The 115,343-nt window shown below is 72.6% G+C and carries 68 protein-coding genes and 2 pseudogenes (2 of these 70 cut by a window edge); 23 read left to right on the top strand and 47 right to left on the bottom strand.

The genetic code is table 11. The annotated features are described in order from the left end of the window. Positions 1–595 carry the 5' portion of a sensor histidine kinase gene (locus tag JO379_RS31565; protein WP_209518171.1) on the bottom strand. The gene continues 917 nt to the left of window position 1, outside the view, so only the first 595 of its 1,512 coding nucleotides appear in the window; its start codon is at positions 593–595; its stop codon lies off the left edge, out of view. Next, the gene (locus tag JO379_RS31560; RefSeq protein ID WP_130880675.1) at positions 588–1,280 is read right to left on the bottom strand and encodes a response regulator transcription factor; all 693 of its coding nucleotides are present in this window, start codon (positions 1,278–1,280) and stop codon (positions 588–590) included. Before JO379_RS31560 ends, JO379_RS31565 begins: the two co-directional genes overlap by 8 nt. 196 nt (positions 1,281–1,476) lie before the next feature. Here JO379_RS31560 and JO379_RS31555 point away from each other — a divergent pair, with 196 nt between their 5' ends. Next, positions 1,477–2,763, top strand: coding sequence for a glycosyltransferase family 4 protein (locus tag JO379_RS31555; protein WP_209518169.1), 1,287 nt, complete (start codon positions 1,477–1,479; stop codon positions 2,761–2,763). Between the two features lie 15 nt (positions 2,764–2,778). Here the strand turns inward: JO379_RS31555 and JO379_RS31550 are convergent, their stop codons facing one another. Genes JO379_RS31550 through JO379_RS31515 form a run of 8 tightly spaced genes read right to left on the bottom strand, consistent with a single transcriptional unit; the run spans position 2,779 to position 12,476 of the window. Continuing rightward, positions 2,779–3,240 (bottom strand): acyl-CoA thioesterase, encoded by a 462-nt coding sequence (locus tag JO379_RS31550; RefSeq protein WP_130880430.1) that lies wholly within the window; start codon positions 3,238–3,240, stop codon positions 2,779–2,781. Between the two features lie 46 nt (positions 3,241–3,286). After that, positions 3,287–4,426 (bottom strand): ferritin-like domain-containing protein, encoded by a 1,140-nt coding sequence (locus JO379_RS31545; protein WP_242626308.1) that lies wholly within the window; start codon positions 4,424–4,426, stop codon positions 3,287–3,289. Beyond that, complete coding sequence (locus JO379_RS31540; RefSeq protein ID WP_209518167.1) at positions 4,423–5,229, bottom strand: thioesterase II family protein; 807 nt, start codon at positions 5,227–5,229, stop codon at positions 4,423–4,425. The genes JO379_RS31545 and JO379_RS31540 overlap by 4 nt, the downstream gene beginning before the upstream one ends. Next, positions 5,226–5,576 (bottom strand): acyl carrier protein, encoded by a 351-nt coding sequence (locus tag JO379_RS31535; protein ID WP_130880428.1) that lies wholly within the window; start codon positions 5,574–5,576, stop codon positions 5,226–5,228. Before JO379_RS31535 ends, JO379_RS31540 begins: the two co-directional genes overlap by 4 nt. After that, positions 5,566–9,405 (bottom strand): beta-ketoacyl synthase N-terminal-like domain-containing protein, encoded by a 3,840-nt coding sequence (locus JO379_RS31530; protein WP_209518165.1) that lies wholly within the window; start codon positions 9,403–9,405, stop codon positions 5,566–5,568. The genes JO379_RS31535 and JO379_RS31530 overlap by 11 nt, the downstream gene beginning before the upstream one ends. After that, entirely contained in the window at positions 9,402–10,604 is a 1,203-nt protein-coding gene (locus JO379_RS31525; protein WP_245381601.1) for a radical SAM protein, read from the bottom strand. The genes JO379_RS31530 and JO379_RS31525 overlap by 4 nt, the downstream gene beginning before the upstream one ends. Continuing rightward, complete coding sequence (locus tag JO379_RS31520; protein WP_242626307.1) at positions 10,601–11,326, bottom strand: Phenylacetic acid catabolic protein; 726 nt, start codon at positions 11,324–11,326, stop codon at positions 10,601–10,603. The genes JO379_RS31525 and JO379_RS31520 overlap by 4 nt, the downstream gene beginning before the upstream one ends. Next, positions 11,316–12,476, bottom strand: coding sequence for an aromatic ring-hydroxylating oxygenase subunit alpha (locus tag JO379_RS31515; RefSeq protein ID WP_209518163.1), 1,161 nt, complete (start codon positions 12,474–12,476; stop codon positions 11,316–11,318). Before JO379_RS31515 ends, JO379_RS31520 begins: the two co-directional genes overlap by 11 nt. Positions 12,477–12,961: 485 nt before the next feature. On the opposite strand from JO379_RS31515, the gene JO379_RS31510 reads away from it, so the two are divergent. Further along, the gene (locus JO379_RS31510) at positions 12,962–13,828 is read left to right on the top strand and encodes an SCO6745 family protein (RefSeq protein ID WP_130880424.1); all 867 of its coding nucleotides are present in this window, start codon (positions 12,962–12,964) and stop codon (positions 13,826–13,828) included. Between the two features lie 58 nt (positions 13,829–13,886). Next, positions 13,887–14,363, top strand: coding sequence for a hypothetical protein (locus tag JO379_RS31505; protein WP_130880423.1), 477 nt, complete (start codon positions 13,887–13,889; stop codon positions 14,361–14,363). A gap of 26 nt (positions 14,364–14,389) precedes the next feature. On the opposite strand, the gene JO379_RS31500 is transcribed toward JO379_RS31505, so the two are convergent. From JO379_RS31500 to JO379_RS31485, 4 genes are all read right to left on the bottom strand, one after another. Further along, positions 14,390–15,775, bottom strand: a complete 1,386-nt coding sequence (locus JO379_RS31500) for an MFS transporter (RefSeq protein ID WP_209518161.1) — start codon at positions 15,773–15,775, stop codon at positions 14,390–14,392. Beyond that, positions 15,772–16,647, bottom strand: coding sequence for an AAA family ATPase (locus JO379_RS31495; RefSeq protein WP_209518159.1), 876 nt, complete (start codon positions 16,645–16,647; stop codon positions 15,772–15,774). The genes JO379_RS31500 and JO379_RS31495 overlap by 4 nt, the downstream gene beginning before the upstream one ends. Positions 16,648–16,738: 91 nt before the next feature. Then, the gene (locus JO379_RS31490; RefSeq protein WP_165451624.1) at positions 16,739–16,909 is read right to left on the bottom strand and encodes a hypothetical protein; all 171 of its coding nucleotides are present in this window, start codon (positions 16,907–16,909) and stop codon (positions 16,739–16,741) included. Positions 16,910–17,821: 912 nt separating this feature from the next. After that, the gene (locus tag JO379_RS31485) at positions 17,822–20,164 is read right to left on the bottom strand and encodes an Orn/Lys/Arg family decarboxylase (RefSeq protein WP_209518157.1); all 2,343 of its coding nucleotides are present in this window, start codon (positions 20,162–20,164) and stop codon (positions 17,822–17,824) included. A gap of 263 nt (positions 20,165–20,427) precedes the next feature. On the opposite strand from JO379_RS31485, the gene JO379_RS31480 reads away from it, so the two are divergent. Then, entirely contained in the window at positions 20,428–22,113 is a 1,686-nt protein-coding gene (locus JO379_RS31480) for a sensor histidine kinase (protein ID WP_209518155.1), read from the top strand. 7 nt (positions 22,114–22,120) lie between these two features. Here JO379_RS31480 and JO379_RS31475 read toward each other — a convergent pair whose 3' ends face one another. Then, positions 22,121–22,822 carry a response regulator gene (locus tag JO379_RS31475; RefSeq protein WP_209518153.1) on the bottom strand — a complete coding sequence of 234 codons (702 nt, stop codon included), beginning with the start codon at positions 22,820–22,822 and terminating at the stop codon, positions 22,121–22,123. 312 nt (positions 22,823–23,134) lie between these two features. On the opposite strand from JO379_RS31475, the gene JO379_RS31470 reads away from it, so the two are divergent. Beyond that, entirely contained in the window at positions 23,135–24,427 is a 1,293-nt protein-coding gene (locus JO379_RS31470; protein ID WP_307842194.1) for a globin domain-containing protein, read from the top strand. A gap of 117 nt (positions 24,428–24,544) precedes the next feature. On the opposite strand, the gene JO379_RS31465 is transcribed toward JO379_RS31470, so the two are convergent. Beyond that, positions 24,545–26,767, bottom strand: a complete 2,223-nt coding sequence (locus tag JO379_RS31465; RefSeq protein WP_130880416.1) for an NADP-dependent isocitrate dehydrogenase — start codon at positions 26,765–26,767, stop codon at positions 24,545–24,547. Between the two features lie 161 nt (positions 26,768–26,928). Continuing rightward, positions 26,929–29,796 (bottom strand): NACHT domain-containing protein, encoded by a 2,868-nt coding sequence (locus tag JO379_RS31460; protein ID WP_209518151.1) that lies wholly within the window; start codon positions 29,794–29,796, stop codon positions 26,929–26,931. A gap of 296 nt (positions 29,797–30,092) precedes the next feature. Here JO379_RS31460 and JO379_RS31455 point away from each other — a divergent pair, with 296 nt between their 5' ends. From JO379_RS31455 to JO379_RS31440, 4 genes are all read left to right on the top strand, one after another. Continuing rightward, complete coding sequence (locus JO379_RS31455) at positions 30,093–30,896, top strand: NHL repeat-containing protein (protein ID WP_130880414.1); 804 nt, start codon at positions 30,093–30,095, stop codon at positions 30,894–30,896. Positions 30,897–30,966: 70 nt separating this feature from the next. Further along, positions 30,967–31,440, top strand: coding sequence for a hypothetical protein (locus tag JO379_RS31450; protein WP_165451623.1), 474 nt, complete (start codon positions 30,967–30,969; stop codon positions 31,438–31,440). A gap of 4 nt (positions 31,441–31,444) precedes the next feature. Further along, positions 31,445–34,429: an AfsR/SARP family transcriptional regulator gene (locus JO379_RS31445; protein ID WP_209518148.1), complete on the top strand. Its 2,985-nt coding sequence runs from the start codon at positions 31,445–31,447 to the stop codon at positions 34,427–34,429. Between the two features lie 84 nt (positions 34,430–34,513). Next, positions 34,514–34,921 carry a hypothetical protein gene (locus tag JO379_RS31440; protein WP_130880412.1) on the top strand — a complete coding sequence of 136 codons (408 nt, stop codon included), beginning with the start codon at positions 34,514–34,516 and terminating at the stop codon, positions 34,919–34,921. On the opposite strand, the gene JO379_RS31435 is transcribed toward JO379_RS31440, so the two are convergent. Further along, positions 34,911–35,669 carry a class I SAM-dependent methyltransferase gene (locus tag JO379_RS31435; RefSeq protein WP_130880411.1) on the bottom strand — a complete coding sequence of 253 codons (759 nt, stop codon included), beginning with the start codon at positions 35,667–35,669 and terminating at the stop codon, positions 34,911–34,913. The two genes, JO379_RS31440 and JO379_RS31435, sit on opposite strands and share 11 nt — an antisense overlap. A gap of 115 nt (positions 35,670–35,784) precedes the next feature. Here JO379_RS31435 and JO379_RS31430 point away from each other — a divergent pair, with 115 nt between their 5' ends. Further along, complete coding sequence (locus tag JO379_RS31430; protein WP_209518146.1) at positions 35,785–38,814, top strand: AfsR/SARP family transcriptional regulator; 3,030 nt, start codon at positions 35,785–35,787, stop codon at positions 38,812–38,814. 5 nt (positions 38,815–38,819) lie between these two features. Here JO379_RS31430 and JO379_RS31425 read toward each other — a convergent pair. The 6 genes and pseudogenes from JO379_RS31425 to JO379_RS31400 form a co-directional block, all read right to left on the bottom strand. After that, a pseudogene (locus tag JO379_RS31425) lies at positions 38,820–44,768 on the bottom strand (amino acid adenylation domain-containing protein); the annotation flags it as partial. Between the two features lie 100 nt (positions 44,769–44,868). Then, the gene (locus JO379_RS31420; RefSeq protein WP_130880408.1) at positions 44,869–45,069 is read right to left on the bottom strand and encodes an MbtH family protein; all 201 of its coding nucleotides are present in this window, start codon (positions 45,067–45,069) and stop codon (positions 44,869–44,871) included. 59 nt (positions 45,070–45,128) lie between these two features. Continuing rightward, positions 45,129–45,905 (bottom strand): thioesterase II family protein, encoded by a 777-nt coding sequence (locus tag JO379_RS31415; protein WP_209518142.1) that lies wholly within the window; start codon positions 45,903–45,905, stop codon positions 45,129–45,131. 96 nt (positions 45,906–46,001) lie between these two features. Further along, positions 46,002–47,858: a non-ribosomal peptide synthetase gene (locus JO379_RS31410; RefSeq protein WP_209518140.1), complete on the bottom strand. Its 1,857-nt coding sequence runs from the start codon at positions 47,856–47,858 to the stop codon at positions 46,002–46,004. Next, positions 47,855–48,895, bottom strand: a complete 1,041-nt coding sequence (locus tag JO379_RS31405) for a TauD/TfdA family dioxygenase (RefSeq protein WP_209518138.1) — start codon at positions 48,893–48,895, stop codon at positions 47,855–47,857. Before JO379_RS31405 ends, JO379_RS31410 begins: the two co-directional genes overlap by 4 nt. Positions 48,896–49,206: 311 nt before the next feature. Further along, positions 49,207–50,556 carry an MFS transporter gene (locus JO379_RS31400; protein WP_209518136.1) on the bottom strand — a complete coding sequence of 450 codons (1,350 nt, stop codon included), beginning with the start codon at positions 50,554–50,556 and terminating at the stop codon, positions 49,207–49,209. A 97-nt stretch (positions 50,557–50,653) separates the two neighbouring features. Between JO379_RS31400 and JO379_RS31395 the strand changes: the two genes are divergently transcribed. After that, positions 50,654–51,670 (top strand): helix-turn-helix domain-containing protein, encoded by a 1,017-nt coding sequence (locus JO379_RS31395; RefSeq protein WP_130880403.1) that lies wholly within the window; start codon positions 50,654–50,656, stop codon positions 51,668–51,670. 18 nt (positions 51,671–51,688) lie between these two features. On the opposite strand, the gene JO379_RS31390 is transcribed toward JO379_RS31395, so the two are convergent. The 8 genes and pseudogenes from JO379_RS31390 to JO379_RS31355 all read right to left on the bottom strand — a co-directional run bounded on the left by JO379_RS31390 (position 51,689) and on the right by JO379_RS31355 (position 77,825). Continuing rightward, positions 51,689–52,975: a condensation domain-containing protein gene (locus JO379_RS31390; RefSeq protein ID WP_245381599.1), complete on the bottom strand. Its 1,287-nt coding sequence runs from the start codon at positions 52,973–52,975 to the stop codon at positions 51,689–51,691. A gap of 219 nt (positions 52,976–53,194) precedes the next feature. Next, positions 53,195–53,884, bottom strand: a complete 690-nt coding sequence (aurI, locus tag JO379_RS31385) for a class I SAM-dependent methyltransferase (RefSeq protein WP_130880401.1) — start codon at positions 53,882–53,884, stop codon at positions 53,195–53,197. A 58-nt stretch (positions 53,885–53,942) separates the two neighbouring features. Then, positions 53,943–60,746 (bottom strand): annotated as a pseudogene (locus JO379_RS31380) (type I polyketide synthase); the annotation flags it as partial. Between the two features lie 39 nt (positions 60,747–60,785). Next, entirely contained in the window at positions 60,786–67,187 is a 6,402-nt protein-coding gene (locus tag JO379_RS31375; protein ID WP_443742811.1) for a type I polyketide synthase, read from the bottom strand. 241 nt (positions 67,188–67,428) lie between these two features. After that, complete coding sequence (locus tag JO379_RS31370) at positions 67,429–68,661, bottom strand: cytochrome P450 (RefSeq protein ID WP_209518127.1); 1,233 nt, start codon at positions 68,659–68,661, stop codon at positions 67,429–67,431. A 105-nt stretch (positions 68,662–68,766) separates the two neighbouring features. Then, positions 68,767–70,869, bottom strand: a complete 2,103-nt coding sequence (pabB, locus tag JO379_RS31365) for an aminodeoxychorismate synthase component I (protein WP_130880397.1) — start codon at positions 70,867–70,869, stop codon at positions 68,767–68,769. Between the two features lie 34 nt (positions 70,870–70,903). Continuing rightward, positions 70,904–76,342, bottom strand: coding sequence for a type I polyketide synthase (locus tag JO379_RS31360; RefSeq protein WP_443742810.1), 5,439 nt, complete (start codon positions 76,340–76,342; stop codon positions 70,904–70,906). Positions 76,343–76,808: 466 nt separating this feature from the next. Further along, complete coding sequence (locus JO379_RS31355) at positions 76,809–77,825, bottom strand: 4-aminobenzoate N-oxygenase (protein ID WP_130880396.1); 1,017 nt, start codon at positions 77,823–77,825, stop codon at positions 76,809–76,811. A 363-nt stretch (positions 77,826–78,188) separates the two neighbouring features. On the opposite strand from JO379_RS31355, the gene JO379_RS31350 reads away from it, so the two are divergent. After that, entirely contained in the window at positions 78,189–79,706 is a 1,518-nt protein-coding gene (locus tag JO379_RS31350; RefSeq protein WP_130880395.1) for an AMP-binding protein, read from the top strand. Positions 79,707–79,774: 68 nt separating this feature from the next. Here JO379_RS31350 and JO379_RS31345 read toward each other — a convergent pair whose 3' ends face one another. Then, on the bottom strand, positions 79,775–80,569 hold the full coding sequence (locus JO379_RS31345) for an AfsR/SARP family transcriptional regulator (RefSeq protein WP_165451620.1): 795 nt from the start codon (positions 80,567–80,569) through the stop codon (positions 79,775–79,777). Between the two features lie 461 nt (positions 80,570–81,030). Then, the gene (locus JO379_RS31340) at positions 81,031–81,924 is read right to left on the bottom strand and encodes a polysaccharide deacetylase family protein (RefSeq protein ID WP_209518123.1); all 894 of its coding nucleotides are present in this window, start codon (positions 81,922–81,924) and stop codon (positions 81,031–81,033) included. A 142-nt stretch (positions 81,925–82,066) separates the two neighbouring features. Between JO379_RS31340 and JO379_RS31335 the strand changes: the two genes are divergently transcribed. The 3 genes from JO379_RS31335 (at position 82,067) to JO379_RS31325 (ending at position 85,241) form a co-directional block, all read left to right on the top strand. Continuing rightward, positions 82,067–83,725, top strand: a complete 1,659-nt coding sequence (locus tag JO379_RS31335) for a carboxylesterase/lipase family protein (RefSeq protein ID WP_209518121.1) — start codon at positions 82,067–82,069, stop codon at positions 83,723–83,725. Positions 83,726–83,899: 174 nt separating this feature from the next. Beyond that, a complete protein-coding gene (locus JO379_RS31330; protein WP_130880392.1) occupies positions 83,900–84,361 on the top strand; it encodes a hypothetical protein in 462 nt (153 codons plus the stop codon). A gap of 346 nt (positions 84,362–84,707) precedes the next feature. After that, complete coding sequence (locus tag JO379_RS31325) at positions 84,708–85,241, top strand: hypothetical protein (RefSeq protein WP_130880391.1); 534 nt, start codon at positions 84,708–84,710, stop codon at positions 85,239–85,241. 76 nt (positions 85,242–85,317) lie between these two features. Here the strand turns inward: JO379_RS31325 and JO379_RS31320 are convergent, their stop codons facing one another. Next, the gene (locus tag JO379_RS31320; protein ID WP_209518119.1) at positions 85,318–86,817 is read right to left on the bottom strand and encodes a carboxylesterase/lipase family protein; all 1,500 of its coding nucleotides are present in this window, start codon (positions 86,815–86,817) and stop codon (positions 85,318–85,320) included. A gap of 436 nt (positions 86,818–87,253) precedes the next feature. On the opposite strand from JO379_RS31320, the gene JO379_RS31315 reads away from it, so the two are divergent. Next, positions 87,254–88,039, top strand: a complete 786-nt coding sequence (locus JO379_RS31315) for a hypothetical protein (protein WP_209518117.1) — start codon at positions 87,254–87,256, stop codon at positions 88,037–88,039. Positions 88,040–88,103: 64 nt separating this feature from the next. On the opposite strand, the gene JO379_RS31310 is transcribed toward JO379_RS31315, so the two are convergent. The 5 genes from JO379_RS31310 to JO379_RS31290 form a co-directional block, all read right to left on the bottom strand. Continuing rightward, the gene (locus JO379_RS31310) at positions 88,104–88,772 is read right to left on the bottom strand and encodes a response regulator transcription factor (protein WP_130880389.1); all 669 of its coding nucleotides are present in this window, start codon (positions 88,770–88,772) and stop codon (positions 88,104–88,106) included. 101 nt (positions 88,773–88,873) lie between these two features. Next, positions 88,874–92,734: an amino acid adenylation domain-containing protein gene (locus tag JO379_RS31305; RefSeq protein WP_209518114.1), complete on the bottom strand. Its 3,861-nt coding sequence runs from the start codon at positions 92,732–92,734 to the stop codon at positions 88,874–88,876. A gap of 121 nt (positions 92,735–92,855) precedes the next feature. Continuing rightward, the gene (locus JO379_RS31300; RefSeq protein WP_209518112.1) at positions 92,856–94,058 is read right to left on the bottom strand and encodes a 3-dehydroquinate synthase family protein; all 1,203 of its coding nucleotides are present in this window, start codon (positions 94,056–94,058) and stop codon (positions 92,856–92,858) included. A gap of 164 nt (positions 94,059–94,222) precedes the next feature. Next, positions 94,223–96,244, bottom strand: coding sequence for a transglycosylase domain-containing protein (locus JO379_RS31295; RefSeq protein ID WP_209518111.1), 2,022 nt, complete (start codon positions 96,242–96,244; stop codon positions 94,223–94,225). A 225-nt stretch (positions 96,245–96,469) separates the two neighbouring features. Beyond that, positions 96,470–97,393, bottom strand: a complete 924-nt coding sequence (locus tag JO379_RS31290; protein ID WP_130880385.1) for an MBL fold metallo-hydrolase — start codon at positions 97,391–97,393, stop codon at positions 96,470–96,472. A gap of 120 nt (positions 97,394–97,513) precedes the next feature. Between JO379_RS31290 and JO379_RS31285 the strand changes: the two genes are divergently transcribed. Both JO379_RS31285 and JO379_RS31280 read left to right on the top strand, forming a co-directional pair. Beyond that, positions 97,514–97,966 (top strand): MarR family winged helix-turn-helix transcriptional regulator, encoded by a 453-nt coding sequence (locus JO379_RS31285; RefSeq protein ID WP_229822751.1) that lies wholly within the window; start codon positions 97,514–97,516, stop codon positions 97,964–97,966. 245 nt (positions 97,967–98,211) lie between these two features. Further along, a complete protein-coding gene (locus tag JO379_RS31280) occupies positions 98,212–98,769 on the top strand; it encodes a peptidase inhibitor family I36 protein (protein WP_130880384.1) in 558 nt (185 codons plus the stop codon). Between the two features lie 74 nt (positions 98,770–98,843). Here JO379_RS31280 and JO379_RS31275 read toward each other — a convergent pair whose 3' ends face one another. After that, positions 98,844–99,965, bottom strand: a complete 1,122-nt coding sequence (locus JO379_RS31275; RefSeq protein ID WP_209518109.1) for a terpene synthase family protein — start codon at positions 99,963–99,965, stop codon at positions 98,844–98,846. Between the two features lie 306 nt (positions 99,966–100,271). Between JO379_RS31275 and JO379_RS31270 the strand changes: the two genes are divergently transcribed. The 5 genes from JO379_RS31270 to JO379_RS31250 all read left to right on the top strand — a co-directional run bounded on the left by JO379_RS31270 (position 100,272) and on the right by JO379_RS31250 (position 107,367). Then, the gene (locus tag JO379_RS31270) at positions 100,272–100,418 is read left to right on the top strand and encodes a hypothetical protein (protein ID WP_165451616.1); all 147 of its coding nucleotides are present in this window, start codon (positions 100,272–100,274) and stop codon (positions 100,416–100,418) included. Between the two features lie 111 nt (positions 100,419–100,529). Further along, positions 100,530–103,694: a lantibiotic dehydratase gene (locus JO379_RS31265; RefSeq protein WP_209518107.1), complete on the top strand. Its 3,165-nt coding sequence runs from the start codon at positions 100,530–100,532 to the stop codon at positions 103,692–103,694. Further along, complete coding sequence (locus JO379_RS31260; protein ID WP_209518105.1) at positions 103,691–105,025, top strand: lanthionine synthetase C family protein; 1,335 nt, start codon at positions 103,691–103,693, stop codon at positions 105,023–105,025. The genes JO379_RS31265 and JO379_RS31260 overlap by 4 nt, the downstream gene beginning before the upstream one ends. Before the next feature lie 33 nt (positions 105,026–105,058). Next, positions 105,059–105,619 (top strand): DUF4232 domain-containing protein, encoded by a 561-nt coding sequence (locus JO379_RS31255; RefSeq protein ID WP_209518103.1) that lies wholly within the window; start codon positions 105,059–105,061, stop codon positions 105,617–105,619. 284 nt (positions 105,620–105,903) lie between these two features. Next, positions 105,904–107,367 carry a hypothetical protein gene (locus tag JO379_RS31250; protein ID WP_209518101.1) on the top strand — a complete coding sequence of 488 codons (1,464 nt, stop codon included), beginning with the start codon at positions 105,904–105,906 and terminating at the stop codon, positions 107,365–107,367. A gap of 97 nt (positions 107,368–107,464) precedes the next feature. Here JO379_RS31250 and JO379_RS31245 read toward each other — a convergent pair whose 3' ends face one another. From JO379_RS31245 to JO379_RS31220, 6 genes are all read right to left on the bottom strand, one after another. Beyond that, positions 107,465–108,340, bottom strand: coding sequence for a hypothetical protein (locus tag JO379_RS31245; protein WP_209518099.1), 876 nt, complete (start codon positions 108,338–108,340; stop codon positions 107,465–107,467). Beyond that, the gene (locus tag JO379_RS31240) at positions 108,333–108,983 is read right to left on the bottom strand and encodes a hypothetical protein (RefSeq protein WP_209518097.1); all 651 of its coding nucleotides are present in this window, start codon (positions 108,981–108,983) and stop codon (positions 108,333–108,335) included. The genes JO379_RS31245 and JO379_RS31240 overlap by 8 nt, the downstream gene beginning before the upstream one ends. Positions 108,984–109,197: 214 nt before the next feature. Next, the gene (locus tag JO379_RS31235; protein WP_130880376.1) at positions 109,198–109,851 is read right to left on the bottom strand and encodes a response regulator; all 654 of its coding nucleotides are present in this window, start codon (positions 109,849–109,851) and stop codon (positions 109,198–109,200) included. Positions 109,852–109,866: 15 nt separating this feature from the next. Continuing rightward, positions 109,867–111,558 carry a sensor histidine kinase gene (locus JO379_RS31230; protein WP_209518094.1) on the bottom strand — a complete coding sequence of 564 codons (1,692 nt, stop codon included), beginning with the start codon at positions 111,556–111,558 and terminating at the stop codon, positions 109,867–109,869. A gap of 136 nt (positions 111,559–111,694) precedes the next feature. Next, a complete protein-coding gene (locus JO379_RS31225) occupies positions 111,695–114,202 on the bottom strand; it encodes an aldehyde dehydrogenase family protein (RefSeq protein WP_209518092.1) in 2,508 nt (835 codons plus the stop codon). Continuing rightward, positions 114,202–115,343 carry the 3' portion of a LuxE/PaaK family acyltransferase gene (locus tag JO379_RS31220; RefSeq protein ID WP_209518986.1) on the bottom strand. 64 nt of this gene lie beyond the right edge of the window, so the window shows 1,142 of its 1,206 coding nt (coding positions 65–1,206); its start codon lies off the right edge, out of view; the stop codon is at positions 114,202–114,204. Before JO379_RS31220 ends, JO379_RS31225 begins: the two co-directional genes overlap by 1 nt.

Below are 115,343 nucleotides of genomic sequence, written 5' to 3'. Positions count from 1 at the left end.
GGGTGACGGCGACATAGACGGTGTAACGGCCCGCGGGGACCGTCGAGGAGCCGGGGGTGTGGATTTCCACGCTGGTGCCGGCCATGTCCAGGGTCTGTCCGGTCAAGGGCGCGGCTTTCGCGCGGCAGTCGGGGGCGGGATCTCCGGACGTGGTGAGCGAGGGGTCCCGCCGGCAGGATGCGGCCGGCGTGCCGAAGCGGACCGGCACGAAGGTCCCCCAGCCGGGTCGCGCCGACGCGGGCGCGGGCGGGAGCGTTCCGGCCGTGTCGGGGAACGCCTCGGGGAGCCAGGACGCGAACGGACCGCTCGGGCCGATGATCACCACCGGCCACACGTCGATGAGGTCGCTGGTGGCGTCCCGGTCCCTGGCCTGGACGCGGGCGAACTCCGCCGCGACCGCGCGGGACTGGGCCAAGGCACGGCCGCGGGCAGCCGTCATCTGGGTGGTGTACACGTCGTGGTGCAGCCACCACGCGCCGACGCCCGCGAGGATCAGGGCGGCGGCGCCCGCGGCGAGAGCGGTACGGGCCCGGGTGGGCAGCCGCGCCCACCGCAGGAACCTCCGGGCGGGAATCGGGGGAACGGGATCAGGCATGCGAGTCGTCCAGGCGGTAGCCGTGTCCCCGGACGGTCACGATGCTCCGGGTGCCGTACGGGTGGTCGATCTTGCGGCGCAGGAGGCTGATGTACACCTCGACGATGCTCGTCCCGCCCCGGTAGGCCATGTCCCAGGCCTCGCCGAGGATGGTCTCCTTCGACAGCACCCGGCCCGGCTCGCGCATCAGGACTTCCAGTACCGCGAACTCCTGGCCGGTGACGTCGATGCGCTCGTCGCCGCGCCCGCAGGTGCGCCCCTGCGCGTCCAGCCACAGGTCGCCCGCGCGCAGCACGTCCTGCTGGTCCGCGCCCGCGACGGTACGGGTACTGCGGCGGATCAGTGCCCGCAGGTGCGCGGTGAGGACGACCAGGGAGAACGGCTTCGTCAGATAGTCGTCCGCGCCGGTGTCCAGACCGCGTGCCTCGTCGAGTTCCTCGTCCCTGGCCGTCAGCATCAGCACCGGGGTGTCGGTGCCCAGGGCCCTGAGCCGTGCGCATACGGCGAAACCGTTCAGCGACGGCAGCATGACGTCCAGGACGATGGCCGCGAACCCGCCCGTGCTGCCGAGCTCCACCGCGGACAGGCCGTCCGCCGTGTGCGTGACGGTGTATCCCTCGGCCTCCAGGCCGTCGCGCACAGCGGCCGCGATCACCGGATCGTCCTCCACCACCAGAATATCCACCACGCCAGCATGGCACTGCCGCACAGGCGGCCCACCGCGCACACAGCGGGCTTCAGGAACGGTTAAGGATGAGCTGCGCATAGTGGTGCCCACCCGCGGCGTCCTTGGCCGTTGTCGAACGGCGCACCACGCTTCGGCCTCCGGTCCGTGCCCGCCGCCTGCCACCCCTTCGCACCACCGAGAGGCGTGCCGCCGCATGCGTATTTCCTTCCTGCTCCACAACGCCTACGGCATCGGCGGCACGATCAGGTCGACGTTCAATCTGGCGGCGGCGCTGGCGGAGCACCATGAAGTGGAGATCATCTCAGTGCTGCGCCACCGCAAGGTGCCGGCCATGGGCGCACCCCCCACGGTGCGCCTGACCCCTCTGGTCGACCTGCGCCCCGGCTCCGCGGACCACGACGGTGACGATCCCCGCCACGCACAGCCCGCCAGGGTCTTTCCCCGGGCGGACGGGCGGCACAAGCAGTACAGCCGCCTCACGGACGAACGTATCGGCCGGTACCTGTCGGGGCTGGACGCCCATGTGATCGTCGGGACCAGACCGGGACTGAACGTCCACATCGCCCGCCAGGCGCACCGTGCGGCCATCAGGGTGGGGCAGGAACACCTGACCCTGTCGGGCCATGGTCTGCGGATGCGGCACGAGATACGCCACCGCTATCAACTGCTGGACGCCCTCACCACCGTCACCGAGGCCGACGCCCACGCCTACCGGCAGCTCGGCCTGCCCGGGATGAGGGTGGAGGCCATACCGAACAGTGTTCCCGCCGCCCGCGTCGAACCGGCCGACGGCGCCGGCAAGGTGATCGTGGCGGCGGGCCGGCTCACTTCGGTGAAGCGGTACGACCTGCTCATCCGGGCCTTCTCCGAGGTCGTCGCCCTCCACCCGGACTGGCAGCTGCGCATTTTCGGCGGTGGCGAAGCCGCCGGCAACGAGAAGGACAATCTGTCCGCCCTGATCGGTGAACTCGGACTGGGCCGCAACGCCCGGCTCATGGGCAGAGCCCATCCGATGGAAGCGGAGTGGGCGAGGGGTTCCATCGCCGCCTCCACCTCCGACCACGAATCGTTCGGCATGACCATCGTCGAGGCGATGCGCTGCGGTCTGCCCGTCGTCTCCACGGATTGCCCCGCCGGACCGCGCGAGATCATCGAAGACCGGGTCGACGGACGCCTCGTCCGCCCCGGTGACGCCGGCGCCATCGCGGCCGCACTCCTCGAACTGGTGGGCAACGACGAGCTACGGCAGCGCATGGGCGAGGCGGCCTTGGAGAACTCGGCCCGCTTCGACCCGGCGCGCATTGCCGAGCGTCACCTGGCGCTCTATCAGGACCTGCTTCGTCGCGGCCCCGGACGACGCTCGCTCGGTCCCGCGCGGGACATCGCACACCGAGCGCGTACCAGCACGATCGACACCGCACACACCCTGCGTTCGACGGCCCGCGATGTGCTGAAGAAGTGCCGGGCGTCGGCGGAATGACCCGTGAGGTGCCGGTCAGCGCTGCGGACCTTCCGGCGGGATCGCCTCGAATTCCGTGACGGCGTCACGCCAGGCGTCCGGCACGGGGATGGAATGTCCGTCCACCGCGTTGTAGGCGATCATCGCGGTCTCGCCGGCGGCCGCCACCGCGCCATCGCCGTCCCGCCACATCAGATACGCGAAGTCGAAGGACTTCGCCCCGATCCGGGCCACGCGGATGCCCACGCTGACCGGGTCGCGGAAGCGCAGCGGCTGGAAGTAGGAGAGGGAGAGGCGCCCGACCACGAAGCCACGCGGGCCGTCCACGTCCTCCTTCAACACGTCGATCTGATACGCCGCGCGGGCGCTCTCCGCCCAGCGCACATACGCCACGCTGTTGACGTGACCGAGCATGTCGACGTCGTGGAACGGCGCGGTGAACCGCAGGACGCAGCGGAATCGGGACGTGTCGGTGTCCAAGGGCTTGCCGGATGTCACGCGGATCGGTCCTCCCGTCGGTCCCGCACCGGCCCCCCGAGCGGGATCAGCTCGTCGTGGTCACGTCGCCCGTTTCCGGTGACCCCATCGCGAGGGTCTCGGCGACCTGGGCGTGCCGCACGGCCAGCTCGCGCTGCTGGCGTTCGGCGGCCCGGGCGACATCCTCGTCCCGGCGCATCAGGCTGTCCAGGTCCTCCTTCGCCCACTCCAGCACGCCCAGCTTCTCGTATTCCCGCGCCACCCGGTCGCTCCACAGGCCGATGTCGCGCAGAGCGGGCACGATCCGGCTGAACAACAGCTTGCGGTACGCCCGCATCGAGGGCGACCGGTCCGCGCTCGCCACGCAGTCGGCGGTGTCGAGACCCAGCGCGTCCCACATCTCGTCGCCCCGGAACCGCTGGAACAGCAGATGCGACCCCTCGATCACGAATTCCTCGCGGCTCTTGCGTTCCGCGTCGGAGAGGTCCGCGTACAGGTCCTTGAGCGCCATCCGTCCGAACGCCACATGCCGGGCCTCGTCCTGCATCACATAGGCGAGCAGGGCGTGCGGCAGCGGGGCGGTGTGCGCGGTGGCGTCCCGCAGCAGCCCGAAGGCCGCCAGCGCCAGCCCTTCGATCAGCACCTGCATCCCCAGGTACGGGATGTCCCACCGCGAGTCCGCGAGCGTCTGGCCCAGCAGGGTGCGCAGCGCGGGGTTGACCGGGTACATCAGCCCGAGTTTGTCGTTGACGAAGCGGGAGTACGCCTCCAAGTGACGTGCCTCGTCGACCACTTGGGTGCTGGCGTAGAACTTCGCCTCCATCCCCGGAACCGTCTCCACGATCCGCGAGGCGCACACCAGAGCGCCTTGTTCCCCGTGCAGGAACTGGCTGAACTGCCATGCCGTGGTGTGCAGGAACACATCCGCCACGAACCGGCGGTCGTGGTGGAACCGCTGCCAGTCGCGTGATCCGTGGATGGGCAGCAACTCCTCGCTCTGGCCCAGCGGGTTGGCCCGGTCCACCTCCAGATGCCAGGGAATCCGCGAGGTCGCGTCCCACTGGCGGTCCTTGCCCCGTTGGTAGAGCGCCATCAGCCGCTCGTCGGTGATGTCGTAGTCCCAGGTCATCCGGCTCGTGCCGGAGGCCGGGACCTCGAAGGACGACGTCGTCGTCTCCCCCGTGTCCGCCATCCTCGTGCTGTTCATGCCCGCCACACCTCATCGCCTCGGGATGTCCTGACGCCCTTGAGCCGTGCCGCCTGCCGGTCGTCCGCCGCCGGCCCACCGGGGCCGGGCACGATGCCGTGCAGCGCCTCCCGGATCGCCGTGACGTACGCGGCGGCGTGCTCGCGGAAGCAGAAGTGACCGCCCGGCACCTCCCGTGCCGTGAAGCCGGCACGCGTCCATCGCTCCCAGCCCCGCACGGCCCGGCCGGGGAAGAGGGGGTCGTCGGCGCCGTACAACGCCAGCACGGGGACGTCCACCGGCCGGGGTCCCCCGTCCGGCGGGCCCGCGCCACCGGTCAGTTCACGGCCCAGCTCCAGGTCCGGCCGGCCCGCCGCCCAGGTGCGGTCCGCCCCGGCACGCCCGGAGGTGGCCCGCAGTTCGCGGGCGGCGGCACCGAGCAGTTCCTCCGCCCCCGCGCCCAGCCGGTCCGCGAGATGCGGCGGCGGGCAGCAGGAGACCACGAGCAGACTCGGTGGCGTCCGCGGACCTTGGTGCGGCCCCCGCGACAGGGCCGCCGTCAGCCTGTGGGCCAGCAAGGCGCCCAGGCTGTGCCCGAGCACCGCGTACGGCACGCCCGCACCCGCCACGGGGGCGGCCTGGGCGGACAGCGCGGCCACCGCTCCCGCCACGTCACGGGGCGGCGGGCGGTCCGCGAGCCCGCCGCGCCCCGGCAGGTCGAGCCCGGTGAAGCGCAGCTCCGGGCCCGCCCGGCGGGACAGCCTGGCGTAGGCCAGGCCGGTGGCACCCGCGTAGGGGACGCACAGCACGGACACCGGCGTCACGTGGCCCGCTGCTGTCGCAGGTCGGCGACGATCAGCGCGGCCAGCCCGCCGAGGGTGGGACGCTGGGCGACGTCCTCCACGGTCAGTACGGCACCGGTCGCGTCGAAGACGTGGTCGCCGATCTCCAGGGCGAGCAGGGAGTCCACGCCGAGCTGGTCGACGGGGACGTCGACGGGAACGTCCTCCGTGTCGTCCAGTTCCAGCCCCTGTCGCACCAGAGCGATGAGATGGACGAGTGCGGCACCCCGCATCAGCTCGGGGTCGGCGTCGGCCTCCCGGTCGGTGAGGATCCCGAGCGCCGCGTCGGGGGCCATGACGGGAAGGGGAGAGGTCAGATCATCGGTCACGTCGGCCTCCGCCGATCCAGTAGGGGCGTCGTTCGAAGGGGTACGACGGCAGGCGCACCCGCCGGAACGGTTCGGGGGCGAGGGTGCGTATTCCGGCGAGGGTGCCGTCGGTGACGAACCGGGCGCAGGCGGTGCCGTAAGGGTCCTGGGGGCCCTGCGCGGCCGCCCGGTCCGGCGCGTCACCCGGAAGAGGGGTGTCGCCCGGGAGAGGGGGGTCGGTGAGCCACTTGTCCATGGCGTCGAGCAGTTCCGCCGTCTCGCGGGCCTGGAAGGCCACGCGCGCGGTGAGGACCGGCCGGTGCCAGGCCAAGGTGCCCGCGACGTCGCCCAGTTCGTGGGGGGTGCGGCGGAGCGCCGCGGCGAGCCGCTCGACGCTCGCGCGCAGCGCGGCGTCGGTGCGGGCGGAGAGGGGGACGGCGAAGCGCCGGTCCGGCCGGGCCGGCGACGGCAGCCGTTCGGTGTGCGGCTCGGGCGTCGGCGCCTGTTCGAGGACGACGTGGACGTTGGTGCCGCTGAAGCCGAACGAGCTGACTCCGGCGGCGCGGGGCGCGTCGTCGTGGGCGGGCCACGGGACCGGTTCGGCGGTCACCGCCAGCCGCCCGCCCGCCCAGTCCGCCGTGGTGTTCGGGCCGCGTTCGCCGCGGGTCGGGGGGATCTCGCCGTGTTCGAGGGCGAGGACCGTCTTGATCAGGCCCGCGATGCCCGCCGCCGCCTCCAGGTGGCCGAGGACGCCCTTGACCGAGCCCAGATACAGCGGACGGTCTCTGCCGTCGACGAGGACCGCCGCGGAACCCAGCTCGACGGCGTCGCCCAGCACGGTGCCCGAGCCGTGGGCCTCCAGATAGCCGACGCGGGACGCGGGCAGGCCGGCGTCCCGCAACGCCGCGGTGATGACGTCCCGTTGGGCGAGACCGGAGGGGGCGGTGATGCCGTTGCCCGTGCCGTTGTGGTCCAGGGCGCTGCCGCGGATGACCGCTCGCACCGGCAGTCCCTGCTCCCGGGCGGCCGACAGCGGCATGAGGATGACGACACCGCATCCCTCGCCTCGTACGTAACCGTCGGCCGCCGCGTCGAACGGCAGGCAGCGGCCGGAGGGGGACAGCACACCGAGCCGGTCCAGGGCGGCGGTCGGCTCCGGTGCGAGCACCAGGTTCACCCCGCCGACGACGGCTTGTTCGCACTCGCCGAGGCGCAGTGCCGAGACCGCCAGGTGCACGGCCGTCAGTGAGGAGGAGCAGGCGGTGTCGACGGACAGGGCCGGTCCGCGCAGTCCGAAGTGGTATGCCAGGCGCCCGGCCGCGACCGAGGGGCTGGCGCCGACGGCGGAGAACCGGGACAGCGGTGACCGTTCGGCGATCCGCGCGTAGTCCGCGGCGGAGATGCCCACGTACACGCCGGTGCGCGAGCCGCGCCGCCCGAGCGGGTCGGTGCCCGAGTCCTCCAGGGCCGCCCAGGTGGTCTCCAGCAACAGCCGGTGCTGGGGGTCCATCGCCCGTGCCTCGGGGACGCTCACCGCGAACAGGGGCGCGTCGAAGTACTCGACGCCCTCCAGGGCGCCGAGCCGCTGTCGGCCGGTGCGGGTGTCGTCGCCGAGCAGCCGGGCGCGCTCGTCCGTGACATCTCCGGTGGCGTCGAGGCCGCGCCGGAGGAGTCCCCAGTACGCGTCCGGGTCGTCGGCGCCGCCGGGAAAGCGGCAGGCCATGCCGACGACGGCGATGGGCTCGCGGCCGGCAAAAAGGGCCGCGGGGTCCGGGGAGCCGGCCGGCCGGGCGGTGGCGGTGGATCCGTCGCGTGCGGTGGCGGCGGGGCGGCTGCGCCGTTCCAGTGCGTCGGCGAGGGCGGCGATGCCGGGATGGTCGAAGAGCATGCCCACCGGGACCTCGGTGCCGGTCCGTTCCTCCAGGCACGCCGCCAGCTCGGTGAGGCCGAGGGAATCGAGGCCCAGTTCGTTCCAGGGGCGGTGGCGGTCCACGGTGTCCGCGGGCACGCGGAGCACGGCCGCCACCGCCTGTCGTATCACGGCCTCCGCGAGGGTGGGACCGCCGTGCGAGGGCCGGGCGGCGGCCGGGCGCGGGGCCGGGCCGCCGCCGGAGTCGGCCCGGTGCAGTGCGGTCAGGGCGCCCCGGAGCAGCAGATCGCGGCAGAGGGAGCGGCGCACCTTGCCGCTGGTGGTCTTCGGGACGGTGCCCGGTGGTACGAGGACGACGAGCCGTACGGCGACGCCGCAGGCCCGGGCCACGGCGGCTCTGACCTCCCGCACCGCTTCGTCGAAGAGGGCGGCCTCGACGGGGCCGCCGCCCGCCGGGTCGCGGCGGCGCACCTCGGCGACGACGGCGACCTCCTCGCCGTGCACTCCGTCGAGGGCGAACGCGGCCACGCAGCCCGGGCGCAGGGCCGGGGCGCTCCGCCAGGCGGCGTCCTCCACGGCGGCCGGGGCGATGTTCCGGCCGCGCACGATGATGAGTTCCTTCAGGCGTCCGACGACCACGAGTTGCCCGTCGTGCAGGTATCCGAGGTCGCCGGTGCGCAGATACGGGCCGCTGCCGTCGGCGAGGCGGGCGCCGAAGGCCGCCGCGCTGTCCTCCGGGCGGCCCCAGTACCCCTCGCACACGCTCGGTCCGCGCAGCCAGATCTCGCCCTCCCGTCCGTCGTCGGTGATCCGCTGCCCGTCCGGGGTGGCGATGAGCAGCTCGCCGTCGCCGGGCTCGCCGCTGGCCACCGCCGCGTCGCCGGGGAGCACCAGGGGCTCGCGGTGCTTGGGCGTGCCGGTGACCATCAGGGTGCTCTCGGCGAGCCCGTAGCAGGCCAGGAAGGCGGAGCGGCGGAAGCCGGCGGGGGCGAAGACGGACGTGAAGTCGTCCAGGGTGCGCGGGCGCAGCATCTCGGCGCCGTTGAACGCCACGTCCCAGGTGTCCAGTCGCAGCTCGGCCACGTCCTGCGGCCGTGCCTTGCGGGCGCACAGCGCGTAGGCGAAGTCCGGGCCGCCGCTGGTGGTGGCTCCCACCTGGGAGATCAGGCGCGGCCAGGAGAGGGGGTCGCGCAGGAAGGCCAGCGGTGAGCTGAGGTGCACGGGGAAGCCCTGGTGCAGGGGGGTGAGGATGCCGCCGATCAGTCCCATGTCGTGGTACGGCGGCAGCCAGATCACCCCGGTGGACGCGGGGCCGTGACCGAACGCCGACTCGATCACTTCGAGGTTCGCCAGGACGTTGCGCTGGAGGGCGACCACTCCCCTGGGCCGGCCGGTGCTGCCGGAGGTGTACTGCAGGAATGCCACGGCGTCGGGGCCGGGGTGGTGGATCGCTGCCTCGTCGAGAGGCGGGGCGGGCCGGTCGGTGGCCACGGTGCGTACCGTGGTGACGCCCGCCGAGGCGAGGGAGGAGGTGACGTACTCCTGGAGGTCGGCCGTGGTGCACACCACCTCCGCTTCGCAGTCGGCGATCACGGCGGCGAGCGCGCCCCACTGGTCGGGGGTCATCGGCGGGTAGGCGGGCACGGGAAGGAATCCGGCGTACATGCAGCCGAAGAAGGCGGCGATGTAGTCGGCCGACGGCGGCGGGTACAGCAGGAGGGCGCGGGGGCCTGTCTGTGCGCCGGCCGCGGTGCGGTGGCCGTCGCGCAGATGGGCGGCGGCGCGCCGGGCGCGCTCGTCGAGTTCGCCGTAGGCAAGCCGCCGGACGTCGTCGGAGCCGTCGTCGCGCGGATGGTGCAGGACGTAGCCGGTCTGGCCGGGGGTGGTGGCCGCGCGGAACCGTACGGCCTCCACCAGGCTCGATACGGGGGTCCGCCGACCCGTGAGGTGGTGGGGGATGCTCGGGTCCCGCTGGGTCACGCACCCTCCCGCGGTGCTGTCGTCGCCGGTGCTGTTGCCGGAGCTGTTGCCGGATCTGGGCCCGGGGTGCCGGGAGTCCGGTGGGCGGGGTGGAAGGGGGACCAGTAGAACTGGCTCCAGTAGCTCTCCGCGATGTGCACCCACGTCCACAGCTGTTCGGCGCTCTCCAGGAAGTGCCGGGGGCTGACCATGAGCCAGCTGAAGACCGCCTGACTGTCCCGGCAGGACTCGCAGTGCCCGCTGGTACAGCAGAAGTGCACGGTCTCGAGGTCCGCGGCCCAGGTGTTGAACTGCGGCAGCACGGGGTTTCCGTTGCGCGTGCGGGAGTGGTGCGCCGGGTGCCGGGCGCTGATGCTGGGGCACACGTCGTAGCCGAAGGAGTCCCAGTGCGCGTCCCCGGTGATCATTACCTCGATCGTGTAGGGGTGGCTGGCGACGGTGTCCGGGTAGAGCTCGCGCACGCGCAGCGCTTCCGCGAGGAGTTCCCGGCCCCGCACGCCGCGCAGCGGGTCGTCGGTGTCGTAGCTGCTGTAGAAGTTGAAGTGCACCCTGTTGCCGTTGTCGTGGATGCGGCGGACGGTGTCCTCGATATGGTCGATGCCGTCCTCGGACAGGGCGTAGACGAATCCGGCCCGCGGGTCGTCGGCGTAGTGGCCGAGGGCGGTGCCGAAGAGGTCCGTGAACCTCTTTCCGCTCGGCCGGACGGCCCGCAGTTCGTCGTCCAGCGGTCCTCCGCCGAACAGCGAGATCGCGACGGTGACGTCCTCGAACCCGGCGCGGGGAAGCCGCCGGAGGCCGTTGGTGGAGATGGTCACCCGCTCCATGGCCTCGCGGTAGACCGCGATCCGGTCGGGGAAGAGGGTGGGCTCTCCGCCGATGAGCAGCGCGGTGTTGACGCCGCGTGCCGCCTCGTCGGCCACGAAGGCCTTGAGGTCGGCCAGGTCGGTGTTCTCCCGGGAGGCCTTCTGGAATTCATAGGTGAAGAACCAGCAGCCCTTGCAGCGGATGTTGCAGGCGTTGGTGAGGTGGTATTCCGAGGCGCGGATGCCGGCCGCGTAGTGGCGGATGGCGTCGAAGCGGTCGCGGAGTGCGGGGTCCGCGGCCAGGATCCGGCGCAGCCGCTGTCCCCAGCCGCCCCGCTCCGGTGTCGCGGGGCGGGAACGGCCGGGCACCTGCGGCACAGGGAGGAACTGCTTCATGCGGCGGGTCCGGGTACGGTCAGTCCGATGCGCCGGAGTTCGGGCACGACGCGGGCCACGAAGTCCGCGCGGGCCTGCGCGTTCGTCTTCTGCCGCAGCCCCCAGCGGAGGTACTGCGGGGACCGGGTGGACTTGTCGCTGCCGAACAGGCTGAGAATGAACGGCCACATGCGGTCCAGCGTGGCCTGGACCTCCGCGCGCCCCTCGGGGGTGCGGATGAGCTCGCGCACGATGCGCCGGCCGTGCCCGACGTGGACGAGCTCGTCCTTGATGACCTTGTCGAAGGACTCGGCCCAGGGCCGGTAGCTGCTCTGCGCCATCTCCCGGATGTGGTCCAGGACGGCGTCCTCACCGAGGTAGGAGAAGAGCGCGCGCTGCGGCCAGGTCTTGATCCGGTGGATGGCGGGGGACGCGTACAGCCCGCGTTCCATCAGCTTCTGGTGGAGCATGTAGTCGGTGTCGATGCCCAGGTCGTTGAGGACCGCGGCACCGATCATGTAATGGTCGACCTCCTCGGCGGCGCGCTCGCAGCACACCTTGCGCTCGTAGGCACTGGGCGCGATGGGGAAGAAGATCTGCAAGTAGTCGTCGGCCCCGGAGAGTTCACCCTCGGTGTGCACCATCATCTGGTGCGTGGCCAGTTCCTGGTACTCCTCGGGCATCGTGCGGAACTCTTCGGGTGTCTCGACCCGGAGAACCTCCGGCGCGGTGTCAGTGGTCACGCGTGAGCGCCTCCTCGATGCTCTGGTGGAACCAGGAGATGGCCTTTTCGTAGCGGCCGAAGGTCAGCGCCGGGTTGGCGCCGGACTCCAGCCCGCGCTGGATGGAGAGAAAACGCTCCGCGTCCTCGCGCTTGACCCTCTGCACCACCTTCAGGCTCTTCTTCCATGTTTCCTGTTCGGCCTCGGACTCGTGCAGGCGCCGGGCGAGCAGGGCGTAGAAGTGCAGGGTGCAGTGCCCGACTCCGTCCGGGTACACATGCCAGACGGCGGCGTGCTCGGGCAGCACCGCGATCATGGTGTTGGGCCAGACGACGTAGAGGATGGTGGACTGTTCCACCAGGTCCCACTTGCTCCGGTCGATGTGCCGGAGTTCGGTGATCTCCCGGCGTGGCAGCACACACCGGATGTGCGGGCCGAAGTGGTCGAACATCGCCACGTTGGAGAGGAAGACCGGGTAGATCGTCTTCCGGTGGGTGAACTTGGTGTGGTAGTTCTCCAGGAAGATATCGAACGGCAGCTTCCAGTTGACCGGGTGCGGGGCGCGGGAGGCGTCCAGGCACACGAAGTCGTCGAGGCCGAGGTCGCGCAGGTCGGTTCCCACATCGGCGAGCCAGTCCCCGAGCGGGCGCTCCGGGGCACTGCCGTCGGCCTGGACGTACACGAAGCCGGCGTGCTCCTGGCACCACAGCTCGCGCAGACCGTAGTCGTCCTTGGCGGACGCGACGGTGGGGAAGCCGAAGTCGTCGGGGACGTGGCGCAGCGCGCCGTCCTGCCCGTAGGTCCAGGCGTGGTACGGGCACGCGAACGCGTTCGCCCGGCCTTCGGGCTCCTCGACGAGGACGGTGCCGCGGTGCCGGCAGACGTTGACGAACGCCCTGATGCGATCGTCCTTCCCACGCACGACCAGCAGCGGGACCTTGCCGATCGAGAGGGACTTGAACGCGCCCGCCCGGGGGAACTCCCCCACGTGGCCGACGGCGAGCGGGGTGCGGTACCAGATCCGGTCCACCTCCGCCTCGAAGCGGGAGGGATCGGTGTAGACGGACACGGGGTTGTGGTACTCGTGGTCCTGACCGGCCATGTCCGTGGTGCGCTGCTCCTCGAACGCGAGCAATTCCTCGATGATGCGGACCTGAGAGGCGTGATCCACCGGAGATTCCTCCTGGACGAACGTGGATCGCAGGGGTCGGTGAGTCGTGAGGTGGGGGGATGAAGACTCTTCCTGGCTCTTCCTGGACCGAGGCATGCGGGCAGCACCCGTGCCTGTAGGCGTGTCGCGCCGCACTGGGGGCGCACGCTGCGTGTGTGCGGCGATGCGGGCGCGTTTCCGCCATGGCATCCCGACGTCCGTTCGAGTCTTCGCGCCGTGCCGGGATACGTCAAGCGCCGTGCGACGCAGGACGGGCGGACTTCGGCCAATCGGTACCGGCTCCGCGGAGCCCGGTAGCGGACGGCGCCCGGCTCGTGGGTGAGCAGCGACGACCTCCGGCGAGCGGAATGCCGCGCCCGGGCATACGGCCCCGGCCCGGACCGGCGTGGCGGGGCGTGCTACGTGGCCGTAATTGGCCGTCGCCCCGTCGGCGGCCCCGCATCGCACACCGCCGGTGACCTGACCCGGAGGTAACCTCCCACGTCATGGAGCGCAGAGCACGGATGCTGTGGTTGCGGACCGAGCCCCTGCACGCGGTCGTCTACTTCCACCCGCAGTGCCGTGGAATGGGCCGCGAGTTGGGCCTCAAGGGCTTCTGGATGGGCTACTTCGCCACCCGCGCGGCTCCGCTCGGGCCGGTCGGCCCGGCCGTGACCGCCGCCGTGTTCTCCGTCTTCGCGCCGTCGATGATTGCCCGGGCGCTGCCCGCGGCCTGGGACACGGTCACCCCGGCCGAGGCCGTCACGCACCGGGCGCGCGCCGCGGCGGCCGCGCTGCGCGCTCTCGCGCCCGGGGCCGAGGAGCTGTACGCACGGGTGGAGCGCCCGCTGCGCGCCGTGATCGACGCCGCGCCCGCGGGAGCCCGCCCGCTGTTCGCCGCCAACCGGGAGCTGTGCGACGGCGTCGGTTCCGATCCGGTGGAGCGGCTGTGGCAGTTGGTCACCACCGTCCGCGAGTACCGGGGCGACGCCCACGCGTGCGTGCTGGCCGACCATGAACTCGACGGCTGCGAGGCCTTGTTGCTCGCGGCGTCCACCGGCCGGGTACCCGCGGAGGGGATGCGGCAGGACAGGGGCTGGAGCGAGGAGGAGTGGGACGCCGCACGGGAACGCCTGCGCGAGCGGGGGCTCCTGGAACCGACGGGCGGGGCGTGCACGCCGCGGGGCCGCGAGCGACGGCAGCGGATCGAGGACGAGACCGACCGGCTGGCGGCCCGGCTGCTGCGCCCGCTGGAGAAGGCCGAGGAGGTGGACGCGCTGATCGCGGCACTGGGGCCGGCCGTGGCCGGCGTGCTGGCCGCGGGTGTCCTGCCGTTCCCCAACCCCATCGGCCTGCCCCGGCCGGAGGTCTGAGGCGTCCCGAAGGCGTCCAGCAGCAGCTCGGCGACAGCTCATCGAATGGAGAAGCTCCATGCGCAGCCCGAAGCCGGAACTGATTTGGCAAGGACGGATCCACCTCGGTGACGAACCGGGGCTGTACGGCGACGCCCACTACTCCGGACTGTCCGCCGAAGTGCCCTTGACCTTGGAGAGGACCGGTCCTCAAGCGCCGGACACCACGGCTCTCGTGGTGGTCACCGAAGGTCTGGAGACCTTCACCGGCTACCCCGGCCACCTGATCACGGTGACGGCCTATCTGCCGGATCCCGCCCGGCCCTACCACAGCGTCGAGACGGTGCTGGCGACGGCCCGGATGACCAGCGCGGACCAGAACCGCAAGGAGATCCCCCTCGCTCTCGCGAACCGCCCTTCGCCGCTGTTCCTCAGTGTGCGCGCCCGGGTCGACACCGAGGTGCCACCGGGGCTGTACGACGACTTCGTCCTCACCCGGATCCTCAACGCGTCGCAGAACTTCGCCTACGTCGCCTCGCTGGGTTTCCGCGCCTGACGCGGTAGGGAAACAGCCCGCCGTCCCTATCGATCCGCGTCGCGCTCCCCGGTCGGCAGCCGGACGACGCGGAAGCCGACACAGCCGGTCACGACGGACAGGAGGCCGGACAGCACCAGCAGCAGCGCCATGCCCGAGCCCGCACCGGTACCCACCAGCCATCCGGCCGAGGAGCCGAGCGGGCCGCGCATGGCCGGTTCGAAGACATGGTCGGCCAGGGGGCCGGACAGCAGCAGGGCGATCGGCCCGGCGGACTCGGTGAGCACCCGTCGGGCGGCGAAGACCCGCCCCTGGATCTCCACGGGCACCCTGGTCTGCCAGATCGTCTGATGGGCCGCCAGGATGAACGGAAAGACGAACGCCCCGACGAACGAGGTCGCCCACCACACGGACGTGCTGGTGCTGAGGCCATAGGGGAGCTGGCCCAGCAGCCCGGTGACGACGAACCCCACGAAGATCACATACAGCGGGCGGGCCCGCAGGATGCCGAACGCCGTGGTCGCCAGACCGCCGAGCACCCCGCCCACCCCCGCGGCACTGAGCACCCCGGCCAGCACCGCGTTGTTCCCGTCCGTCCTGGCCAGCACCATGGGTGCGAGCAGGACGCCGAACATGCCGGCGAAGTAGAAGGCGAAGAAACACACCTGGAGGGCCAGCAGACCCGGTTGCCCCGCGATGAAACGGAAACCGAGCGTGAGGTCGGCCCTCAGCCGGGCGCCGCCCTTCGTAGCGCCGCTGATCGCGGGATCCCTCGCCGTGGGACCGCTCGTCTTGGGGTGGGCCGACGGGGAGGCACGCGGGGCGCGCATCACGAGCGTGGCCAGGGCGATCGCGTAGCTGGCGATGTCGGCCATGAACACCACGCCGAGGTTCGCGGACGACATCAAGAGCGCGCCCAGGGCGGGGGCGACGACCCCGGACACGGAGACCGAAAGCGAGAGCAGACCGTTGGCGCGCGCGTACTGCGCGGGCGGCACCAGGGCGGTGATCGTGGAGGCCATCGCCGGGTACTGCAGCGTAATGCTCGCGCCCAGGGCCAGCATCGACAGATAGACGTACGTTTCGCTCAGCGCCCCCAGCCCGTACAGCAGCCACAGGCATCCGATGACCAGGGCCCCGAGGAGGCTGCTCAGCACCAGGGTGCGCCGCCGTCCCCAGCGGTCGGCGAGCACTCCGCCGACCGGGCTCAGCGCGACCACCGCGAGATAGGAACACAGCTCCAGGACGATGATCGGCAGTGCCGCGTGGCTCCGCTCCCACAGCCAGACCGTCATGGCGAAATTCGTGCTCGCGCTGGCCAGTTGGGACAGCGCGGAGCCGCACCAGATCACGACGAAGGAGACGATGCCCCGGGCTTCCGGGGGTCCGGCGGAGGCCTTGTCCGCCGCGTTCCCGGCCCGGGTTGGGCTCATGCCGCCCCGTCCGCCACCGCCGCGTAGCCGCGCACGCCCTCCATCAGCCGGTCGAGCGCCACATGCTTGCTCACATGGGCCGTCCACGCCGCGATCTCCGCGTCCAGCTCGGGCGAGTGCGCGCGCTCCAGCACCTGGCCGGGACCGGTCGGCACCGAGGTGAGCAGGGGCGCCCGGTCGAAGTGCGGGATGACACCGAGACAGGGCAGGCTCGATCTCTGCTCGAGGATCGTCACGGCCGAGTCGAACTCACGCGGGTCGCCGGCGAAGCGGTTGACGACGAACCCCACCACGCGCCGGCGCTCGGCGGGGGCCATGAGCTCCAGCGTGCCCACGAGCGCGGCGAAGACACCGGTGTGGACGGTGCTGCACACCAGCACGCACGGGACGTCGGCCGCGTCCGCCAGCCATAAGTTGGTCACGTCCCGGTCCTTGAGGTTCAGCTCCACCGGGCTGCCGCACCCCTCGGAGACGACGAAGTCGTACTGCTCCGCCAGCCGCCGGTACGCCTCCATGATCTCCGCCCGGCCGCGGTCGGTGCAGACGCGTGGGGGCTGGCTGAGCCAGTCGTCGGAACGTCTTCCGCGTATGGATGTCGCGACTCTCTCCGGCGTCACCCACAGCGCGATCGGATTGAGGTCGCCGTGGGGCCGCACACCGGCGGCGACCGCCTGGTAGGCCTGGTGATAGTGGATGGCCCCGTCGGGCGGAGTGGGATAGAGGGCCTCTCCGGGCTGCATGGAGAGGGACTTGAACGGAGTGGTCTTCACACCCTGGTCACGTAACCACCGGCAGATCGCGATCGTCACCAGAGTCTTGCCGACTTCTGACGATGTGCCCAGCACCACCAGGCCGCCATGGTCGTCGCGCATGGTTTCCCCCGCTTGCTTCGACGTCCCCGAAAGCTATGGCGCCCCATGGCCGGTTCGCAAGTGCTTGCCAGGACAAAGGTGTTCGACACGGTCAGCGACCGCGTCGGCCACCGGAGCGCGGGCGCAGGAGCGCGGCGGCCATGATCGCGGGGACGGTGATCACCAGGGTGAGCGTGACCAGCGAGGTGGTGCGGGTGGGCTGCTCGCCCTGGGACGTGAGGGAGCTGCGGTAGGCGGGCCGCGGGTGGGGGCGGGAGCGCACGGGCGGGACGGGACGCGGCGTCGACGGCGGCGGGGTGGCGGCGGGTGCCGGGCGGGACGGCTTGCCGCCGATGGGCGTGAGCTCCGGTGGTGGCGCCGGGGCGGGAACACCCGGCCGTCCGGGCGCGGGCGGCGCCGGTGGGACCGCCACGGGAGGCGCGGGCGCCGCCGGCCCCGGTGCCGGGGGCGCGGGAGGTGCCGGAGGCGCAGGGGGCGCGGGGGGTGCGGGCGGTACGGGTGCCGGAGGTGCGGGGGCGGGGGGCACAGGCGCCGGAGCCGGTGGCGCCGGTGGCGCGGGTGGCGCGGGTGGAGCCGGAGGGATCGGCGCGGGGGCCGGTGGAGCGGGTACGGGAGGGGGCGGTACCGGTGGTGCGGGAGCGGGGGGTGCGGGTGCCGGGGGCGGGGGAACCGGTGGAGCCGGGGGTGCGGGAGCCGGCGGAGCGGGAGGCGCGGGCGCCGCAGGCCCCGGTGCCGGGGGCGCGGGCGGGGCAGGGGCCGGAGGTGCGGGCGGGGCCGGCGCGGGCGGGGCAGGGGCCGGCGGAGCGGGCGCGGGGGGTGCGGGCGCGGGGGGATTCGGTCGGCGGCAGTTCAGCCAGGCCTCCGCGTCGACGGCGAGAACGTGCGCGGTGACGTTCACGCACCCCGTTCCGCTGTCGACGACGTCCGCGCGCGCCGCGCCGCCCAGCGCGTCCACGCCGACGTGCGACGGCGGATGGTCGGGCAGCAGCCGCGGGAGGTCGGTGACGAGGGCGTCCACCACCGACGCACCGCCGACCGAGGCCCGCGCACCCGCCTCGTCGGCCGCCGCCTCGCCCGTCAAGGCAAGGACGGCAGCCGTGGCCAGTGCCAGTACACACCCTGTTCCCCGTCGCCCTGTCACGCCGCACAGCCTTCCGCGAGTTCCGAGATTCGGTCAGTGCCGGAGGGCGGCCGAACGGTCCGGACGTACGCACTCGATCAGATAGTCACCGGTGTCGGGGTCGACGGTCACTCCGTGGGTCTCGCTGCGGAATCCGGGGAACTCCCGGTCGAAGGCCTCCAGCGCACCGAGGTAACGCAGCAGGGGCCCATCGGGGCCGCCGGTGGACTCGCCGGGCATCAGGACGGGGATTCCGGGCGGCGTCACGGTGATCATGGCCGCCGCCACCCGGTCCGCGGCGTCGGCGAGCCCGACCCGCTCGGTGCCCTCCCGGATCAGCTGCTGGTAGCACCACTGGGGCGGCGCGACCGGCTCCGGCAGTTCCTGGAAGGCCGTGTCCAGCAAGGTGACCAGATCGGCCCGGCGCAGGTGCTCGTGCATGGACTGGCACAGCTCCCGCAACGTCGTCCCGTCGTAGCGCCGGGGGTACTGCGCGAGAAGGCCGGGCAGCACCTGATCGAGCGGTGTGTCGGCGTCGTAGAGCGCCTTGAAGTCCATCAAGGCGTCCAGCAGCGTGCCCCACTTGCCCTTGGTGATGCCCATGGAGAAGAGGATGAGGGTGGTGTAGGTGTCGGTCTTCTCCACCACGATGTTCCGGGTCGCCAGGTAGGCCGTCAGGATCCGGGCGGGGATGCCCCGGTCGGCCGTCTGCCCGGTGGCATCGATGCCGGGGCAGGTGAGGGTCACCTTGACCGGGTCCAGCAGGGCGTAGCCCTCGCCGAGTCCCGCGAAGCCGTGCCAGTCGGCGTCCGGTTCCAGCTGCCAGCAGGAGGACCGGGTGCGCAGCAGCTCGGCCGGTGCGTCGGCGAAGGCGTGCGGTGCGCCGGTGGCCGGGTCGGTGACGGTCTCGGGCTGCCAGACGCCGAAGAACCAGGCGGGCCGGTCCCCGGCGGCCGCGATGCGCCTGCCGGTGCGGACCACGGCCTGACGGAACCGGATGGCCTCGGTGACCGCCTCGTCGATCAGCCAGTGCCCCTGGGGGCCGTCCATCATCCCGGCGGCCACATCGAGGGAGGCGATGGCGGGGTAGAGCGGCGAGGTGGTGCCGTGCATCATGAACGCCTCGTTGAAGCGCTCGTGTTCCACCGGGGCCCTGGGGGCGGGTTTGACGTGCACCATGGCGCTCTGGGACAGCGCGGCCAGCAGCTTGTGCGTGGACTGGGTCGCGAAGACCGTGGGGCGTTCGGGTCCGTCGAAGGTGTCGGGGCCCACGGACATCCCGTAGCGCCCGGCGTAGAGGGGGTGGAAGCGCGCGTAGGCGAACCACGCCTCGTCGAAGTGGAGCCGCGGGGTGCTGGGGGCGAGTTCCCGCGCGACGCGCACGGCGTCGTAACAGAGCCCGTCGTAGGTGGAGTTGGTGAGCACGGCGTACTCGGCCCGGGGTGACCTCGCGTCGGCTGTCAGCGGGTTGCGGGCGATCCGGTCCGCCACCGCCGCCGCCCCGATCCCGGCGGGCGGCAGCGGGCCGGCCAGCCCGTAGCCGTTGCGGGTGGGGACGAGGTAGACCGGTCGGGCACCCGACAGGACCAGGCCGTGCAGCACGGACTTGTGGCAGTTGCGGTCCACCAGCGCGATCTCGTCGTGGGAGACGCAGAAGTGGCCGACCATGCGGTCCGCGGTGGAGTCACCGTGGAGCACGAAGTAGGTGCGCTCGGCGCCGAAGATCCGGGCGGCGTTGCGCTCCGCTTCCCCGATCGGACCGGTGTGCTCGAAGAGGGACCCCAGTTCCTCGACGGAGATGGACAGGTCGCTGCGGAAGAGCCGCTCCCCGTAGTAGTCGAAGAAGGCCCGTCCGACGGGTGACTTCAGGAAGGCGACGCCGCCCGCGTGTGCCGGGGTGTGCCAGGAGTACTCGTGGGCGTCGTCGAAGTGCCGCAGCGCCTTGAAGAACGGCGGGAGCACGGCCTCGCTGTAGGCACGCGCGGCGCTGACGATCCGTCCGGCGATGAAGGCCGGGGTGTCCTCCAACGGCCAGATGTAGCCGACCACCGTCTCCGACACCCACAGCGGCAGCCGGTCGAGGTCCTCGTCGGCCTCGTCCGTCATGACGAGCAGGACGGGCAGGTTCTTGAAGCGCCGGCCGATCTGGTGCAGCACCGCGGCGCCGCCCGGCTCGTCCTTGGCGCGCTCGCCCGGGGGGAGGTCCCATGCCACGACGGCGGCCGCGAGGCCCGCTTCCGTGCGCAGCACCGCCCGTGCGTCGGCCGCGGTACGCGCCCAGCGCACGTCCAGCCCCTGGGCTTCCACCGCCTTGCGGATCCTGCGCAACTGGTCGCCTTCGGAACCCTCTGCCCCTGGGTCCTCGCGCAGCGCGAACAGAACCGTACCGGCGGCCATTTCGTCCCCCCGCTGTTGAGATCATCGTGTTGCCCACCGGCCAGTGTCGCCAAGGCGATCGGGGCGGCTCGTCCGCACACGGGCAAACCACTCGTCGGAGGGGAGTTGCACCCCGGAAAGTCGGTCGCCCTCTCGAACAGCCGGGCCCCGTCGAACACTTGCCGATGCGGGTGCCCCTTCCCGAGTTTCCTCCCGGGCCCCCGCGCGGGCCTCGCCCGGCGCTGGCGTAGGCTGCTCACCAGGCACGGGCCAGGGGAGCAGTCATGTCCAAAACCGCAGATCAGACGCAGTCGGCGCGACGGCCGCAGCCCCTTGGACCGGACCGGGTCCACAGCCTGCTCGACGCTGTCATGAGCCTGGGCCACGGGCTCGAACTGCCCCAGGTTCTGCGGGGCATCGTCCAGGCGGCAGTCACGCTGACGGACGCGGAATACGGGGCGCTCGGCGTGGTCGGCGACGGGCAGCGGCTCTCGGAGTTCCTGCCCGTGGGGATGTCCGACGAACTCGCGGCGCGGATCGGCCGCGCACCCTGCGGTCGGGGCATTCTCGGCGAACTCATCAGCAATCCCGTACCGCTCAGACTCACCGATCTGTCGGACCACCCGCACAGTTACGGCTTTCCCGAGCACCACCCGCCGATGCGCACGTTCCTGGGGGTGCCGGTCCGGGTCCGCGACGAGGTCTTCGGCAATCTGTACCTCACGGAGAAGCGGGGCGGGGCGTCCTTCGACGAGGACGACGAGGCGGTGCTGAGCACCCTGTCCATCGCGGCCGGTGTGGCCATCGACAACGCCCGCCTGTACCACGAGAGCCGCCGACGGGAGCGCTGGCTGGAGGCCCTCGGCGAGATCACCCGCAGTCTGCTGTCCGGTACCGACTCCTCTTCGGTGCTGCGTCTGATCGCCGAGCGTGCGAGGGAGGTCGCGAGCGCCGACCGCGCCGCCGTGCTGCTTCCCGTGCCGTCGCCGTCCTCCGCGGAAGGGGCGCCGGACAGGCTGATGGTGGAGGTGGCCGACGGCCACGGCGCGGACCGCATCGGCGGGCTGGTCGTGCCGGCCGAGGCGTCGCTGGCCGGCCTGGCCGCGCGCACCGGGTCCCCGGTGGCCAGCCCCGACGTCCGTACCGATCCTCGGGCGTACCCTCTCGACGGGGACGCCGAGGAGGGGTGCGGTCCCACCGTCGCGGTCCCGTTACGGGCGGACGCGAGGGCCTCCGGGGCACTGCGGCTGAGCCGGCTGGCCGGACGGCCCGCCTTCGACGACTTCGAGGTGAAGCTGATCTCGGGCTTCGCCGATCAGGCCGCCATCGCCCTCGAACTCGCCCGGCACCGTGCCGAGTCGGAGGAGCTGGCCGTGCTGCACGACCGTGACCGCATCGCCCGGGATCTGCACGACCTGGCGATCCAGCGGCTCTTCGCCACCGGCATGACCCTGCAGAGCGCCACCCGCCTCATCGACCGGCCGGAGGCGGCCGAGCGGGTCGGCCGCGCGGTGAACGACCTGGACACCACCATCCAGATCATCCGGTCGACGATCTTCGCGCTCCGTACGACCGGGGACGGCGGGCCGAGCCTGCGCCGCCGCATGGCCGAGACCGCTCAGGCCGCCGCCCGCACCCTCGGCTTCCCCCCGTCCCTGCGGATCGAGGGCCCGGCGGACACCAACGTCCCGGACGAACTGGCCGAGCAGATACTGGCGGTGACGGCCGAGGCCCTCAGCAACGCGACCCGGCACGCACGGGCCCGCCGGGTGGACGTCGCCCTGGTCGTGGACGGCCATGTGACGCTGACCGTGACGGACGACGGCGTGGGCATCGGCAGGGGCGGCGGCCACACCGGGGGGCTGGCCAATATGCGCTCCCGTGCCGAACTCCACGACGGCGCCCTGACGGTCGGGTCGGGGCCCTCGGGCGGTACCCGCATCGTGTGGCGCGTGCCGCTGCCCGAGTGACCTGCGGCTAACGGGCGCCGCGCCCCTCGCGCTGTCCCCGGAGGCGGCCCGCGATCTCCGCGGCCTGGACACGCCGGCCCACGCCCAGCTTGGCCAGCAGGGAGGACACGCGGTTCTTGACGGTTTTCTCGGCGAGGAACAGCCGGTCGGCGATCTGACGGTTGGTCAGCCCCTCCCCTATCAGCTCCAGGATCTGCCGTTCCCGGGGCGAGAGCAGGTCCGGCTCGGGCTCGGGCACCTCCGGGCGCCGTGGCACGCGCAGCCGTTCCATCACCCGGGAAGCCGTGCGCGGGTCCAGCATCGACTTGCCCGTGGCCACGGTACGTACCGCGGTCACCAGGTCCGAGCCGTTGATCTGCTTGAGGACGTAACCGGCGGCGCCCGCCATGATGGCGTCGAACAGGGCCTCGTCGTCGTCGAAGGACGTCAGCATCAGACAGGCCAGCTCCGGCATCATCGCCCGCAGTTCCCGGCACACCTCGATGCCTTCGTGATCGCCCCCCTCCGCACCGGGCTCCCCGAGCCGTACGTCGAGGATCGCCACGTGCGGACGGGTGGCGGGCACTCGCGAGAGGGCCTCCCGGCCGTTGGCCGCCTCCCCCACCACCTCGATGTCCTGCTCCGCTTCGAGGAGATCGCACACCCCGCGGCGTACCACCTCGTGATCGTCGAGGATGAAGACGCGCAGGGGCGCGGCGTGCTGGTCCATGTGCTGCTCACTCTGTCTGACGGGGCGTCCGGGAATGCCGCTCCACTGGCGGAGCTCCCAGTATGTCCGGGACCGCCGGGGCAGCGCCAAGGGCCCCGCCGGTCCCGGGCGCACCGGTCGGCGTCGCCAGCCCACACCCGCCGGGCGCCCGGCGGACAGGGCCGAACGGCCCTGGGGAATAGGGCCGTCCGGTCCCTCGGGGGCGTTGCCATACTGACGCGACCCGCCCGCCGACCGGGCCGGATCGTCGTACGGGCCCGATCGGCGGGTCCGTCAGTGCGGGGTGCCCGCCCGCGTGAGGAGCTGCCGACCGTGACCACCGTCAACGCCGATTACCACGCCTTGCTCGCCCGGCACGACGCGATGCGGCTGCGCCGACAGCTCCTGACCCCGGGGCAACGCCCGGACGGCGCCCCTGCCGTGCACGAAGCGGCGCGAACGTACGACGGGGCGGCCGATCAGCGGGTGATCACACACCATCTCGACCTGGTGACACCCTTCGACGGCTTGATCTCGCATCTCTATGACGCGATGTTCGCGCAGCGGCCGTTCCTGCGGTCGTTGTTTCCCGCGTCCATGGAGTTCCAGCGCAAGCACCTGGCGGACATCCTCCGTTATCTGATCGACCATCTGCACCGCCCCGAGGAGATCGTGGCGGTCTTCACCCGGCTCGGGCGCGATCACCGCAAACTCGGGGTGCGGCCCGCGCACTTCGCGACGTTCGAGACGGCGCTGCGTGAGGCGCTGCACCGCTCGGCGGGCCCGCGGTGGAACGAGGCGATGGAGGGGGCGTGGCTGCGCATGCTGCGGTTCGCCGTGGCGGCCATGGTCGAGGGCGCGGAGGCCGCCCTGGCCGAACCCCCCGCGTGGCAGGCGACGGTGACGGCGCACCAGGTACGGCGCCCGGGCCTTGCGGTGCTGCGGGTGCGCCCGCACGAGCCCTATCCCTACCGGGCCGGGCAGTACGCCTCGGTGGCATCGCCGTTGCTGCCGCAGGCCTGGCGGCAGTACTCCCTCGCCCGCGCCCCGTGGCCGGACGGCGAGTTGGAGTTCCATGTCCGGCGGACCGGAACGGGCGGAGTGAGCGAGGCCCTGGTGGCGCACACCCGGGTCGGGGACACCCTGCGGCTCGGCCCGGCGGGCGGGACGATGACGCTCGACGACCCGCTGACGCGCGATGTGCTGCTGGTGGCGGGCGATACCGGCTGGGCCCCCGCCAAGGCGCTGCTGGAGGAGCTGGCCGCACGCCGGACCGCCCACCGCACGGCGCATCTGTTCCTCGACGCCCGGTCCGGGCTGTACGACATCGAGTCGCCGACGGACCTGGAGCGCCGCCATCCGTGGTTGCGCGTGGTCCCGGTGCTCGGCGAGGGCCCGGCGACGGACCCGTACCGCCGGCTGGCGGAGGTCGTGGGGCGGCACGGCGACTGGTCCGAGCACGTCGCGTTCGTCAGCGGCCCGCCCGCGCTGGTGGGTGCCACCGTGGACCGGCTCGCCGCTGCCCGGCTGCCGGCCGCACGCGTCCGGCACGACCCGCTGCCCGTCACCGCACCGCCGGCCGGCGCCCGGAGGGCCGTCGGCGGGGCGGCGGCGGACGGCGGCTGACCGGTCGGCGGGGCGGGACCGCCCGTCCCCGGGAAAACGATGCCGCCCCGGCCGGAGGGAAGTCCGGCCGGGGCGGCATCGGCGTACGGGCGCAGTGGCACGCCCGTGTCGGGAAGGTCAGCCCAGGGTCGCGATGGCCTGGTTGAACGTCGCCGACGGACGCATCACGGCAGCGGCCTTGGCCGGGTCGGGCTGGTAGTAGCCGCCGATGTCGACCGGCGAACCCTGCACCGCGATCAGCTCGTCGACGATGGTCTGCTCCTGCTCGGCCAGCGTCTTGGCGAGGGCGGCGAACGCCTCCGCGAGCTGCTTGTCCTCGGTCTGGCCCGCCAGCTCCTGCGCCCAGAAGAGCGACAGGTAGAAGTGGCTGCCACGGTTGTCGATGCCACCGAGGCGGCGGCTGGGCGACTTGTCCTCGTTGAGGAACGTGGCGGTCGCGCGGTCGAGGGTGTCCGCGAGCACCTGGGCGCGCGCGTTGCCCGTGGTCTGCGCGAGGTGCTCGAAGCTGACGGCGAGGGCGAGGAACTCACCCAGGCTGTCCCAGCGCAGGTAGTTCTCCTTGACGAGCTGCTGCACGTGCTTCGGCGCGGAGCCGCCGGCACCGGTCTCGAACAGACCGCCGCCGTTCATGAGCGGGACGACCGAGAGCATCTTGGCGCTCGTACCGAGCTCCAGGATCGGGAAGAGGTCGGTCAGGTAGTCGCGCAGCACGTTGCCGGTGACCGAGATCGTGTCCTCGCCGCGGCGGATGCGCTCCAGGGAGAACGCGGTCGCCTCGACCGGCGACATGATCTCGATCTGCAGGCCGTCGGTGTCGTGCTCGGCCAGGTACGTCTTGACCTTCGCGATGAGCGTCGCGTCGTGCGCGCGGCCCTCGTCGAGCCAGAACACGGCGGGGACGCCGGTCGCGCGGGCGCGGGTGACGGCGAGCTTGACCCAGTCCTGGATCGGCGCGTCCTTGGTCTGGCACATGCGGAAGATGTCGCCGGCGCCCACGACCTGCTCGAGGACCACGTTGCCGGCGGCGTCGACGACGCGCACGGTGCCGGTGGCGGGGATCTCGAAGGTCTTGTCGTGGCTGCCGTACTCCTCGGCCTTCTGCGCCATCAGACCGACGTTGGGCACCGAGCCCATCGTCGAGGGGTCGAAGGCGCCGTTGGCGCGGCAGTCGTCGATGACGACCTGGTACACGCCGGCGTAGCTGCTGTCCGGGAGGACGGCGAGGGTGTCGGCCTCCTGGCCGTCCGGGCCCCACATGTGGCCGGAGGTGCGGATCATCGCCGGCATGGAGGCGTCGACGATGACGTCGCTCGGGACGTGCAGGTTGGTGATGCCCTTGTCGGAGTCGACCATCGCGAGGGCGGGGCCCTCGGCGAGCTCGGCGTCGAAGGACGCCTTGATCTCCTCGCCCAGGTGGGGCATCGTCTCGAGGCCCTTGAAGATGCCGCCGAGGCCGTCGTTGGGCGACAGGCCGGCCGCGATGAGGACCTGGCCGTACTTCGCGAACGTCTTCGGGAAGAAGGCGCGCACCACGTGGCCGAAGACGATCGGGTCGGAGACCTTCATCATCGTGGCCTTCAGGTGCACGGAGAACAGCACGCCCTCGGCCTTGGCGCGGGCGATCTGCTCGCCGAGGAACTCGCGCAGCGCCGCGACGCGCATGACGGAGGCGTCCACGACCTCGCCCGCGATCACCGGTACCGACTCGCGCAGGACGGTGGTGGAGCCGTCGTCACCCGCGAGCTCGATGCGCAGCGTGCCGGCCTCGGCGACGACCGCGGACTTCTCGGTGGAGCGGAAGTCGTCGACACCCATGGTGGCGACGTTGGTCTTGGAGTCGGCCGTCCAGGCGCCCATGCGGTGCGGGTGCGTCTTGGCGTAGTTCTTGACCGACGCGGGTGCCCGGCGGTCGGAGTTGCCCTCGCGCAGCACGGGGTTGACGGCGCTGCCCTTGACCTTGTCGTAACGCGCGCGGACGTCCTTGTCCTCGTCGGTCTTCGGGTCGTCCGGGTAGTCCGGCAGCGCGTAGCCCTGCTGCTGGAGCTCGGCGATGGCCGCCTTCAGCTGCGGGATGGACGCCGAGATGTTCGGCAGCTTGATGATGTTCGCGCCGGGAGTCTTGGCCAGCTCGCCGAGCTCGGCGAGAGCGTCGTCGATGCGCTGGCCCTCCTGGAGACGCTCCGGGAAGCTGGCGATGATGCGGCCGGCCAGGGAGATGTCACGGCTCTCCACCGTGACCCCGGCCGTCGAGGCGTACGCCTCGACCACAGGCAGGAACGAATACGTCGCCAGGGCCGGGGCCTCGTCGGTGTGCGTATAGATGATGGTCGAGTCAGTCACCGGTGCTCCGCTCCACGTCTCAACATTGCTTGACATCAAGATATCTCGTGATCGCCGCGCACTCGACACGACCCTGCCCTCAGCGATGACGGAAACAAGACACCCCGACCGGCCCCGCCGCTCCGAAGCTGATCGATTACACAGAGTGGCATCGCCGGGAGTCAGCCGTCTCCGGGGCCCCGGCCCGCGCCGCGCGGGTCCGGCCGCCCGCTGGTGATGTCTCCGTGCACGAAGCCGGCCTGGATGACGCCCCCCGCGTGCGCCTGCCCGGAGATCTCGTTACGGACGGTGGCGTGCGGGCTCTGGGGCGTGGCGATGTCCACCGGCGGCCGCCAGCGGGCGCCGGCGAAGCGGCGCAGCGCCGCCGCGAGGTCCGGCGGGACGACCTCCCTCGTGGACAGCGGGAGGACCATGAACCATCCGTCGCTGCTGCGGAAGGACCGCGCGGGCTGCGGCGCGCCCGGGTGCGGGCGCACATGAAGGGCGTAGAGCTTGGTGTCCCGCTTGCGGCGGATGAACTTGCGCACGGCGACATCCCGCACATCGGCCCACGCCAGCCGGGTACGGCCGCGGCCCACGCGGAATTCGATGTACTCCGTGGTCATGCACAGCTCCTGCCGTTGCGGCGGCAGGAGCCAGGCGACGACCATGATCAGTGTCCCGAAGAAGCACCAGAAGAGCAGTCCCACCAGGGCCGGCAGCCAGTTGCCGTTCACGGCCGAGCGGATGACCGTCATGACGGCGAAGAACATGACCACCGGCCAGTGGCCGAGGGCGATCCGGCGCGCCCGGCCCTCGGCCCGGAACATGTGCTCGTCCGTATGGACGCTCCAGTGCTTGAGGGAGGACAGCGGCGCCCGCTCGGCTTCGGCGAGCGCGTCACGGAAGGTGGGTGCGACACCCGCGACCACGGGCGAGGGCGGAGCGGCCGGCGCGGGGTGGGTGCGGGGCGCGGGTGGCTGCCACGGGGTGTGCTGCTGCCGCGGGGCGCGGGGGGCGGGGCGCCCGGTCTTCGCGGCCAGATGTTCCTGGAGCCGCAGATGCCGGAACCGGTACACGCCGCCACTGCGCTGCAGCAGGCCGCCGTGGTGCGCGTCGCGCAGGAATTCCATCAGCGACCAGGGCACCCGCCCCGCGAGCGCCAGGCAGCCCTTGGCCAGCAGCCAGCGGCTCCACAGGCTCATCAGCAGCAGCATCACCGACGCCCCGAACCAGCCGGCGACGGCCCGGGCCAGCCCCGCCTCGAACGATCCCTCACTCGGGCGGTACCAGCCGTGTGCTCCTTGTCCGATGCCGATCAGCACGGCGACCGTGCACACCGAGAGCCACGCGGCGGTGCGCTCGCTGGCCAGCACCTCGTCGGGTGTGCTCGCGTCCTCGGTGTCGGACGGGGCGGCGAGCGTCGCCATGAGCAGGGGGGCCAGCACGGTGCTGCAGACGATCATCACCACATACGGGCGGGGGTCGTACGTCCCCGACACGAGGAGCGTGAACAGCGTGGCGGGGACGACGATCACCGCCGATGCCTTCAGCGCCCGCCCCACGGAGGTGGCCCGGCCCGCCGAGCGCAGGGCCGCACCGATCCGGAAGGGATTGGCGCGCCGGCGGGGCTGCCCCCGTTTGAATCCGAACCACACGTCCACGGCGATCCACAGCGCCATGCCGTGGAGCAGGCCGCCCGACAGGGCGAGCTCCAGACCCCACGCGTGCAGCCACTCGCCCCCGAACCTGGACCTGTCCGCCTGCCCGGCGGCGAACCAGCCGACGCCGGCGGACACGACCTTGGACAGCATCAGGCACACCAGCAGGAGGGCCGGCAGCATCGTGGCCCGCACCAGGGCGGTGCGGTGCAGGTCCCACCAGGCCAGCTCGGTGGTGCGGCGCGCGGTGAGGCGGCCGGCGAGGTAGCCGAGCCAGTGCCCGGCGCGCCGGGCGTCCCACTGCTGCGGGGCGTGCAGCCGGTCGGGAGCATGTGGCTGCCGTGGGAAGACCGCGGGGATGATCAGGTCCAGCAGATGGCTCTCGGCGGCTTCCCGCGACGGGAAGGGCAGGCGCAGCAGGTCCAGCGGGTCGGCGGGCGGTGCCGCGAAGCCCCGGCGGGCCAGCCAGATCATCAGCGGACTCGTCAGTGCTCGGGCGATGGGTCCGTCCGGCTCCCGGTCCACCGCGTCGAGCAGCAGTTTCCAGTTCCTGCGCACCTGGGGCGCGGCGGAGCGCAGCAGGTAGGCGGTGGCTTCCGGCAGGCCGACGGGCTGGGCCTCCATCACCGCGGCGTGTGCGATGGCATCCCCCGCCTCCTCTCCCGTGCGGTACTCCCGGGTGCGGGAGGTGAGGACGACCGCGTCCTGCTCGCCGAGGGCCCGGTCGATCTCGCGCACCACCAGGGACCGCCGGTGCTCGGGCAGTTCGTCGAGCCCGTCGAGCACGGGAAGGACCCGCCGCTCCTGGACCAGCCGCGCCGCGGGGTGCCGTCCGTCGACCGGCGGCAGACCGGGGTGTTCCTCGGTGATGCGTCTCGCCAGCCAGACGTGGAAGTGTTCGTGGTGCGGGTCCCATGACTCCAGCGTGAGGACGACGGGCACCGGGACGGGACGGGTGTCGCCGCCTTCGCCGTCGTGACGCGCGCGCTGTGCCGAAAGGCAGCGGTCCGTCAGCTCCAGGGTCAGCAGCACGGCCAGCGTCGACTTGCCCGCGCCCGGGCCGCCCAGGACCACCAGGCGGCGGTGGCGAAGCCGGAGGAAGTCGTCCACGACCGTCGCGATCCGGTCGCCGTGCGCGGCAGCGTGCCGGGCCGTCGGCCAGTGCGCGGTCCAGCGCACCGCCAGGGGCTCCGCAGTTGCCAGGTCCCAGGCGTTCAGCTCCGCCGCCCACTGCGCCCGGATGCTCCGTGCCAGGGCCGACGCGGCGCGCTCCACCGGATCGGCGGCGGGCGGCAGATGCACGGTGACGTCTCCGTGCACGTGCCCGATCTGCAGCACGTACTCCGCCGTGCCCCGCATGACGTTGTGAATGCCCAACTCGTCGGCCATAGCGGCATTGTGGGCCACGCGAGCCGTGCCATCGCCGGTCTTTCCCGAGGCCATTGACCCCAGTGGTCACTTTGGCAACGTCAGTCACACAGGTAACTGCGATTACCCCTAGACACCACGGCACTTGAGGGTGGGAACAGTGGCGGGACGGTACAACGGGGGGCATGCGTATGCGATCAGTGGCATGGGTGGGAAGTCTGTTGGCCGCGTTGGTGCTGGGCGGTGCGACTCCGTCGACGGCGGTACCCCGCCCTTCGCCGGCGGCGGCCCTGGATCCCTGCCAGGAGCGGGCCCGTGTGACGGTGTTCCGGGAAGGCGGCGTTCCGCTGCTGGACTGGCGGGAGAACCTGGAGTTCGACGGGCGCGGCACGCTGTGGGTCGCGCATCTGACGAAGAACCGCGTCGAGGGGTATGCCCCGGACGGGACGCTGAGGGCCAGTGTCGCCGTGCCCGGCCCGGGCGGCATCCGGCGGGGCCCGGACGGGATGATGTACGTCAACTTCGGTGTGAAGCCGCTGACGCGGGCCGGCGGCATCATGCGGTTCGACCCGGCCGCCGAGCGTCCGCGGGCCGAGACGTTCGTGGCCGGGATACCCGGCGTCAACGGCCTCGCCGTCGACGCCGAAGGCAATTTCTACCTCAGCCGCGAGCTGGCCACCGGCATCGTCAGGATCCGGCCGGACGGCACCGAGGACGAGGAGTGGACGAGGAAGGCGGACGTCTTCGGCACCAACGGCCTGGAGGTCGTCGGCGATCAGCTGTACGCGAGCGTCATCACCCACACGGCGTCCCCGGTCGTGCGGATCCCCCTGAAGGACCCGGCGCATCACACCACGGTCACCGAGCTCAGCCCGAACCCGCTGAAGACCAAGGTCCTTGACGACCTCACCTTCTTCGACGGCGATCTGGTGGTCGCGAGCTTCCGCGACGGGGAACTGATCCGGGTGGACCCGGTGACCGGCCGGTCCTGTGTCCTGGTGAACGGGCTGCGGATGCCCACCGGTGTCCGGGTCGCCCGCGCCTTCGGCGACCACGACCCGCGGCGCGAGATGTTCGTCGTCGAGGCCTCCGGCCGCATCCTCAAGGTGACGGCCGGCTGATCGGGTCGGTGATCGACGCGTTTATCGATCATTTACGGTTCATGCACCGATGACGTGGAAATTGTCCGTCATGACGAAGAGACGTTCGATCACTCATCGGTTGTCCGCCATCGCCGCCACCGCGCTGCTCGCCACCACGGCCCTGCTGACGACCGGCGGTACCGCTCATGCCGAGCGCGATGACCGTGCCGCCACCCTCTGGAACAACGAGACCCTCACCCCGGGCGACCACTTCACCAACGGCCGGGCCCGGCTCGTCATGCAGCACGACGGCAACCTCGTCGCCTACGAGGGCGACGCGGTGCGGTGGAGCACCGGCACGGTCGGCTGTGGCAGCAGGACCGTGATGCAGACGGACGGAAACCTGGTGGTGTACGCGGCGAACGGCCGTCCGTGCTGGGAGAGTCACACCGCCAGGAGCCAGCTCACCGTGCCGACCTGGGACGTCATGAAGCTCAAGCTGGAAGGCGACGCCTCCTTGCAGATCATCACGATGCCCTACAGCGAGGCGCCCTACTTCGCTCAGGTCTGGGCGTCGAAGTAACGCCATGACGAAGCTCCGGTTCGCTCTCCTCGGCCCCGTGCGGGCCTGGTACGACGACGTCGAGGCCGATCTGGGCAGACCCCAGCAGCGCGAGCTGCTGGCGGCCCTGCTGGCCGCCGCCGGACGGACGGTGGCGGTGCCCCTGCTGGTCGACGGTCTGTGGGACGAAGGCGAGCGGCCGGACCGCCCGGAGCACGCCGTCCGCACCCACGTCTACCGGCTGCGCGGTGCCCTGGCCGAGCACACCGCCGAGCCCCTTCTCGTGACGGTCGGCAACGGCTACGCCCTGCGGGTTCCCGCCCAGGCCGTCGACGTATGGGAGTTCGAGCGGGCGGAGGCCCGGTCCGAGCGCGTCCGGGCCTCCGGCGGCACGGCGGCCGAGGCCCGCGCGGTCCTGGACCGGGCGCTGGAGCTGTGGTCGGCCGAGCCCCTGGCCGGGCTCCGCGGCCCGCAGGCCCGGACGGTGCGCGCCCGGCTCGCCGGCGTACGGCAGTCGCTGCTCGAGCGCCGGCTGGAGCTCGACGCGGAGATCGGCGACCGCCCGAACCTGGCCGCCGAGACGGGTGCGCTGGCCGTCGAGTTCCCCACCAGCCAGCGGCTGCGCGCCGTACAGATGCTCGCGCTGTACCGGTCGGGCCGCCAGGCCGAGGCGCTCGGCGTCTACGAGGACACCCGGCGGGACCTGGACGCCGAAGCGGGCCGGCGCGCGCCCGCCGACCGTTTGCCGAGCGCGGCCCTGCGGGAGCTGCACCAGAGGATCCTGCGCTCCGATCCCACGCTCCACCTCCCCGAGCAGACGCCCCGCTCCCCCGTGGCGACGGGGCCTCGGCGTCCGGCCCCGCTCCCCTGCGTGGTCGATGACTTCACCGGGCGCCGTGAGGAGGTCGAGACGCTCACCGGCATGCTTACGCTCCCGGACACATCGGCTGTGGTCGTCTCCGCGGTCAACGGCATGGCCGGCGTCGGCAAGACCACGCTCGCGGTCCACACGGTCCGCGGGCTGCCACCGGACCGGTTCCCCGACGGCCATCTGTACGCGGACCTGCGCGGCGCCGACCGCGAACCCCTCGATCCGCAGGCCGTCGTCGTCGCGTTCCTGAGGGAGCTGGGCACGGCGGAAAAGGACATCCCGGAGGACGGCGCCGAGCGGATCGCGCTGTACCGCTCCTCGCTGGCGGAACGCCGACTGCTCCTGCTGCTGGACAACGCCGCGTCGGACGGCCAGGTGCGACCGCTGATCCCCGGGTCCGCCGACTGCTCGGTACTGATCACCAGCCGCGCCCGGCTGACCGGGCTGGCCGGTGCGCGCCACCTGCGGCTCGATGTACTGACCTCCGCCGAAGCCGTCGAGCTGCTGCGTCGGGTCGTCGGCGCCCGTCGGGTGGACGCCGAGCCGACGGCTGCCGCCACGCTGGCCGCCGCGTGCGGTTTCCTCCCGCTGGCCCTGCGGATCGTCGCCTCGCGCCTCGCCGCGGAACCGGGGTGGTCCCTGGCCGGGATGGCCCGCCGCCTGGCCGACGAACGCCGGAGACTGGACGAGCTGCGCACCGAGGACGTGGCGGTGGAGGCCACGTTCGCCCTGTCGTACTCCAAGCTCACCTCGGAACAGGCCCGCGCCTTCCGACTGCTGGCCGCCCTGGACGTGCCGGACCTCGGCCTGCCGTGCGCGGCCGCGCTGCTGGGGACGGCCCCCGGGGCTCCGGAGGACAGGGAGGACACGGAGGACCGCGTCGGCAGTGCCGAGGAGCTGCTGGAGTCGCTCGTGGACCTCAATCTGCTGGAGTCCCGCGAACTCGGCCGCTACCACTTCCACGACCTCGTCCGTGCCTTCGCCCGGGCCGCCGGCTGCCGGGAGGACGCGCCCGCGACGGTGACCGCGGCCTTCGCCGGGCTCTTGGACTTCACCCTGAGCACCGCGCGCAACGCCGACGCCGTCGCGCACTCGGTCGCACCCGCCGAGCGCACCCTCATCGGCGTTCCCGTGGACTCGCCCGGGCTCGCCTTCGCCACCGCCCAGGACGCCACCGACTGGATGCGCGCGGAGATCCCCGTGCAGCGTGCCCTGGTCGCCCGCGCCTGCGCCGACGACGGTCTGCCCCTGGCCCAGGCAGCCGACCTCGTCGACAGGCTCAACACCGTGCTCGCCGGCATTTCCCACCTCACCGCTGTCGGTGAACTCGCCGGGGACGTCGCCGATGTCGCCGCGCGGCGCGGCGACCATGACGCCGAAGCCCTCGCCCGATACGTCCGGGGCAACGCCCTGTGGCACGCCAACTCCTACGGGCCGGCACAGGGCGAGCTCACCCGCGCCCTCGCCCTGTGCACCGACGACGCCCATCTACGGCTGCGCGCCTCGGCCCACCTCACGCTGTGCGCGGGCGCTCGCACCCACGGACGCTTCGACGACGCCATCGCGCACGGAGAGGCGTCGGTGCGCCTCTTCCACACCCTGGGCGCCGCCACGGCCGAAGGCACCGCACTGGGCGAGTTGGCCTTCAACTACGCCCGGCGGAACAGGCTCACCGAAGCGCGTGCGGCAGCCGAGCGGGGTGCCTCGTTGGTCTGCGGGCAGAACAGCGAGGCATCGGTGTCCAGTGCCATCTCCCTGTACTACCTCGCGCGCGTGCTGCGCCTGTGCGACGCCGCCGACGAGGCCCTCCGGCACGCCCGGGACGCGCTGTCCCTCTTCCGTACCCTGGGTGTGTCCGCCTTCGAGGCGGCCACCGGCAATCTCATCGCCGAGCTGCACGCCGAGGCCGGAGACCACGCCCTCACCGCCGAGACCGCCGAGACCTTCCTCCCCCTGGCCCGCCGGACGAGCGGCATGCTCGAAGCCGGGCTGCTCCGATCGCTGGGGCACGCCCTGAGCCGTCTCGGCCAGGCCGCGAGGGCCCAAGCCTGTCTGCGGACCGCCCTGGAGCTCTTCGAGCAGCGCGCGGCACGGGCGGACGTCGAGCAGACCCGGGCCCTCCTGGAAAACCTCACCTGACCTGGCGTTTATCGCGTGTTGAAGAACCAGTCCGATGGTGATGCCGCACCAAGGAAACCGCTTCACCATCGAAAGGGATCACTCATGGCTTCGTCACTCATCCGCCGCGCAGCACTCGGCCTCGGCGCCCTCGCCATGGCCGGCTCGGCGCTCACCCTGACCGCCGGTTCGGCCTCGGCCGCCTCCGGCGGCGGCTGCAACGGCGAGACCTGGAAGCAGGCCTGCGTCAGCGCGGACGGCGGCAGCGTCAGGTTCGACGTGCACGCCCGGCTCGCCACCACCGACCCCAACTGCCGGCTGGAACTGGTCCGGATCGACGCGACCGACGGCTGGGTCGACCGCGTGCTCAGCGGCCCGTGCAACCAGTGGGACCGTACCGCCTGGCTCCCCAACCCGAGCCGGGGCCATGCGTACAAGAGCGAACTGCGCGTCTACTGGAACGGCGGCGAGCACCCCTACGACTACATCCAGAGCCCCCTGCTCAACTGGTAGCCGCGTCCGCCCCGGCCGCCCGCTTCCCCGCCCGGGGAAGCGGTGCGGCACGGGAGGGCCCGGGGACCGGCAGGGCCCGCACCCAGGTGCGGTCACCGGTCAGATAGGCGTCCACGGCGAGCCCCGCCTCGGCCAGGGCCTCTTCGAAGGCCTGTGTGGTCAGGGGGTGGGACAGGAACGTCTGGGTCCATCGCACGTCGGGGAAGAGGTATTCGACGTGGACGGACCGCACACCGGGGCGGACCGGTTCGGAGGAGACCACCCGGATGCGGCCCCCGGCGATCTTCCGCTCCCGTGGCAGGTTCTCGTGCCGGTCCTCGCTCTCGCGCTGGATCAGCACGCATCCGTCGTCCGTGACGTGCTGCCGGCAGGCCCGCAGCAGTCCCCTGCGGACCAGCGGATCACCGGCGTGAATCAGGAACGACGCCAGGAGCACCACGTCGAAGCGCTCGTCGAGCTCCAGGTCCTCGATCGGAGTGCACACGGTCCGGGCGCCCCGGACCCGCTCCAGCATCCGGGGGGATTCATCGACGGCGGTCACGGTGAAGCCCCGCTCGACCAGCGGATGCGTCACCCGGCCCACGCCCGAGCCCAGTTCGAGGATGCGGGCCCGGGCGGGGACCGCGCGGGCGATGACATCGGGCTCGTCGCCCACCGGGAGCCGTTCGTAGAGCTCGACCGCGCACCCGTCGGGCGTGATGGCTCCCGGCCCGGTCCCTCGGTAACCCGCGCGCACCCGTTCGCTCATCCCCCCATCGCAGCACAGCGGGGGCGGTCGTGAAAGACCGCGCCTCCCACCCCATATGATCATCAACCATCCGTCGGGGTAGGGGAGACGTTCGCACGTGCACACGCCTCACATCATGACTCGCATCCGGTTGCTCGGTCCTGTCCAGTTCGTCTCGGCCCACGGGACGGCCTCCCGCCCCGGAGCGCCGGGGCCCCAGACCGTGCTCGCGGCCCTGGCGCTGCGTGCGGGGTCCCTGGTGACCGTCGACGAGTTGATCGACAGGCTGTACCACGACGATCCGCCGTCCTCCGCCCGGCGGGTGGTCGTGAACTACGTGCACCGGCTGCGGACGCACATCGACCGCGTGGACACGGACGGCGGCGCGCGCCCGTCGTCGCTCATCGGCACCACGGCCGACGGGTACGTGCTGCGGCTCCCCGAGGAAGGCGTCGACGCGCTGCGGTTCGGTCTGCTCACCGCACGTGCCAGGCACCGGGCCCGGGACGGTGATCCCTCGGCCGCCGTGGCCTGTCTGGAGGAGGCGCTCGGGATGTGGCGGGGCCCCGCACTGGCCGGGCTGCCCGGGCCCGGTGCCGAGGACCAGCGCCGCGCACTGACCGAGCAGCGCGCGTCCGCGATGGAGCACCGCCTGGAGCTGCTGCTCGAGTGCGGACACAGCGCGGAGCTGGTACCGGACATCCTGCGCGCTCTGGAGACGTACCCGTACCGGGAGCGGTTGCACGGTGCGCTGATGCTGGCGCTCTACCGTTCCGGGCGCGGCGCCGAGGCGCTGCTGGCCTTCGACCATGCCCGCCGGGTGCTGGCGGACGAGCTGGGCATCGACGCGGGTCCCGCGCTCCGGGCCCTGCACGCGGCCATCCTGGCGGAGGACCGGGCGCTCCTCGCGGCACCCTCCGCGGTCGACGAGGAGGCACCGGCACGGGCCGACCTGGTCCGGGCGGGCGATCAGGACCCGCCGCCGCCCGCTCAGCTCCCGCCGATGCCCTGTGACTTCACCGGCCGTCACGACCAGATCGCCGCGCTGGTCTCCGCGCTCACCGGCGGCGGCGAGCACGCCGCCGCCGTCATCACGGGCATGGGCGGGGTCGGCAAGACCGCCCTGGCCCTGCGCACGGCGCACGCCGTTGCCGGGTCCTATCCCGACGGACAGCTGTACGCGAACCTGCGCGGGCCCGACGGCACTCCGTGCGACCCGGCCGGGATCCTGACGAGCTTCCTGACGGCACTGGGCATTGGGCACGAGCGCTTCCCGGCTTCGCTCGTCGATCGCACGGCACTGTTCCGCACCCTGTTGTCGCAGCGCGCCGTGCTGGTCGTGCTCGACAACGCCACCAGCGTCGCCCAGGTCGAACCGTTGCTGCCGGGTGCGGCCCGGTGCGCCGTGCTGATCACGGCCCGGGCCCTGGCGGCGATGCCGGCCACCCTCACCGTGCCCCTGGTGGGTCTGGGCCCCGACGATGCCGTGGAGCTGATCGGCAAGGTCGCCGGGATGCGGCGGCTCGCGGAGGAGCCGGATGCCGTCGCGGCGCTGGCGGAGGCCTGCGGGCACCTGCCGCTGGCGCTGCGTGCGGCCGGGGCCCGGCTGGCGACCCGGCCGGCGTGGACCGTCGCCGCGCTGCTGGCACGCGTGTCGGACCAGGCCAGGCTGCTCGGAGAGCTTCGGGTCGGCGAGCTGACCGTCGAGGCGGTCTTCGAGTTGTCGACCTCCCAGCTGGCTCCCGGGCAGGCCCGGGCGTTCACGGCGCTGTCCGTCCCGCACTGCGCGGAGTTCGACGTCAGGGGCGCGGCCGCCGTTCTCGATCTGCCGGAGCGGGAAACCGAGGCGGTCCTGGAAGCACTGGTCGACGCCGTGCTCCTGGAGACCCACGCACCGGGCCTCTACCACTTCCACGACCTGGTCGGCGCGTACGCCCGGGCGAAGGCACAGGCGGAGCTGACCGAGGGGGAACGCCGTGAGGTGGTGCGCCGCGCGGCCGACTACCTGTGTGCCGGCGTCGTGGCCGCGGTGCGGGCCTCGCAGCCCCTGGCCGGTCCGTTGACCGCGGAGATCCACCCGAGGCGGTCGGCGGGCCCGGAGCTGGGAGACGCCCACGAGGCGAGGGTGTGGATACGGCGTGTGATGCCCACGGTGGCCGCGGTCGTCGAGCAGGCGGCGGCCTGCGGTGACCCCGATGCGGTGGCGCTGGCCGTGGACACCGTCACCCTCGTGCCCTGCTTCGAGGAGATCGTGCCGCTCGGTCAGCTCGCGCAGGCCGCGACCGCTCTGGTCCCGGCCGCCCTGGCGCACTGCGGCGGAGACATCGCGGGCACCGCCCACTACGCGGCGGGAGTGATCCTCAAGACGCATTCCTCCCCCGCGTCGCTCCATCGCTCACGGGCCCACCTGTTGAAGGTCCTGGAGACCTTCGAGGACGCTCCGGCGCCGGGCGACGGCTACCGGCCCTTCCTGCTGGTGCTGTTCACGCTGGCGATGCTGGCCGAGCTGGAGCTTCAGTTCGGGAACTTCGCGGCGGCCCGCGGATTCGCCGAGCGGTCGGTGGCCCTGGCCGCGGTCAGCGGTGACCGGGAACTGGTCGCGCGACGGCGCACCGTCCTGCTCCGGATCGAGGTCGAGGATCCGGACCGGCGGATGGCCCTGGACCGCATCGGATCGCGGTGCCGGGAGCTGACGGGTGTCTTCACCCGCAGCGAGGACGAGAAGTGGCTGATCAGGGTGATGATGACGGAGGCGGACAGCCTGCTGGGGAACGGCAGCCACGCGGCGGCGGCCCGGCAGTACCGCCGGGTGCTGGAGAGGGCCCGGGACAGCGGCCATGCCCGCAACGAGGCGGAGTGTCTGTTCCGGCTTTCCGAGGCGCTCCTGGCGACCGGGGACACCGGGGGCGCCGTCGGCGCCGCGCGGGACGCCCTGGCCGGCGCTCAGCCGACCGGGGAACCGCTGCTGATGGCGCGCAGTCACGAGGCTCTCGGCAGGGCCCTGCGGGCGGTGCGCGAGGAGTCGGCGGCCGACGACCACCTGGCACAGGCCGAGGAGCTGTACCGGGGGCTGCGACGACCCGCGGAGACGGGGGCGGACGCCCTGGCGGGGTCCCGTCCGGGTGCGGTGCGGCGGCACCCGGACGGGACCCGGTCACCTCGGTGAGGCCGTCACCGCCCGGGCCGCACCAGCCAGTCGGCCAGTACGGGACCGATCCGGGCGAGCCGGTCCGGCCGGGTAAGCTCGCCGTGCGCTCCCCGTACGGGGGTGACCTCGATCCGGCCCGTCACGTGGGCCTCCCAGTCGCGTGGGCGGGCCGCGCCCGGCGCCTTGTCCTCGGTCGCCTCGAAGACCAGCACGTCCCCCTGGAACGTCCTCGGTGTGAAGCCGTCCTGCAAGCCCGCATTGTGGGCGAACACCCGGGTCATGGCCGCGAGGCCCCGGTCCCCGAGCAGAGCGAGCGGGCCGGTGGCATCGGTGGCCGAGTCCGGCCGCTGTCCCAGTGAGGCGAACAGGGCCTGCCTGAGCTCCGCCTCGCCCGTCGTCCCCTCCCCCGGTTCGCCGGCGGGTCGCTCCGGCGGAACACCACCGGCGGACGGGTAGCTGTCCATCAGGACCAGGGAGTCGACCCGCTGCCCCTCCTCCTGGAGCCGCACCGCCATCTCATGGGCCACGACACCGCCGAAGGACCAACCGAGCAGGGAGTACGGGCCCTCGGGCTGCACGGACCGGATCTGCGCCAGATAGGCCTCCACCATCTCGGCCATGCTCGCCGGGGCGGCGTCCGGTCGGGTGAGGCCGTGCGCCTGGAGACCGTACAGGGGCTGGTCGGACGGCAGGTGGCGGAGCAGCCCGGAGTACACCCAGCTGACGCCCGCCGCCGGGTGGACGCAGAAGAGCGGCCGGGGCGGGGCGGCGTCGCCCGGCAGCGGTGCGCCGGCCGGCCGCCGGCGCACCTTGCGGAGCGGCAGCAGAACCGCGAGGGAGTCCTCCGCCCGGTCCTCGGCGCCGGCGAGCCGCTCGGCGAGGTCGGCGACCGTGGGGGCGTCGAACAGGGTCCTGATGTCCAGCTCGGCGCCCAGCACCGAACGCACCCGGCTGATCAGCTGGGTCGCGAGCATCGAGTGGCCGCCGAGCGCGAAGAAATCGTCGTCGAGACCCACCGCGGGTACCCCGAGCACCTGCCCGAACAGCCCGCACAGCAGCTCTTCGCGCACCGTCCGCGGAGCGCGGCGGACGGCCGTCGCTCCGTCGCCCGGCGCGGGCAGCGCCCGCCGGTCCAGCTTTCCGCGAGAGGTCAGCGGCAGGGCGTCCAGGAGGACGAACGCCGAGGGCACCATGTGGCGCGGCAGCCTCTCCGTCGCGAAGCGGCGCAGTGCGGCCGGGTCGGGGGCCGTGCCCTCCTCACGGTCGGGGCCGGCGACCACATAGGCCACCAGGCGGCGGTCGCCGGGGCGGTCCTCGCGGACGCTCACGGCCACGTGGCCGACCGCGTGGTGCCCGGCGAGGACCGCCTCCACCTCACCCGGCTCGATCCGGAAGCCCCGGATCTTCACCTGGTCGTCGGCGCGGCCCATGTACTCCAGCACCCCGTCGGCGTGCCACCTGACCAGGTCCCCGGTCCGGTACATCCGCTCGCCGGGCGCCCCGAACGGGCAGGCCACGAACCGCTGCGCCGTCAGACCGGGGCGGCCCACATAGCCGCGTGCCACACCCGTGCCCGCCAGGTACAGCTCGCCGACCACTCCCACCGGGGCCGGGCGCAGTCTCTCGTCGAGCACGTACACGCGGTTGTTCGTCATGGGACGGCCGATCGTCGGCCGCTCGTGGTCCGCGGCGGTCGCGTACGAGACGTACACCGTTGCCTCCGTCGGGCCGTAGCCGTTGACGGTGACCGTGCCCGAAGCGGCCCGGAGGTCGCTCCACAGGGCCTGATCACAGCCCTCACCACCGAGTTCGATGATGCGCGGCCGTGACGTCTGCGCGTCGGACAGCAGCCCCGCCGCCATCAACTGGCGGCAGTACGTCGGGGACACCTCCAGGTAGTCGACCGCCTCGGCGGCGACGTACTCGACCAGCGCCCGTGCGTCACGCCGGATCTCGTCGTCGATCAGGTGCAGCTCATGGCCGCCCATCATCCACAGCAGCGGGCACCAGGAGGAGTCGAACGTCAACGGCCCGGTCAAGGCGGCCCTGATCCGGTGGCCGTCCGCGGGCCAGGAGGCGTAGACCTCACCGAGGTGGCCGTGGAACAGGTTGGCGAGACTGCGGTGTTCGACCGCCACGCCCTTCGGCCGCCCGGTCGAACCGGAGGTGTAGATCACGTAGGCGAGGTGCTCGGGGTGCAGCCGGACGGGCCGGTCCGCGGGCCCGGGGTCCACGGGCGCATACCGGGTGAGGGAGGAGCGGAGGGCGGGGTCGTCGAGAGGCAGCAGCATCAGTGTCGCTCCGCAGTGCGGCTGGAGCCGGTCGGCGTGGCCCGTCTCCGTCAGCACCACCGTCGGTGCGGCGTCCTCCAGCATGAGAACCAGCCGGTCCACCGGATACTCCGGGTCCAGCGGCACGTAGCAGGCGCCTGCCTTGAGCACGGCCAGCAGGGCGACGAGGTGCTCGCCGGTGCGTGGCAGCAGGGTGGCCACACGCTGTTCGGGTCCCACGCCCTGCCCGATGAGCAGCCAGGCCAACCGGTTCGCCCGGACGTTCAGCTCCTGGAACGTCAGCGAGCCCCGCGCGTCGACGAGCGCGGTGGCGTCGGGCATCCGCCGCGCCTGCTCCTCGAAGATCTCGTGCAGCAAGCGGTGGTCGGGCAGCGCGCGAGCGGTGTCGTTCCACCGCACCAGGAGGCGGTCCCGCTCCAGCGGATCGAGCAGCTCCACGGACCCGACGGGGGCGTCGGGGTTCGTGACGGCCGCCTCGAGCACGCGGGTCAGGTGCCGTGTCAGGGATTCGGCGGTGGAGTGGTCGAACAGGTCGGCGGAGTAGTGCAGCAGACCGTCGATGCCGCTGGGCTCGCTCTGCTCGTCTCGGCTCTCCACGAACGTGAAGTCGAGGTCGAATTTGGTGGGTGCGGTGTCGAATGCCCGGGGTGTGACGGTGGTGCCCGGGAGGTCGAGGACCGCTTCGGCGTTGTTCTGGAGGACCAGCATGGTCTGGAACAACGGGTGCCGGGCGCCGGTGCGGTCGGGGTTGAGTTCCTTCACCAACTCCTCGAAGGGCAGGTCCTGATGGGCGAAAGCTGCCAGATCGGCTTCCCGCACCCGCTGGAGCAGTTCCGAGAACGTCGGATCACCCGAGGTGTCCGTACGCAACACAAGAGTGTTGACGAAGAAACCGACGAGATCATCGAGAGCCTGGTCACCACGGCCGGCCGTAGCCGTACCCAGAGGAATGTCCGTACCCGCGCCGTAGTGGGTCAACAGTGCGGCGAGGGCGGCTTGGAGCGACATGAAGAGGGTCGCGCTGTGACCACGGGCGAGAGCGTCGAGTTGCCCGTGGAGTTCGGCGGGGAGGTGGAAGTGGACGAGCCCACCGGTGTGGGTCGCCTGAGCGGGGCGGGGCCGGTCGGTGGGAAGAGCGAGCTCCTGGGGAAGATCGGCCAGGGTACGGGTCCAGAACTCCGACTGGTGCGCCCCGATGTCCTCCAAGAGCTCCCGCTGCCACAACGCGTAATCGGCGTACTGGACCGGCAGCGGCCGCCACCGGGGCACCCCGCCGTCCAGACGGGCCCGGTAGGCGAGGGACAGATCCCGCAGCAACGGCGCCTCCGACCACCCGTCACTGGCGATGTGATGCAACGTCAGCAACAGCACATGATCGTCATGCCCGGCCGAGAACAACGTCACCCGAAGCGGCAGCTCGACCGCCAGATCGAACGAAGCGAACGCCGACTCCTGAACCACGGCCGGCAGATCCTCGACCGCACACGAGACGACCGCCACCTTCACCACCGCGCGATCGGGCGCCAGGACCACCTGGCGGGCCTCACCGTCGACCGCAGGGTAGACCGTCCGCAGTGCCTCGTGACGGGCCACCACATCACCGACCGCCGCCTGCAACGCCTCCCCATCGACACCACCCCGTACCCGGAAGGCAAAAGGCGCGTTATAGGTCGGGCTCTGCTCCAAACGATCCAGGAACCACAACCGCTGCTGAGCGAACGACAGCGGCAACACCTCCGGCCGACGACGCGCCACCACCGCGGGACGAGCAGCCGCCCCCTCGGCCAACCGCCCCGCCAGACCCGCCACCGTCGGCGCGGAGAACAACTCCCGCACCCCCAACTCCACACCCAACACCGAGCGGATACGCCCCAGGAGCCGAGTAGCGAGCAGCGAGTGGCCGCCCAAGGCGAAGAAGTTGTCGTGGACGCCCACGCCGGGCACCTTCAGAATGTCGGCGAAGAGCCCGCACAGCAGTTCCTCCTGCACGGACCGCGGGCCACGCCCGCCCTCGCCTTCCTCCTGCACCTCCTCCACTGCGTCGAGGGCGCGTCCACGCTCCGCCGCCCGCGCGAGAAGCACCCGCTCCTGCTCGGCCGACTCGAAGATCTCCAGCGAACCGACGGCGACATCCGGAGAAGTGGCAACGGCGTCGAGGAGGCGTTCCAGGACGCGCGGCAGGCACGCGGCGGTGGAGTGGTCGAACAGGTCGGTGGCGAATTGAAGGGTTCCCGCGATCCCCGCGGGGCTTTCGGCCGCGTCCCGCTGTTCGGCGAAGCTCCAGCCGAGGTCGAATTTGGTGGGTGCGGTGTCGAATGCCCGGGGTGTGACGGTGGTGCCCGGGAGGTCGAGGACCGCTTCGGCGTTGTTCTGGAGGACCAGCATGGTCTGGAACAACGGGTGCCGGGCGGCAGTGCGGTCGGGGTTGAGTTCCTTCACCAACTGCTCGAAGGGCAGGTCCTGATGGGCGAAGGCCGCCAGATCGGCTTCCCGCACCCGCTGGAGCAGTTGCGAGAACGTCGGATCACCCGAGGTGTCCGTACGCAACACAAGAGTGTTGACGAAGAAACCGACGAGATCATCGAGAGCCTGGTCACCACGGCCGGCCGTAGCCGTACCCAGAGGAATGTCCGTACCCGCGCCGAGACGGGTCAGGAGAGTCGCCAGAGCTGCCTGCAGTGCCATGAAAAGGGTCGTCCCGTGGGTGAGCGCCACGGATTCCAGACGCGTATGCAGTTCGGCGGGAAGGTGGAAGTGGACGATCCCACCGGTGTGGGAAGCCTGAGCGGGGCGAGGCCGATCCGTGGGAAGAGCGAGCTCCTGGGGAAGATCGGCCAGGGTACGCGTCCAGAACTCCGACTGCTGCGCCCCGATGTCCTCCAGGAGCTCCCGCTGCCACAACGCGTAGTCGGCGTACTGCACGGGAAGCGCCTGCCACTCGGGCGCCCTGCCCTCGGTTCGGGCCCGGTAGGCAGTGGAGAGGTCCCGCAGCAACGGTGCCTCCGACCACCCGTCACTGGCGATGTGATGCAACGTCAGCAACAGCACATGATCGTCATGCGCAGCCGAGAACAACGTCACCCGAAGCGGCAGCTCGACCGCCAGATCGAACGCAGCGAACGCCGACTCCTGAACCACGGCCGGCAGATCCTCGACCGCACACGAGACGACCGCCACCTTCACCACCGCGTCATCGGGCGCCAGGACCACCTGACGGGCCTCACCCTCGGTAGCCGGGAAAACCGTCCGCAGTGCCTCGTGACGGGCCACCACATCACCGACCGCCGCCTGCAACGCCTCCCCATCGACACCACCCCGTACCCGGAAGGCAAAAGGCGCGTTATAGGTCGGGCTCTGCTCCAAACGATCCAGGAACCACAACCGCTGCTGAGCGAACGACAGCGGCAACACCTCCGGCCGACGACGCGCCACCACCGCGGGACGAGCAGCCATCCCCTCGGCCAACCGCCCCGCCAGACCCGCCACCGTCGGCGCGGAGAACAACTCCCGCACCCCCAACTCCACACCCAACACCGAGCGGATACGGCTCAGCAGCTGGGCGGCTCGCAGTGAGTGACCCCCCAGGGCGAAGAAGTTGTCGTCCACGCCCACGTGGGGAACGTTGAGTACCCGCGCGAACAAGCCGCACAGCAACTCCTCCTGCACGGTCCGCGGACCACGGCCGCCGGATTCGCCGCTGCCGTGTTCCTCGTCGGCGGTCCGGTCCGCCGGCGGGCTCTGCGATTCAGTCATGACACTTCCTTGGAGATCCGGGAACGGTTCACTGGCCCACGGCGGTCTTCGGCGACAGGTCGCTCCAGTTCGCCTCGATGTAGTCGAGGCACGCCTGGTGACCGGCCGCGCCGTGCGTCACGGTCCAGCCCATGGGGGGTGCGATGTGCGACGGCCACAGGGAGTGCTGGTTGCGGCCGTTGACCAGGACCAGGTAGGTGCCGTCGGGGTTCTCGAAGGGATTCGTCACGAGGGGGGTCCTTTCCGATGAGGAGCGGGGTGGGAGGGAGAAGCGGGAGGGCAGCGGGCTCAGGCGGGCGCGGGGGCCATGGAAGCGGTGAGCGCGGTGATGTGGACGGGCAGCTGCCGCCAGATGTCCGGGGTGTAGAAGTGCCCGCCGGGGAGCACGTCGTGGCGGTAGGGCCCGAGCGCGACCCTGCTCCACTGGTCTCCGGCGTCCTTCTCGATGACGTCGTCATCGGTCGCGGAGAGCATCTGGACCGGGACGCTCACGGCGGTCCCCGCCCGGTAGCCGAAGGTGTCGCGCACGCGGATGTCCTCGCGCATGAGCTCGACCGCCATGTCCTGGAGGTCGGGGTCCTCGAGGACATGAGCGGGCATCAGGCCGTTGCCCAGCATCCAGTCGAGCAGCTGCGCGTCGCTGTCCTGGCGCGCGGGGAACATGTCGCGGGGCGTCAGGCCACGGTCGGGGGCGTTGCACGAGGAGACGACCAGTGCTTCCGGCAGCGGCCCGCCGCTGCTTTCGATACGGGACGCCACGTCGAACGCCATCCACCCGCCCATGCTGTGGCCGAACAGCACGTACGGCCCGTCGACGGCGGAGAGCACGGCGCTCGTGGTGTCGGCCGCGAGTTCCTCCCAGTCGCTCGCGCACGGCTCCAGGAAACGTCCTTCCCGGCCCGGATAGCAGATGGCGGAGAGGGCCACGTCCTCGGGGACGTGTTCGCTCCACGCGTGGTAGGGCCCGGTGCCTCCGCCGCAGAAGCCCAGGCAGAGGAGTGTGCGCCGGGTGTTGTGGTCCGGCTGTTTGATCCGGATGACGGTGGTGTCCTGTCGTGCGGCCATCGTGGCCCTCTCTTTCTCGCTCTTTCTCGAACATCTCCCGGCCGCCGCGTCGCCGCCACGGTGACCGGCCGGCAGCAACGGTCGGGGGTCCGCCGGTCAGCGGCCTACGCGCACGGTTTCGACGTGCTGCGCGAGGTCCCTGAGCCGGGGGTGCCGGTAGACCTCGCGGGAGGACACGGCGATCCCGAGCTGTTTCTTCAGCCGGGCGACGACGCGCAGGGCGATCAGCGAATGGCCGCCCAGGGCGAAGAAGTCGTCGTCGGCCCGGATGTGCGCACGGCCCAGCACCTCGGACCACACATCGGCGATGAGCGTCTCGACCTCGCCGTCCGGGGCGTGGTCCTGCGCCGTGTCGTCCGGCGGTGCGGCGGCGTCCGCGGCCTGTTCCGGGGCGGGCAGGGCGGCGAGGTCGACCTTGCCGTTCACCGTCAGCGGCAGGGCGTCGAGGCTGACGTACGCGGTCGGGAGCATGTACTGCGGCAGGGTTTTGGCCAGGTGTTCCCGCAGCGCGTCCGGGCTCGCCGCGGCGACCGCCGTGGAACCCTTGGTGCCGTCCGCCGCGACGAGGTACGCGGCCAGTTGCTCCCCCGCGGCCGGGCTGCTGTGCAGCGTGACGACGGCGGTCGCCACACCGGGGTGGGTGGCCAGCGCGGCCTCGATCTCCCCCAGCTCGACGCGGTAGCCGCGGATCTTCACCTGCCGGTCGATGCGTCCCAGGTACTCCAGAGCCTGGTCGGCGCGGCGGCGCACCTTGTCGCCGGTGCGGTACATCCGGGTGCCGTCGGCCGCGAACGGGTCGGCGACGAACCGCGTCGCGGTGAGCGCGGGCCGTCCCACGTACCCCGCCGCCACCCCGGCGCCGGCCAGGAAGAGTTCCCCTTCCGCACCGTCGGCCACCGGCCGCAGCGCGGCGTCCAGTACGTGGGCGCGTACCCCCGGCAGGGGGTGACCGATGTGCGGGGAGCCGCCCTCGATCCACGTGGCGGTGGCGTCCACCGTGCACTCGGTGGGGCCGTAGAGGTTGAGCGCTTCGAGTCGTCCGCCGGCACGTTCGGCCGCGAGTTCGCGCCAGGTGGGCCCGGGCACCGGCTCACCGCCCATGAACAGCCTCAGCCGCCGTCCCTCGGCGGCCCGCACCAGCAGGTCGGCCCGGAGCAGATGCCAGTGCGACGGGGTCAGGTCGAGGTCGTGCACCCCGTGCCTGTCCAGGACCTCGCACAGCCGGGCGGGGTCGGTGCGCTCCTCCTCGCCGAGCACCACCAGGGTGTCGCCGCGGCACACCCGCGCCCACTGCTGGACGGAGGCGTCGAAGGAGACGCTGGCGTTCCAGGCGACGACGCGGGGCTCCTCGGCGTACATGCCCGCGGCTTCCAGCCCGGACACCAGGGACGCCACACCGCCCCGGGTGGTCTCGACGCCCTTCGGGGTGCCCGTCGAACCGGAGGTGTAGATCACGTACGCGGGGGCGTGCGCGGGGGTCGGGACCGGCGGCGCCGGGTTCCGGTCCGCCGGGGCGGGCAGCTCGCCGAGGGAGAGGGTCTGTACGCCCTCGGGCCACGCCCGGTCGTCGTCGGCCGTCAGCAGGGTCCTGATGCCCGCGTCCCGCACCATCGCGTGGAGACGCTCCGTCGGGTACGCGGGGTCGAGCGGCACGTAGGCGGCGCCCGCCCGCCATACGGCGAGCAGCGCGACGACGAGGTCCGCGCCGCGGGGCAGGCTGACGCCGATGTGCTCGCCGGGGGCGGCGCCTCGCACGGTCAGTGCCTTGCCCACCTGGGCTGTTCGCCGGTCGAGTTCGGCGAAGGTCAGGCCGCCGTGCTCGTCGTGGACCGCTGCCCGGTCCGGTGCGGCCGCTACGGCCTGCTGGAAGCGGGCCAGGAGGTCGGCGGGGTGGTCCCGGTGGTGCTCCGGGGCCGACGCGTTGCCGTACGGCCCTTCGGGAATGGCGGTCACGCGTGCTGGTCCTCTCGGGGGGCGGGGGCGGGGGCCACCGTGGGCCGGCAGTCCGCGAGTTCCACGGGGTCGCCCATGGCGACGACGATGCGCCGGTCGCCCCGGAAGGGGTCCCGGCCGTGGGTGCACAGGACGTTGTCGACGAGCAGCACGTCGCCCGGCTGCCAGGTCTCGCGGAGCGTCGCGCTCTCGTAGGCGGCGTTGATCGTGTCGATGTCCTCCCGCGTCAGGGGCGCACCGTCACCGAGGGCCGTCTCGAAGGGCAGCCCGTCGGACCCGAACTCGTCGAGCAGGGTCTGCCGGAGCTCCTCGTCCAGGGACCAGGAGTTCCAGAAGGCCATGTGGTTGAACCAGACTTCCTCGCCCGTCTCCGGGTGGCGGATGATGCCGGGGCGCAACTGCCGTGTGCGCAGGCCGTCCGAGGCGTCCCACTCGCAGGAGACGAGGTTGTCCGCGCAGTACTTCTCGACGTCCTCCCGGGTGTCGGCCGCGAAGGCGGTCCGCCAGTCCAGGGAGATGTGCTCCGAGTAGCTGCGCGTCAGCAGCCAGCCGGCGGAGCGCATCCGGGCGACCAGGTCGTCGGGGATGCGGCGCAGCACCTCGCGGCAGTCCGCGACCGGTGTGGCTCCGCCCTCCTCCGGGGCCGTCAGGCAGGAGAACAGCAGCAGCCCCGGGAAGGTCAGGGTGTAGCTGTTCTCGTTGTGCATCCGGATGGGCTGGTTCGGCGGGAGGTCGGTCGAGGAGTAGACGTCGTTGCCGTAGCTGCTGCGCGGGGTGGCTTTCTCCCGGTAGGGGGTGCGCCGGGGCACCAGGGCGTCCCGCACCTTCGCGAAGTCGTCGATGTCGGCGATCGGGAGGCCGCGCAGGTAGAGCGAGCCGTGCCGGTGGAGTGCGGCACGCAGCTCCGAGTGGATCGAGGTGAGCCACTGGCACGCCTCGTCGGCGTCCGCGAACCGAGGGACCTGTGTCGTCGCCGGTTTTCCGGTCTCGATGGTCCAGGTGGGTGTGCCGATGGTGTCGGGCTGGGAAGAACTCATGGTGCTGCTCGTCCTTTCGTGCTGTTGCCGGCGGATTTCCTCTGGGGTCGTTCCGGAAAGGTCACCCCCATCCGGTGTCGCTCTCTTCCGTCGATGACGGGTGGGTCGTCGTCTGCTGTACCGGGCCCCGGGAACGAATCACGGAGTTCTTCCTCTCACGTCCGGCGGTTCAGGGGATTTCTCGGTGGTCCGAGGGGTTTCACGTTGTCAGCAAAAAGCGCCGCGTCCCAGAGAGTTCCGGGGATGGTCTTCGCGCCTGTCGCATATATGAAAGGGGGGACGGGTGGGTACGGAACGGCGGTGCGGGGCTTTCAGGTCGTCCCGGGTTCTCGCACCGGCAGATCCCGGCAGGTACGGATCGGTGAGCAGCACAGGATCAACGCGGCCAGCGGCATGCCCACGGTCAGCAGCCACATCGTCGGGCGCACCCCGAGCCAGGCGCCCAGTCCCCCGGCGGCCAGCGCGCCGAGCGGCAGCGTCCCGTAGTTGAGGAACGCCGAACACGCGGTGACCCGGCCGAGGACCTCCGAGGCGCAGTAGGCCTGGGTGAAGCCCGCCTTGATGATGTTGCCCGCCACGACGCCCAGCGCGACCGCCGCATAGCCCACGACGAAGAACGCCATTCCCGCGTCCCGCGTCGTGAGTGCCATGAGGGGGGCGAGCGCGGGCACGCCGAGCTCGAAGAGCAGCAGCGCGCGGGCCGTTCCGAAGCGGGCCACGCACCGTCGTACCAGCAGCGCGCCCAGCACTCCGCCGGCGCCGCCGATCGCCACCAGGGTTCCCACCGTGCCGGCGGAAAGGCCGATGTCCCGCACCAGGAACACCACGAGAAGGGAGTTGCAGCCGCCCAGGAAGAAGTTGGACGCGGCCCCGAAGAGGGTGAGGCTGCGCAGATACGGATCGTGTACGACCAGGTCCACCCCCTCCGCGACCTCCCGGAACAGCGCGCCACGCGCTCGTTCGGCCGCGGCGGCGGCAGGGGGCGGCTCCCGGTGCCGGATGCGGGCCACGCACACGAGGGAGACGAGGAAGGTGGCCGCGTTGGTCAGCATCCCGTTGACCGCGCCGGCGGACTGGGCGATCAGGCCCCCGGCCCCGGATCCGGCGATCTGCGCCGCGGCAGCGCTGCCGTGGAGCTTCGCGTTGCCCTCGGCCTGGTCCGCCGGGCCGACCAGGGCGGGGAGATAGGCGGTGTACGCGGTCTGGAAGAAGACGGCCGCCGTCCCGGCCAGCAGGGCGACCAGCAGGAGTTGCCCGATGCTGAGCACCCCGAACCAGGCGGCAACGGGCACGCTCAGGAACAGCACGCCGGAGACGGCGTCGCTGACCATCATGACTGTTCTGCGGCGCAGCCGGTCCACCCAGACCCCGGCGGGGAGCCCGATGACCAGCCAGGGGACCCAGGCCGCGGCGTTGACCAGGCTCACCTCGAAGGTGCCGGCGTGCAGGACGGAGACGGCGGCCAGTGGCAGCAGCACACTCGTGACCGAGGCGCCGAACTTGCCGGCGGATTCCCCGCACCACAGCAGCCGGAAGTCCCGGTGGCGGCGCAGCAGTCCGCCGCGAGCCGCCTGACCCGCCGTCCGCCCGGCCCCGTCGGTTCCTCGCGCGGCGTCCGTTCGGCCCGTGCCCTGTCGTTCCGCAGGGGGTTTCACTTTCATGTGGACATTCCCGTCTCCTCATCGTTGACTCGCTGTTGACCGCTCATGCCTAGGCTTCCTCCCGATCGGCGGACATTGCTGGCGCAAGAGGAGGGTCATGAATACCTCGGGGCCGTTCGGCCACATCGAGCTGAGTCAGGAAGCGCTGCGTGTCTTCGCCTTCGCGGCACAGCGAAGCGTGTGCGGCGTAAAGGATTTCGGTGCTCTCGGGCTCGACGACGACACCGCGGAACGGGCGCTCAAGGAACTTCTGGGAATGCGGTTACTGTCCCGCGCCGAATCGGGGTCCGACCGCTTCACCGCGGTGCCGCCGCGGACGGCCGCCGATCGGATGCTGCGCCCGATGGAGCGGTACATCCGGGAGCAGCACGAAGAAGTCGAGCGATTCCGGTGGATGTTCGAGTCCCTGCTTCCGGCCTATGAGTCGGGATGGGCACACCGCTCCGACGCGGAACCGGTCGAGCTGATCACCGATCTCGGTGTGGTGCAGGAGACCATCGAGGAACTGATGCTCTCCTGCCACGAGGAGGTGCTCGCCGCTCAGCCGGGCGGTCCCCGCTCGCCCCGGGCCCTGGAGGAGGCGGCGGAGCGGGACAACCGGCTGCTGGCGCGCGGTGTCGCCATGCGCACGCTGTACCAGCACACCGCCCGCTATCACCAGCCGACCGTGGAACGCGTGCGGCGCGTGACGAGCCTGGGAGCGGAGGTTCGCACCCAGTCCGAGGGCCTCTGCCGGATGCTGATCTTCGATCACCGGGTGGCGTTGCTGGGTCTGCCGGACGATCCGCAGGCGGCGCTGGTGGTGCGGGAGCCTCATCTCATCCACTGCATGCGGGCCTTCTTCGACTGCTGCTGGCGTGGCGCCTCGCCGTTCCCCCTCGCCTTCGACTCGGCATCGGCCCTGCGCATCTCCGGTGAGATCCAGGAGTCGATCGCCGCCATGCTCTCCGAAGGGCTGGAGGACAAATCCATCGCACGGCGCCTGGGCATGTCGGTACGCAGCTGCCAGCGCCATGTCTCGGAAATCATGAAGGCCGTCGGTGCCACGAGCCGCTTCCAGGCCGGCTACCTTCTCGGACAGCTCCGTGCCGAGGGCGCCCGGGGTGCGGAGTGAACCGCGCGCCGCGGCCGATCAGCCCCGGCTGAGGACGCCCAGGGCCGTCGCCGGGTCGGCCGAGGCCAGTTGCCCGATGAGGAGACCGAGGCCGTCGGCGTGGCGCTGTGTCTCCTCGGCCGAGTAGTTGGCGGGATTGGCCTCCACGCAGATGGTGGCGCCCTCGCTCCCGGAGCGGGAGTCGATGCAGAGGCCCAGGTCCGGGATGGGGCCGGTGACCAGGGTGTGCACCACGCCCTTGGCCGATCCGAAGCGCAGGTCACGGTCGAAGTTCAAGATGTTGACCAGCGGTCCGACACCGTGCTGTGCCGGGTAACCCGGTCGTGCGGACAGCGCGCGCCGGAACTCCTCGTAGCGGTACCGGTGATGGCGCAGTGCCTGCCGGATGCGGCCGTCCGCCGCCCGGAAGGCGTCCCGTACGGACCGCTCCGGCTCCACGGCCACCCGCATCGGCAGGATGTTCGCCATCGGAGCGATGACGTCACGCAGCTTGCGGGTGGGGCGGCCCGCCACGGAACAGCCGAAGGTCACCTCTTCCGCCTCGGTGGCCTGCCACAGGTACAGGGCGGCCGCCGTGATCTGGAAGTGGGCCGGGGTGACCCCGAGCCGTTCACTCTGCTCATGGACCGCGTCGACCACGGACCGCGGCAGATGGTGGGCGCCGTTCCGGGCGACGGGCGCGGGCGGTGCCTCCGCCTTCAATCGGCCGGTGACCGGCCAGACGGCGGCCTCCTGCTCCCAGAAGCCCCGGTCGGCCCGGGACAGGCGGCCCGCGATGTAGGCCCGGTCGTGCTCGAGTGCGGCCGTCACGGGCTCGAAGGGATTCGGGGCCGCCGGGGCCCCGCTCCGCAGCGCGTTGTACAGCTCCGCCGTCCTGCGGGCAAGGGCGGCGCAGCTGTGGGCATCCAGCAGGATGTGGTGGAAGCGCCGGTACCAGAAGTGGCGGTCGGCCGACACCTTGATCAGGGCCGCCGCGAGCAACGGGCCGCGGGTGAGGTCGGCCGGCCGGTCGAATTGCGCCCGCATCCAGGCCAGGGCCTCGGCCTCGGGGTCGGCGGCACCGCTCAGGTCGAGGACGTCGAAGTCCCATTCCGCCGGTGCGAGTTCCTGGGCCGGCGCCCCGTCGGGCGCCGTGACGAACCGCGCGCCGAGCGATCCGGCTTCGTCCACGGTGATACGGGCCGCGCGTTCCAGGAGTTCCCCGTCCACGACGCCGGTGATCTCGTAGTAGTCACCGACGTTGTAGACCGTGCTGGTCGGTTCCAGGATCTGGGATATCCAGATCTCCAGTTGGAATGCGGTCAAGGGGACATGCACGTTCGTCGCTCCAGACACCTCGGGATCCGTCGTGGTCCCACCCTGGCAGCCACGCCGGTGGGGGCACAGGCCGGATCGGGGGTGGTGTTCCCGTCTGTCGTGCATCCGAGGGGTGGTGCGGGCGGGCGGGGGCGGAGGCAGCCCGGAAGGACACAGAAAAGCGGTGCGGCCCGGGATCCTTCCCGGGCCGCACCGCCGCGTCGAGCCTCAGGAGGCCGTCCAGGCACGCCAGATGCCCACGCAGCCGCGCACCGTCAGCTGGTAGCGGTCGAAGTGCGTCCCGAGCTGGTCGCGGAGGTCCTCGTAGGTGTCCTGCTCGTTGTGGAAGACACCCTGCTTGTTGAGCCACTCCATCATCCGGCGGCCGGCGAAGGTCACCGGGACGCCGCCCGACAGCACCGTGGCGCCGAAGACGACGCCCCCGGGGCGGACCGCCGCCGCGGCGTGCGCGAGGGCGATGCCCTTCTCCTTCAGGCTCCCGGGAACGCAGTGCAGCAGATAGCTCATCCCGACCGAGTCGAAGGACTTCTCCGGCACGGGCAGCGGCTCCAGGACGTTCGCGCGGACCGTGCGGACGTCGTAGCGCCGGAGGCGGTGTGCCGTGTGGGCGAGGGAGTTGGGGTTCAGGTCGGCGAGCGTGATCCGCGGGTCCGGCACCGGGAACCGGGCGTGGTCGAGGAGATAGCCGGTGCCCACCCCTATCTCCAGGTGTTCGGCGCCGACGCAGGTGTCGTACATCTGCCGGGAGGTCGCCGGCGGGCAGCGCCAGCACAGGGGCGCGGTGCCGCGGAACACCGCGAGGTCGTAAAGGTTGAGGAAGGACTTCGTGTACCCGGACTGTCCCTCGATGACGTCCTGGTCGAGGAGGTCGCTGCTGCTTGCACTACTGGTGTTCATCACATTCCTGTCGTGTCGGGACGTCGTGTCATCGGTGGAGGCCGTTGAGCCAGTCGTGGACGGAACGCAGTGCGGACTCACTGTGTTCACGGATGATCGAGAAGTGGGTTCCGGCCGTGTCGGCGGTGGTGTGCGGAAGGTCCCAGTGCGGCTGCCAGTCGTCCGGTGCCTGCTCGAAGGGCGGTTCCGAGGCCCGGACCAGCAGCGTCGGCGCGCTGATGCCTTCCGGGTCCCAGTCCTGGAACAGCCGGGCGTAGTGCGCCATGGCCGTGAAGTGCGCGTCGTCCCCGGACTCCTCCGTCCAGAGAGCGCCGGTCGACCCCGCCGCCCGTGCCCTGTCGATCTCGGCGTGCAGGTGCGGGAGCATCGCGCTGCCCGGCCAGTGGCTGTCCAGGAGGACGACGGCGGCCGGGCCGGCCCCGCGCTCTTCGAGCACGGCCGCGGTGGCGTGGGCGATCCAGCCGCCCGCCGAGTATCCGAGCAGGACGACCGGGTTGCCCTCGGCGCACTGCTCGACCCCGTCCGCCTGCAGGCGTGCCAGGGCGTCGACGGACGCCGGGAGCGGCTCCTGCCAGGTGAAGCCGGGCGCCGGCAGGGCCCAGACGTCCCGCTCGCCACGGGACGCGGCGGCCAGGCGTGCGTACTGGTGCGCCCCCGAACCGCCGGCGAACGTCGGGAAGCAGACCAGCCTCGCGGTCGCGGTGCCGCGCGAGAGACGGACGTGCGGAACGCGGAACCCTTCCTCGGGTGTGTCGAAGGTGGTCCGGAAGTCCGCGACGCGCCGCACCAGCTCCTGGAATTCGTCGGCCCGGCCCTGTGCGCTCGCGCGGGCGAAGAGCGGCCCCAGGGTGGACCGCGCCGCGGTGGTGTCGTCGGGTTCCGCGTCCGCCGCGTCCGAGGTCCCCGCCGTCGCCCACCGGTCGACCAGGTGCCGCGTCAGGGCGGTGACGGTCGGGTGCTGGAAGACGAGGCCGGGGGCGAGACGGAAGCCGATGTCCGCCCCGACCCGGTTCCGCAGGTCCACCGCGGTCAGCGAGTCGAACCCCAGCTCGGGAAGGGGCGTCCCGTCGTCGACGGAGTCGCCGTCGCCGAGCCTGAGCACCGCGGCGACGTGCCCGCGGACCAGGGTCGCGACGAGGTCCGCCCGCTCCTCCTCGGCCGCGCCGGCCAGACGCCGCCGGAATTCCCGGCCCCGTTCGGCGCGCGTCGGATCGCTCTCGCCGTGGGAGCGGGCGGCGCCCGCGAGCCCGGACAGCTCGGGCCAGTACCGCTGGTGCTGGAAGGCGTAGGTGGGCAGCTCCACCGTCTGTGCGCCGCAGTCGGTGAGGATCCGCTCCCAGTTCACCGCGACGCCTCTGACGTGCAGTCGGGCCAGCGCGCCGAGGAGCGTGTCCGCCTCGGACCCCTTGTCGTCGGGATCCGGCACCAGGACGACGTCGTCGTCCTCGCTCCCGTCGCCGGCGAGGTCGTACCGGTCGCCGTCCGGGCCGATGCGCAGGAAGTCGCGCACCCCTTCGGCCGTGAGCCACCGCATGCCGTCCGTGGGCGCGGCGGCCTCGTCAGCCGGCCGGACCCAGTACTCGGGGGACCGCAGCTCCTCGGGCGACACGGGGCGGCCCGTGCGGCCGGAGAGGAGGGGAACCGCCGGCGGATGGAACGTCAGCTCCTTGACGGTGAGGCGGACGGCCTCGCCCGGCTCGCCGTCGGGGCCTTCCGCTCCGGTGCGGGATTCCCGGCCGAGGGCGACGACGAGCGCTGCCGCGTCGGCCAGGGACAGCACGCCCGCGCAGTGCGCGGCGGCCGGCTCTCCGGCGACGTCGCCGAGGAGGTGGCCGGGGGTGACTCCCCACTGCTCCAGCAGCCGGAAGTACGCCACTTGCCCGGCGAAGAGCGCGGCCCGGGCGAGGACCGGGTCCGCCGGTGCCTCACCGTCCCCGGACCACAGCTCTCCCCACGCCTTGGCCGACGGCTGGTCCGGATGCGCGGCGAACGCGGCACCGGCCTCGTCCACGGCGGACGCGAAGTCCGGCACCCGGGAATACAGCTCGCGCCCCGACCCGCCCGGTGCGCCGGGCCGCCCGGAGAACACGAACGCCACTCGCCGCCGCGTGCGGGACGCGCCGCTGACCAGGTGCGGGGCGGCCTCCTCGCTCGCCAGCAGCGACAGCGCCGTCAGCGCGTCGTCCCGGTCCCGGCCGAGGACCACGGCGCGGTGTTCCAGCCCGGTCCGGACCGCCAACGAGCGGGCGACGTCGACGGACCTCAGGCCGGGGCGTTCCCCGACGAACCGGCGCAGCCGGTCGGCCTGCTCCCGCAGGGCCTTCGCCGTCCGGCCCGACAGCACCCACGGGACCGTGGGAAGGGTGACGGCGGGGCGCGGGGACCGGGGAGCCGGCTCGCTCTCGTCGGTGCCGTCCGGTGCCTGTTCCAGGACCACGTGGGCGTTGGTGCCGCTGATCCCGAACGCCGAGACGCCGGCCCGCCGCGCCCGGCCGGTGTCCGGCCACGGCCGGGCCTCGGTCAGCAGCTCCACCGCGCCCGACGACCAGTCCACGTGCGAGGTCGGCTCGTCCACGTGCAGGGTGGGCGGCAGGACCCCCCGGTCCATGGCCATGACCATCTTGATCACCCCGGCCACGCCGGCCGCGGCGGCGGTGTGGCCGATGTTGGACTTCAGCGACCCCAGCCACAGCGGGCTGCGGGCCGACCGGCCCTGGCCGTAGGTGTCCAGCAGGGCCTCGGCCTCGATGGGGTCACCGAGGGTGGTGCCCGTGCCGTGCGCCTCGACGGCGTCCACATCGCGGGCGGTGAGCCCGGCGGTGGCCAGGGCCTGCCGGATCACGCGCCGCTGGGCGAGCCCGTTGGGCGCGGAGAGGCCGTTGCTCGCCCCGTCCTGGTTGGTCGCGGTGCCACGGATCACGGCCAGCACCGGGTGTCCGTGACGGCGGGCCTCCGACAGCGGTTCCACCAGGATCGCCCCGACGCCCTCGCCCCAGCCGGTGCCGTCGGCCGACCCGGCGAACGCCTTGCAGCGCCCGTCCGGTGCCAGCCCGCCCTGCTGGCTGAACTCCACGAACGCCCCCGGGGTGGACAGGATGGTGGCTCCCGCCACCAGGGCGGCCGTGCAGTCGCCCGCCCGCAGGGCCTGGACGGCCAGGTGGAGGGCGACCAAGGACGACGAACACGCGGTGTCGACCGTCACGGCCGGCCCTTCGAGGCCGAACGTGTAGGCCAGCCGGCCCGAGGCGACACTCGTCGACGTCCCGGTCATGAGGTGGCCGGCACTGTCCTCGGGGGCGGCGGTCAGCAACGGCAGGTAGTCCTGGCCGGCGATGCCCACGAACACACCGGTACGGCTGCCCCGGACGGTCTCCGGTGACATCCTCGCCCGCTCGAACACCTCCCACGCCACCTCCAGGAGGAGGCGCTGCTGCGGGTCCATCGCCAGGGCCTCCCGCGGGCTGATCCCGAACAGGAGAGGATCGAACTGGTCGGCGTCGCGCAGGAAGGCGCCCCGGCGGACGTAGGTCCGCCCCGGCCGGCCCGGCTCCGGGTCGTAGAGGCCCTCGACGTCCCAGCCGCGGTTGGCGGGGAAGGACGAGGTCGCGTCCCGACCCGAGGCGACGAGGTCCCACAGCTGCTCGGGGGAGGCCACGTCGCCCGCGTACCGGCAGCCCATCGCGACGATCGCGATCGGCTCGTCGGCGACGGGCACCGCCCGCACCGCTTCCGTGGCCGGCTCCTGAGTGCCCGTCAGCCGGGACAGCAGGAGCGCGGAGAGCTTTTCGGGGGTCGGGTGGTCGAAGGCCGCCGCCGGGGAGAGACGGACACCGGTCGCGGTGGCGAGCCGGTTGCGCAGCTCCATCGCCGTCATCGAGACGAACCCGAGGTCGGTGAAGGCCCTGGTGGACTCGACGTCCGCCGCGGAGGCCAGGTTCAGTACCGCGGCGGCGTGCTCGCACACCGTCTCCAGCACCACCCGCCGCTGTTCGGGCGCGGGGAGTTCCGCCAGCCGCTGGCGGAACGGGGTGGACGCGCTGTCGTCGTCCTCCCGCGCCGCGGCGTCGGGGGCCGCGTCCAGCCAGTACCGCCGTCGCTGGAACGCGTGGGTCGGGAGGTCCACCAGCCGGCGGTGCGGTCCGAGGTGGGACGACCAGTCGACCCGCACGCCGCGCACATGCGCTTCCGAGACGGAGGTCAGAAAGCGCTGGAGGTGTCCTTCGTCGCGCCGCAGCGAGGTCAGCACCACGCCTTCCGTGGCGGCGTCGTCCAGGATCTGCTCGACCGACACCGCGAGCACCGGGTGCGGGCTCATCTCCACGTACGTGCGGTGTCCGGACGCGAGGAGGGCGCGCACGGTGGGGTCGAAGCGGACCGTCTCCCGCAGGTTGCGGTACCAGTAGGCGGCGTCGAGCCCGGAGGTGTCGGCCACGGCGCCGGTGACGGTCGAGAAGAACGGGATCCGGGCCGCCTGCGGCGTGATGCCGGCGAGCACCGACGCCAGTTCGGCCTCCAGCGTCTCGACCTGGGCCGAGTGGGAGGCGTAGTCCACCGCGACGCGCAGCGCCCGGACCCCTTCGCCCTCGGCGAGGGCCAGCAGCTCGTCCAGCGCCCCGGGGTCGCCCGAGACCACGACGGACGAGGGGCCGTTGACCGCGGCGACGGCGAGGCGGGTCTCCCACGCCTGGAGCCAGTCCCGGGCCCGGTCCACGGGAAGGGCGAGGAAGGCCATGCCACCGCGGCCGGAGAGGCGTTCGGCCACGAGGCGGGACCGCAGTGCCACGATCCGCGCGCCGTCCTCGACCGACAGCGCGCCCGCGACGCACGCGGCGGCGATCTCGCCCTGGGAGTGGCCCACCACGGCACCGGGTTCGACGCCGTAGGACCGCCACAGCGCGGCCAGCGAGACCATCATGGCCCACAGCGCCGGCTGCACCACGTCGACGCGGTCCAGTGAGGCGGCGCCGTCGGCGCCGCACACGACGTCGACGAGCGAGAAGTCGACCAGGGGGTCCACCGCGGCGGCGCACTCGTCCAACCGGTCGCGGAAGACCGCCGAGTCGCGGTACAGCCCCGCGGCCATGCCCGCCCACTGGGCTCCCTGGCCGGGGAACACGAACACCGGCTTCCCCGGATCCGTCGCGACCCCCGCCACCACCTCGGGGGCGACGCGCCCCTCGGCCAGGGCGTCGAGGCCGGTGACGTAGCCGTCCAGGTCCCCGGCCAGCACGACGGCGCGGTGGTCGAACAGGGTCCGTGACGTCAGCAGGGAATGGCCGACGTCGGGCGGGGAGAGCTCCGGGTGGTCGCGCACGTGGTCGCGCAGCCGGGCCGCCTGCTCCCGCAGTCCCCGGTCGGTCCGCGCGGAGACCGTCCACGGCATCGGTGCCGTGTCCCGGCGGTCCTCGCCGCCGGCGCCGCCGATCAGGACCGGCCCGGCCGGCTCGGTGCCGGGGGCGGCGTCCGGTTCGGCCTGCTCCGGCTGCTGTGCCTGTTCCAGGATCAGGTGGGCGTTGGTGCCGCTGATCCCGAACGAGGACACGCCGGCCCGGCGCGGACGGCCGGTCTCGGGCCAGTCGCGGTTGCCGGTCAGCAGCTCCACCGCGCCCGAGGACCAGTCCACGTGCGGGGTGGGTTCGTCGATGTGCAGGGTGGACGGCAGGACGCCGTTGCGCAGCGCCATGACCATCTTGATCACACCGGCGACGCCCGCGGCGGCCTGGGTGTGGCCGATGTTCGACTTCAGCGACCCCAGCCACAGCGGTTGTCCGGCCGGCCGGTCCTGCCCGTAGGTGGCCAGCAGCGCCTGGGCCTCGATGGGATCGCCCAGGGTGGTCCCGGTCCCGTGGGCCTCGACGGCGTCCACGTCGGACAGCGCGAGCCCCGCGTTCGCCAGGGCGGCGCGGATCACGCGCTGCTGTGCCGGGCCGTTCGGTGCGGTCAGCCCGTTGGACGCGCCGTCCTGGTTCACCGCGGAACCCCGGATGACGGCCAGCACCGGATGCCCGTTGCGCCGCGCGTCGGACAGCCGCTCCAACAGCACCAGACCGACGCCCTCGCCCCAGCCGGTGCCGTCCGCCGCCGCGGCGAACGCCTTGCAGCGGCCGTCGGCCGCCATTCCGCGCTGCCGGCTGAACTCGACGAACATGCCCGGTGTCGCCATCACCGCCGCGCCGCCGGCCAGGGCGAGGCCGCACTCGCCGGCGCGCAGGGACTGCACGGCCTGGTGCAGTGCCACCAGCGAGGAGGAGCAGGCGGTGTCCACGGTGACCGCCGGGCCTTCGAGCCCGAAGGTGTAGGCCAGCCGTCCGGACATCACGCTGGCGAGGTAACCCGTCGAGTAGCCCTCGAAGTTCTCCCGGGCGCCGCGGACCAGGAAGGCGTACTCCTGGCTGCTGGTGCCGACGAAGACACCGGTGCGGCTGCCGCGCAGGGAGGACGGGGTGATGCCGGCGCGCTCGAAGGTCTCCCAGGAGACCTCCAGCAGCAGACGTTGCTGGGGGTCCAGGGCCAGCGCCTCACGCGGCCCCACGCCGAAGAGACCCGCGTCGAAGGACGCCACGTCGGCGAGGAAGCCGCCCTCCCGCGCGTAGGTCTTCCCGAGCCGGTCCGGATCCGGGTCGTAGAGGCCGTCCACGTCCCAGCCGCGGTCCTCGGGGAAGGGCGCTATCGCGTCCTGTCCGGAGACGACCAGGCGCCACAGGTCCTCCGGCGACCGGACACCTCCCGGCAGCGAACAGCCCATCGCCACCAACGCGATCGGTTCTCCGGCGGCGTCCTCCAGCTCGCGCAGGCGGCCCCGCGTCTCGTGCAGGTCGGCGGTCACCCGCTTGAGGAGGTAGCGAATCTTGTCGTCGGTCACCATCTGAAACCACCTTGCCGAGAATCGACCGATGTCCGGTCAGGAGATGCCAAGTTCCTTGCCGATGAAGTCGATGAGTTCGTCGTCGTCTGCCGAGTCGAGCTCATCCGCGACGGTGGTTCCGCCGTCCCCGCCGTACCGTGCGCCGGCTCCGTCGCCCCACTGCGCGGCGAGGAGGCGCAGCCGGGCCGCCACCCGCTCCCGCTCGGTGTCGTCCAGCTCCGTCGCGGCGAGGCCTGCCGCCCAGTCGTCGAGACGGGCGAGGAAGGGGTCGGCCGGCGCGCCCAGCTCGGCGAGGAGCACCTCGTCGATGTGGTCCGCCATCACGGCCGGTGTCGGGTAGTCGAAGACCAGGGTGGCCGACAGGGTCAGACCGGTCGCGGAGGTGAGGCGGTTGCGCAGCTCCACCGCGGTGAGCGAGTCGAACCCCAGGTCCTTGAACGAGCGCTGGGGGTCCACGGCCTCCGGCGTCGCGTGTCCGAGGACGACGGCCACCTGCTCGCACACCGACGCGAGCACGCCCTGGTGCCGTTCCTCGGGGGCGAGGAGACCCACGCGTCCGCGCAGCGTGTCCGCCGCCGCGGGCGGTCCCGCGTCCGCCGCGGGGACGTGGACCAGCTCGCGCAGCAGCGCGGGGAGGGCCCCGTCCTCGGCGGCGGACCGGAGAGCCTTCTTGTCGAGCCGCATCGGCAGGGACACCGCCCGGTCGGCGGCGAGGGCCGCGTCGAGGAGCGCCAGGCCGTCCTCGGTGGACAGGCCGACGACACCGGAACGGCTCATCCGCTCCCGGTCGGCGCGGCCCAGTTCTTCCGCCATCCCGCCGTTGCCGGTCCACGGCCCCCAGGCCAGGGAGGTACCGGGCAGGCCGGTGCTCCGGCGGTGGCCGGCCAGCGCGTCGAGGAAGGTGTTGGCAGCCGCGTAGTTGGCCTGGCCGGCGGTGCCGAGGGTGCCCGCAGCGGAGGAGAAGACGACGAACGCGGACAGCTCACGGTCCTGAGTCAGTTCGTGGAGGTTCCAGGCGCCGTCGACCTTGGGCCGGAACACCGTGTCGATCCGCTCCGGAGTCATCGACTCCAGGACCCCGTCGTCCACCACGCCCGCCGCGTGCACCACGGCGCTCAAGGGGTGCTCGTCCGGGATCGACGCGAGCAGCTTCGCCACGGCGGCCCGGTCGGCCACGTCGCACGCCACGGCCTTGACCGTCGTCGCGCCGGACGCGGTCAGCTCGGCCATCAGCTCGGCCGCGCCGTCGGCGTCCGGTCCGCGGCGGCCGGCCAGGAGGAGATGCCGGACGCCGTGGTGGCGGACCAGGTGCCGCGCCACCTGCGCACCGATCGCCCCGGTGGCACCGGTCATCAGGACGGTCCCCGTGGAGTCCCACGCGGGCGGCATCGTCAGGACGATCTTGCCGATGTGCCGGGCCTGGGCCAGGAACCGGAAGGCCTCCGGTGCCTGCCGGACGTCCCACGACGTCACCGGGACGGGCCGCAGTTCCCCCTGCTCGAACAGCGCGAGGAGGTCGGCCAGCATCCGGGCGATGCGCTCGGGCCCGGCGTCCATCAGGTCGAACGCGCTGTAGGCGGCCCCCTCGTAGCCGGCGGCGACCTCGTCGGGCTCGCGGATGTCGGTCTTGCCCATCTCGACGAACCGGCCGCCCGGCCGCAGCAGCCTCAGCGACGCGTCGACCAGGTCCTTCGTCAGGGAGTTCAGGACGACGTCGACGCCACGGCCCCCGCTCGTCGCGCGGAAGCGCTCCTCGAAGCCGCTGTCGCGCGAGGAGGCGAGGTGCTCGTCGTCGACTCCCCCGGCGCGCACGGTGTCCCACTTGGCGGGGCTCGCCGTCGCGAACACCTCCGCCCCCAGGTGCCGTGCGAGCTGCACGGCGGCCATGCCGACGCCGCCGGCCGCGGCGTGGACGAGCACCGTCTCCCCCGGCCGTACACCGGCCAGGTCCACCAGGCCGTAATAGGCCGTGAGGAAGACGACGGGGACGGAGGCGGCCTGGGCGAAGGACCAGCCGTGGGGCATCGGGGCGAGCGTGCGGTGGTCGGCGACCGCGACCGGGCCGAGGCAGGCGGCGGCCAGTCCGAACACCCGGTCGCCGGGGGCGAGTCCGGTCACGTCCGGCCCCACCTCGGTGACCACACCGGCGACCTCGCCGCCCAGCGCCCGCCGGTCGGGCACCATGCCCAGGGCCATGACGACGTCACGGAAGTTCAGCCCGGCCGCGCGCACCGCGATCCGCACCTGCCCGGGCGCCAGCGGTGCGGCTGCCTCCGGGGACGGGGTGAGGACCAGGTCGTCCACCGTACCCCCGCCGGCCAGGTCCAGCCGCCACTCCCGTACCCCCGGCGGGGGCAGGAGGCTCCCCCGCTCCACCCCGCGGGCCAGCCTCGGCACGCGTACCTGCCCCGAGCGGAGGGCGAGCTGCGGTTCGCTTCCGGACGCCGCCGCCGGGAGGGCGGCCGCCGAGTCGGGGTGCCCGTCCAGGTCGACGAGCACGAGGCGTCCCGGGTGCTCCGACTGTGCGGAGCGCACCAGCCCCCAGAGCGTGGCGGCGGCCAGGTCGGTGGTCTCCTCCCCGGCGGCGGACATGGCGCCACGGGTCACCACCACCAGCCGTGAGGCGAGCAGCCGGGGGTCCGCGAGCCAGGTCCGGAGCACGTCCAGCACCCGCCCGCACAGGGCCCGCGCGTCGTCGGCGCCGTCGCCGCGGCACACCAGGAGCGCCAGGTCCGGCACGGGCTCGCCGGCGTCGATCGCCGCGAGGAGCGCACCGGGGTCCGCGAACGCCGGGGCCGCGAGCCGGCCCGCGAGGTCGTCGTCCCCGAGCACGGCGCAGCGTGCGGCGGCGGCCGCTGCCGCGGGGCCTGCCACGGGCTCCGCCCAGTCGATGCGGAACAGCGCGTCATGGGTGGGTGCGGGCCGGAGCCGGTCGGCGGAGACGGGTCGGGTGATCAGCTCACCGACCGACGCCACCGGGGCACCGCGTTCGTCCCACAGGGCGAGGGACACACAGTCCGTGCCGGACGGGGTCAGCCGGGCGCGCAGCGCCGGTGCGCCACTGCCGTGGAAGGACACCTCGCGCCACGCGAACGGAATCCGCAACGGCGGCTGCTCGCCGTCCTCCCCGTCGAGGAGGGCGGTGTGCAGCGCGGCGTCGAGCAGCGCCGGGTGGACGCCGTAGCGGGCGGCTCCGGCCCGCGCCTCTTCGGGGAGCGCCACCTCCGCGAACACCTCGTCGCCGAGCCGCCAGGCCCGGTGGAGCCCGCGGAACGCGGGCCCGTAGTCGAGGCCGGAGGCGGCTTGACGTTCGTAGAACCCGTCGAGCGCGACCGGGCGCGCCCCCGGGGGCGGCCATGTCCCGCCGTGGCCGGCCGGCACGGCGGCGGCCTCGGGCCCGAGCCGGCCGCGGGCGTGGCAGACCCAGGGTTCGTCCGCGTCGGCGCCGTCGGGCCGGGAGTACACGCCCACCGGGCGGTGGCCCTCCTCCCCCGCGGGCCCCACCCGCACCTGGAGGTGGACGGTGCCCCGGTCGGGCACGGGCAGCGGTGCCTCCTGGGTCAGCTCGACGAGCCGCCGGCAGCCGGCCTCGGCGCCGGCGCGGACCGCCATCTCGACGACGGCGGTGCCCGGCACGAGTGCGGCGCCGAGCACGACGTGGTCCGCGAGCCAGGCCTCGGTCCGCCGGGACAGCCGCCCGGTCAGGGCGAGCCCCTGGGAGTCCGCGAGGGCCAGGGACGCCCCGAGCAGCGGGTGTCCGAGCCCGGTGAGGCCGGCGGCGGTCACATCGGCGTCCGCGCCTGCCCGGCCCCAGGGGTAACTGCGGCGCTGGAAGGCGTAGGTGGGCAGGTCCACCCGGCGGGCACCGGTGTCCGCGAAGAGCTTGGTCCACTCGACCCGGACCCCGTGGACGAACGCCTCGGCCACGGCCGCGAGCACGGTGTCGGCCTCGGGCCGGCCGCGCCGCGACACCGGGACGAGCACGGTGCCGGCGCTGTCCGCGTCCTCGGCGAGGCAGTCCTGGGCCATGGCCGTCAGCACCCCGGACGGCCCGACCTCCAGGAAGGTGTTCACTCCTTCCGCCACGAGCCGGCGCATCCCGTCGCGGAAACGCACCGCCGCGCGGGCGTGGCGGACCCAGTACTCCGGCGAGCACAGCTGGTCCGTGGTCGCGATGTCCCCGGTGACGTTCGAGACGATGGGGATCCGGGGCGGGTGGAAGGTGAGTCGCTCCGCGATCCGGCCGAACTCCTGAAGCATCCCGTCCATCTGCGGGGAGTGGAAGGCGTGGCTCACCCGGAGCCGTTTGGTCCGTCGGCCTTCGCTCTCCCAGTGGGCGGCGCATTCCAGCACGGCGTGCTCGGCGCCCGACACCACCACCGCGTCCGGTCCGTTGACCGCGGCGAGGGACAGCTCGTGGGCGCGTTCCTCCACCCACGGCCGGATCTCCGCCTCGGTGGCCCGCACGGAGACCATCGCGCCGGCGCCGGGCACCTCCTGCATCAGCCGGCCGCGGGCGGCTACGAGGGCGCACGCGTCCTCCAGGGACAGGACGCCGGCGACATGTGCGGCCGTCAGCTCCCCGATGGAGTGGCCGAGCAGGAGGTCGGGGGTGAGTCCCCAGTGTTCGAGGAGGCGGAAGAGGGCCACCTCGTAGGCGAAGAGGGCGGCCTGGGTGTACGAGGTCTGCTCCAGGAGTCCGGCTTCCGGCGTTCCCTCGGCGGCGTACAGGACCTCCCGCAGCGGTCGGTCCAGCCGCGGGTCCAAGTGCCCGCACACCGTCTCCAGGGCCTCGGCGAACACCGGGTGGGCGGCGGCCAGCTCACGTCCCGTGCCCGCGCGTTGGCTGCCCTGGCCGGAGAAGAGGAACGCCAGCCGGCCGTCGGCCACCGCGCCGCGCACGACGCCGGGGGCGGGGCGGCCCTCGGCGAGGGCCGTCAGTCCCGCGAGGAGACCGTCCCGGTCGGCCGCCCACACCACGGCCCGCTGGTCGAGGGCCGCGCGGGAGGTCGCCAGCGACCAGCCGACGTCCACCGGCCGGAGTTCCGGCCGGGCCCGGAGCTCGGCCGTCAGCCGCTCCGCCTGGTCCCGCAGGGCTCTCTCGCCCCGGGCCGAGAGCACCCACGGCACCCGCTCGGGTGCGGTGACGGGGCCGGCTGAGCCGGCCGGGTCGTTGGGGCCGGCGTCCGCGTGGTCGTCCTGGGGTGCCTGCTCCAGGATCACGTGCGCGTTGGTCCCGCTGATGCCGAACGACGACACCCCCGCCCGGCGCGGGCGGCCGGTCTCGGGCCACTCGCGGTTCTCGGTCAGCAACCGGACCGCGCCGGTGTCCCAGTCCACGTGCGCGGAGGGTTCGTCGACGTGCAGGGTCTTCGGCAGGGCCCCGTTCCGTACCGCCATGACCATTTTGATCAGGCCGGCGATGCCCGCCGCGCCCTGGGTGTGCCCGAGGTTCGACTTGATCGAGCCCAGCCACAGCGGCCGGTCCGCCGGCCGGTCCTGGCCGTAGGTGGCCAGCAGGGCCTGGGCCTCGACCGGGTCGCCCAGCCCGGTCCCCGTGCCGTGCGCCTCCACGGCGTCGACCTGGTCCGCCGACAGGCGGGCGGCCGCCAGTGCCTGCCGGATCACACGTTGCTGGGACGGGCCGTTCGGTGCGGTCAGGCCGTTGGACGCGCCGTCCTGGTTGACCGCGGAGCCGCGGATGACGGCCAGCACCGGATGCCCGTTGCGCCGCGCGTCGGACAGCCGCTCCAGCAGCACCAGACCGGCGCCCTCACCGAAGCCGGTCCCGTCCGCCGCGGCCGCGAACGCCTTGCACCGGCCGTCCGGCGCCAGGCCGCGCTGCCGGCTGAACTCGGTGAAGACCCCCGGCGTCGTCATCACCGTGGCACCACCGGCCAGGGCCATGTCGCACTCGCGCTGCCGCAGCGCCTGGACGGCCTGGTGCACCGCCACCAGGGACGCCGAGCAGGCGGTGTCCACGGTGACGGCGGGGCCTTCGAGGCCGAACACGTAGGCGAGGCGCCCCGACAGCACGCTCGCGGCGTTGCCCGTCATGTGGTAGCCCTCGGTGCCCTCGGTCATCCCGATGCCACCGCTGCCGGCCACGAACAGGGATCCGACGAAGACCCCGACGGGCCGGCTCCGCAGGGAGCCGGGGTCCACCCCCGCCCGCTCGAACGTCTCCCACGCGGTCTCCAGCAGCAGCCGCTGCTGGGGGTCCATCGCGGCCGCCTCGCGGGGGCTGATCCCGAACAGGTCCGCGTCGAACTCCGCGGCACGGTCGAGGAAGCCCCCTTCGAGGGCGTAGGTCCGGCCGGGGCGGTCGGGGTCCGGGTCGAAGAGGTCCTCGGCGTCCCAGCCCCGGTCGGTGGGGAAGGCCGAGATCGCGTCGGTCCCGGTCGCCACCAGCCGCCACAGCTCCTCCGGCGACGACACCCCGCCGGGGTAATGACATCCCATCGACACGACCGCGATCGGCTCCCGGCCGACCGCCTCCGCGGTACGGAGGCGCTCACGGGTCTCCAACAGCTCGGCGGTGAGGCGCTTGAGGTAGTCGAGCGTCTTGGTGTCATCGGTCATGTCGAACGTGCTGCCCTTCACAAGGAGATTCAGGACCTCTTGAGCTCACCGTCGACGGCGCCCGACCCTTCGCGGTCCGCCGTCGACGCGGGTGCCGTCATCCGGCGGCGGGGCCCCCGAAACGCAGCGGCAGGGTGTCGGGCCCGGCGACGCCGAGCGCGGTCCGCCAGCTGATCGGGCCGGTGAGCCGGGGCGGGTCCAGACGGGCGGGCAGCACCGCGAGGGCCTCGGCGAGCTCCACGCGGGCCAGTGCCGTGCCCAGGCAGAAGTGCGGGCCGCCGCCGAACGCCAGGGTGGGTGCCTCGCGCTTGACGGTGATGTCGAAGGTGTCGCCGTCGGCGTACACCCGGGGGTCGCGCTGCGCCGAGTGCGCGCACATGAAGACGGGGGTTCCGGTGGGGATGCGCACGCCGTGGACGTCGAAGTCCTCGGCGGCGGTCCGGGTGGCCGTCACGGGCAGCGTGGGGCTCCAGCGCAGGACCTCCTCGACCGCCTGCGGGGCCAGCTCGGGCCGCTCCCGGAGCAGCATCCACTGCTCGGGGTGCTGGGCGAAGGCCACCATGGCGAGGGCCAGTTGATGGTTCGTGGTCTCGTAACCGGCGACGAGCACGGTCGCGACCAGGGTGCGGACCTCGTAGTCGTCGAGGACGCCCTCCTGGTGGGCGCGCAGGATGTCGGAGGTCAGATCGCTGCCCGGGTTCGCCCTGAGCTTCTCGATCGCGGCCTCGAGGTAGTCGAACATGCGGATGAGGCCCTGCTCCACCTGGGTCAGCATGTTCCGGTCGTCGGAGAGTGCCAGTCCGAGGTTGGCGTCCATGGACAGCCGGCCGACGGTGTCGTAGTCGTCCAGCGGGAAGCCGAGCAACTGGCACATGACCATCGCGGGCAGCGGGTGGGCGAAGGCCTGCACGAAGTCGCACTCTTCCGAGGCGGACAGCTGGTCGGCCAGCCGCTCCACGGTGGCCCGGACGAACGGCTGCGTCTCGATGATCCTGCGGGGCGTGAAGGGGTGGGTCGCCAGCCCGCGCAGCCGGCGGTGGTCCGCACCGTCCAGGCTCTGCAGGAAGTCCCGCATGAAGTCGCGCGCCGGACCCTCGGGGGTCCCCACCATCTCCACGAGGCCCCGGAAGCCCGAGACGAGCCGCGGATCGCGGGCGAGGTCCTTGGCCTCGGCATACCGCAGCACCAGCAGCGCCAGCGGAGTACGGGCGACCCAGGAGCGTTCCCTGGCCTCGGCCACCTCGGGGGAGTCCCAGGCGAACCCCGGGTCGGTGAAGTCCAGAAACGGCAGATCCGACCAAGACGGCTCGGTGTGTGCGGTGGTCGACATGTTCGATCCTTCCCTCGGCTTACGGGCGCGCTGCCGCCCCGCATGCTGTTCAGAGAAACGTGACGCGGCCTTGTGATCCACGTGGTTCATCAGGGAGCCGGCCGGTTACGGGACATCGGGCTGCCCGTCCGGCCCGCTCGCCCGGTCCAGCAGTCCGTGTGCCCGGACCAGCGCCTGTCCCTTGAGGAGCACTTCGTCGAACTCCTCGTGCGGGTCCGAGTCGAGGACGATGGCGCCTCCGGCACCGATCACCGTGCCCGTGCCGGTGGTCACCGCGGTGCGGATCACGATGTTGAGGTCCGCGCCGCCGCTGAGTCCGAAGTAGCCGATGGTGCCCGAGTAGATGCCCCGGCCCTCCTGCTCCAGCCGGTCGATGATGGCCATCGTCCGGACCTTCGGGGCGCCCGTCATCGAGCCGCCGGGGAAGCACGCCCGGACGCAGGCGACCGGGTCCACGTCGTGCCGCAGGCGGCCCCGGATCGTGGTGACCAGCTGGTGCACCGTCGCGTAGGACTCGGTCACCATGTAGGCGGGGACCTCGACGGAGCCCACCTCGCACACCCGGCCCAGGTCGTTGCGCAGCAGGTCGACGATCATGAGGTTCTCGGCCCTGGTCTTGGCCGACGCCGTCAGCGACCGGCGCAGTGCCTCGTCACTGGCCGGGTCCGTGCCCCGGGGCGCCGTCCCCTTGATCGGTTTGCTCTCCGCGACCCCGTCCCGGTCGATCCGCAGGAACCGTTCCGGGGAGGAGCACACGACGCTGACGTCACCGTGGCGCAGGAAGGCGCCGTAGGGTGCCGGGTTGAGGCGGCGGAGCGTGAGGTGGTAGCCGAGCGGGTCCGGCAGGGCGGGCAGCCGGATCCGGTTGGTCAGACAGATCTCGTAGCTCTCCCCGCTGTTGAGCTCGTCGAGACAGTCCCCGATGTCCTTGACGTACTCGGCGCGGGCGCGGGCGAGGTCTCCCCCCTCCGCCGGGGCCGTGGCGGCGTCGGGCGGCCCGGCCGGCGGGGAGGCGGGCAGGGAGCGTGCGCGCTGTGCCGTCTGCTCCACCCAGGAGCGGGCACGGTCCAGCGCGTCGTCCCCGGTCGCGCTCACGGCCACGACGTAGGTCTTCTCCTCGCGGTGGTCCACCGCGATCAGCCGGTCGGCGAAGGTCCATACGGCGTCCGGTGTCTCGGCCGTGTGGACGTTCGGGCTGCCGCACTCGGCCTTGAGCTCGTAGCCGAAGTAGCCGACGTATCCGCCGTTGAGGTCGAAGGGAAGGTCCGGCGTGCCGAGCCGGCGGGCCCGCAGCCTCTGCTGGAGCACGTCGAAGATGGTGCCGGGCTCGGTCCGCTCCCCGGTTGAGTCGCGGACCACCACCGCGTTCTCCCCGGTCCGGTAGGTGAGGGTCTCGGCGAGGGGGCCGCAGTCGTCACCGAGGAAGGAGAAGCGGGCCCCGCCGGTGCCCGGTGCGCTGCTGTCGAGCCAGAAGCTGTTCGCGCTCGTGGAGTACAGGGCGGTGAACAGCGCCGCGGTGTCCACGGCCCGGTCGATGACCTCGACGACCGGCCGGAGTTCCGCCTCGGTGGCGGGCGCGTGGTCCCGCGACAGGGGCCGGTGCGGCTGCGGTGACGGCGCGGGGGCGTAGTCGCCTCCGACGAGCTCCGCGAAGTTGCGGAGCAGTTGGGCCCCCCACTCGCTCGCGATGGACTCGGGGTGGAACTGCACCCCCCAGCGGGGCAGGGTGCGGTGCCGCAGCGCCATGACGGTGCCGTCCTCCGCCCAGGCGGTGGCCTGGAGGTCCTCCGGCAGGGGCTCGGTGACCCGCAGCGAGTGGTAGCGCACCGCGGTGAAGTTCTGGGGCAGGCCCTCGAACAGGTCCCGGCCGGCGTGCCGGACCTTCGCCAGGTGGCCGTGCCGGGGCGTGCCCTGCACCACCTGCGCGCCGTGGTGGTGGGCGATCGCCTGGTGCCCCAGGCACACCCCGAGGACCGGTATGTCCTCCCAGCGGTCCAGCACTTCCTGGCAGAAGCCGAGGTCGGCCGGGTGCTGGGGACGGCCCGGGCCGGGCGAGATCACGACGCAGTCGAACATGGCCGGGTCCAGTTCCGGCCACGACGGGTCGTCGTTGAGGACGACCGTCGGTTCCTTGCCGTACACCTCGGCGAGGAGCTGGAAGAGGTTGTAGGTGTAGGAGTCGTAGTTGTCGATCAACAGCACACGCATCGAGCGCCTCCCTGTCGGGTGCGGGCGGGGTCGGCTACTCGCCGAGCTGGTCGTCGATGAAGTCGAAGACTTCTTCCAGGGAGGCCGCCGAGCGGAGCTGCTCGATGGCCTCGTCGCCCCTGCCCGGCTCCGGGCCGGGGTCCGCAGCGACCGCGTCCGCCACTGTCCCGCGCCCGGTGTCCCGCGCCGACGGCGCGTCGGGCAGGAGCAGCGTGCGCAGATGCCCGCGGAGCGCGTCGGGGGTGGGGTGGTCGAAGACCAGCGTGGCCGGCAGGCGCAGCCCCGTGGCGCTGTTGAGGCGGTTGCGCAGTTGCAGGGCGCGCAGGGAGTCGAAGCCGATCTCGACGAACGCGCGCCGCTCACCGACGGTCCGCGGGTCGTCGTATCCGAGGACGGCCGCGACGTGGCCGCGGACCAGGGTGAGCAGTTGGGCGTCCTGTTCGGCCTCCGGGAGGCGGGCGAGGCGGGCGGCCAGGTCGTCGCCGCCGCCGGGCTCGTCCTCGGTGCGGACGGTGGCGCGCCGGACCGGGGTACGGGCCAGGCCGCGCAGCAGGGGCGGGATGTTCTCGGTGTCGCCGCTGCCGAGGGCCGCGGTGTCGAGGTGCAGGGGGAAGACGACGGGGGCGTCGGTGGCGCGGGCGAGGTCGAACAGGGCGAGGCCCTGGTCGTCGGAGAGCGGCCGGACACCGGAGCGGGCGATGCGCCGCATGTCCGTCTCGCCCAGGGTGCCCGTCAGCCCCGACTTCGCTTCCCACAGTCCCCAGCCCATCGACACACCGGGTGAGCCCGCGCCGCGGCGGTGCTCCACCAGCGCGTCGACGAACGCGTTCGCCGCCGCGTAACCGCCTTGTCCGGCGGTCCCCAGCACGCTGGACACCGAGGAGAACACGAAGAGCGGCACATCGGATCCTGCGGTGAGCTCGTGCAGGTGCCAGGCCGCGTCCACCTTCGGACGCAGCACGCGGTCGACGCGCTCGGGTGTCAGCGATCCCAGCACGCCGTCGTCCAGGACGCCGGCCATGTGGACCACGGCCGTGAGCGGGTGCTCTGCCTCCATCGTCGCCAGCGCGCCTTCCAGCACCGCGCGGTCCGCCGCGTCTCCCGTGACGATGCGCAGCTCGGCGCCTTCGGCGCGCAGCTCGTCCACGAAGGAGGCCACGCCCTCACCGGAGGCCCCCGAGCGGGACACGGCCACGAGGTGCCGGACGCCGTGCGAGACCACCACGTGCCGGACCAGCATCCGGCCGAGCACCCCGAGGCCGCCCGTCACCAGCACCGTCCCGTCGGCCCGCCAGAGCGGGGCGCCGTGGGCGGCCGCCGGCGCGACCCGCGCCAGCTGGGGGGTCAGGAAGGAGCCGTCGCGCACCGCGATCCGGGCCTCGCCGCTGTCCACGGCCAGGGGGAGGGCGGGCAGGGACGCCTCGTGTGCGTCGAGGTCCACCAGGGTGATGCGGTCCGGGTTCTCGGACTGGGCCGAGGCCACCAGCCCCCACACCGCGGCGAGGGCGGGGTCGGGCACGGAACCGGGCGTGGGCGCGACCGCGCCGCGCGTGAGCACCACGAGGCGGGAGCCCGCCAGCCGGTCGTCGGCCAGCCACTCCTGCACGGCGGCCAGTACCCGGTGGACGGCCTGGTGGGCCGCGGTGGCCAGGTCGGTGTCCCTGGCCGTGGCGGGCTGCGCGAGGACGACGACGTCGGGCGCGTCGCCGCCGGCGTCCAGGCCCGCCCGCAGGGTCGCGAGAGCGGTGTGCTGCTCGTGGCGGATGCCCCGGGGCGCGAGGGCGCGCTCCGCGTCGGCGGCTTCGGTGCCGATCCAGGCCCAGCGCGTCGTGTCGGTGGCGCGGGGTTCGGGCCGTGTCGTCGGCCGCCACTCCAGGCGGAGCAGCGAGGTGCCGGCGGAGGCGGCGGCCCGGTGCAGGGCCTCGGCGGTCACCGGGCGCATCCCGAGGGTGCCGACGGTCAGGACGGGGCGTCCGGTGGGGTCCGTGGCGGTGACGGACAGCGAGTCGGGTCCGGTGAAGCGGATCCGGGCCCGCAGCCGGTCGGCGCCGGCGGCGTGCAGGGCGACGCCGCTCCAGGAGAACGGCAGCCGGGTCACGGCGTCGTCCGGGGCCGCGGAGGGCAGTCCGACGAACGCGGCGGCGTGCAGCGCCGCGTCGAACAGGGCGGGGTGCAGTCCGTAGGGGGTGGCGTCGCCGCCGCTCTCCGGGAGCTCGACCTCCACGTAGATGTCCTCGTCGAGGCGCCAGCAGCGCTTGAGTCCCTGGAAGGCGCCGCCGTAGTGCAGTCCGCTCTTGGCCAGCCGGCGGTAGCAGTCGTCGAGTTCGACCTCCTCGGCGCCGGTGGGCGGCCAGGACCGCGGGAGGTCGTCGGCGGCGGGCTCACCGGGCGCCAGGGTGCCGTCGGCGTGCAGGGTCCACGGTTCGTCGACGCCCGCGTCGCTCGCCCGGGAGTGCAGGGTGACAGCGCGCCGTCCGGACGCGTCCGGCCCGCCGAGGGACAGCTGGACACGGACCGTGCCCTGTTCCGGCAGGATCAGCGGAGCCTGGAGGACCAGCTCCTCCAGCGTCTCGCAGCCCGTCAGTGCGCCGGCGTGCAGGGCCAGTTCGACGAGCGCCGTACCGGGCACGACGAGGACGTCGGCGACGCCGTGGTCGGCGAGCCAGGGGTGGGACCGTGCGGACAGGCTTCCGGTGAACAGCATCCCGCCGGTCCCGTCCGCCAGGGGGACGGCGGCGCCCAGCAGGGGGTGGTCGACGCCGTCCAGGCCGGCGGCGGCCATGTCCGCCTGCGGCGGGGCCGCGTCCTCCAGCCAGTAGCGGCGCCGTTGGAAGGCGTAGGTCGGCAGGTCCACCGGGCGGGGGTCGGCGTGGTCGAAGGCCTGCGACCAGTCGACGGCGATCCCGTGGACGTGGGCCTCGCCGACCGCGGTCAGCAGCCGTGCCGTGCCGCCCTCGTTGCGCCGCAGCGATTCGAGGGTCAGGACGCCGTCGGCTTCCACGTCGTCGGCGGTCTCCTGGATGCCGACGGTGAGCACGGGGTGCGGGCTCATCTCGGCGAAGCCGGTGTGGCCGTCGGCGAGCAGACGGCGGACGGTGCGGTCGAACTGGACGGTCTCGCGGAGGTTGGTCACCCAGTACTCGGCGTCGAGGACCGTGGTGTCGATGGGCTCACCGGACACCGTCGAGTAGAACGGCACGCTCGCCTGCCGCGGCCGGATTCCGGCCAGCTCCGTCAGGAGGGTCTCGCGGATCTCCTCGACCTGCGCCGAGTGCGAGGCGTAGTCCACCGGTATCCGCCGGGTGCGCACACCGTCGGCGGTGAACGCCGCCATGGCCTCCTCCAGCGCCACGGGGTCGCCGGAGATGACGACGGACCGCGGTCCGTTGACCGCCGCGACCGACACGGCGCCGCCCCACGGCTCGATGCTGCGCAGCACCTGGTCGACGGGGGCGGCGACGGAGACCATCCCGCCCCGCCCCGACAGCACCCGGATGGCGCGGCTGCGTACGGCCACGATGCGGGCCGCGTCGTCCAGGGAGAGCGCGCCGGCGACGTGGGCCGCGGCCATCTCGCCCTGCGAGTGCCCGATGACCGCGGAGGGCTCCACCCCGAAGGACCGCCACAGCGCGGCGAGGGAGACCATCACGGCGAACAGCGCCGGCTGCACGACGTCGACGCGGTCCAGGGACGGTGCGCCGGACTTGCCCTGCAGGGCCTTCGTCAGCGACCAGTCGGTGTGCGGGGCGAGGCTGTCGGCGCAGGCTTCGATCGACTCGCGGAACACCCGTGAGGTGTTCATGAGTTCGGCCGCCATCCCCGGCCACTGGGAGCCCTGTCCGGGGAACACGAAGGCGAGGCGGTCACGGGTCGCGGCGGAGCCGGATGCCACGTGGGCGTCGGCGTCGCCGGGTTCCCCGTCGGCGAGGCCGGCCAGGCGCGCCATGGCCTCGGTGCGGTCCCCGGCCACCACGACGGCCCGGTCCGGCAGCGCCGCCCGCGTGGTCGCCAAGGAGTACGCGACGTCGGCGTCCGGGGTCTCGGGGTGGGCCTTGAGGAAGTCGTGGATCCGCCGGGCCTGGGCCCGCAGGCCCGCCGGTCCGCGCCCCGAGACCAGCCACGGCAGGGGACGGCCGTCGCCGTCCTCGTCGGACGCGGGCAGGGCCGCACGCGGCGGTTCGGCCTCCGGCTCCGCCTGCTCCAGGATGAAGTGGGAGTTCGTGCCGCCCACTCCGAACGAGGAGACGCCCGCCCGGCGCGGCCGGTCGGTCTCCGGCCAGGGCCGGGCCTCGGTCAGCAGCCGCACCGCGCCGGAGGACCAGTCCACCATGGGGGTCGGCTCGCTGATGTGCAGGCTGCGCGGCAGCGTCCCGTGCCGGAGCGCCATCACCATCTTGATCACACCCGAGACGCCGGCCGCGGCCTGGGTGTGGCCGATGTTGGACTTCAGCGAGCCCAGCCACAGCGGCCGGTCCGCCGGCCGGTCCCGGCCGTAGGTGGCCAGCAGCGCCTGGGCCTCGATCGGGTCGCCCAGCCGGGTGCCGGCGCCGTGGGCGTCCACGACGTCGACGTCCGCCGTGGACAGGCCGGCGTTGGCGAGTGCCTGACGGATCACCTGCTGCTGGGCCGGGCCGTTCGGCGCCGTCAGACCGTTCGACGCGCCGTCCTGGTTGACGGCCGAGCCGCGCAGCACGGCGAGCACGCGGTGGCCGTTGCGCCGCGCGTCGGACAGCCGCTCCAGGGCGAGCACGCCCACGCCCTCCGACCAGCTGCTGCCGGCGGCGTCCGCCGAGAACGACCGGGCCCGTCCGTCCGGTGCCAGACCGCGCTGCCGGCTGAACTCGACGTAGCCCCAGGGCGTGGACATCACGGTGGCGCCACCGGCCAGGGCCAGCGTGCACTCGCCCTTGCGCAGCGACTCGGCCGCGAGGTGGATCGCCACCAGGGAGGACGAGCAGGCGGTGTCGACGGTGACCGCGGGGCCTTCGAAGCCGAAGGTGTAGGCGAGGCGGCCCGAGGCCACGCTGGGCATGCTGCCCACGACGCGGTAGCCCTCGGCGCTCGGCGGTACCTGCCGGATCCGGGCTCCGTACTCGCTGTACATGAGGCCGACGAAGACACCGGTCCGGCTGCCGCGCAGCGTGGTCGGGTCGAGCCGGGCGCCTTCGATCGCCTCCCACGCGGTCTCCAGCAGCAGCCGGTGCTGGGGGTCGATCGTCACCGCCTCGCCGGGGCTGATCGCGAAGAAGTCCGCGTCGAAGTCGGCCGCGTCGTAGAGGAAACCGGCGTGCCGGGTGACCGTCGTGCCCAGGTGGTCGGGGTCCGGGTGGTACTCGACGTCCCAGCCGCGGTCCTCGGGGAACTCGGAGATCGCGTCCGTCTCGGAGCGCACGAGCTCCCACAGGTCGTCCGGTGAGCGGACCCCGCCGGGCAGTCGGCAGCCCATGCCGACGATGGCGATCGGCTCGTCCACGGCCGCACCGCCCGGACCGGTGGTGGGTTCGGGGGCGGCACCCCCGCCGGCCAGCAGGCCGCTGATGTGCCCGGCCAGCGCGTGGGGGGTCGGGTAGTCGAAGACGACGGTCGCGGGGAGCGCGATGCCCGTCTCCTCGCACAGCCGCTCCCGCAACGCCGCGGCGGCGCGTCCACGGATCCCCTGCTCACCGAAGGCCCGGTGGGCGTCGAGCGACACCGGGCCGGTGCCGTTCGCGGCGGTGGAGACGTGGGTGCGGATCAGGTCCATCAGCAGACGGTGTCGCTCCGCCTCCCCGGCGGTCGCCAGCCGCTGGTGGAGCGGCCGGTCGCCTCCCTCGTGCAGCTCCATCATCGCTTCCTTCCTGACAGGGTGAGGCGGCCGTGTACGTGTGCTGCTGCTGCGCGGCGCGAAGCCGGTTCTCCACCGCCGTGCCGTGGATCACCGGGGGCCCGGGGCGTCGGCGTCAACGCGGGGTTCCCGCGCCGGGCGACCACTCGGGCCGCTCCGGGAAGTCGAAGTCGACCTCCTCGGCCAGCTCCAGTTGTTCGACCATCCGCCGGGCGCCGGAGAAGTCGCGGACGAGGCGCTTTCCGCCGGTCGTCGCCCGCAGGTCGCCGACGATCTCGTCCGCGCCGCGGATCCCCGCGGCGTTCAGTTCCAGCCGCAGCGTGGCGAGGTCCTGCTCGGCGAACGCCTCCAGGGCCAGCGGCAGACACCGCACGAGGGTGCGGCGCTGCTCGGCGTTCATCCGGGCGTACAGCTCCCGGACGACCTCGATGACGATCGAGCCGTGTGCCGTCTCGTCCCGCAGGTGCAAGGTGGTGATCAAGGAGTGCATGGGCTGGATCGTGACGTCCCGGGCGAGCAGGGCCAGCAGGGCGTTGATGCAGGTCTCGGCCACCGCGCCCCAGACCAGGACGGCGATGTCCCGTTCCCACTTCTCCGGCATCTCCGCCAGGGTGCGGCGCAGCCGTCGGTAGGTGACGAGTTCGAGCTGGGCCGGCCGTTCGCGCACCCGGCGCAGTTCCCGGGTGCGGTCGATGGCGAGCATGTGCATGTAGGTGTGGAAGCTCTCGTCCACGAGGGACTGCTGCACGCTCTTGCGGATCAGTGGGGCGTCGCTTCCCGGGAACACCCCGTGCATGACGACGTCGAAGGCGGGCTCGGCGACGAGTTGTTCGGTGGCGATGACGCGCTCGTTGTAGCCGATCCACAGGCCCGTCAGCACCCGCTGCCGCGCTTGCGGTTCGGCGGCGAGGAAGAGGGGGTGCTCGGCGAACGGCACGATCTCCAGTGGGTAGTCCGGCACCAGCGGGTCGTAGGGGGCCGGTTCGTCCAGGACCTCCGCCTTGTTCGTCACCGCCGCCCGGCGCGGCCAGGCGCGTACCAGTCCGCGCAGGGTGGCGCTGCCGATGCTGTCCTCCTCGGCCCATCCTCGGGCGGCCCAGGTGGTCACCGAGCCCGGCTCCTCGTCTCGCATCCATCTCTCCCGACCTCGTTGCCCGTGAACCACTGCGGGCCCCATGGGGAACCAGCCGCCCCCGGTACGTCCGGGGCCCATCCGGTGCGTGGTGCGTGAGGGCCGCACGGGTGGCCGGATGGGTGGCTGGATGGGTGGGCACCCCGCAGTGCCGTCGCATCGTCGCCGACCGCTCTTGATGGTTTCTTGAACACAACTTGGCTGCGGCAGATCGAGGCTTTCTGGATGAGGACCGGGAGTGCCAATATGGGCGACCGACGCGATGGCGCGGCCTCGGACGACCGGAGCGTCCGCCGCGCAGGGGGTGCACACCGCGCCCGTCGACTCGCCCTCTCTCCCGGTACTTCCGTCGGAGGACACCTGATGTTCGTTCCGCTCACCCTGGCCGACTTCCTCGATCGCGCCGAGGCGACCGCCGCCGACCGCACCTCTCTGGTCGACGAGCCGCACCAGCCGGCCGCCGTGCTGCCCACCGCCACGTACGGCGAGACGTCGCGGCGCGTCCGGGCCTGGCAGGCCGGCCTGGACGCCTTGGGGATCGGCGAGGGCGAGCGGGTCGCCGTCGTCACCGCCAACTCGGCCCGGCTGCTGGAGCTGCTCTACGCGGTCCCGGCGAGCGGCCGGATCTGCGTGCCGGTGAACTACCGGCTCACTCCCGAGGAGATCTCCTACATCCTGCGCCAGTGCGACGCCTCGGTCGTGTTCGTCGATCCCGACGTCGAGGCCGTACTGGGCTCGGTCGACGTGCCGAAGCGGTTCGTCCTCGGCGAGCAGACCGAAACGGAGGTCATGCGGTTCGACGTCGCCCCCCGCCCCTGGTCACAGCCGGACGAGAACGCGGTCGCGACCATCAACTACACCTCGGGCACCTCCGCCCGCCCCAAGGGTGTCGCGCTGACCCACCGCAGCATCTGGCTCAACGCGATGACCTTCGGTGTCCACGCCCGGATATGGGAGGGAGACGTCTACCTCCACACCCTGCCCACCTTCCACTGCAACGGCTGGGGCGTGCCCTTCCTCCTCGCCGGGCTGGGCGCGAAGCAGGTGCTGCTGCGCCGGATCGACGGCACGGAGATCCTGCGCCGCGTCGAGGAGCACGGGGTGACCCTCGCGTTCGGCGCTCCCGCCGTGTGGGACTCGGTGATCCAGGCGGCGCGGAACTGGCCCGGGGAGATCCCCGGGCGCGGGCGGATGCGCGTGGTCTGCGCGGGCGCCCCGGTCAGCGAGCGGCTGGTCTCCCAGGTGGAGAACGAGCTGGGCTGGGAGTTCCTCCAGGTCTACGGCCTGACCGAGACGACGCTGCTCACCTTCAACCGGCGCCTGCCGGACGCCCCCGGGTCCGGGGGGCTGACGAGGGCGGGCGCGCCGGCCCTGGGCGTGCGGCTCACGTCCGGGCCGCGGGGCGAGGTGCTGGCACGCTCGAACATGGTGCTGGACAGCTACTGGCGGGACGAGCAGGCCGACGCGGCCGCGGTGCGGGACGGCTGGTTCCACACCGGCGATGTGGGTTCCTTCGACGACGAGGGGCACCTGGTGCTGTCGGACCGGGTGAAGGACGTCATCGTCACGGGCGGGGAGAGCGTGTCCTCGGTGGAGGTGGAGGACTGCCTCCTGAGCCATCCCGCGGTCGCCGAGGTGGCCGTCATCGGGGTGCCGGACGAGCGGTGGGGCGAGACCGTCAAGGCGCTGGTCGTACCCGCCGCCGGAGTCCGTGCCACCGAGGAGGAGATCATCTCCTACTGCAAACAGCGGCTGGCCCGGTACAAGGCGCCCACCTCGGTGGACTTCCGCGAGACCCTGCCCCGCACCAGCAACGGCAAGGTCCAGAAGGGCCGGCTCAGGGAGCCCTACTGGACCGGCCACGACCGGCGGATCCACTGAGGGCGCATCCGGTGCCCACGGGCCGGACGACCGGCGACGCGACGGGCGGAGGTTGCCGACGGGCGCCGTCAGCGCTGCAGGCAGGCCTGCCCGACGGACTCGTCACGCAGGATCCGGGCGAACAGCGCCCGGAGCTCCCGGCCGGGGTCCACTCCCAGCTCCTGGGCCACGGTCCTGCGGATGCGGTTGTACACCGCCACCGCCTCCGCCTGGCGGTCCACCTCGCACAGGGCGACCATCAGCAGCCACCCCAACCGTTCGCGGGTGGGAAACTTCGCGCTGAGCGCGGCCAGCTCGGCGACGGCGGTGACGTAGTCCTGCCCCCAGGCCAACTCGGCTTCCCACAGGGCCTCCAGCGTCGCGAGGCGCAGTTCCTCCAACCGTGCCGCCTCGCACACGGCGGGCTCGTAGTCACCGAGGTCGGCGTAGGGCGCACCCCGCCACAGGTCCAGGGACGCCCTGAGGAACCGGCTCGCCTCCGGGTAGCGGCCCTTGCGCAGAAGCTGCCGCCCCTCGCGCAGCAGGTCCTCGAAGCGGCGGGCGTCCACCCGCTCCGCCTCGACGGCGAGCACATACCCCTGCGGCTCCCGCCGCAGGATCCGGTTCCTCCCCCAGGGCGGGCAGCCCGGCTCCAGTTGGCGGCGGAGGTGGGAGACATAGCTGTGGAGGCTGGCGACCGCGTTGCCCGGGGGGCCCGCCGGCCATATGGCCTCGGTGAGCCGATCCGTTCCCACCACCTGTCCGGGAGCCAGCAACAGCGCCGACAGCACAGCGCGTTGCCGGGCCGGTCCCAGCGGGAGGGGGCCCTCGGTCGACGACACCGAGAGCGGTCCGAGAATGTTGAAGGATAAGTCGGCCGGCAAATTCACAACGGTTTTCACAACGGTCACGTACTCTCCTGAAACGCTGGTTGTCAATGGCCACGGGTTTGTCCCCGCGATGAACGTCCCCTTTGCTGCGAGGATGCGAACGGTCGCGGCCGCGTCATGCACCAGGAGGGCGATCACGGGCCGCCGCCCGCGTAATGCATGCATGGCATATGAGCCATTTGTAGATCATGGCGGGATGCTTGCACACCACTTTCTATCCGTCCAGCGCCCCACAGCGGACTAGCAAAAACCCCAGCACCGGCACCACTCGCTATAGGCCAGACCACCCGCATGACGGGTGATCACCAGGTTTGGGTTCTGGATTCCCGCATTGACCTCGGGATTTCCTTCGAGTGGAGAATGCCGGGCCCCGTCCGCGACCGGGAACGGGCTCCCGAGGGGCGCGCGCATCTCGGCCATTCACGCGGACGAGGAAAACCGCCCGGACCGGCCGGTCAGACGTAGTCCTCCAGCCGGGCCAGCGCCATGCCCTGCTCCGTCACCTTGCGCAGGACCAATCGGAGCATGTCCGTCATGGTCCCGCCCCACTGCCGGGGTCCGTTGAAGTGGGTCAGGATGATGTCACCGGGATGCAGCTTCCTGTCCGCCCTGCGGTACTCCAGCCGGTTCGGGAAGGCCTCCTCACTCCACAGGGGAGCGACGCGGACACCGCATTCGCGGGCGATCTCCAGCGTGTCACGGTCGAATTCGCCGAACGGCGGGCGGAAGAGGGCCGGACGGGTGCCGAACTCGCGCTGGACGATGTCCTGCTGTCCGCAGATCTCCGCGCGCTGCTCCTCGGGCTCCAGCCGGGTCAGCTGCGGGTGGGTGAGCGTGTGGTTGTGGATGGCGTGCCCGCGGGCGTGCAGATCGCGGAAGTAGGCGTAGTCGCCACGGATGGCGGAGTCGGTGACAAAGGCGCTGAAGGGGACCCCGAGTTCACTCGCCATGGACGCGAACTGCGGGTCCTTCTCCGTACCGTCGTCGATCGTCAGGAAGACGACCTTGTCGGTCGTGGGTATCCGGGTGATGGCGGGTATCAGGCCCGGCCCGCGGAAGAATCCGCTCGGGGTCTCCAGTGCCGGCTTGACCGCGGGCCGGGGCGGCGCGACGAGCGGCGGCCGGTCCAGTCCCCACTTCGCCGCGGCGACGCTCAGCTGCTGGGGGGTCAGCAGCCCGCCGGCGTTGGCCGCCAGCCCCCCGGACCGGCCGTCCTCGGATTCGAGGGTGCGCAGATCGATCGTGGAGCAGACGGCTCCCGCCACTATGAGAAGCAGCACGGTGACCAGCCGCGAGGGGCTACGCCGTGGCTTCCCCTGCTTCGCGGGCGGTGGTGATATGCGGTCCATATTTCCGGATCCTGACACCACACCAGTGCCCCTGCCTCCCAGGGCACCCATCAGGACGACACCCCTGCACCACGGGCGCGCCGGGGGCGTGGAAAGCCGCGTGACTATGTCCCTCCTCCGCGCGAAGTGGTATGACCCAGGCATGGCCGTCCAAGGAAGCCGAAAGCCCGCCAAATCACCGCTCCTCGCTCCCTTCCTCGCCGGGCTCCTCGGACTGGTGGGGTTCGTCGGGCTGGTGGGCCCCGGCCACGCCGCCCCGTCGGCGGCCCGGACCGGGGCCGGTGACCCGGCCGTCGTGGCCACGACGAACGGTCCGGTGCGCGGCACGGCCACCGACCGGGGCCGCTCGTTCCTCGGGGTTCCGTTCGCGGCCCCGCCGGTCGGGCGGCTGCGGTGGCGGCCTCCGGCCCCGCCCGCGCCCTGGGCGGAGGTACGGGACGCGACCCGCCACGCCGAGGGCTGCGCCCGACGCCCCAGGGCACTGCTGGGCGATGCCGGCACGACGAACGAGGACTGCCTCCATCTGAATGTGTTCACCCCGCCCGCGGGCGGTACGGGCACGCCGGTCCTGGTGTGGTTCCACGGGGGATCGTTCATCTCCGGATCGGCGGCGGCCTACGACGCCGCCGGTCTCGCCCGGGCCGGGGACATGGTCGTGATCACCGCGAACTACCGGCTGGGCCCCTTCGGCTATCTCGCCCACGCCGCACTGACCGCCGAGTCCGCGGCGGCGGGCTCGGGGAACTACGGGCTCCTGGACCAGGGGGCGGCGCTGCGCTGGGCCGGGGACAATGCCGCCGCGTTCGGCGGCGACCGGGCGAGGGTCACGGTGGCGGGCCAGTCCGCCGGGGGCCTGAGCGTGTGCGCCCACCTGGTGTCCCCGGCCTCGCGCGGGCTGTTCGCGCGGGCCGTCGTCCACAGCGCCCCGTGCGCGCTGCGCATCCGTGACGCCGCGGCCGCCGAGTCCGCCGGGCGGACCTTCGCGGCGGGGGCCGGCTGCCCGGGAGCGGCCGCCTCGGTCCCGGCGTGCCTGCGCGGGAAGTCCGTCACCGACATCCTCGCCGCACCGGACGCGGGCAGTCCCACCGCGTGGTCCCCGGTCTCCGGCACCCCGGTGCTCCCCACCGCGCCGGCCGATGCCATCGCGGCGGGTGACCACGCCGAGGTACCGGTGCTGATCGGCGACACCCTCGACGAGGGCACGATCACCTCGGCGGTCCTGGAGTCGGGGGGCACGAAGCTGAACGCCGTCTCCTACCCCGTCCTGCTCGCCGGCCTCTTCGGCGTCGACGCCGTCCGCGTCGCCGCGCGCTATCCGGCCTCGGCCTACGGCGGCGACCACCGGCTCGCCTTCGCGGCGGTCTTCGGCGACGCCGTCTTCGCGTGCCCGACCCGGGCGACCGCCCGCTGGTTCGCCGCCGCGACGCCGGGGAGTACGTACGCCTACGAGTTCGCGGACCGCGCCGCCCCCAACCTCTACACGCTGGACCCCGACTTCCCGCTGGGGGCCTACCACGGTGCCGAGATCCCGTACCTCTTCGCCTACCACCGGGGCGGCGCGGAGCCCGGCCCGGCCCAGCGCCGTCTGTCCAGGGCGATGATGGCGTACTGGAGCCGGTTCGCCGCCACCGGCGATCCGGGCGGCGGGGCGGCACCGCCCTGGCCTGCGACCGCCGCCACCTCCTACCTGCCGCTTTCCCTCGCCCCCGACGCCATCGCGCCGCGCCGTGACTTCGGCTCCGCCCACCAGTGCGCCTTCTGGGACGGACTCCCCCGGCCCGCCGCCCGCCCGGTGCCGTGACCGGACGTCGGCCGCGTGGGAACGTCACGGCGGCGCATGTTCGCCCGAGCGAGTGATATATCGCTGCCCGGTGACGGCGAACGGCGGCCCTCACCCACCCGACGCGCGACGATGCCCGGGCGGGGCCCTTCGGGACGGGCCCCGCTCCGACCGTTCCCCCCGCGTGGAGGTGCCGTGTACACCACCGAGCTAGCCGCCAAGACCCTCGAACCCACCGCCGTGGAAGACCAGTTGGCCGAGGACTACGCCAGCGTCCTCGACGTCGTCTCCCGCCTCGAGCAGGCCCTGCGGGACGGCGCGTGGCGCGGCGTCCGCGACGAGCTCGACCAGCTCGTCAGCGCCGCCGAGGACATGTGGTCCACCCTGTCCGACCCCGACCTCGATCAGGGCGAGGACCCCTTGGACGTCGGCCGTCCGTTCATGACACCGACGGCGGACGCCGCGACGGTGCGCCAGCTGATCGCCGTGTACGCCCAGCCGCACGCGGTCGGCCGGATGCTCTACCCGACGAGCCTCATCGCCGACCCGCAGCTGCGCGGGGCGGTGGAGAACGAGAGCGAGCAGGGCCCCCGGCAGGCGGTGGCGGACGAGGCGGCGGCCCCGCGGCTGCTGGAACCGGCCGCCTACCCGGTCTGACCTCCGGACAGGCGCCTGCGGGGGGCTCTTCGCAGCGACCTGTCCGGCAGGGCCGCCGGCCCACCTCCGACGGGGGGTCCGACGGGACCGCGCGGCGGCCGGACCAGCGCCCCTTCGGCCGTCCCTGCCGACGGGGCCCCACCGGCGTCGGAAGGCGAGGTGCGACACCGTCGGTCACCGGTTCCTGAACATGCGACCGGCACATGTCAAGCCAACTCGTGTACGCCCCTCAGCGGCGCACCATCCGTTCCACCAGCCCCGGAAGCCATATCCCCCCTCGTGGGACTGGCCGGTCCTGATCGGTGGGTACAGACGGACGGTGCGTTCCTTCTTACGCTCACCGGCCATGAGCAGATCCGTGCTGAGCCGACTCAGCCTTTCCGCGACGCTTGCCCTGGTCATCGGCCTCACCGGCCTGAGCCAGTCGGCCACCGCCGCCGAACCCCCGCCCCTGACCGTCACCGCCGACAAGCAAGCGGCGACGCCGGGTTCGTCGGTCACGCTGACCATGACGTTCACCAACGTCCAGACCACCGATGTGCAGTTCGTCTACCAGACGGTCCACCCGACCTACGACACCACCAAGGGCGGGCTGAAGTACACGTTCACCTCCTGCACCGAGGAGGGCAAGCCGTGTGACGCGACCCGGCCGCTGAACTACACCGTGCCGATCGCGCCGGGCGCCACCCGCACCGTCAAGCTGACGTACCAGGTCGCCTCCGACTCGACCTGTGGCGCCAACAAGGCGATCGGCTTCTACTCGTACCTCTACTACGAGTTCGCGGCGGGGCAGAGCACGAAGGACGGGATCTTCCCGACGGGGCTCACCAACGTGCCGTGCGCGACGAACCCCGCCCCGACGGGGGCCGGTCACCAGTGATCCGGTAGGTCGCCGCCGGGTCGGAGACGACCCGGCCGGCTGCCGTACGTGCCCGCTCCGCGCGCCCCGCCCCTCGCTACGTGAGGCCGAAGGGGTCGAAAGCGTGACCGTGCCAGATGCGCCGCGACCGCTCCTCGGGGTAGGGCGCCGTGCGCACCTCCGCGTCGAGCAGCCGGGTCAGTCGCCGGTCCGCTCCGTGGAGCGGCCAGCCGGGTTCGCCGTGCTCGGCGAACGCCGCCCACGCACCCCGGATCTCCTGCGCGAGAGCGAGCGCCTCGGCGGGTGGTTCTCCCCCGCCGATCAGAAGCCGGCCCGCCGGGCTGTCGAAGGTACCGAAGAGCAACGGGACGTCGACGGAGTGGCTCGCGCCGAGGGCGCCGCCCAGCGCCGGTGAGGACCAGCACAGTTCGTACAGGTGGCACCTGCCGCCCGCGGCCGCGTGCGCCCCGGCCAGATACAGCGAGGGCATCCGGAAAAGCATGTCCGAGTACACCAGCTCGAACAGCTCCTCCGCGCCGGCGTCCGGGTAGGCGGTGCGGTACGCGCGCTCCGCGTCGGGCCCGGGGCCGAGGATCCGCAGGGCGGCCGCCGCGTCCTCCTCGGTGATCTTCCCGGAGCGTCCGCTCGTGACCAGGAAGAGCCGGAACTCGTCACGGGTGTGGCCGGTCAGCAGGGCGACATCGCGCGCACGGCCGTCCGCGAGCGCCCGCCAGGGCACGTCCGGCAGCACCTCGCCGTCCACCACCGGCGCGAACGGCGCACCCACACTCGCGACGCGGCCCCACCGTCCGGCGTGCGAGGGGAGTTCACCCATGAGCGCGTCGACCTCGTCGGCCAGCCGCTGCGGATCGACGGCCGAGAGCGCGGCCGCGGTGGGCGGCATGCCGAGCCGGGCGGCCAGCGCCGCCGCGATGTCCGCCGCGAGGGCGGGGGTGCAGTAGAGCCACGGGACGCTCTGCGCGATCGCCCGCCGGAAGAGACCCGCCGCCGCGGGCATCGCCAGCAGCGTCGCGATCGACCCGGCCCCGGCCGACTGCCCGCAGACGGTGACCCGGCCGGGGTCGCCCCCGAAGCCGGCGATGTTCTCCCGCACCCAGCGCAGGGCCGCGATCTGGTCGAGCAGACCACGGTTGGCCGGGGCTCCGGAGAGCTGGGCGAAGCCTTCCGTGCCCACCCGGTAGTTGAACGTCACGATGACCAGCCCCGTACGGGCGAGCAGCGTGGCGTCGTAGAGCGGGTCGCCCGAGGCGCCGGAGAGATAGGCACCGCCCTGGAACCACACCAGCACCGGCAGCCGGGCCGCGCCCGGATCCGGGGTCCATACGTTGACGGTGAGCCAGTCCGTGCCGGTCGTGCTCCCGGGCGGCCGGGCCGGGCCGGACTGGGGCGGCGGCGGGCCGAACTCCGCAGCTTCCCGCACCCCGTCCCAGGGGCGCGGCGGCCGCGGTGCGGCGAAGCGCAGGGCGCCGACCGGTGGCTGCGCGAAGGGGATGCCGCGGAAGACCGCGAGGTCCGCCTCCCACCGCCCGCGGACCGTGCCGCTGACGGTACGCGCCTTGGGACCGTTGTCGCTCATCGGCAGCTCCCCGGGAGAACGGCTGTACGAGGCCAGGGCCCCGCCCGGCTGCCCACGGTACAACCCCGCAGGGCGGCGCAGTCGCGTGGAGTGCCGGACACGACGCCTCGCGCGCCTCCTGATGCTTCGTCAATTACTTTATGTACCAGGCCCGTTCGTCATACAGGCATCGTCCTGCTGCCGTCGGCACCGCATCGCCTTCCGTCACCTCCGACCTGTGTTGACCGCCCGCCGGCGCGTCAACGCTCTTCCGGGCAGGACTCACAGGGGGCCGTCAGCCGTCAGCTTCGTGATGCGCACCGCCCCTCTTCTGTGAAGTCACATGCGTTCTTGCGAGATTTATGGGGAAGCTAACAGCCAACAGCGGCCCCTTAGGCTTCCGCGCAGCGGACACACGAAGGCACCCGCAGTGGTCCGGCAGAGAGAGGACGAATACGTGGCAGCCACATTCGGTACGCACGACGGCATCGAGACGACCCTCGAGTTGTTGCGAACAGAGCTTCCCCAACTGGAGAAGCACCAGCAGACCCTGGAGACGGACCTGGCAGTGGTCACCGAGCGGCTGGAGTCGGTCCGGCTGGCCCTGCGCAGCCTCGAGGCACTGGCACCCGCCCCGCTGGCGCGGGCGGCGACGGCGGTGCCGGCTGCGTCGTCGGCGCCGTCCGGTTCCTCCGGTTCCGTCGGGGAGCAGGGCTCCGAAGCCGCACAGGCTCCCGCGCCCGTCGCCCCGCCACGGCAGGCCACGGAGGAGAAGCCGCAGGCCACACGGGGGAAGAAGACCACCGGCGAGGCGAAGCCCGCCGGTGGCAAGGCGACCGGCACTCGCAAGCGCACGGCCTCCTCCGCCGGGAGCAAGGTCCCGCGCCCGCGCACGGCGAAGAAGACCGTCGCCGCGAAGAAGCAGCCGGCGAAGAAGACCGCCGTGGTGAAGAAGGAGGCCAAGGCCACCGCGCCGAAGGAGATCCCGGCCGGTGCGGGCAAGGCCGCGCAGGCGACGCCGGCGGAGCAGCCGAAGAAGCGGGCCAGTGGGCTGACCAAGGACGTCGTGGCACACCTGGCCAAGGCCGCCGCCCCGGTCAAGGCCCGTGAAGTCAACCTGGCGCTCGGCCGCGATGACACCAATGGCAGCATCAACGCCGTACGCACCTCACTCGAACGGCTGGTGAAGGCGGGCCAGGCACACCGTCCCGGCCGTGGTTTGTACCAGGCGACGACCGGCTGACAGCGACGCAACCGAGGCCCGGGCCGACCGACATGTTCGGTGGCCCGGGCCTCGGCGCGTCCGGTCAGTCGTCGTCGCCCAGGCCCACGTCCCTGGCCCGGGCGACGGCTTCGGCACGGGAGGTGACCTGGAGCTTCTCGAAGACGTGCGTGACGTGATTGCGCACGGTCTTCTCCGAGAGCACCAGTTCGCGGGCGATGTGCCGGTTGTCGAGGCCCCGGGCGATCAGTTCGAGCACCTCGGACTCACGGGAGGTGAGGGCGGGGAAGAGCATTTCCGCGTCGCGCCGGCGGCTGCCGGAGAGCAGCTCGGTGAGGTGGCCGGCGATGTCCGAGCCGAAGACGGCGCCGCCCGCGGCGACGGTGCGTACCGCGTGCTGGACCTCGTCGGCGCCCGCGCCCTTCACCAGATAGCCGCGCGCCCCCGCCTGGAGGGCGGCGAGCAGACTGCCGTCGTCGTCGGACATGGTGAGCATCAGGACGGGCAGTCCGGGATGGAGCTCGGCGAGCTGACGCGTGGCTTCGATACCGGAGGCGTCCGGCAGGGAGAGGTCCATGACGACGACGTCGGGCCGGTGCTGAGCCACGGCGTCCGGTACTTCGCCGACGGTCTCGGCCTCGGCGACGACGACGGCCCCGCCGGCGATCTCCAGGGCGACCTTGAGCCCCGCGCGGAAGAGTGGATGATCATCGACGATCAGAACGCGGGGCACAGACCTGTCTTGTTCGCTCACAAATCGACGCTATCAGCTACTTTTGGCCGCTCATACCCTTTTAGCCTGCGTCACGAGCGTCTCGCACTCGTACGGCCGCGCCGTCACATCTCGTCGGCCCGTCACACCTCGCCGGCTCCCAGCCGGCGTCGTATCGCCCGCACCAGCTCGTGCACGCCCGGGTCCCTGAGGAGCCCGTAGTGATCGGCTCCGAGGTCGACGAACCTCGGGGCGGCCGACGCGTAGCCGCTGGTGTTCTCGATGAACGAGTAGTCGTCGCCGGCGGCCTTGAAGACCGTCACCGGGGCGTCGATCCTCCGCTCGGTCAACTCGTCGAAGCTGTACTTGAATTCATAGGTGCGGCGTACGACGTCGACGATCCGCTGGATCAGCGCCCGGTCGAGGTCCGCGAACCGGGCGCCGATGAAGGAGGTGAAGCTCTCCTCGTCCTCGGTGGCCCGCAGGCAGTCCTCCAGTGCCGGGCCGGTGGCGCGGCCCGCGAAGACCGAGAAGAGGATCGCCACGAACGCCTGGTTGCGGAAGCTGGGCTCGCCGCCGTGCGCCAACTCGTACTCCGCGCGGAACTTCGGTGACCCCGGCGCTATCAGGAAGAGGTTCTCCACCCGGTCACCGGCCTGTTCGAGCCGGTAGGCGGTCTCGAAGGCGACCCGCGCGCCGAAGGAGTAGCCCCACAGCGTGTACGGGCCCACCGGCTGGATCCGCTTGACGGCCGTGACGTCCGCCGCCGCCATCTCCTTGATGGTGGGGTACGGGGTCTCGCCCTCGTTGATGCCGTGCGACTGGACCCCGTAGAAGGGCCGGTCGATGTCCACGGCGGCGGCCAGCGGTCTGAGGTTCATGGCGTAGCCGCCGAGGCCGGGCCAGCAGTGGACGGGGGGCTCGGTTCCCTCGCCCCACAGCCGCACCAGGCGTGAGGAGGCCGCCGAGGGCACGGAGGACGCGTCGTCGACCCGCCGGGCGAGCTCCTCGACGGTGGGGTGTTCGAACAGGATCTGCAACGGCAGCGCGCTCGCGCATTCCTTGTTGAGTTGATTGATGAGCGCGACCGCCATCAGCGAGTTCCCTCCGGACTCGAAGAAGTCGTCCTGCACGGAGACCGCGTCCCGCTTCATGACCTTCCGCCAGATACGGCTGATCCGCTCCTCGGTCGCCGTCCGCGGCGCGACGAAGGGGCGTGCGGCGGCCTCCGCGTTCACCTGCTCCGACGCGGCCAGCGCCTTGGCGTCGATCTTCCCGTTGGCGGTGAGCGGCAGCCGGTCCATGACGACGACCCTGTTCGGCAGCATGTGGTCGGGAAGGAACTTGATCAGATCGTCCTTGATGAGCTCGGCCGGGCCCTTCATATGGACGATGTCCTCCTTCATGCCTTCACTGCGCATCTGCTCCTCGCTCACCCGGCCGCCGACGAAGAAGTAGGACGCCCCTGTCTCCAGTCCGAGACCGGTCAGGACGGCCTCCATGCGCTTCGCCGACGGCAGGTCGTCGCCGCTCCTGGAGCTGTAGCCCGAGGACATGAACCCGAGGCCGATGTCGTTCATCTGCAGACGCTGGAGCTTCCTGCCGAGATCGATGTAGCCGCGCCAGCTCCGGTGGTCCCGGTTGACCACGGTGATGCCGAGGGCCGACCGTTCGTGGACCCGCTGGTTGATGGCGATGACGTGTTTCTTCAGCACGATCTCGTCGGAGATCCGCTCCAGGTCGCCGCCTTGGTACCGGTACAGCCCCGTCGGCATGTCGGACACCTTGCCGGGGTGGGTCTGGACATAGACGTCCAGGGAGTCCGCGGCGGGCCGCGGCGCGTCGTACGGGACCACCTCGAACGTGCCCAGGCTGTAGTCCTCGTCGGCGCAGTCGAGGCCGTCCTTCACGGCGGGTGTGCGGCCCAGCGCCCTGACGTCCAGGCCGTACGCGGGGAGGATCTCCTCGAACAGGCCGATCATGTGGCCGGTCTCGATTTCGAGGACCTCTTGGATGTTGTTCCTGTAGACCGGCTCGATCGCCGACTTCCGCCCCACGAAGTGGAGCTTGACCCGCGCCGTTTCGGTACCGGACGTTTCACGCATCAGCACCAGCCGGTGGTGCGCGGGGTGGTAGTAGTAGCACCCCGGCCGCACGCCGCCCACCCCGTTCAACTCGATGTACAGCTGGGTGGCGTACAGCGAACCCGGGGACGCGTAGCCGTACTTCGGCAGCAGCCGCTCGGCGCTCAGGTACTGGCCGAACCAGCGCAGGATCCCGCCCCATTCGGCGAGGGTCAGGCTGTCCGGGCCCCGGGGGGCCGCGGCCGTGCCGCCACCGCCCAGAAGGCGCAGGATGTCGGCCTTCTCGACGTCACCGCCTTCGAAGAACCGGTAGGTCTTGCGGGCGAACACCCTCCGCCGCTGCTCGGGCTTCGGCACCGCGCCGGGCAGATCGACCGCAGGCCTGCCCCGGAGTTCCGCCGCGTCCCGGCAGCCGCCGTCCGACAGCTGGGCCTTCACCTGCAGCCTGCTCGCCTTCGACTGGTGGTGGGCGCCGTGCCGCCCCTGGTCCATGAGCGCCGCTTCCTTCGGACTGAGCTCGACGCAGGCGATCAGATTCTGGAATCCGGTGCGGGGGTCGTCCTTGACGACGACCGCGGCGTTCTTGACCCAGTCGTGGTTCTCGATCGCCAGCCTGATCTCGTCCAGCTCGACCCGGAAACCCCTCAGCTTCACCTGGTTGTCCGCCCGGCCCGCGAACTGGACCGTGCCGTCGGGGTTCCAGTACGCCAGGTCGCCGGTCCGGTACAGCCTGGCCCCGGGGCCGTCGGTGGTGAACGGGTCGTCGATGAACCGCTCCGCGGTCAGCTCCGGCCGGTGCAGATAGCCGCGCGCGAGCTGGGCGCCGCCGATGTACAGCTCACCGGTCTCCCCCACGGCCACCGGGGCCCGGTCGCGCCTGAGAATGCGGTAGTGGGTGCGGTGCACGGGGGTGCCGATCGGGATCATGTGCGAGCCGCCGTCTACGGCATCCCGGTCGACGGTGAAGGCCGAGGTGTTGATGGTGCATTCGGTCGGCCCGTACAGATTCACCAGATCGCACTTCGGGAACGTCTCGAGGCACTGCCGGGCGAGGTTCGCGGACAGAGCCTCGCCACCGCTGAAGATCTGAGTGAGCGAGGTGAGCCCCGCGAACCCGTCGCTGTCCAGCAGTGCCTGGAGCAGGGTCGGCACGCATTGGAGTGTCGTCACCCGGTGCGTGCCGATGGCCTCGATCAGCCCCTCGGGGTCCCGGTACACGCCCGGGCGTCCCATGACGACCTCGCTGCCGCAGCTCGGCGCCAGGATCTCCCACTGGGCCGCGTCGAAGCTCATCGGGGTCTTCTGCAGGACGACCGCGTCCCGGTCCAGGTGGCCGACGGCCTTCATCCACCGCATCTGGTTGACGATGGCGCGGTGTTCGATCATCACCCCCTTCGGCTTCCCCGTGCTGCCCGAGGTGTAGATGACGTACGCCAGGTCGTGCGGGCGCGGGCCGGTGCCGAGGGCGCGGCGCGCGGCCCCGGCACCGGGGGAACGCGCGAACTCCCGCACGTCCGGCAGGGTGACGATCGTCGTGCCCTTCGGTGCCAGCTCCGCCAGCCTGGGCGTGAGCTTTTCCTGGGCGACGATGACATCGGCCCGGGCGTCCTCGATCATGTACCGCAGCCGTGCCTCGGGGTACTCCGGTGACAACGGCAGATAGGCCCCCGAAGCGAACAGGATTCCCCAGACGCCCGTCATCAGTTCGATCGACGGCTCGACGAAGAGGCCCACCCGGTCGTCGGGCGCGACGCCGAGATGTCGCAGGTATGCCGCGAGGTCCGCGCTTGCCTCCGCGAGCTCGCGGTAGGTCAGGGTCTCCTTCTCGTCGACAACCGCCGTCCGGTGGGGGTGTGCCTCCACCGCCTCCTGGAAGAGGCCGGTGAGGCACTGGTCATGGGATGTCTGTGTGGTCGGCACGACCGTCTCCTCGGGTGGGGTGCCGCGGGGCACCGAATCGGGATGACCTTCGTGATCCACACTGGGTGTCCCGGTGTCCCGGACACATGAGGGGACGGTCGCGCTGCGGTCCCCCGTCCCGTCACGGGCGACCGGGACCGACGGCCGCCGCCAGGTCCCGGCCGGCCGGCCCGTGCCCGGCCGGGGAGGCCTCGGTAGCGGCCCCGGCGGTCCCGGTATCACGCGGCGTCCCCGTGCCCCGGCCGGTGATCGCGTCGAGCCCGGCCCGCAGGAGGTCCTCGCCGACCCGGGCGGCCAGGTGACCGCCCTCGATGTGCGGCTCCCCCAGCCGGTCGAGGAGCACCAGCGCCGGGCGGCCCGGTGCGGCGGTGCCGCGCGGGGAGGGCATCCCGGGGGCCGCGCCGCGGCGCAGCGCCACCAGGACGTCGTCGGCGGTGACGGTGGCGGGCAGCTCCATGGGGACGCCCCACCGGGCCACCAGGTCCCGGTGCGCCCGCTCGCCCTCCTCGTCCAGCAGCCCCGAGAGCCTGGCCACGCGGGCGGCGACGAGCATGCCGAGGGCACTCGCCTCGCCGTACCGCGGCGCGTCGGCGCCGAGCCCGCGCAGCGCGTCCGCGACGGTGCGCCCGTAGTGGAAGGCCATGGCGGGACCCTGCTCCAGCGGGTCGTAGATCATGAGCGTGGCCCGCACCTCCAGGGACAGGGCGATGAACGACGCCAGGGTCTCCGGGTCGTACCGGGCGTCGCGGCACAGCCGGCCGGCCACCCGGTCGTGGAAGGCCGGGCTGACGGCCAGGACGTTCCTGACGAGCGCGCTCAGTCCGGAGCGAAGGGCGGCCGGGCTGAGCATCGTCAGGAAGTCCAGCTGGACGCGGACGAGGACCGGCGCGGGGCGGGGGCCGGTGGGGCCGACGAGCGACAGTGCCGAGTCCGACATCGCCCGCAGGGTGGTCGGCAGATACACCAGGCGGTGGCGGCCCCCGGTACGGGCGGCCAGCCGGCCGGCGGCGTCGATGACGCGGGTGCCGCCCAGGGCGACGATCACCGAGCCGGGTGTGAGGGCCGCGCAGTCGGGGACGTCCTGGCCGGTCAGCCACCGCACGCAGGTGGGTGCGGCCGTACCGAGGTGGTGCAGGACGCGGGCGATGTGCGCCCGGGGCAGGGTGCGCTCCGTCACGATCACGAAGGCGTCGGGGGCCGGTTCGGCCGCGATCCGTGCCAGTTCGGACCAGGAGTCGTCCCCGTGCCGCACCTGTACCGGGAATCCCACGGATCCGGCGACCAGGTACCTGTCGAGGGCGAGCGGTGAAGCGAAGACAGACATGAGGGGCTCGTTCGTTGAGCTGGATCGGATGGTCACCCCTCACGATCAGCCGCTCGGCGGCCCAGGGGCATGAGGTCCCGGCCCCGTCCCTGCCCCGTCCGTCCCAGCCCGGTCTCCCGGGGGAGGCGGGCGGGCTCCCTGGTGGGCGGCCCGCCCGCCGGCGCTCAGGAGGTCGCGGCGCCCATGTAGTCGGCCCAGATCCGGGGTGGGAAGACATTGCCCCGCTCCGACTTCTCACCGCCGACGTCCGACATGGGCAGCAGCTGCGGCTCGCTCGGCTTGGTGCGGAACATGGCCACGGCGGTGGACAGCTCCTTGGTGTATCCGACGAACCACGCGGACTTCAGCCGGTCCTGGTCGCCGGTGCGGCCCGCCGCGAAGGGACCGATGCTCCCGGTGGTCTTCGCGTCGAGTGCCTCGGCGCTCTTGGCCCCGGCCTCGCGCAGCACGTCGGAGACGTCGTTCGCCACGTCCTCGTCGAGCGCGCGCTGTGCCCGCGTCTGCTGGAAGCCCTCGACCGGCTTGCCGTCCTTGAGCAGCCTGGTCACGGAGTACGGGTCGTTCTGCAGGCCCTGATTGGCGAAGGTGCCGTAGGCCCCTGCCATCCGGATGGCACTCGGCGTCGAGGTGCCGATGGGGAAGGTGCGCTCCAGCGGCGCCATGCTGTCCTTCAGCAGTCCGGCGCGGACGGCGGTGTCCCGGACCTGCTCCAGCCCCACATCGCGGCCGAGCTGGACGAAGGTCGCGTTGCCCCCGGTGATCGAGGCCTGACGCAGGGTGGGGTGTGCCTCGTCGGGGCCTTCCAGGCCCGGCGTCCCGGGACCGGGCGGCTGGGTGGGCCGGGCGGCCGGGAAGACGTCCGCGGACTGCTGGAGCGCGCCGTCCTTGCCGTAGTAGCTGTCGAGGGAGACGTCCTGCCGTCCACCGTCGCCCGATCCGGCGCGCGCGCCGTTCTTCAGGGCGGCGGCGAGGACGAACGGCTTGAACGCGGAGCCGACGGGCACGCCGGAGGTGTCGGCGTTGTTGGTGAAGTGCTTGGTGGCGTCGGGGCCGCCGTAGAGGGCGACGATGGCACCGTCCGAGGGCCGTACCGAGGCGGCGCCGACCTGCACATCGGTGTCGGAGTCGCGCTTCTTCGGGTCGATGTCGCGCTTCAGGACGCCTTCCACCGACGTCTGCAGCTGCCGTGTCCTCTTCTTGTCGAAGGTGGTGTGGATGCGGTAGCCGCCGTGGCCGAGGTCCTTGTCGGTGAGCTGGGTGCGCTGCTTGATGTTCTTGTTGGCGACGTCGACGAGATAGCCGATCTGGCCGTTCAGGCTGGTGGAGGTGGACTGCTTGCGCGGTTCGGGGAAGGTCCGGTACTTGTTCCGCTCCGAGCGGTCCATGAGCCCGGCCCGGACCTGCCGGTCGAGGATCCACTTCCAACGGTCCTCGGCCCGCTCGTGGTTCTTCTCCCCGAGCGAGGGGTCGTACTGCTCGGCCCCCTTCAACAGCGCTGCCAGCAGGGCGCTCTGGCTGGGGTTCAGCTTCTTGGCCGGTATGCCGTAGTAGGCCTGGGAGGCGGCCTCGATGCCGTACGCGCCGCGGCCGAACCAGCTGGTGTTGAGATAGCCCTGGAGGATCTCGTCCTTGCTCTTCTTCCGGTCCACCTTCAGCGAGATGACGAACTCCTTGACCTTCCGCGTGATCGTCTGCTCCTGCGAGAGGTAGGTGTTCTTCACGTACTGCTGGGTGATGGTGGAACCACCCTGGGTCTCCTTGCCCTGCGCGGTGCTGAAGAAGGCACGCAGGATGCCCTTGAAGGACACACCGGAGTCGCTGTAGAAGCTCTCGTTCTCCGCCGCGATCACCGCGCTCTGGGCGGACTTCGGGACGTCCGCCAGCCGGATGATGTTGCGGTTGACCGCGCCCAGGCTCACCATCTGCGTGCCGTCGGCCCAGTAGTAGGCATTGGCCTCCTGACGGGCCGCCACGTTCTCGTCGGGGATCTCCACGCTGGTGTAGACGTAGGCGAACAGCGCGCCCAGGCAGGCGAGGCAGAGGGTGAAGGTGCCCAGGAGCTGACGCCACGACGGAAGCCAACGGCGCAGCCCTCGTCTGCCGCGGCGCGGGTAGTCGATGAAGCGCCGCCGCCTGTGCGTGCCCGCGGCCTTACGGCGGGGCAGGCGAGGCCTGTACCGGTCCATGCCCATGGTCCTATCGCTCCTCGACGAGGCAGCTTTCCTGCCTTGCATCGGTTCGTCCTGTGCCGTGAGTCGGTTCGTCGACTCAGACGATCACGAGCCCTACCCGGTTGGCCTGCTTGTATGAGCGTTTGATGACAACCGGTGGGGAACGGCCCGACGCCTCGGTGGGTGCCCGCTGCGGGCACCCACCGAGGTAGGTGACGGCACGGTCCGGGAGCGGAACCCCTACGGTTCGGGGTGCCAGGCCGGTCCGTCCTGGTTCGGGCGGACCCGACCGAAGACCACGTCGGCGAAGTGGACCCCGAAGCCGATCGTGTCCGGCCGTGCGAGCTCGGCCACCAGGCGACGGCGGTGGACGGCGGACTCCACCGGGTCGTGGTCGGGGCCGGCCGACCAGTCGGGGTGGTCGATCTGCACGGAGGTGTGCATCGCGTCACCGAACGCGATGAGACGCCGGCCGCCCGAAGTGATCGTGTAGGCCGTGTGACCGGGGGTGTGACCGGGCGTCAGGAGGACCCGGACCCCGGGGAAGATCTCCTCGTCGTCGACGACGGTACGGACCTGGGGCTCCAGCGTGGTCAGCATCTCCTGCGTCACCCCGTGCCCGGCATTGGGGCGGCGCTGCGTCCACTCGGGCTCCGAGAACAGATACCGCGCGCCGGCGAAGGCGATCCGGTCCGTCCCCGGAACGGGGAGGCAGGCCCAGCCGAGGTGATCGGTGTGCAGGTGGGTGAACGCCACCGCCTCGATCTCCTCCGGCGCGCGGCCGAGGGCGGCGAGACCGTCGAGCAGTTCACCGCCGTGGATGGCGCCGATGTACGGGTGCTCGGGATCCGCCGGCCAGGCCTGGGGCCCGAAGCCCGCGTCGATCAGCAGGGCCCGCTCGCCGTGCTCGACGAGCAGCCCGCCGATGCTCGCCACCAGATTGCCGGTGGCGTCGAGGTACTCGGGGTGGGCCGCCCAGTACTCCTCGGTCGAGTCCGCCAGCCAGCCGAGCGGCTTGAGCTCGACCGCCCCGTCCGGGACGTAGCTGATCTTCAGCTCGCCCAGCCCGAACGACCGGATCCCCGACACCCGGCGTAACCGCCGACGGCTTTCCGGCTCGTCCTGCGAGGCATCGGTCGTACGGGCGGATGCGGGACGCGTCATGGCCGCGGTCTCCTTCTCGTGACGGGGCACCGCTCGGGCGGCGCTACCCAAGAAACTTACAACTAGAATCATTCAAGTTGCAATGGTGAAAGCTTGATGCAACTGAGTAGAATGACGGGCATGACCAATGACCTCGTGCCCGGGGACCCAATGGTCGGTGCAGAGCCGCGCGCCGCCGCAGAGCGGGAGTTGTGCGGGCTGGTGGGCGGACTGGCCCGCCAGCTCGAGTCGCACGTGCGGGAGCGCGCGGCGCAACTGGGTCTGACCGCCCCCCAGGCGACCGCGCTGCGTGAGCTGACCGGCCCGATGACCATGCGTGAACTCGCCGACCGAATGAGCTGTGAGCCCTCCAACGCCACCTTCGTCGTCGACCGGCTGGAGAAACTGGCCCTGGTCGAACGCCGCCCCCACCCCACGGACCGCCGCGCCAAGCAGCTGGCCCTGACCGGCGACGGCACCGCCCTGCGCAACCGCCTCCTGGAACTTCTGACCCACCACTCCCCACTGGCCGCCCTCAGCCCTCAGGAACAGCGCACCTTCCACGCTCTGCTGCTCCGGACGAGAAAGAGGTAGCGGACCGGGCGGCGGGGCCCGGCCGTGGACGGCTTCGCGGTAGCGACGCGTTTACGCCCATCGCGTTGACAGCCGTGCCGGGCCACCGCAATAGTCTCCACCGCGCCCGCCACTCACGTCATGACGGGCCATCAGGCAATCGGTCCAGCACTCGCACACGCACGTGATCAGCAGTGATCGAGAGGCGCCGGCCCATAGGGGCCGGCGACCCACCCCGCTCGGCGGGAGATCCCGGAGGATCGCACATGCGTCAGAGATTCCTGACCGTATCCGCAGCGGCCGTGGCCCTGGCCGCCATGGCCTGGGCACCCCAGGCACAGGCCGCCGGCCCGGCGGCGGGCGGCGCCGTCGCCGTCCTGGACCAGCAGCAGATCAACCTCAAGCAGAACGGCTGGGGGGACGCGCGAAGCTGCGTCGTCCACTCCAAGTCCACCGTCCGCTGCTTCACGACCCACGCCGAGGCGGACAAGGCACTCGGCTACTCCCGGGCGACGGACCCGCTCGTGACGAACGCCAAGGACCCCTCGGTCCTGATCCCGGCGTGCGCCAGCGGGTGGACGTGCCTGTACGAACACAGCAACGGCGGCGGGCGCCGGCTGATCTTCAACGACTACTACTGGCACAACCTCAACGAGTACGGCTTCGACAACCAGACGTCCTCCTGGCGCAACAACCAGACGGACTCATGGGCCTGGCTCGCCGGGGGCACCGGCGGCACGGGCGGCCAGATCAGCCTCTCCACCAAGTCCTACAGCTCCAACCTCGGCTCCTACAACGACTGGGCCAGCTCGGTCGCGGCCTGACGGCCGACGGGACCGGCGGCCCTGTTCCCGCCGGCCGTGTGGTGAGCGGGCCCGGCAGGGCCCGCTCACTGTCCTCACCAGGCGCGCTCCTCCACCGACAGGACCAGCGTGCGCTCGGCGGCCAGCCGCAGGATGCTGCCCTTCTGCGGATCGAGGTTCAGCCGGACGCCGTGGTACCGGGGTGTGGTGGCGGAGAACCGGAGATTGCCCGCGGTCATCTCCAGGACCCCCTTCATGAAGACCCTGACGTCGGGGCGCTCACCCAGCGGGCCGGCCAGGACCTTGTCGTGAGCCGTGTGGAGGGCCGCTTCGGCGGCGTCCAGCTCCTCGCACAGGCGGTCGACGGCGCCTTGCAGAGTCAGGCCCTCGCTCTGCTGGAGGACGGTGACGGCGTTGACCACCGGGCCGCCGGAGAAGAGGTCGCGCCGGTAGGAGAACAGGTCGTTGACCAGGACGCCGAAGCGTCCGCTCGCCCGGCAGAGGGCCTCCAGGTCGGCGTCCGCCCGGCGCAGCCCGGCGACGTCCGTGGCGGTGGCGTACTCCACCAGTCCGAAGGCCGCCTCGGCCGCGGCGGTCAGCAGCCGGTGGGTGACATAGGTCTCCAGATCCGGGTCCTTCAGGGGGGTGTCGAGCGCGCGGACACAGGCCTCGAACCATTCCTCGCACACCGATGTCAGCCGGGTGTACTGCTCGGGGGTCATCCGGCGCCGGACACCGTCGAGGACATCGGCGTAGGCCGCGACCCACGGCGAGGTGAGGTCCGGCTCGCCGTGGTGCGCGCGGACGCAGGCGTCGACGGCCGAACGGATCAACTCGCGGTGACCGCCGCCCTCGTCACCGTCGTCGCCACCCCGGAGGTTGTCGAGGGTGTCGTCGATGGCGAAGAAGTAGGTGGTGAAGGCGGACAGATCCGCGAACCGTTCCACCGGCGCCGAGGGGTAGGCCCACTCCGGGAACAGGACCACCGGCCACAGGGCGTACCGCAGCTCCTCCTCGGACAGCGGCAGGAACGCAAGATGCCGGCCCGCCCACTCCAGCACCCGCGCGGAGACCTCGGCGGCCTGCGGATGCCGGGTGGCCACGAGCCCGCGTCCCAGCGGGGGCAGCCGGATGGTGACCGGTTCGGCCCCGGGCACCGCGGCGAGGGGCGGGCAGCGGTCCTGCCCCGGGGCTCTCGTCTCGATGATGTCGTCCATGTCTCCCTCATCTCCCGCCGGGTCGGCACAGGACCGACCTTGGCAGGCCGCCCCCGGCACCGGGGGAATCCGGTGCGGCGCGTCGCGGTGCGGCCGGGCGCACCCGCTCCCCGCCGGGCGGACGCCCGCCCGTCCGCTCCCCTCCCGGACCGGTGCCGGATCGCCGCCCGGCCTGCACCGTTGAGCCGGCGTTGATCGAAGGTTGACGGGCCGCTCCTAGAGTCCGGCGTAACCGGTCCGGGCAGCGGCTCAGACGGTCGCGAAGCCGCCCGGGACACCGGACACCGGCAATGAGGAGGAGTTCCCATGGAGAACCTGTTCGATCTGGATGTGGAAGAAATCGCCGTGCCGTCCTTCGACGAGACCGGGGCCGCGGACGCGCTCGGCTTCGTCTCGTTCCCCACCCCGGTCACCGGTCGGGTCTGCAACCCCGACACGGGCTGCATCTGCTAGTCCGCCCCACGGCGCGTGGGTGGGGTACCGGGTCGCCCCCGGCTCCGGCACCCCACCCACGCCGGGGAGCGAGGATCACCGAGGCGGCGAAGGGAAACGAAGGTGTTGCGGGTGCCAGGCAGGGACAACGGGGACGGGGCCGCGGGGTTCGCCTGTGCCGATACCGTCCTGCTCCGGGCGGCCGTCCGTCCGCCGGGCGCCGTGGCGGGGAGCCCGGATCCGGGGGATGCGGCCCGGCTGCGGCAGGCCGCGGCCGACGGTCTGTTCCGTGAGGCCGTCGCCCTGGCCAGTCCGTCCCTGGCCCGTGTCCTGGACAGGGCCGCGGCGGGGCAGGCCCTGTCACCCAAGGAGACACGCCGGGCGTTCCGCGCGGTGACCCGCTATCAGCTGCGGATGAGCGGCCGGGCCACCCCCTTCGGCATCATGGCCGGAGTGACCGCCGCCGGTTTCGGCCCCGTCCCCCGGGCACACTGGGGCTCGGCACACACCAAGGCCGCCCGGGCGGACATGGGCTGGCTCCTCGACGTCGTCGCCCGCCTGGAACGCGACCCCACCGTCCTGGCCCTCCTGGACGTCACCGCCAATGACCTGTGCACGGTCCGCGGCGACCGGCTCGTCCTGCCCTTCGTCCCGGCACCGGGGCGGGGCGAGGGACCGCACCGGGACGGTACGGGCACCCAGGAGGTGTCGGTACGTCACACCGACCCCGTGCGCCGCGCCTTCGAGCTGGCCGCGACCCCGGTCGCCTGGCCCGATCTGGTCAAACTGCTGGGCGAGGACCATCCGGACGTGGCCACGGACACCGTGGCGCGGATGGCCGCCGAGCTCGTCCGCCTCGGCCTGCTGCTCACCGGGCTGCGGCCGCCGCTGGACGACGGCGACCCGGTGGAGCACGTCCTCGGCCTGCTGGCCGGGCACAGCGGTGCCCTCTCGCCCGACAGCCGCCGGGTCGTCGACGAGCTGATCGACATCCGGAGCGGGCTGGCGGCCTACGCCGCCGCGCCCGTCGGCCGGGGCGGCCCGGCGCTGGCGGCCCTGACCGACCGCATGCGCGCCCTTCGGCCCGCCGAGCATTCGGTGCAGGTCGATCTGGCGCTGGACGCCGACGTCCGCCTGCCGCTCGTCGTACGGGAGGAAGCGGAACGCGCGGCCCGGGCGCTGGTGTCCTTGTCCGCGGGCCGGCCGGGCCCCCGTCATCTCCGCGACTTCCATGCCGAGTTTCTGGAACGCTACGGCACGGGCAGGCCGGTTCCGCTGCTGGAACTGCTCGATCCCGCGCGCGGGCCGGGCGTCCCCGACGGTTACGGCGCCGCCCGCGCGCCCGGCGGCCGTTGGGGCGGCGGGAGCGACGAAGGGGTGGGCGCGCGCGACCGGCTGCTGCTGGCCTGGGCCCAGGAGGCGGCCATGGCGTCGCGGCGCGAGCTCCTGCTCGACGACGAGCTGCTGGCCGAACTCCGCGGGGCCGCTGCCGGGCCCGCCCCGGCGGACGGCCCCGGCCCGCCGCCGTCGTTCGACCTGCTGGCCGAGGTGCTGGCAGACTCCGTGACGGCCATGGCCGAGGGCGAGTTCCGGCTGGTCGTGGGCGGGGTGTCCGGGGTCGCGGGGGCGGTCGCCGGACGGTTCGCCCATGTGCTGGGCGAGGCCGCCGAGGACTTCGGCCGCGTCGTACGGTCCGCACCCACCCGCAATCCGGCGGCGGTCCGCGCCCAGTTGGGCTTCTCGCCGCGCACGGGCAGGGCCGCGAACGTCTCCAAGGTCCCCGGGTGGCTCGATCACACCATCACCGTGTCCGCGTTCACCGACCGCGGTTCCCCGCGCGCCCTCGGTCTCGCGGAACTGGCCGTGGTGGCCGAACCCCGGCGGCTGGCCCTGGTGTCGACCGCGCTGGGGCGCGAGGTCGTCCCCACGCTGCCGACCATGGTGCTGCCCCCGGGCAACGCCCCCGATGTGGCCCGTTTCCTGGAGGAGATCCCGCGCGGCGGCGAGGCCGCGTGGCCGGGGTGGGACTGGGGCACGGCCGCCGCCCTGCCCTTCCTGCCGCGCGTGCGCTACGGCCGGACCGTGCTGGCACCGGCCCGCTGGCGGCCCGCCGATCCCGCGCTCGGCACGCCCGCCACACCACCGGGCACCTGGCGGCGGCGATTCGCCGCCTGGCGCGCCAGGGCGGGCGTGCCCGACGAGGTCGCCTCGGTGTACGCCGACCACCGCATCGCCCTCGATCTGAAGGATCCTGAACACCTGGAGTTGCTGCGGCACGAGTGGCAGCGCCGCCCGGGGGCGTTCCTCCAGGAGCTGCCCGCGGCGGGTGCGTACGGCCACGGCTGGTCCGGGGGTCGGCCCACCGAGGTCGCCTTCCCGCTCGTACGGACCACCCCGGGCACGGCCCGGCCTCCGGCCATCGGCCCGGTCCGTCCGCACCCGGTCCACGCCCCGGGGTCGCGGTGGCTGTACGCCAAGCTGTACTGCGCCGCGGAACACCAGGACACGCTGCTCGCCCGGCGGCTCCCCGGCCTGCTGAGCCGGCTGCCCGAGGGGGTGGACCGCTGGCACTTCCTCCGCTACAGCGACCCCGCGCCCCACCTGCGGCTGCGTTTCCACGGCACCCCGGAGGTCCTCGGCGGCCGGCTGCTGCCCCTCCTGGGGCGGTGGGCCGACGAGTTACGGCGGCAGGGCTGGTGCGCGCGCATGGTGCTGGACGCCTACGAACCCGAGTGGGAGCGCTACGGCGGGCCCGAGGCGATGGCGGACGCCGAGGCGGCCTTCGACGCGGACAGCCGGGCCTGCCTGGATCAGGTGGCCCTGCTCCGTGAAGGCGCCCTGGACATCGACCCGCGGCTGCTGGCCGCGGCCAATTACGTGGATCTGGCCCACCGTTTCTTCCCCGGCACCGACGGCCCCGGCCACCGCGAGGCGGCGTACCGGCTGGCGGCCGACGCGGGCCCGCTCGGGCACCGGGCGGCACCGGCCGCCCTGCGGCAGGAGGCGCGGCGGCTCGTCGATCCGGACGGCCGGTGGATCGAGCTGGCCCGGCGGCCGGGCGGGGCGCAGGTGCTGCGCGCCTGGGAGCGGCGCGGCCCGGCCGTCGCGGCGTACGGGGCCCGGCTGCGCGGTCTCGGCGAGGCGGCGTGGGCCGAGGGCGGCGCGGTCCTGACGTCGCTGTCGCACATGCATCACAACCGGCTCGTGGGAACGGCCCGCGGTGCCGAGGAGGAGTCGCTGGCCCTGGCGCGTCTGGCGGTCCGGGCGCACATCGGCCGGGAGCAGGCGCGGGCATGAGCACACGGGACAGGGCGGCGGCCCTCTCCGCCGACATCGCCGGGCGGCTCGCCGACCCGGACCGCGTCCGGGCCCTGCTGCCGGCCCGGGGGGACCCGTCGCGGACCCTCACCTTGAGCGACGGCGCGCCGGGCATCGCGCTGCTGCACCTGGAGCGCGGGCGGGCGGCGGAAGGCGCCCTGGGCGCCGCGCACCGGTGGCTGGCCCACGCGGTCGCCCACGCCAACGACGCGTCGGGGGCCACCCCTCCTTCGGCTCCGGGCCTGTATCTGGGCATCCCCGCGCTGTCCTTCGCCATGTGCCGTGCCGAGCTGGTCTCCGGCCGCCCGGTCCGGGCCGCCGCACGGCTCGCCGGGCACGTGCGGGCGTTCGCCCGGGGGCTCGCCGCCTGGGAACGGCGGCGCCGCCCGCACGGCGGGGAGTGCGTGAGCGTCGGGACGTACGACGTGATCTCGGGGCTGGCGGGCCTGGGCGCGCATCTGCTCGACGGCCGGCAGGACGGTGTCGAGGGCAGCGGCGAGACGCTGGCCGAGGTCCTGACGGCACTGACGGGGCTGGCCGTGCCGCTGCGGCTCGACGGGCGTTCGCTGCCGGGCTGGTGGACCGCCCAGCACTCCTCCGGTTACGCGCCGACGGCCCCGGAGACCGGCCATGCCAACGTCGGCCTGGCGCACGGCGCGCCCGGTCCGCTGGCCCTGCTGGCCCTGGCCTGGCGGCACCACGTGGTCGTGCCCGGGCAGGAGCGGGCCATCCGGGTGCTCGCCGAGTGGCTGATGGACATCGAGCGGCGGGACGAGGAGGGCAGCTGGTGGCCCCGCACGCTGGTGCTGGCCCCCGGCGGGGCCGTGACCGCCAACGAGAGTGCACCGGGCCGGGCGTCGTGGTGCTACGGAACCGTGGGCATCGCGAGGGCGCTGTATCTGGCGGGGAGCGCGCTGGACGTGCCCGAGTGGCGCCGTGCCGCGCTCGCCGGCTGGCACGCGGCGCTCTCCCGCGCCCGTCACGCCCAGGGCGGGCCGGCGGGGACGGGGTTGACGGACGCGGGGTTGTGCCATGGCTGGGCCGGTGTCCTGCAGGCCACCTGGCGCATGGCGGACGACACCGGGGACGCGCGACTGCGCGCGTGGCTGCCCTGGCTCGCCGACCGGGTCCTGGAGCTGGCGGCCCCCGACCGGCCCTTCGGCCTGCGGCCCCCGCTGCCGGACGCCGGCACCGTCAGCGACCCCGCCGGCTTCCTCACCGGCGCGGCGGGCGCGGCACTCGCGCTGCACACCTTCGCCACCGACACCGCCCCGGTGACCCGCTGGGACCGGGCGCTGCTGCTGGCGTGAGCCGGGTGTGCGGGGACGTGGGACGATCGGCGGGTGAACACGATCTGCGCCGCGGTGCGCCGGACGCGCCGCCCCGGGCGAACGGCCGCGCCGGTCGCCGTGACCGCTCTCCTCGCCGCCTGCACCGCCTCCCCCTCGGCCGCGCCGTCGACGGACGCGGCCCCTCCCCGGCCGTGCGCCGAGATCACGGCGGGTCCCGTCGACGGTGCCATGGGGCTGCGTTCGCTGACCCTGGAGTTGGTCAACTGCGGTGCGCGGCCCTACACCGTGCAGGGCTCTCCGGTGGTCCGGGTCCTGGACGGCGACCGCGAGCGGATCGACGTCACGGTCACCGAGGGGCCCTCCTCCGTCGCCGGCACCGGCGGCGCGAGCCCCCGGGCCGTGACCCTGCGGCCCGGGGAGAAGGCCGTGGCGGGGCTGCTGTGGCGGACCACCGTGCCGGATCCGGCGGCGACCGCCGTGCGCGCCACGTACCTTCAGGTGGCCCCGGCGAAGGGGGAGCCCTGGCAGACGGTGAAGCCGGACTCCGTCATCGACCTGGGGACCACCGGCAAGGTCGGTGTCAGTCCGTGGAAGCCGCCGTCCCGGAGGTGAGAGACGGGCCGGGGACGTCGCCCACGCCGTGTGACGGGCCGTCGGGAGACGCCGCGGTGCCCCGCCGGGCCCGGGGGCGCGGGGAGTTGACGCGTCGTCCGCGGGATGTGATCCAGATCATCGCCCCGGTGGCGGGGCAAGCGGGGCCGTCGTCAGCGTGCGCATGGCATGATCATGCGGATCATTACCGGCGGGTACACAACGCGCCCGCAGCCGTGTGACGCAATCCGCAGGTGTCGATTCCCTGCGGCCTGCCCCCACCTCACGCTTCCGAGGATCCCATTTTGCGCAAGACCCACAGAAGTACCGCTTTACTGCCCGCTCTCGCCGCCGCCTCCCTGCTCGTCGCCGGGTGTTCGGCCGCCTCCCCCTCCCCCGGCGCGGCCGGCGGCGACGCGGAGCCGAAGGGCGGCGCTTCCCCGGTGGCGGCCCCCGCCCCGCAGCTCGCCGTCCAGGCGGCGCCGGACCGTGCTGCCGGTGCCCCGAGCGCCGTGGCCCGTCCCTCCGGCGGCGGCCGTCAGGCACAGAAGTCCTCGCTGAAGATCGCCTCGTTCGACCGCAAGAGCGGACGGGCCGTCATCTCCGGCGCGCCGGACGTGCCGAAGAAGCCCACGCCGGGTCACACGTCGCCGGCCGAGGCGGCACCCCCGAAGTCGGCCGTGGCCGTCGGTGACGTCATCGCGAGCGCGCCCGCCCCCGGCGCGCCCAACGGTGTGCTCGCCAAGGTCACCAAGGTGCTGGGGAAGACCGAGCGGGGCACCGAGGTCAACACGGCCCCGGCGACCCTCGGTGCCCTGCTGGGCGACGCCAAGGCCGACGGCAAGGTGCCCGTCGACCCGGCCGCCATGAAGGTCGAGCCGCTGCTGAAGGGCACGAACGTCTCCTGGGCGAAGACCGGTGACGTCCGGTTCGGGCCCCAGGGCGGGAAGGTGCCGCTGGGCAGCCTGCGGATCGATGTCGGAGCCTCGGTCCCCACGGCCAAGGGCGCTCCGGTGTCCGCCGAGGCATCGGTGGCGGGCTTCGTCCAGCTGGCCCCCGAGGTCGACTTCTCCTACAACGGCGGCGGGTTCGGCTCCGCGGGATCGCCCGGGACCGCGTCCCTGGGGCTCTCCGGCGACTGGTCCTCGCAGTGGGAGCTGAAGGGACAGGCGGCCGGGTCCACCAAGGACGGCAAGCCGCTGCGGCTGCCGTTCGCGAAGCTGCACGCCGCGCCCGTCATCCAGGTGGGTCCGGTACCGGTCGTCGTGAACGTCGACCTCACCTGCTACCTCCAGGTGGACGGTGACGGCCGGATCGGTGTCGACGTCAAGCAGAGCGTCAAGGGCGACTTCCGGGTCGGCGGCAACTACACCCGGGGCAAGGGCTGGAGCCCCGTTTCGAAGTCCGGCCTGAAGGCCACCCCGGTGGTCGCGACGGCGACCGCGGCGGGCCAGGTGAAGGCCACGCTCGGCGCCGAGGCGGCCGTCGGGCTGTACGGCATGGCGGGTGTCAACGCCGAACTCGCCCCGTACCTGCGGGCCGAGGCCGAGGGCAGCGCCACCGGTGCGAGCGACGGCACCGCCTCCGCCACCGGACGGTGGGCGGCGTTCGGCGGGTTCGACCTGTCGGGCGCGCTCCAGGCGCAGCTGCGGATATTCGGCACGCCGATCTTCGAGAAGCGCATTCCCCTCGGTTCGCTGCACCGGGAGTGGAAGCTCGGAGGCGGCCAGGGATCGGTGTCCACGGCACCGCGGGCCAAGGGGCACTGAGCCCCCGGAGGGCCGGGTGCCCGGGAGGAGTTCGACTCCTCCCGGGCACCCGGCCCGTGGGCGTCGCGGGGGCTCGTCGGCAGTGCCCGCCGAGCCGTCACCAGGGGCCGAAGGGCACGAGGTCCGGGCCGACGCTGTGCCAGTCGTCACCGCCCTCGTGGACGCGGTGGAAGAGGTGCCCGCAGTACCAGACCACCACGTCCTGCCCGTCGGTGCTCTCGCCGTTCACATACGCGTCGAGGCCGTCGGCGTGCGCCCCGCCCTGCCTGCCGTAGCGGTCCTCGCTCGCGCGGTAGCGCAGCAGCCACAGGTCGGAGGAGGAGAAGGCGTTGGCGACGCCGTCGTTCGCGCCGGGCAGCAGATGGTAGCCGCGCCCGCTGTCCCGGTCGAGGACGGCCCAACTGCGCCGGGAGGGCGGGTTCTTCACCCTTTTGGCCTCGGTGCGGAACGGGTGCCAGCCGACTCCCCAGCCCTCGTCGGCGGTGTAGTTGTTGTATTCCAGCAGCAGATCGCGCCGGCTGTTGTCGATGTCGAAGTCGAACCGCCAGTAGGTGTGATGCCGGTGGTCGTAGTGGCACTGGAGTCCCGCGCTGAAGAGCCGGGGCATCACCACACCGTGCTCCCAGAAGGTCCAGCGGTGCGTCAGCCGGTAGGCGCCGATGGTGTGGTAGGACTCCACGCTCAGGGCGCGCCGCCCGGCGCCGGTGTAGGAGTAGGCGCAGACCCGGCTCCGGGGGCAACGGGTCGTGGGGTGGGCGTTGTTGTAGTTGAGGGGGTCCTTGAACGGGCCGCAGGGCCCGTGGTACTGCACCCGCAGCGAGGGCAGGCTCGCCTTCGAGAACACGCGGTGCCCCCGGTAGGAGGCGGCCAGGATCACGATGCCCTCTTCGTCGGGCGCGTCCGCCAGCCGCCAGTCGAAGACCCACAGCGGATTCGCGGCCCCGGGCCACACGACGTGCCCCGTCTCACTCATCGCCGTCACCTCCCGCGCCGAGCACCCGCTCCTCGCCGAGGTCCACGATGACCCGGACCCGGGGCAGCCGCTCGTCCGGCAGCCCGAACCCGACGTAGGCCCGGCGGTGGCCGTGGTGCTCGTCGCCCTCGGCGACGTCGCTGGTGAGCAGCACCATGGGGACGCAGTCGGCAGTGGCCCGCCGGACGACCTCGGGGTGGGTCCGGGCGAGCGTCACCGCACGCGCGATCTCGGCGTCGGACAGGCCGGGTTGGGCGGAGCTCTCCACCAGGCCGGTGACCGTGGGCGGCGCGCCGTCGTCGAGGGTGATCTCCAGGGTCCGTCCGCCCGTGTAGTCGTAGGCGAGGACGAGGATCGCGGGGGTGGCCCGGTGCTTGTCGTCGGTGAGGGCGCTCGCGCCGAGGAGGGCGTAACGGCAGCCGTCCAGCGCGGCGCGGACCCGGTCGTCCGTCGTCAGTACGGGTGAGACCCGGCTCAGCAGTTCCTCGCCCGTGGGGGCGGCCGCGCGCTCGCAGACGAGGGGCTCGGCCGGGCCCGGCTCCGGGCCGGGGCCCGGGATGTCGCGGATCGCGGGTTCCACGGTGGCGGGGAACTCCGGCAGTCGAGGTCGGTCCGGTGGGGGTTCGAGACGGATATCTGGCATGGAACACCCTTCCCTCCCGGCTCCCGCTCCCGCAGCCGGGCGCGGAGCACCCCGGTATGTTTCCCCGCGCCTCCACCGCGCCACCGGCTGTGACGGGCGGGGTGAGGTGCGGGCCCCCGGCCGGGCTCCGGCGCGCGCCGAAGGGCGCGCGGAGAGGGGTGCGCGGAGGTCCCGGGACGGAAAAGGAGACCTGGTGCCGCCGAAGGGGCGACGCTCAGACGCCCAGCCCCGCGTCGCGTGCCAGCAGCGCCGCCCGGACCCGGTTCTCGCAGCCGAGCTTGGCGAGGATCCGGCTGACGTACGTCTTCACGGTGGCCTCGCTCATATGGATCCGCCGGCCGGCGTCGGCGTTGGACAGCCCCTCGCCGAGCAGCGCCAGCACCTCGCGCTCCCGCTCGCTCAGCACCGCCACCCGCCGCCGTGCCTCCTCGGACCGGGAGGCGGCGGGGCCGGCGGCGAGGGAGTCCGCCACATGGCGGGTGGCCGCGGGCGAGAGGTACGCGTCGCCCGCGGCGGCCGCCCGGACCGCCGCGATGAGTTCACCGGGGGCCGAGTCCTTCAGCAGGAACCCCGCCCCACCGTGCCGCAGCGCCCGCAGGACGTTGTCCCGCTCGCCGAAAGTGGTCAGGATCAGCGCCCGGACGCCGGGGGCCGTGCGCCCCAGCTCGGCGAGGGCCGAGAGGCCGTCCAGGACGGGCATCTGGATGTCCAGCAGCGCGACGTCCAGCCGGTGCCGGAGCGCCAGCTCGACCGCCTCGCGCCCGTCCGCCGCCTCGGCGACGACCTCGATGTCGTCGGCGGACGTGAGGATCATCCTGATCCCCGCCCGGATGAGGGGCTCGTCGTCGGCGACGAGGACGCGTATCACCTGGTCTCCTGCTGGTTAGTTCTTGACGTCGAACTCACGCTTCTCGATCAGTTTCCCGTCCTTGAAGCAGAACCGGTACACGGTGTCGGTGGACAGGCCCTTCGACGAATCGGTGGACAGCAGCGTAAGGCAGCCGGCGCCCGGGGGCTCGGGCGGCGCCTGGCGCTTGGCGTCGATGGTGAAGAAGGACTTGCCCGAGGGCAGCTTCTCGCGGACCCGGTCCTCGGGGTCGCCGACGTGCACCGACGCGTAGACACTCGGGTCGATCATGGCCTTGTCGACCTCGTCCAGCAGCTTGCCCGCGCCGAACACCAACGCCACCACGAGGCCGGCCAGGATCAGCACCCCCGCCCCGCAGCCGATCAGACAGCCGTGGTTCCTCCTCGTCGACCCCATGATGTTCTTGAACTCCTCGCGCGGATCGGACCAGTCGATGACCGGTCCACCGTCGCCGGGGGCCTCGGCACCGGTCTGCTGCCGGAAGTCGTCCGTCGCGTCGCCGAAGGTCGTCTTTCGCGCCTCCCCCGTCTCGTACGGCAGCACCCCCGCGAGCCGGAAACCGCCGGCGTCCACCGGTCCGGCGTGCACCATCCCGCCGACCAGCCGGGCCCGCTCCCGCAGCCCCATGAGCCCCTGCCCGCCGCTGACCGCCCCGGGCCACGGCGCGGACTCCCCCGGTACGGGGCCGTTGGCGACCTCCACCACCAGCGAGTCGGGTTCGTAGCGCAGGCTGACGGTGATCGGCGCGCCGGGCGCGTGCTTGTACGCGTTGGTCAGGCCTTCCTGCGCGATGCGGTACGCGGCGTGGTCGGCGGCCGGCGCCAGCGGCCGCGGCTCCCCGGAGCGTTCGAGCAGCACCGGGGTGCCGGCCGCGGCCGCCGACTCGACCAGGGCCTCGATGCCGGCCACCACCCGGGAGGCGGCCTGGGCTGCCGGCTCCTCCTGCGCACCGCCGTCCTTGAGGATGCCGACCACTTCGCGCAGTTCGTGCATGGCGGCCACGGACGCCTCCCGCAGCACCCCGACCGCCTCGCGCTGCCGGCCGGTCAGCTCCCGGTCCACCTCGAGGGCGCCGGTGTGCACGGCGATCAGGGCGAGCTGGTGACCGAGGCTGTCGTGCATGTCCTGGGCGATGCGCTGGCGTTCGCGCATCCTGGCCTGCCCGGCGATCATCTGGCGCTCGCGCAGCAGCTGGGCGTTGCGCTCCTGCAGAGCGCGCAGCAGGGTGCGCCGCTGGGACCAGTAGCGGCTGGCGAGGCCCGGCACGACCACCGAGACCAGGAAGAAGAGGGTGGTGAGGACCAGGGTCGAGGGGGTGGGGGGATCCTCGACGAGGGAGAGCCCGACGCACAGCACACCGGACGCGGTGAAGGCCACCAGGGCCCGCACCACGCCGTCGATCCGCCGCCCGGCGGACCAGGCGACCGGCATGAGCAGCAGCACTCCGCCCGGCGACACCCCGGCCAGGGCTCCCGAGGCGAGCAGGACGGGCGTGGGCAGCGCGCGCCGCAGCAGCGACAGGGCGGCGACGACGATGGCGACGGCGGCCGTCCGAGGCCAGCCGGCCCCGCTGATGTCCTCCAGGCCCGCGGCGAGCAGGCCGAGCACCAGGGCCAGCGCGCTCTCCCCCACCAGCCGCCGCCGGGGCCACTGGCCCGGCTCCGTCACCCGTCGCCACAGGCCACGGGCCCACGCTGTCGCTCTCATCCCCGCACCATAAGCAGCGCGGGCGGCCCTGGGCGTACATCCAAAGTCTCGACTTGGGCCGACCAAAGTCGAGACCGGCGGGCAAGGCGGCTTCGGCGGACCGCCCTCGGTCCGCCGAAGCCGCCTCCCGGCCGGCTCAGCCCTGCCGGTCGTCGACGACGGCGCGCAGCTTGCCGCTCGCCGCCGTACGGGCGAAGTCGGCGCCGTCGGCCGTCTCCACGACGAGGTCGAGCAGCCGGTCGTCGACGGCCGAGCGCAGTTCCTCGTAGCCCGCCAGGAAGGCCGCCCGCAGCTCCTTCGGCCCCGCCGTGTCCGTGGCCTCGACGCGGACGGTGAGCTGTTCGCGGGCCTCGGTGCGGGCGAGCAGCACCTGGAGTTCGCCGCGGTAGCCGCGGTCCTGCTCGGCGATGGCCACGAAGCGCCGGTAGTTGAGGAAGTACGACGCCACGCGCATCACGTCGCCGCCCCGGCCGAGCAGCTCGAAGCGCGGCGACGTGTTGCCGCAGGGGCAGGGGCCGGGCAGGGCGCGGCCGAGGTCACCGATGACGTACCGGCCGAGGTTCTGGCCCCGCCGGGCGTGGGTGGAGAACACCAGACGGCCGGTCTCGCCGGGCTCGACCGGCCGGTCGGCGTCGGTGTGCAGGATCTCCATGGTGTGCAGGTCGGCGTGCAGGTGGTGGACGCCGCCGGTGGACTCGGTGCACTGGTAGCCGAGCGGGCCGAGGTCGGTGGATCCGTAGGTGATGGAGCGGACCATCTCGATGCCGAAGTCCTCGGTCAGGACGCGGCGCTGCTCGGCGGTGAAGTGCTCCCCGCCGTAGAAGATCTTGCGGATGCCGCCGTACGAGCGCAGCAGGTCCGCCTGGTCGTGGAGGAGCTGCCAGAGGTAGGAGGGCATGCCGAAGAGGGTGTCCACCTCGTGGGTGACGAGCATCTCGGCGGTGACCCGGTGGTCGGGGCCGGCCGCCATCGGCATCTGGGTTCCGCCCAGCCGCTCCAGGATGGAGAAGAAGCTGATGAAGCCGCCGTACATGCCGCCGCAGAAGAAGAGGTTGGCGGTGCGGTCGCGCGCCGGGTCGTAGCCCGCGGCGAGCAGGCCGCGGGCGGCGGCGCGCATCTGCGTGTCGTAGTCGTCGTAGGTGAACAGGGACAGGGCGGGCTTGCCGGTGCTGCCGCCGCTGCGGAAGTACAGCTCGGCGTCGCGCGGGTCGACGGCGTCGTTGAGCTTCTGGACGGCGGCCTTGTCGAGCAGCGGTCCGGTGGGCGGCGGGAAGGAGACCTGCCGGGTCAGGTCGTCGAGGCAGGCCGTGGTGGCGAAGCGCTCGTCGGCCTGGACGGCCACGCGGCGGCTGTAGCGCTGGAGGGCGTAGACACCGTCGTGCGGCTCGCCGGAGTAGCCGCCGAGCATCCGGCCGAGCGGGGTGACGCGGGTGGCCCCGGCGGCCAGGGCGAGACGGGACAGCTCCGCGATGTCGGTGCGGCCACCGGCGATACCGGCGGTCTGCAGATAGCGGCGCATGGGGCGCAGGGTGCCGAGGAGGTTCTTGCGCGGCAGGGGCTTGACCCACACGCTGCGGTGCAGCGGGGAGGCGGTCAGCGCCGGCCGGACATCGGCCATGACACGCCAGGAGCCGTCGGGGGCGGCGATGACGCGGGTCAGGTCCAGGTGCTCCTCGAGGCGGGCGATGAGCTCGGTGGTGGTGAGCTCGGCCTCCTCCGCGGGGCCCGTCACGGTGTCGCGCTCGGCGGGCGGCATGCCGCCGAGAACGGCGGCGAAGCGCTCGGCGAAGGCGAACACCTCGTCGTGGTCCTCGGTGTCGAGGTAGACGACCTGCGGGCTGGAGCACGCCTGCTGTTCGTGCAGGCAGACGTCCGTCGCCAGGGCGGCCAGGGCGGCCGGGTCCTGCCAGGCGTCCCGGGTGAGGTAGGCGAAGGAGATCTTGTGGCCCCACTCCACCAGGCGGCAGCCGGGCGGCACGTGGGCCGCGACGCCCTGGACGGCACTCTCGCCGCCCCACACCGCCACGGCGTCGGCGGGAGCGCACATCATGCGCAGCCAGTCCTGCCGGGAGGAGGAGAAGCGCAGCACGATGACGCGCTCGGCGATGGCGCCCGTGGGGTCCAGGGCGGCGAGTTCGGCGAGCAGGTGCTGGGCGAGGAGGGTGTCGGCGCTGCTGGTCTTGAGGACGTTGACGTTGCCGGCGAGGAGTCCCTCGACGAGGCTGAGCGGCGCGACGGTGGCGGCGTTGCCGGGGGCGATGTGCGCGACGAGGCCGACGGGGGCCCAGGCCTCGTAGACGGTCTCCTTGGCGTCGGGGCGGTTCAGCCGCTGCGGGCTGGTGCCGCCGAGCTCGCGGCGGAGCTTTGTGGTCAGCTCCGCCCGGCTGAGGAAGGCGGCCAGTTCGGTCAGGACGGTGGTGTCCTCGCCCTCGGCCAAGTGCTCCGCCAGGCGGGCGTGCGTGGGGTGGGCCGGGTCGCGCAGGGCGGCCGCGAGCTGTTCGCAGGCGGCCAGGACGGTCTCGGTGTCCAGCGGCTCGGCCAGTGCCGCCTCGACCGTGGCGGACAGGCCGGCCAGCCGGCGGCCCGCTTCCTCGTCGTCGACGAACGCGCCCTGCCAGTAGTGGTGCTGCACGCTTTCGGTCATCACGACATGCCCTTCATCAGTTCGGCGGCGGCCACCGCACAGCTCTTGTTGCGGCTCACTCCGGCACGGCCGTGGAGGGTGAACCAGGGGGTGTTCAGCTCGCAGCCGCATTCCTCGCCCGGGTGCAGCGTGGCGAGGTCGCCCATGACGACGCTCTGCGCCGGTACGGAGGTGATGTACGGCGAGACGAGGTGCAGATAGCCCGCCTCGCCGTACGGCAGCGGTTCGAGCGTGCGGGTGGAGCGGATGAACACCCGGGACCAGACGGGAGCGTGCAGGCGGTGGTGGTCGCACTCGATGTAGGGAATGCAGTGCTCGACGGAGCCGAAGGTGTCACGGATCCGCTCGGAGGGGACCCCCAGCTGCTCGGTGATGCGCCCGTACAGCTCGTCCTTGCCGATCTGCTGGTCCGCGTGGCCCTTCCAGCCACCGCCGAAGAGGATCAGCGAGCCCTCGGGGAGCGTGAGGGGCGGCAGTCCCATGGCGCGCATCCGCTCCAGGGTGAACCAGAGGAACGCGGGGAAGCCCAGGATGCGGACGGGGACGTCGTCCTCGGCGTAGCGGCGCAGCGCGGCGACGACTCCGAAGGGGTCGAACTCGTGCCCGTTGCCGGTGTTGCGCAGGGCGTACTCGACGTTCCGGGCGGGCGCGAAGTCGCAGAGGTAGTTGTCGGTGAAGGAGGTGCCCAGCTTCAGGTCGGGTGCGGGCTGGTAGCTGAAGAGGAGGTAGTTGACCTCCTGGTCGGGGGTGATCCAGCCGTTGCGGTCGAAGATGCGGGCGACCATGCGCTGGGCGGAGCGGATGGTCCATTCGTCGAAGAACATCTGTGACTTCTGGCCGGTGGTGCCGGAGGAGGTCAGGTGCAGATGGACGTCGTCCCGGGGAATGGACAGCACCTCGTGACGCTTGAAGAAGTTCGCGTGCACGAGCGGGGCGGTGAACTCCCCGGCCGGGGCGGTTTCTTCCGCTGACCGGGCTGTGTCCTCGGCGGCCTCGGTGGCCTCGGTGGCCTCGGCGGCCTCGTGGAGCCTGTGGAAGAACGGGGAGCGTGCGCTGTGCCAGGCGTTGATCTCGGCCATGGCCGCGGCGAACAGCTCGTCCTCGGCGGGGCCGACGGCGTAGGGGTCGGTCAGGTCGCACA

The sequence above is a fragment of the Streptomyces syringium genome, assembly GCF_017876625.1.
Lineage (GTDB): Bacteria > Actinomycetota > Actinomycetes > Streptomycetales > Streptomycetaceae > Streptomyces > Streptomyces syringius.
Note: the sequence above shows the minus strand (reverse complement) of the source record. Positions and strands in the feature narration are given on the sequence as shown.

Excerpts from the sequence above, each read along its gene's own strand:
- JO379_RS31510 (WP_130880424.1), top strand. The coding sequence starts at position 12,962 with ATGGAGCGCAGAGCACGGATGCTGTGGTTGCGGACCGAGCCCCTGCAC.
- JO379_RS31320 (WP_209518119.1), bottom strand. The coding sequence starts at position 86,817 with ATGAGCGACAACGGTCCCAAGGCGCGTACCGTCAGCGGCACGGTCCGC.
- JO379_RS31240 (WP_209518097.1), bottom strand. The coding sequence starts at position 108,983 with ATGCCAGATATCCGTCTCGAACCCCCACCGGACCGACCTCGACTGCCG.
- JO379_RS31415 (WP_209518142.1), bottom strand. The coding sequence starts at position 45,905 with ATGGCCGCACGACAGGACACCACCGTCATCCGGATCAAACAGCCGGAC.
- JO379_RS31335 (WP_209518121.1), top strand. The coding sequence starts at position 82,067 with ATGGCCGTCCAAGGAAGCCGAAAGCCCGCCAAATCACCGCTCCTCGCT.
- JO379_RS31395 (WP_130880403.1), top strand. The coding sequence starts at position 50,654 with ATGAATACCTCGGGGCCGTTCGGCCACATCGAGCTGAGTCAGGAAGCG.
- JO379_RS31295 (WP_209518111.1), bottom strand. The coding sequence starts at position 96,244 with ATGGACCGGTACAGGCCTCGCCTGCCCCGCCGTAAGGCCGCGGGCACG.
- JO379_RS31445 (WP_209518148.1), top strand. The coding sequence starts at position 31,445 with ATGACGAAGCTCCGGTTCGCTCTCCTCGGCCCCGTGCGGGCCTGGTAC.
- JO379_RS31450 (WP_165451623.1), top strand. The coding sequence starts at position 30,967 with ATGACGAAGAGACGTTCGATCACTCATCGGTTGTCCGCCATCGCCGCC.
- JO379_RS31435 (WP_130880411.1), bottom strand. The coding sequence starts at position 35,669 with ATGAGCGAACGGGTGCGCGCGGGTTACCGAGGGACCGGGCCGGGAGCC.
- JO379_RS31475 (WP_209518153.1), bottom strand. The coding sequence starts at position 22,822 with ATGGACCAGCACGCCGCGCCCCTGCGCGTCTTCATCCTCGACGATCAC.
- JO379_RS31505 (WP_130880423.1), top strand. The coding sequence starts at position 13,887 with ATGCGCAGCCCGAAGCCGGAACTGATTTGGCAAGGACGGATCCACCTC.
- JO379_RS31275 (WP_209518109.1), bottom strand. The coding sequence starts at position 99,965 with ATGGACGACATCATCGAGACGAGAGCCCCGGGGCAGGACCGCTGCCCG.
- JO379_RS31500 (WP_209518161.1), bottom strand. The coding sequence starts at position 15,775 with ATGAGCCCAACCCGGGCCGGGAACGCGGCGGACAAGGCCTCCGCCGGA.
- JO379_RS31325 (WP_130880391.1), top strand. The coding sequence starts at position 84,708 with ATGAGCAGATCCGTGCTGAGCCGACTCAGCCTTTCCGCGACGCTTGCC.
- JO379_RS31495 (WP_209518159.1), bottom strand. The coding sequence starts at position 16,647 with ATGCGCGACGACCATGGCGGCCTGGTGGTGCTGGGCACATCGTCAGAA.
- JO379_RS31400 (WP_209518136.1), bottom strand. The coding sequence starts at position 50,556 with ATGAAAGTGAAACCCCCTGCGGAACGACAGGGCACGGGCCGAACGGAC.
- JO379_RS31230 (WP_209518094.1), bottom strand. The coding sequence starts at position 111,558 with ATGAGAGCGACAGCGTGGGCCCGTGGCCTGTGGCGACGGGTGACGGAG.
- JO379_RS31350 (WP_130880395.1), top strand. The coding sequence starts at position 78,189 with ATGTTCGTTCCGCTCACCCTGGCCGACTTCCTCGATCGCGCCGAGGCG.
- JO379_RS31340 (WP_209518123.1), bottom strand. The coding sequence starts at position 81,924 with ATGGACCGCATATCACCACCGCCCGCGAAGCAGGGGAAGCCACGGCGT.
- JO379_RS31405 (WP_209518138.1), bottom strand. The coding sequence starts at position 48,895 with ATGAGTTCTTCCCAGCCCGACACCATCGGCACACCCACCTGGACCATC.
- JO379_RS31555 (WP_209518169.1), top strand. The coding sequence starts at position 1,477 with ATGCGTATTTCCTTCCTGCTCCACAACGCCTACGGCATCGGCGGCACG.
- JO379_RS31270 (WP_165451616.1), top strand. The coding sequence starts at position 100,272 with ATGGAGAACCTGTTCGATCTGGATGTGGAAGAAATCGCCGTGCCGTCC.
- JO379_RS31225 (WP_209518092.1), bottom strand. The coding sequence starts at position 114,202 with ATGACCGAAAGCGTGCAGCACCACTACTGGCAGGGCGCGTTCGTCGAC.
- JO379_RS31525 (WP_245381601.1), bottom strand. The coding sequence starts at position 10,604 with ATGAAGCAGTTCCTCCCTGTGCCGCAGGTGCCCGGCCGTTCCCGCCCC.
- pabB (WP_130880397.1), bottom strand. The coding sequence starts at position 70,869 with ATGCGTGTGCTGTTGATCGACAACTACGACTCCTACACCTACAACCTC.
- JO379_RS31260 (WP_209518105.1), top strand. The coding sequence starts at position 103,691 with ATGAGCACACGGGACAGGGCGGCGGCCCTCTCCGCCGACATCGCCGGG.
- aurI (WP_130880401.1), bottom strand. The coding sequence starts at position 53,884 with ATGAACACCAGTAGTGCAAGCAGCAGCGACCTCCTCGACCAGGACGTC.
- JO379_RS31355 (WP_130880396.1), bottom strand. The coding sequence starts at position 77,825 with ATGCGAGACGAGGAGCCGGGCTCGGTGACCACCTGGGCCGCCCGAGGA.
- JO379_RS31285 (WP_229822751.1), top strand. The coding sequence starts at position 97,514 with ATGACCAATGACCTCGTGCCCGGGGACCCAATGGTCGGTGCAGAGCCG.
- JO379_RS31290 (WP_130880385.1), bottom strand. The coding sequence starts at position 97,393 with ATGACGCGTCCCGCATCCGCCCGTACGACCGATGCCTCGCAGGACGAG.
- JO379_RS31280 (WP_130880384.1), top strand. The coding sequence starts at position 98,212 with ATGCGTCAGAGATTCCTGACCGTATCCGCAGCGGCCGTGGCCCTGGCC.
- JO379_RS31245 (WP_209518099.1), bottom strand. The coding sequence starts at position 108,340 with ATGAGTGAGACGGGGCACGTCGTGTGGCCCGGGGCCGCGAATCCGCTG.
- JO379_RS31480 (WP_209518155.1), top strand. The coding sequence starts at position 20,428 with ATGTCCAAAACCGCAGATCAGACGCAGTCGGCGCGACGGCCGCAGCCC.
- JO379_RS31430 (WP_209518146.1), top strand. The coding sequence starts at position 35,785 with ATGACTCGCATCCGGTTGCTCGGTCCTGTCCAGTTCGTCTCGGCCCAC.
- JO379_RS31485 (WP_209518157.1), bottom strand. The coding sequence starts at position 20,164 with ATGGCCGCCGGTACGGTTCTGTTCGCGCTGCGCGAGGACCCAGGGGCA.
- JO379_RS31440 (WP_130880412.1), top strand. The coding sequence starts at position 34,514 with ATGGCTTCGTCACTCATCCGCCGCGCAGCACTCGGCCTCGGCGCCCTC.
- JO379_RS31545 (WP_242626308.1), bottom strand. The coding sequence starts at position 4,426 with ATGAACAGCACGAGGATGGCGGACACGGGGGAGACGACGACGTCGTCC.
- JO379_RS31460 (WP_209518151.1), bottom strand. The coding sequence starts at position 29,796 with ATGGCCGACGAGTTGGGCATTCACAACGTCATGCGGGGCACGGCGGAG.
- JO379_RS31300 (WP_209518112.1), bottom strand. The coding sequence starts at position 94,058 with ATGTCTGTCTTCGCTTCACCGCTCGCCCTCGACAGGTACCTGGTCGCC.
- JO379_RS31370 (WP_209518127.1), bottom strand. The coding sequence starts at position 68,661 with ATGTCGACCACCGCACACACCGAGCCGTCTTGGTCGGATCTGCCGTTT.